107 protein-coding genes and 1 pseudogene (2 of these 108 only partly in view) are annotated in these 115,343 nt (G+C 65.8%); 39 read left to right on the forward strand and 69 right to left on the reverse strand.

Translation table 11 applies throughout. The annotated features are described in order from the left end of the window. Both EJO69_RS06090 and EJO69_RS06095 read left to right on the forward strand, forming a co-directional pair. A protein-coding gene (locus EJO69_RS06090; RefSeq protein WP_126040220.1) for a multifunctional oxoglutarate decarboxylase/oxoglutarate dehydrogenase thiamine pyrophosphate-binding subunit/dihydrolipoyllysine-residue succinyltransferase subunit crosses the window boundary here: on the forward strand, positions 1–1,788 show its end. Its footprint begins 1,932 nt before the window's first position; the window shows 1,788 of its 3,720 coding nt (coding positions 1,933–3,720); its start codon lies off the left edge, out of view; the stop codon is at positions 1,786–1,788. A 57-nt stretch (positions 1,789–1,845) separates the two neighbouring features. After that, positions 1,846–2,436 (forward strand): GDSL-type esterase/lipase family protein, encoded by a 591-nt coding sequence (locus EJO69_RS06095; protein ID WP_126040222.1) that lies wholly within the window; start codon positions 1,846–1,848, stop codon positions 2,434–2,436. 54 nt (positions 2,437–2,490) lie between these two features. On the opposite strand, the gene EJO69_RS06100 is transcribed toward EJO69_RS06095, so the two are convergent. From EJO69_RS06100 to EJO69_RS06120, 6 genes are all read right to left on the reverse strand, one after another. Next, the gene (locus EJO69_RS06100) at positions 2,491–3,045 is read right to left on the reverse strand and encodes a hypothetical protein (protein WP_126040223.1); all 555 of its coding nucleotides are present in this window, start codon (positions 3,043–3,045) and stop codon (positions 2,491–2,493) included. Positions 3,046–3,106: 61 nt separating this feature from the next. Continuing rightward, the gene (locus tag EJO69_RS12755; protein WP_371684930.1) at positions 3,107–3,181 is read right to left on the reverse strand and encodes a 50S ribosomal protein bL37; all 75 of its coding nucleotides are present in this window, start codon (positions 3,179–3,181) and stop codon (positions 3,107–3,109) included. A gap of 69 nt (positions 3,182–3,250) precedes the next feature. Further along, entirely contained in the window at positions 3,251–3,523 is a 273-nt protein-coding gene (gene rsrA, locus EJO69_RS06105; RefSeq protein WP_126040225.1) for a mycothiol system anti-sigma-R factor, read from the reverse strand. Beyond that, complete coding sequence (locus EJO69_RS06110) at positions 3,520–4,128, reverse strand: sigma-70 family RNA polymerase sigma factor (RefSeq protein WP_126040227.1); 609 nt, start codon at positions 4,126–4,128, stop codon at positions 3,520–3,522. The genes rsrA and EJO69_RS06110 overlap by 4 nt, the downstream gene beginning before the upstream one ends. A gap of 54 nt (positions 4,129–4,182) precedes the next feature. Continuing rightward, positions 4,183–5,298 (reverse strand): N-acetylglucosamine-6-phosphate deacetylase, encoded by a 1,116-nt coding sequence (locus EJO69_RS06115; protein WP_164519884.1) that lies wholly within the window; start codon positions 5,296–5,298, stop codon positions 4,183–4,185. A 1-nt stretch (position 5,299) separates the two neighbouring features. After that, complete coding sequence (locus EJO69_RS06120) at positions 5,300–6,055, reverse strand: glucosamine-6-phosphate deaminase (RefSeq protein WP_126040231.1); 756 nt, start codon at positions 6,053–6,055, stop codon at positions 5,300–5,302. A 359-nt stretch (positions 6,056–6,414) separates the two neighbouring features. Here EJO69_RS06120 and EJO69_RS12310 point away from each other — a divergent pair, with 359 nt between their 5' ends. Genes EJO69_RS12310 through hisN form a run of 4 tightly spaced genes read left to right on the forward strand, consistent with a single transcriptional unit; the run spans position 6,415 to position 10,114 of the window. Further along, on the forward strand, positions 6,415–6,963 hold the full coding sequence (locus EJO69_RS12310) for a DoxX family protein (protein WP_164519885.1): 549 nt from the start codon (positions 6,415–6,417) through the stop codon (positions 6,961–6,963). Next, positions 6,960–8,243 carry a 3-phosphoshikimate 1-carboxyvinyltransferase gene (gene aroA / locus EJO69_RS06130; protein WP_126040235.1) on the forward strand — a complete coding sequence of 428 codons (1,284 nt, stop codon included), beginning with the start codon at positions 6,960–6,962 and terminating at the stop codon, positions 8,241–8,243. The genes EJO69_RS12310 and aroA overlap by 4 nt, the downstream gene beginning before the upstream one ends. After that, positions 8,240–9,250, forward strand: coding sequence for a ribosome small subunit-dependent GTPase A (rsgA, locus tag EJO69_RS06135; protein ID WP_126040237.1), 1,011 nt, complete (start codon positions 8,240–8,242; stop codon positions 9,248–9,250). Before aroA ends, rsgA begins: the two co-directional genes overlap by 4 nt. A 42-nt stretch (positions 9,251–9,292) precedes the next feature. Then, positions 9,293–10,114 carry a histidinol-phosphatase gene (gene hisN / locus EJO69_RS06140; RefSeq protein WP_126040239.1) on the forward strand — a complete coding sequence of 274 codons (822 nt, stop codon included), beginning with the start codon at positions 9,293–9,295 and terminating at the stop codon, positions 10,112–10,114. 5 nt (positions 10,115–10,119) lie between these two features. Here hisN and EJO69_RS06145 read toward each other — a convergent pair whose 3' ends face one another. Further along, positions 10,120–10,563 (reverse strand): DUF6912 family protein, encoded by a 444-nt coding sequence (locus tag EJO69_RS06145; protein WP_126040241.1) that lies wholly within the window; start codon positions 10,561–10,563, stop codon positions 10,120–10,122. Positions 10,564–10,791: 228 nt separating this feature from the next. Between EJO69_RS06145 and EJO69_RS06150 the strand changes: the two genes are divergently transcribed. Next, positions 10,792–10,998 carry a helix-turn-helix domain-containing protein gene (locus EJO69_RS06150; protein WP_126040243.1) on the forward strand — a complete coding sequence of 69 codons (207 nt, stop codon included), beginning with the start codon at positions 10,792–10,794 and terminating at the stop codon, positions 10,996–10,998. Positions 10,999–11,153: 155 nt separating this feature from the next. Beyond that, complete coding sequence (locus EJO69_RS06155) at positions 11,154–11,564, forward strand: Rv3235 family protein (RefSeq protein ID WP_126040246.1); 411 nt, start codon at positions 11,154–11,156, stop codon at positions 11,562–11,564. On the opposite strand, the gene secA is transcribed toward EJO69_RS06155, so the two are convergent. The 18 genes from secA to EJO69_RS06245 form a co-directional block, all read right to left on the reverse strand. Next, on the reverse strand, positions 11,561–14,275 hold the full coding sequence (gene secA / locus EJO69_RS06160; protein WP_126040248.1) for a preprotein translocase subunit SecA: 2,715 nt from the start codon (positions 14,273–14,275) through the stop codon (positions 11,561–11,563). The two genes, EJO69_RS06155 and secA, sit on opposite strands and share 4 nt — an antisense overlap. Positions 14,276–14,381: 106 nt before the next feature. Next, positions 14,382–15,380, reverse strand: a complete 999-nt coding sequence (locus tag EJO69_RS06165) for a polyprenyl synthetase family protein (RefSeq protein WP_425454743.1) — start codon at positions 15,378–15,380, stop codon at positions 14,382–14,384. Beyond that, complete coding sequence (nuoN, locus tag EJO69_RS06170; protein ID WP_245993504.1) at positions 15,380–16,942, reverse strand: NADH-quinone oxidoreductase subunit NuoN; 1,563 nt, start codon at positions 16,940–16,942, stop codon at positions 15,380–15,382. Before nuoN ends, EJO69_RS06165 begins: the two co-directional genes overlap by 1 nt. Next, complete coding sequence (locus tag EJO69_RS06175) at positions 16,939–18,495, reverse strand: NADH-quinone oxidoreductase subunit M (protein ID WP_126040252.1); 1,557 nt, start codon at positions 18,493–18,495, stop codon at positions 16,939–16,941. Before EJO69_RS06175 ends, nuoN begins: the two co-directional genes overlap by 4 nt. Before the next feature lie 25 nt (positions 18,496–18,520). Next, the gene (gene nuoL, locus EJO69_RS06180) at positions 18,521–20,443 is read right to left on the reverse strand and encodes an NADH-quinone oxidoreductase subunit L (RefSeq protein ID WP_245993507.1); all 1,923 of its coding nucleotides are present in this window, start codon (positions 20,441–20,443) and stop codon (positions 18,521–18,523) included. Positions 20,444–20,455: 12 nt separating this feature from the next. Next, positions 20,456–20,755, reverse strand: a complete 300-nt coding sequence (nuoK, locus tag EJO69_RS06185; protein WP_126040256.1) for an NADH-quinone oxidoreductase subunit NuoK — start codon at positions 20,753–20,755, stop codon at positions 20,456–20,458. Continuing rightward, positions 20,752–21,789, reverse strand: a complete 1,038-nt coding sequence (locus EJO69_RS06190; RefSeq protein ID WP_211331368.1) for an NADH-quinone oxidoreductase subunit J — start codon at positions 21,787–21,789, stop codon at positions 20,752–20,754. Before EJO69_RS06190 ends, nuoK begins: the two co-directional genes overlap by 4 nt. Continuing rightward, positions 21,786–22,460, reverse strand: a complete 675-nt coding sequence (nuoI, locus tag EJO69_RS06195) for an NADH-quinone oxidoreductase subunit NuoI (protein WP_126040258.1) — start codon at positions 22,458–22,460, stop codon at positions 21,786–21,788. Before nuoI ends, EJO69_RS06190 begins: the two co-directional genes overlap by 4 nt. Then, positions 22,453–23,775, reverse strand: coding sequence for an NADH-quinone oxidoreductase subunit NuoH (gene nuoH / locus EJO69_RS06200; RefSeq protein ID WP_126040260.1), 1,323 nt, complete (start codon positions 23,773–23,775; stop codon positions 22,453–22,455). The genes nuoI and nuoH overlap by 8 nt, the downstream gene beginning before the upstream one ends. Beyond that, positions 23,775–26,345: an NADH-quinone oxidoreductase subunit G gene (locus EJO69_RS06205; RefSeq protein WP_126040262.1), complete on the reverse strand. Its 2,571-nt coding sequence runs from the start codon at positions 26,343–26,345 to the stop codon at positions 23,775–23,777. The genes nuoH and EJO69_RS06205 overlap by 1 nt, the downstream gene beginning before the upstream one ends. After that, complete coding sequence (nuoF, locus tag EJO69_RS06210; RefSeq protein WP_126040264.1) at positions 26,342–27,667, reverse strand: NADH-quinone oxidoreductase subunit NuoF; 1,326 nt, start codon at positions 27,665–27,667, stop codon at positions 26,342–26,344. The genes EJO69_RS06205 and nuoF overlap by 4 nt, the downstream gene beginning before the upstream one ends. 2 nt (positions 27,668–27,669) lie before the next feature. Beyond that, positions 27,670–28,344 carry an NADH-quinone oxidoreductase subunit NuoE gene (gene nuoE, locus EJO69_RS06215; RefSeq protein ID WP_126040266.1) on the reverse strand — a complete coding sequence of 225 codons (675 nt, stop codon included), beginning with the start codon at positions 28,342–28,344 and terminating at the stop codon, positions 27,670–27,672. Next, on the reverse strand, positions 28,344–29,699 hold the full coding sequence (locus EJO69_RS06220; protein WP_126040268.1) for an NADH-quinone oxidoreductase subunit D: 1,356 nt from the start codon (positions 29,697–29,699) through the stop codon (positions 28,344–28,346). Before EJO69_RS06220 ends, nuoE begins: the two co-directional genes overlap by 1 nt. Then, positions 29,699–30,400, reverse strand: coding sequence for an NADH-quinone oxidoreductase subunit C (locus EJO69_RS06225; protein WP_126040271.1), 702 nt, complete (start codon positions 30,398–30,400; stop codon positions 29,699–29,701). The genes EJO69_RS06220 and EJO69_RS06225 overlap by 1 nt, the downstream gene beginning before the upstream one ends. Then, positions 30,397–30,951 (reverse strand): NADH-quinone oxidoreductase subunit B, encoded by a 555-nt coding sequence (locus EJO69_RS06230; RefSeq protein ID WP_126040273.1) that lies wholly within the window; start codon positions 30,949–30,951, stop codon positions 30,397–30,399. Before EJO69_RS06230 ends, EJO69_RS06225 begins: the two co-directional genes overlap by 4 nt. An 11-nt stretch (positions 30,952–30,962) precedes the next feature. Continuing rightward, positions 30,963–31,322 carry an NADH-quinone oxidoreductase subunit A gene (locus EJO69_RS06235; RefSeq protein ID WP_126040275.1) on the reverse strand — a complete coding sequence of 120 codons (360 nt, stop codon included), beginning with the start codon at positions 31,320–31,322 and terminating at the stop codon, positions 30,963–30,965. A 109-nt stretch (positions 31,323–31,431) separates the two neighbouring features. Next, positions 31,432–32,706, reverse strand: a complete 1,275-nt coding sequence (locus tag EJO69_RS06240; protein ID WP_126040277.1) for a geranylgeranyl reductase family protein — start codon at positions 32,704–32,706, stop codon at positions 31,432–31,434. 100 nt (positions 32,707–32,806) lie between these two features. Further along, on the reverse strand, positions 32,807–33,520 hold the full coding sequence (locus tag EJO69_RS06245; RefSeq protein ID WP_126040279.1) for a demethylmenaquinone methyltransferase: 714 nt from the start codon (positions 33,518–33,520) through the stop codon (positions 32,807–32,809). Between the two features lie 47 nt (positions 33,521–33,567). On the opposite strand from EJO69_RS06245, the gene EJO69_RS06250 reads away from it, so the two are divergent. Then, complete coding sequence (locus EJO69_RS06250) at positions 33,568–34,806, forward strand: isochorismate synthase (RefSeq protein ID WP_126040281.1); 1,239 nt, start codon at positions 33,568–33,570, stop codon at positions 34,804–34,806. Between the two features lie 96 nt (positions 34,807–34,902). On the opposite strand, the gene EJO69_RS06255 is transcribed toward EJO69_RS06250, so the two are convergent. The 3 genes from EJO69_RS06255 to EJO69_RS06265 form a co-directional block, all read right to left on the reverse strand. Next, on the reverse strand, positions 34,903–36,090 hold the full coding sequence (locus EJO69_RS06255; protein WP_126040283.1) for a S1C family serine protease: 1,188 nt from the start codon (positions 36,088–36,090) through the stop codon (positions 34,903–34,905). Positions 36,091–36,661: 571 nt separating this feature from the next. After that, positions 36,662–38,251: a 2-succinyl-5-enolpyruvyl-6-hydroxy-3-cyclohexene-1-carboxylic-acid synthase gene (gene menD, locus EJO69_RS06260; RefSeq protein WP_164519886.1), complete on the reverse strand. Its 1,590-nt coding sequence runs from the start codon at positions 38,249–38,251 to the stop codon at positions 36,662–36,664. Beyond that, a complete protein-coding gene (locus EJO69_RS06265) occupies positions 38,248–39,237 on the reverse strand; it encodes an o-succinylbenzoate synthase (protein WP_126040286.1) in 990 nt (329 codons plus the stop codon). The genes menD and EJO69_RS06265 overlap by 4 nt, the downstream gene beginning before the upstream one ends. 33 nt (positions 39,238–39,270) lie before the next feature. Here EJO69_RS06265 and EJO69_RS06270 point away from each other — a divergent pair, with 33 nt between their 5' ends. From EJO69_RS06270 to EJO69_RS06280, 3 genes are read left to right on the forward strand one after another with little or no spacing between them, the layout of a single operon-like run. Continuing rightward, positions 39,271–40,251 carry a 1,4-dihydroxy-2-naphthoyl-CoA synthase gene (locus tag EJO69_RS06270; RefSeq protein WP_126040287.1) on the forward strand — a complete coding sequence of 327 codons (981 nt, stop codon included), beginning with the start codon at positions 39,271–39,273 and terminating at the stop codon, positions 40,249–40,251. Further along, complete coding sequence (locus tag EJO69_RS06275; protein ID WP_126040289.1) at positions 40,248–41,327, forward strand: AMP-binding protein; 1,080 nt, start codon at positions 40,248–40,250, stop codon at positions 41,325–41,327. The genes EJO69_RS06270 and EJO69_RS06275 overlap by 4 nt, the downstream gene beginning before the upstream one ends. Next, positions 41,327–42,196, forward strand: a complete 870-nt coding sequence (locus EJO69_RS06280; RefSeq protein WP_126040291.1) for a 1,4-dihydroxy-2-naphthoate polyprenyltransferase — start codon at positions 41,327–41,329, stop codon at positions 42,194–42,196. The genes EJO69_RS06275 and EJO69_RS06280 overlap by 1 nt, the downstream gene beginning before the upstream one ends. A 24-nt stretch (positions 42,197–42,220) precedes the next feature. Here EJO69_RS06280 and EJO69_RS06285 read toward each other — a convergent pair whose 3' ends face one another. Next, positions 42,221–42,484 carry a DUF4229 domain-containing protein gene (locus EJO69_RS06285; RefSeq protein WP_126040293.1) on the reverse strand — a complete coding sequence of 88 codons (264 nt, stop codon included), beginning with the start codon at positions 42,482–42,484 and terminating at the stop codon, positions 42,221–42,223. A 50-nt stretch (positions 42,485–42,534) separates the two neighbouring features. On the opposite strand from EJO69_RS06285, the gene EJO69_RS06290 reads away from it, so the two are divergent. Both EJO69_RS06290 and EJO69_RS06295 read left to right on the forward strand, forming a co-directional pair. Next, positions 42,535–42,888: a PLD nuclease N-terminal domain-containing protein gene (locus EJO69_RS06290; RefSeq protein WP_126040295.1), complete on the forward strand. Its 354-nt coding sequence runs from the start codon at positions 42,535–42,537 to the stop codon at positions 42,886–42,888. Positions 42,889–42,922: 34 nt separating this feature from the next. Further along, positions 42,923–43,963, forward strand: coding sequence for a hypothetical protein (locus EJO69_RS06295; protein WP_126040297.1), 1,041 nt, complete (start codon positions 42,923–42,925; stop codon positions 43,961–43,963). Here the strand turns inward: EJO69_RS06295 and EJO69_RS06300 are convergent. From EJO69_RS06300 to EJO69_RS06345, 10 genes are read right to left on the reverse strand one after another with little or no spacing between them, the layout of a single operon-like run. Continuing rightward, a complete protein-coding gene (locus EJO69_RS06300) occupies positions 43,927–44,811 on the reverse strand; it encodes a hypothetical protein (RefSeq protein WP_126040299.1) in 885 nt (294 codons plus the stop codon). The genes EJO69_RS06295 and EJO69_RS06300 overlap by 37 nt on opposite strands. Before the next feature lie 10 nt (positions 44,812–44,821). Further along, positions 44,822–45,706: a c-type cytochrome biogenesis protein CcsB gene (gene ccsB / locus EJO69_RS06305; RefSeq protein WP_126040301.1), complete on the reverse strand. Its 885-nt coding sequence runs from the start codon at positions 45,704–45,706 to the stop codon at positions 44,822–44,824. Continuing rightward, positions 45,703–47,229 carry a cytochrome c biogenesis protein ResB gene (gene resB / locus EJO69_RS06310; protein WP_245993835.1) on the reverse strand — a complete coding sequence of 509 codons (1,527 nt, stop codon included), beginning with the start codon at positions 47,227–47,229 and terminating at the stop codon, positions 45,703–45,705. Before resB ends, ccsB begins: the two co-directional genes overlap by 4 nt. Next, complete coding sequence (locus EJO69_RS06315) at positions 47,229–47,990, reverse strand: cytochrome c biogenesis CcdA family protein (RefSeq protein WP_245993511.1); 762 nt, start codon at positions 47,988–47,990, stop codon at positions 47,229–47,231. Before EJO69_RS06315 ends, resB begins: the two co-directional genes overlap by 1 nt. Further along, positions 47,987–48,520: a TlpA family protein disulfide reductase gene (locus EJO69_RS06320; protein WP_126040305.1), complete on the reverse strand. Its 534-nt coding sequence runs from the start codon at positions 48,518–48,520 to the stop codon at positions 47,987–47,989. The genes EJO69_RS06315 and EJO69_RS06320 overlap by 4 nt, the downstream gene beginning before the upstream one ends. Continuing rightward, positions 48,520–49,188 carry a histidine phosphatase family protein gene (locus EJO69_RS06325; RefSeq protein ID WP_126040307.1) on the reverse strand — a complete coding sequence of 223 codons (669 nt, stop codon included), beginning with the start codon at positions 49,186–49,188 and terminating at the stop codon, positions 48,520–48,522. The genes EJO69_RS06320 and EJO69_RS06325 overlap by 1 nt, the downstream gene beginning before the upstream one ends. Positions 49,189–49,226: 38 nt before the next feature. Then, positions 49,227–49,676 carry a MarR family winged helix-turn-helix transcriptional regulator gene (locus EJO69_RS06330; protein ID WP_126040309.1) on the reverse strand — a complete coding sequence of 150 codons (450 nt, stop codon included), beginning with the start codon at positions 49,674–49,676 and terminating at the stop codon, positions 49,227–49,229. A gap of 36 nt (positions 49,677–49,712) precedes the next feature. Next, positions 49,713–50,009, reverse strand: coding sequence for a glutaredoxin family protein (locus EJO69_RS06335; RefSeq protein WP_211331369.1), 297 nt, complete (start codon positions 50,007–50,009; stop codon positions 49,713–49,715). 12 nt (positions 50,010–50,021) lie between these two features. Continuing rightward, positions 50,022–50,120: a 30S ribosomal protein bS22 gene (locus EJO69_RS06340; RefSeq protein WP_005504750.1), complete on the reverse strand. Its 99-nt coding sequence runs from the start codon at positions 50,118–50,120 to the stop codon at positions 50,022–50,024. Positions 50,121–50,180: 60 nt separating this feature from the next. After that, positions 50,181–50,390, reverse strand: a complete 210-nt coding sequence (locus tag EJO69_RS06345; RefSeq protein WP_126040311.1) for a helix-turn-helix domain-containing protein — start codon at positions 50,388–50,390, stop codon at positions 50,181–50,183. A gap of 183 nt (positions 50,391–50,573) precedes the next feature. On the opposite strand from EJO69_RS06345, the gene EJO69_RS06350 reads away from it, so the two are divergent. Genes EJO69_RS06350 through radA form a run of 3 tightly spaced genes read left to right on the forward strand, consistent with a single transcriptional unit; the run spans position 50,574 to position 54,056 of the window. Continuing rightward, positions 50,574–51,950, forward strand: coding sequence for a TrkH family potassium uptake protein (locus EJO69_RS06350; protein ID WP_126040313.1), 1,377 nt, complete (start codon positions 50,574–50,576; stop codon positions 51,948–51,950). A 24-nt stretch (positions 51,951–51,974) separates the two neighbouring features. Further along, positions 51,975–52,643: a potassium channel family protein gene (locus EJO69_RS06355; protein WP_126040315.1), complete on the forward strand. Its 669-nt coding sequence runs from the start codon at positions 51,975–51,977 to the stop codon at positions 52,641–52,643. A gap of 60 nt (positions 52,644–52,703) precedes the next feature. After that, complete coding sequence (gene radA / locus EJO69_RS06360) at positions 52,704–54,056, forward strand: DNA repair protein RadA (RefSeq protein ID WP_126040317.1); 1,353 nt, start codon at positions 52,704–52,706, stop codon at positions 54,054–54,056. Between the two features lie 70 nt (positions 54,057–54,126). Here radA and EJO69_RS06365 read toward each other — a convergent pair whose 3' ends face one another. Continuing rightward, the gene (locus tag EJO69_RS06365; protein WP_126040318.1) at positions 54,127–55,098 is read right to left on the reverse strand and encodes a hypothetical protein; all 972 of its coding nucleotides are present in this window, start codon (positions 55,096–55,098) and stop codon (positions 54,127–54,129) included. Positions 55,099–55,166: 68 nt separating this feature from the next. On the opposite strand from EJO69_RS06365, the gene EJO69_RS06370 reads away from it, so the two are divergent. The 3 genes from EJO69_RS06370 (at position 55,167) to EJO69_RS06380 (ending at position 57,797) form a co-directional block, all read left to right on the forward strand. Further along, complete coding sequence (locus EJO69_RS06370; RefSeq protein ID WP_126040320.1) at positions 55,167–56,030, forward strand: HhH-GPD family protein; 864 nt, start codon at positions 55,167–55,169, stop codon at positions 56,028–56,030. 400 nt (positions 56,031–56,430) lie between these two features. Beyond that, positions 56,431–57,504 (forward strand): IS110 family RNA-guided transposase, encoded by a 1,074-nt coding sequence (locus EJO69_RS06375; RefSeq protein WP_126042269.1) that lies wholly within the window; start codon positions 56,431–56,433, stop codon positions 57,502–57,504. Continuing rightward, positions 57,501–57,797: a hypothetical protein gene (locus tag EJO69_RS06380; protein WP_126040322.1), complete on the forward strand. Its 297-nt coding sequence runs from the start codon at positions 57,501–57,503 to the stop codon at positions 57,795–57,797. The genes EJO69_RS06375 and EJO69_RS06380 overlap by 4 nt, the downstream gene beginning before the upstream one ends. Before the next feature lie 69 nt (positions 57,798–57,866). On the opposite strand, the gene EJO69_RS06385 is transcribed toward EJO69_RS06380, so the two are convergent. Then, complete coding sequence (locus EJO69_RS06385; RefSeq protein WP_126040324.1) at positions 57,867–58,382, reverse strand: amino-acid N-acetyltransferase; 516 nt, start codon at positions 58,380–58,382, stop codon at positions 57,867–57,869. After that, positions 58,379–59,386 carry a sugar-binding transcriptional regulator gene (locus EJO69_RS06390; protein WP_281272832.1) on the reverse strand — a complete coding sequence of 336 codons (1,008 nt, stop codon included), beginning with the start codon at positions 59,384–59,386 and terminating at the stop codon, positions 58,379–58,381. Before EJO69_RS06390 ends, EJO69_RS06385 begins: the two co-directional genes overlap by 4 nt. Positions 59,387–59,763: 377 nt before the next feature. Between EJO69_RS06390 and glpK (EJO69_RS06395) the strand changes: the two genes are divergently transcribed. Next, positions 59,764–61,290, forward strand: coding sequence for a glycerol kinase GlpK (gene glpK, locus EJO69_RS06395; RefSeq protein WP_211331370.1), 1,527 nt, complete (start codon positions 59,764–59,766; stop codon positions 61,288–61,290). Between the two features lie 257 nt (positions 61,291–61,547). Then, a pseudogene (locus EJO69_RS06400) lies at positions 61,548–62,734 on the forward strand (IS3 family transposase); the annotation flags it as partial. A 65-nt stretch (positions 62,735–62,799) separates the two neighbouring features. Here the strand turns inward: EJO69_RS06400 and EJO69_RS06405 are convergent. Continuing rightward, complete coding sequence (locus tag EJO69_RS06405) at positions 62,800–63,594, reverse strand: MerR family transcriptional regulator (protein WP_126040328.1); 795 nt, start codon at positions 63,592–63,594, stop codon at positions 62,800–62,802. A 206-nt stretch (positions 63,595–63,800) separates the two neighbouring features. Between EJO69_RS06405 and EJO69_RS06410 the strand changes: the two genes are divergently transcribed. After that, positions 63,801–64,610 (forward strand): HAD hydrolase family protein, encoded by an 810-nt coding sequence (locus EJO69_RS06410; RefSeq protein WP_126040330.1) that lies wholly within the window; start codon positions 63,801–63,803, stop codon positions 64,608–64,610. Between the two features lie 89 nt (positions 64,611–64,699). On the opposite strand, the gene EJO69_RS06415 is transcribed toward EJO69_RS06410, so the two are convergent. The 4 genes from EJO69_RS06415 to EJO69_RS06430 all read right to left on the reverse strand — a co-directional run bounded on the left by EJO69_RS06415 (position 64,700) and on the right by EJO69_RS06430 (position 69,268). Next, the gene (locus EJO69_RS06415; protein WP_126040332.1) at positions 64,700–66,370 is read right to left on the reverse strand and encodes a ribulokinase; all 1,671 of its coding nucleotides are present in this window, start codon (positions 66,368–66,370) and stop codon (positions 64,700–64,702) included. A 153-nt stretch (positions 66,371–66,523) separates the two neighbouring features. Beyond that, positions 66,524–67,168 carry a deoxyribose-phosphate aldolase gene (gene deoC, locus EJO69_RS06420; RefSeq protein ID WP_126040334.1) on the reverse strand — a complete coding sequence of 215 codons (645 nt, stop codon included), beginning with the start codon at positions 67,166–67,168 and terminating at the stop codon, positions 66,524–66,526. Between the two features lie 73 nt (positions 67,169–67,241). After that, positions 67,242–68,210, reverse strand: a complete 969-nt coding sequence (locus EJO69_RS06425; RefSeq protein WP_126040336.1) for a sugar-binding transcriptional regulator — start codon at positions 68,208–68,210, stop codon at positions 67,242–67,244. Next, the gene (locus EJO69_RS06430) at positions 68,210–69,268 is read right to left on the reverse strand and encodes a galactitol-1-phosphate 5-dehydrogenase (RefSeq protein ID WP_126040338.1); all 1,059 of its coding nucleotides are present in this window, start codon (positions 69,266–69,268) and stop codon (positions 68,210–68,212) included. Before EJO69_RS06430 ends, EJO69_RS06425 begins: the two co-directional genes overlap by 1 nt. A gap of 171 nt (positions 69,269–69,439) precedes the next feature. On the opposite strand from EJO69_RS06430, the gene EJO69_RS06435 reads away from it, so the two are divergent. Next, the gene (locus EJO69_RS06435) at positions 69,440–70,273 is read left to right on the forward strand and encodes an HAD family hydrolase (RefSeq protein WP_164519887.1); all 834 of its coding nucleotides are present in this window, start codon (positions 69,440–69,442) and stop codon (positions 70,271–70,273) included. 137 nt (positions 70,274–70,410) lie between these two features. Further along, positions 70,411–71,280 (forward strand): HAD family hydrolase, encoded by an 870-nt coding sequence (locus tag EJO69_RS06440; RefSeq protein WP_126040342.1) that lies wholly within the window; start codon positions 70,411–70,413, stop codon positions 71,278–71,280. Between the two features lie 55 nt (positions 71,281–71,335). Here EJO69_RS06440 and EJO69_RS06445 read toward each other — a convergent pair whose 3' ends face one another. The 3 genes from EJO69_RS06445 to EJO69_RS06455 all read right to left on the reverse strand — a co-directional run bounded on the left by EJO69_RS06445 (position 71,336) and on the right by EJO69_RS06455 (position 73,929). Next, positions 71,336–72,070, reverse strand: a complete 735-nt coding sequence (locus tag EJO69_RS06445; protein WP_126040344.1) for a GntR family transcriptional regulator — start codon at positions 72,068–72,070, stop codon at positions 71,336–71,338. A gap of 78 nt (positions 72,071–72,148) precedes the next feature. Continuing rightward, entirely contained in the window at positions 72,149–73,084 is a 936-nt protein-coding gene (locus EJO69_RS06450; RefSeq protein ID WP_126040346.1) for a transketolase family protein, read from the reverse strand. 8 nt (positions 73,085–73,092) lie between these two features. Further along, on the reverse strand, positions 73,093–73,929 hold the full coding sequence (locus EJO69_RS06455) for a transketolase (protein ID WP_126042395.1): 837 nt from the start codon (positions 73,927–73,929) through the stop codon (positions 73,093–73,095). A 258-nt stretch (positions 73,930–74,187) separates the two neighbouring features. On the opposite strand from EJO69_RS06455, the gene EJO69_RS06460 reads away from it, so the two are divergent. Further along, the gene (locus EJO69_RS06460; protein ID WP_126040348.1) at positions 74,188–75,456 is read left to right on the forward strand and encodes a RuBisCO large subunit C-terminal-like domain-containing protein; all 1,269 of its coding nucleotides are present in this window, start codon (positions 74,188–74,190) and stop codon (positions 75,454–75,456) included. An 81-nt stretch (positions 75,457–75,537) separates the two neighbouring features. On the opposite strand, the gene glpK (EJO69_RS06465) is transcribed toward EJO69_RS06460, so the two are convergent. Then, positions 75,538–77,028: a glycerol kinase GlpK gene (gene glpK, locus EJO69_RS06465; protein WP_126040350.1), complete on the reverse strand. Its 1,491-nt coding sequence runs from the start codon at positions 77,026–77,028 to the stop codon at positions 75,538–75,540. Between the two features lie 232 nt (positions 77,029–77,260). Here glpK (EJO69_RS06465) and EJO69_RS06470 point away from each other — a divergent pair, with 232 nt between their 5' ends. The 5 genes from EJO69_RS06470 to EJO69_RS06490 all read left to right on the forward strand — a co-directional run bounded on the left by EJO69_RS06470 (position 77,261) and on the right by EJO69_RS06490 (position 82,866). Next, positions 77,261–78,661, forward strand: a complete 1,401-nt coding sequence (locus EJO69_RS06470) for a sn-glycerol-1-phosphate dehydrogenase (protein ID WP_164519888.1) — start codon at positions 77,261–77,263, stop codon at positions 78,659–78,661. 34 nt (positions 78,662–78,695) lie between these two features. Then, entirely contained in the window at positions 78,696–80,405 is a 1,710-nt protein-coding gene (locus EJO69_RS06475; protein ID WP_126040354.1) for a dihydroxyacetone kinase family protein, read from the forward strand. Next, complete coding sequence (locus tag EJO69_RS06480) at positions 80,405–81,166, forward strand: triose-phosphate isomerase family protein (RefSeq protein ID WP_164519889.1); 762 nt, start codon at positions 80,405–80,407, stop codon at positions 81,164–81,166. Before EJO69_RS06475 ends, EJO69_RS06480 begins: the two co-directional genes overlap by 1 nt. A gap of 63 nt (positions 81,167–81,229) precedes the next feature. Next, positions 81,230–82,096: a class II fructose-bisphosphate aldolase gene (locus tag EJO69_RS06485; protein WP_126040358.1), complete on the forward strand. Its 867-nt coding sequence runs from the start codon at positions 81,230–81,232 to the stop codon at positions 82,094–82,096. After that, entirely contained in the window at positions 82,093–82,866 is a 774-nt protein-coding gene (locus EJO69_RS06490; protein ID WP_126040359.1) for an HAD-IA family hydrolase, read from the forward strand. Before EJO69_RS06485 ends, EJO69_RS06490 begins: the two co-directional genes overlap by 4 nt. 34 nt (positions 82,867–82,900) lie before the next feature. Here EJO69_RS06490 and EJO69_RS06495 read toward each other — a convergent pair whose 3' ends face one another. Next, on the reverse strand, positions 82,901–83,683 hold the full coding sequence (locus EJO69_RS06495) for a GntR family transcriptional regulator (protein WP_211331373.1): 783 nt from the start codon (positions 83,681–83,683) through the stop codon (positions 82,901–82,903). A gap of 190 nt (positions 83,684–83,873) precedes the next feature. On the opposite strand from EJO69_RS06495, the gene EJO69_RS06500 reads away from it, so the two are divergent. From EJO69_RS06500 to EJO69_RS06535, 8 genes are all read left to right on the forward strand, one after another. Then, positions 83,874–86,054 (forward strand): alpha-ketoacid dehydrogenase subunit alpha/beta, encoded by a 2,181-nt coding sequence (locus EJO69_RS06500; protein WP_126040361.1) that lies wholly within the window; start codon positions 83,874–83,876, stop codon positions 86,052–86,054. A gap of 15 nt (positions 86,055–86,069) precedes the next feature. Continuing rightward, positions 86,070–87,413, forward strand: coding sequence for a dihydrolipoamide acetyltransferase family protein (locus tag EJO69_RS06505; protein ID WP_126040363.1), 1,344 nt, complete (start codon positions 86,070–86,072; stop codon positions 87,411–87,413). 372 nt (positions 87,414–87,785) lie between these two features. Next, positions 87,786–88,928 carry an IS1249 family transposase gene (locus EJO69_RS06510; RefSeq protein WP_281272833.1) on the forward strand — a complete coding sequence of 381 codons (1,143 nt, stop codon included), beginning with the start codon at positions 87,786–87,788 and terminating at the stop codon, positions 88,926–88,928. Between the two features lie 110 nt (positions 88,929–89,038). Next, positions 89,039–90,592 carry an FGGY-family carbohydrate kinase gene (locus tag EJO69_RS06515; RefSeq protein WP_126040365.1) on the forward strand — a complete coding sequence of 518 codons (1,554 nt, stop codon included), beginning with the start codon at positions 89,039–89,041 and terminating at the stop codon, positions 90,590–90,592. After that, positions 90,589–91,647 carry a zinc-dependent alcohol dehydrogenase gene (locus EJO69_RS06520; RefSeq protein WP_164519890.1) on the forward strand — a complete coding sequence of 353 codons (1,059 nt, stop codon included), beginning with the start codon at positions 90,589–90,591 and terminating at the stop codon, positions 91,645–91,647. The genes EJO69_RS06515 and EJO69_RS06520 overlap by 4 nt, the downstream gene beginning before the upstream one ends. Before the next feature lie 284 nt (positions 91,648–91,931). Further along, positions 91,932–92,570, forward strand: a complete 639-nt coding sequence (gene dhaL, locus EJO69_RS06525) for a dihydroxyacetone kinase subunit DhaL (protein ID WP_126040369.1) — start codon at positions 91,932–91,934, stop codon at positions 92,568–92,570. Positions 92,571–92,629: 59 nt separating this feature from the next. After that, positions 92,630–93,625: a dihydroxyacetone kinase subunit DhaK gene (dhaK, locus tag EJO69_RS06530; protein ID WP_126040371.1), complete on the forward strand. Its 996-nt coding sequence runs from the start codon at positions 92,630–92,632 to the stop codon at positions 93,623–93,625. A gap of 203 nt (positions 93,626–93,828) precedes the next feature. Then, positions 93,829–95,142, forward strand: a complete 1,314-nt coding sequence (locus tag EJO69_RS06535; RefSeq protein ID WP_126040373.1) for a transaldolase family protein — start codon at positions 93,829–93,831, stop codon at positions 95,140–95,142. A 76-nt stretch (positions 95,143–95,218) separates the two neighbouring features. Here EJO69_RS06535 and EJO69_RS06540 read toward each other — a convergent pair whose 3' ends face one another. The 17 genes from EJO69_RS06540 to EJO69_RS06620 form a co-directional block, all read right to left on the reverse strand. Next, positions 95,219–96,007: a DeoR/GlpR family DNA-binding transcription regulator gene (locus tag EJO69_RS06540; protein WP_126040375.1), complete on the reverse strand. Its 789-nt coding sequence runs from the start codon at positions 96,005–96,007 to the stop codon at positions 95,219–95,221. A gap of 95 nt (positions 96,008–96,102) precedes the next feature. Next, the gene (locus tag EJO69_RS06545) at positions 96,103–97,137 is read right to left on the reverse strand and encodes a zinc-dependent alcohol dehydrogenase (RefSeq protein ID WP_245993514.1); all 1,035 of its coding nucleotides are present in this window, start codon (positions 97,135–97,137) and stop codon (positions 96,103–96,105) included. A gap of 8 nt (positions 97,138–97,145) precedes the next feature. After that, complete coding sequence (locus EJO69_RS06550) at positions 97,146–98,192, reverse strand: NAD(P)H-dependent glycerol-3-phosphate dehydrogenase (protein ID WP_126040377.1); 1,047 nt, start codon at positions 98,190–98,192, stop codon at positions 97,146–97,148. 22 nt (positions 98,193–98,214) lie between these two features. After that, the gene (locus EJO69_RS06555) at positions 98,215–99,780 is read right to left on the reverse strand and encodes a xylulokinase (RefSeq protein ID WP_126040379.1); all 1,566 of its coding nucleotides are present in this window, start codon (positions 99,778–99,780) and stop codon (positions 98,215–98,217) included. A gap of 216 nt (positions 99,781–99,996) precedes the next feature. Beyond that, on the reverse strand, positions 99,997–100,641 hold the full coding sequence (locus EJO69_RS06560; protein ID WP_126040381.1) for a class II aldolase/adducin family protein: 645 nt from the start codon (positions 100,639–100,641) through the stop codon (positions 99,997–99,999). Between the two features lie 8 nt (positions 100,642–100,649). Then, positions 100,650–101,675, reverse strand: a complete 1,026-nt coding sequence (locus EJO69_RS06565; RefSeq protein ID WP_126040383.1) for a 2-hydroxyacid dehydrogenase — start codon at positions 101,673–101,675, stop codon at positions 100,650–100,652. 9 nt (positions 101,676–101,684) lie between these two features. Beyond that, positions 101,685–103,193: an FGGY-family carbohydrate kinase gene (locus tag EJO69_RS06570; RefSeq protein ID WP_126040385.1), complete on the reverse strand. Its 1,509-nt coding sequence runs from the start codon at positions 103,191–103,193 to the stop codon at positions 101,685–101,687. Between the two features lie 81 nt (positions 103,194–103,274). After that, complete coding sequence (locus EJO69_RS06575) at positions 103,275–104,315, reverse strand: zinc-binding dehydrogenase (protein ID WP_126040387.1); 1,041 nt, start codon at positions 104,313–104,315, stop codon at positions 103,275–103,277. Between the two features lie 116 nt (positions 104,316–104,431). Then, entirely contained in the window at positions 104,432–105,910 is a 1,479-nt protein-coding gene (locus tag EJO69_RS06580; RefSeq protein ID WP_126040389.1) for an FGGY-family carbohydrate kinase, read from the reverse strand. A 341-nt stretch (positions 105,911–106,251) separates the two neighbouring features. After that, positions 106,252–107,313 (reverse strand): NAD(P)H-dependent glycerol-3-phosphate dehydrogenase, encoded by a 1,062-nt coding sequence (locus tag EJO69_RS06585; RefSeq protein WP_126040391.1) that lies wholly within the window; start codon positions 107,311–107,313, stop codon positions 106,252–106,254. Between the two features lie 4 nt (positions 107,314–107,317). Further along, positions 107,318–108,820 carry a xylulokinase gene (locus EJO69_RS06590; RefSeq protein ID WP_126040393.1) on the reverse strand — a complete coding sequence of 501 codons (1,503 nt, stop codon included), beginning with the start codon at positions 108,818–108,820 and terminating at the stop codon, positions 107,318–107,320. An 11-nt stretch (positions 108,821–108,831) separates the two neighbouring features. Next, positions 108,832–109,536: an L-ribulose-5-phosphate 4-epimerase gene (locus EJO69_RS06595; protein ID WP_126040395.1), complete on the reverse strand. Its 705-nt coding sequence runs from the start codon at positions 109,534–109,536 to the stop codon at positions 108,832–108,834. After that, positions 109,533–111,092, reverse strand: a complete 1,560-nt coding sequence (locus EJO69_RS06600; protein ID WP_245993517.1) for a ribulokinase — start codon at positions 111,090–111,092, stop codon at positions 109,533–109,535. Before EJO69_RS06600 ends, EJO69_RS06595 begins: the two co-directional genes overlap by 4 nt. Next, positions 111,089–112,450: an iron-containing alcohol dehydrogenase gene (locus tag EJO69_RS06605; protein ID WP_126040399.1), complete on the reverse strand. Its 1,362-nt coding sequence runs from the start codon at positions 112,448–112,450 to the stop codon at positions 111,089–111,091. The genes EJO69_RS06600 and EJO69_RS06605 overlap by 4 nt, the downstream gene beginning before the upstream one ends. Positions 112,451–112,524: 74 nt before the next feature. Continuing rightward, positions 112,525–113,286 carry a DeoR/GlpR family DNA-binding transcription regulator gene (locus EJO69_RS06610; protein ID WP_164519891.1) on the reverse strand — a complete coding sequence of 254 codons (762 nt, stop codon included), beginning with the start codon at positions 113,284–113,286 and terminating at the stop codon, positions 112,525–112,527. 38 nt (positions 113,287–113,324) lie between these two features. Further along, the gene (locus EJO69_RS06615) at positions 113,325–114,869 is read right to left on the reverse strand and encodes an FGGY-family carbohydrate kinase (RefSeq protein WP_126042401.1); all 1,545 of its coding nucleotides are present in this window, start codon (positions 114,867–114,869) and stop codon (positions 113,325–113,327) included. A 64-nt stretch (positions 114,870–114,933) separates the two neighbouring features. Further along, positions 114,934–115,343, reverse strand: partial view of an HAD-IIA family hydrolase gene (locus EJO69_RS06620; RefSeq protein WP_126040403.1) — the end only. Its footprint extends 439 nt past the window's final position; 410 of the gene's 849 nt are visible here — the last part of the coding sequence; its start codon lies off the right edge, out of view — the gene reads right to left on this strand; the stop codon is at positions 114,934–114,936.

Raw genomic sequence — 115,343 nt, forward strand, 5'->3', positions numbered from 1 at the left:
GAGGAGGGCTTCTCCGTCCTGCCCGTCCTCATCCATGGCGATGCGGCATTCGCCGGCCAGGGCGTCGTGACAGAGGCCCTCAACTACAGCCAGCTCCGCGGCTACCGCACGGGCGGCACGATCCACATCATCGTCAACAACCAGATCGGCTTCACGACCTCCCCCGCATCCGGCCGGTCCTCGTACTACCCGACGGACATCGCCAAAGGCCTCCAGCTGCCGATCTTCCACGTGAACGGCGATGATCCCGAGGCGGTCACGGAGGTGGCAAGGCTCGCCTTCGAGTACCGCGAGACCTTCCGCAAGGATGTCATCGTCGACATGGTCTGCTACCGCAAGCGCGGCCACAACGAGGGCGACGACCCGTCGATGACGCAGCCGGTCATGTACGGCCTCATCGAATCGAAGCGGACCCCCAGGCAGCTCTACACGGAGTCCCTGCTCGGCCGCGGAGCGCTGACGGACGAACAGGTCAAGGAGCTCGAGACGGAGTTCCACAACATCCTGTCGAACGCGTTCGATGAAGTGCGCGAAAAGGAGAAGGAGACCGGCTACGGCTTCCCACACGTCGACACGGTGGCCGGCCTCGAGCTTCCGCAGGCGCAGCAGGAGGACGCCGGCGTCATCGTCGGCTGGACATCGGCAACGACCCCCGAGGTCATCTCCCGCATCGGCGAGGCACACGTGCGCGCCCCCGAGGGCTTCACCGTTCATCCGAAGATCGGCCAGCTGTTCGAGCGTCGAAACAAGATGGCACGCGAGGGCGGGATCGACTGGGGCTTCGCCGAGCTCATCGCCTTCGGCTCGCTCCTCATCGAGGAGACGCCGGTCCGGATGTCCGGTCAGGACTCGAGGCGAGGCACCTTCGTCCAGCGGCACGCGACCGCACACGACGTCGTCACCGGCGCCGAGTGGACGCCGCTGCGCCACCTCACCGAGGATCAGGCGAAGCTGTGGATCTACGACTCCTCGCTGTCCGAGTACGCCGTCCTCGCGTTCGAATACGGCTACTCGGTTGAGCGTCCCGATGCACTCGTCCTCTGGGAGGCCCAGTTCGGGGACTTCGCCAATGGCGCTCAGACCGTCATCGACGAGTTCATCTCCTCGGCCGAGCAGAAGTGGAACCAGCGCTCCTCACTCGTCATGCTCCTGCCCCACGGCTACGAGGGTCAGGGCCCCGATCACTCCTCGGCCCGTATCGAGCGCTTCCTCCAGCTGTGCGCGGAGGACAACATGATCGTTGCCCAGCCGTCGACACCCGCGAACTACTTCCACCTGCTGCGCACCCAGGCCTACCGCCGCCCGCGCAAGCCCCTCATCGTCGCGACCCCGAAGCAGCTCCTGCGCCGCCGGGCCGCACAGTCACCGATCGAGGACTTCACAGGCGGAGAGTTCAAGACCGTCATCGGCGAGGTCGAGCAGAACCTCGACCCGGCCGGCATCACCCGCGTCGTCATGTGCTCCGGCCGCATCTACTACGACGCGGTCGAGGCCCGGGAGAAGCGCGGCGACACGGCCACGGCGATCATCCGGCTCGAACAGCTCTACCCGGAGCCGCTCGAGCAGGTGAAGGAGGCACTCGCCCCCTACGGCGACGCCGACCTCGTCTGGCTGCAGGATGAGCCGCAGAACCAGGGCGCCTGGCCGCACCTCGCGCTCAACATGTTCCCGCAGATCGGCCCGGTCACGGTCGTCTCCCGGCCCGCCGCGGCCTCGCCCGCGACCGGGCTCGCCACCCGCCACGCGGCAGAGAACAAGGACCTCATGGACAGGATCTTCGATCGCTGACAACACACTGCGGGCGTCCCACGGGGCGCCCGCAGTCCGCTGTGAGAGACTGGGGCGATGAGCAGGGAAGAATTTCGGATCATGGTGGTCGGCGACGAACTGGTCGCCGGCCGTGGTGATGCGCGGGCGATGGGATGGACGGGCCGCGTGCTCGCCCGCACCGAATCACCGCTCCCGGTCACCCCGATGGTCCTCCCGATCCCGGGCGAGGACTCGCACCGGCTCGCCGAACGCTGGGAATCCGAGGTCATGCCCCGCACGAGCCCGGAGGCGGACAACCGCCTCGTCATCGGGCTCGGCTCGCGAGACATCGACAGCGGCGTCTCACTCGTCCGCTCGCGCCTCAACCTCGCGAACATTCTCGACCAGGCGGCCCGCATCCAGATGCCGGCCTTCGTCGTCGGCCCGCCCCCGCGCGGGGACGTGCCCGCCGACCGACTGAGCGATCTGTCCAAGGCCTTCCAGGATGTCGCGCAGCGCCGCGGCGTGCCGTTCGTCGACACCTATCATCCGCTCGCGCACCACGACCAGTGGCAGACAGACATGGCGGATCCGCGCGCCTACACCCCGCAGCAGGCCGGCTATGGCCTGCTCGCCTGGCTCGTCCTCCACAACGGCTGGCACCACTGGTTGGGCCTCGCGTCATAAGAAGAAGGGGAGACAGTTACTGTCTCCCCTCATGCGTCTCGCCTCGGCCGGGCCCTAAGCCTGGCCTGCAAGGTTGAGCGACGACTGGTGTCCCGTCTCTGTCGCGATGAAGATGCGCGAGAGCGTCCGCCACACGTGTGACTGAGCGTCCGTCACGTTCTCAGAGAACAGCTCGACGAGCCGCTGCTCGAGCCCGCTGTCGAGGTGGAGGAACTCCTCCTTGCGGGCGTCCCTGCCCGCCGAGTGGTCGCCAGCCGCCCACGCCCGCGACTCCATACGGCACAGCTCGACCATCTTCTCAATGTCGGCCCGGTGAGGCTGATCGCCGATCAGGCCATCGTGATCGGCGAGAAAAGCCTCACGGTCGGCCTCGAACGTCCGGCGGCGCGAGCCGCGCGAGTAGACGTCAAGGCTCATGAGCGGACCGTGGGCGAGCGATTCCTGTCCGATCTCCTGGAAATGCTCTCTCATCGCCTCGCCGAACGATCCGTCCCGGACGCTGACAATGAACTCATCGGAGCCGTCCCAGAGGTCGAGCATGTGCGCCCAGGCCTTCGAGCGGCGCTGGGCGATGCGAGAAATTCGAGCCGCATATTCGGGAACAGACAAGTCGATCTCCTTGGCTTACACGTATGGCCGCACCCTGGGGCGCGGCCATACAGCAGGTTTTTCAGGCGTTGGGACGCTTGCCGTGATTGGCTGCGTTCTTCTTGCGCGACCTGCGCTTACGACCACGACGTGACATGGCTCCTCCTCAGGTAAACAACATCAGACATAGTAGCACGCCGCGCCCTTCGACTAGGGCGCGCGCCCATCACTGTCCTGTCAGATGCGTGACAACGCGGACGCGCAGCGATGCGGGCGCGGGCTCCTGGCATGATCTGCGAATGATCTGGCGCATGTGGCGCTCGGCCTCCGCGGCCTCCGTGCAATCCGGGCAGGAGTCGGCGTGGGCGCGGAGCCTGCCCATCTCGGCATCCTCCATCTCCCGGTCGAGTAGCTCGAACAGGTGATCGCGGACCTCTGCACAGGTGCAGGGCAGGATCTCTGCGCCGAGTTCACGCGCAACATCATCGATATTCGTCATACCTTCGCCTCCGTAGCGTAGCCTCGGTCAGCAGCGTAGTGGGCGAGCAGCTCTCGTAGTTGTGAGCGGCCCCGATGCAGCCGGGACATCACCGTGCCGAGCGGGATCTCGAGGATGGCGGCAATCTCCTTGTACGCGAATCCTTCGACGTCCGCCAGGTAGACCGCCATGCGCCGGTCCTCCGGCAGTGCTGCCATCGCCTCCCGGATCTCCTCGTCGGGGAGCGAGCTCATGGCCTCAGCCTCAGCGCTCCGCATTCCCTTCGATTCGTGGGTGGATGCCGCGTACTCCTGCCAATCCTCAAGCTCGCCGGCGTCGTATTTCTTCGGCTCACGCTGCTTCTTGCGGTAGGAGGAGATGAATGTGTTGTTGAGGATTCGGTACATCCACGCCTTGAGGTTCGTCCCATCCTTGAACTGGTGGAATGAACTGTAGGCCTTCGCGTACGTCTCCTGGACGAGGTCCTCCGCGTCTGCAGGGTTCCTCGTCAGTCTCATCGCGGCGCCGTAGAGCTGGTCGAGATACGGGAGTGCCTCCCGCTCGAAGCGCCCACGGCGCTCCTCGACCGATTCGTCCGCCGGAGCCCGGCTCAGATCCTCTGTCATTCTCCCCATACTACCCGTGTCGTGATAGTGGGGATAACGCGGGTTCCTCTCCGATCATTCCCCATCACGCCACGCGCGGAATCCGAAGGCGTCGACGAGGACCCCCGTGAGCGGCTGTCCGACCTGCGGGGATGGCGGAGGTTCGATGCCGATCACCATGCTCGGAGTGAGGCAGGCCGCTCGGGCGAGCACGGGTGCGGGCACTCCCCGGCCGAGAAGGAGGGAGACCTGGTCGGCCAGCGTCGTGGTCCCACCCGCGAGCGTGTCAGTCCCGGAGAGGAGCGCAGCACCGCGTTCGATCGTGACATCCACACCGCCGAGTGAGTACCGGCCATCGGGCATACCAGCCCCGGCCATCGCATCGCTGACAAGCGCCGCTCCCCCATCGAGGAGGACGAGCAGGTCGGCGACCAGGTCTGGATCGACGTGCACCCCGTCGCCGATGAGCTCGACGACCACCTCGCCGCGCGTCGCCGCCGCGATCAGCTCCCGGACGGGGCCCGGTTCGCGGTGATGGAGCGGAGGCATCGCATTGAACAGGTGCGTGGCGGTCTGGGCGGGCCTGGGCCCACTCCGTGTCGCCCCGACGGCGGCGAGGACAGCCCGAACCTGAGCGCCCGTAGCGTTCGTGTGCCCCCAGGAGGGGATGGCCCGATAATCCTTGAGCAGCGCCGCCGCGGCGACGGCACCGTCGAGCTCGGGCGCGATCGTCACCGTCCTGATCCATCCGGAGCCGACGTCGAGCCACTGTTTCAGCTCCGCGAGGTCGATCGGCCGGATCGCGTCAGGCCTCTGGGCGCCCGCACGGGCGGGGCTGAGGAAGGGCCCCTCGAGGTGAATCCCGGCGAGGGTGCCGCGAGCGCACGCCCTGACAAGGGCATCGATGGCGGGAGTCGGATCCGCGCAGGAGACGATCGACGCAAGCAGATGGACCGTCCCAGAGCGACGGTGGGTGGCGGCAGCCCGTTCAATGGCGTCGTCGTCGATATCGTCGGGGAAGGACGCCCCACCGCCGCCGTGGCAATGGATGTCGACGAACCCCGGGAAGAGGGCAGCCGACGGTTGACGCCCGATCGGAGGAAGAATGTCGGTAACGGCCCCATTGTCCAGGACGATGCCGGAGCCGATCTCCTCCCCCGCTGCGCTCAACACAGCCGCGTCGATCAGCATGTCAGCTGTGGAACTGCTTGAACCTGTCGATGAGCTCGAGGCCGGACGCGGCCGCTTCGTCGAGGTAGACAGTGACATCCTCGTGGAACTGGAGGATCGAGCCTGGCCAGCGCTGGGTGACCGCGCCCTCGACGATGCGGGCAACAGCCTCCGCCTTGCGCTCCCCGAAGGCGAGGAGCACGATCGACTTCGCTGTCATGATCGTGGCCAGGCCCTGCGTCACACAGTGCACGGGCACCTGAGAGATGTCGTCATCGAAGAAGCGGGCATTGTCCTGACGCGTCGTCCCGGTGAGGAGTCCGACGTGCGTACGGGAATTGAGCGAATCGAACGGCTCGTTGAAGCCGATATGGCCGTTGCTGCCGAGCCCGAGGATCTGAATGTCGACGCCCGGTGCGATCATCTGCTCATAGATCCGTGCCGCCTCCTCAGGATCCTCCGCCTTGCCGTCCGGCGTCTTGAGATCCTCGGCGGCGAGCCCGGTCCCGCCGTTGCCGACGAGTTCGGTGAGTAGAACGTTCCGGTACCTCTCGGGGTGATCCTTGTCGATGCCGACGTATTCATCGAGGGCCCACGCGGTGCTCCCTTCGAGGGTGAACTCGCCTCGCGCATATGCCTCGCGCAACTCCCGGTACAGGGGCAGAGGAGTTGAGCCCGTCGCCACGCCGAGGCGTCCGGGCGGGGTGAAGCCGTCGATGATCTGCTGAGCCGCGAGGCGTGACGCCTCGTCAGCGGTGTCGCGAATAATGACTCGCATGCTGCTCCTTGCCTATGAGCGCCGTGTGGTCGATGTGGGCCGGGCGAGGAGGCCCCCGCGCAGCCGTTATCATCCGGTTTATCAGAATGTGCGGGCGTTCGGGCCGAGATGTGGCATGGAGCGAAAGAATCAGGCACGCCCGCCGCCTGGGCTCAGATTCCGAATATTCTCCGGAGAGTCTCTGGGTGCCCGCTGGGGTTGTCGTCAAGGGAGGTGCCCCTGTTCTCTTCACTCATCTCAGCGGAATCGCCGAACACCGGGCTTTGACCGGCCCAGCGACGGCCCGAGTCTGCAGAGCCCTCCGCCAAGAACAGTCGCTCTCGGTTTCATTTCCCGCCACTCTGATATTGAATGTAGACATGAGTATCATCACAGGCCTCGCACGCCCCCTCCTTGCTGCCCCATTCATCGTCTCCGGCGTCGATGCCGTCCGGCATCCCGACAAGCATGTCGAGGCGGTCGACCGGATCAACCCCACTCTTGAGCAGGTCGGAGTCGGCGCCCTGTCGGAGGGCACCGTCGCCATCGCCACGCGCGCCATCGGTGGTGTCCGCATCGTCGCGGGCGTCTGCATGGCGCTCGGCAAGAAGCCGCGCCTGTCCGCCCTCGTGCTCGCCAAGAGCGAGCTCGCACTCGCCCTCGTCCGCAATCCCGTCTGGCTGAGCAGCGGGGACGAGCGGAAGAAGCACATGGCCGGGCTCGCCACGTCGGCCGGTCTCATCGGCGGCGCCCTCGTCGCGGCCGGGGACCGTCGCGGCAAGCCGTCCCTCGGCTGGCGCCTCGAGAACCACCGCTCGCACAAGGAGGACATGAGTGTCCTCGCCGACCGCTACGAGGCGGAGCTTGAGGCCCAGAAGGCTAAACTGTCGGAGAAGATAGCCAAAGCCAAGGAGAAGGCAAAGTCCTGACACATAGTTTTCCCGACCCCTGGCCGGCGCCGCATGCAAGCGCGCCGGTCTTCGGTCGTGTCGATGTTCCCGGTTCCAAGTCGCTGACCGCCCGCCACCTCGTCATCGCCGCGCTGGCCGATGAGCCGTCGCGGCTCGTGGGCGCCCTGCGCTCCCGTGATACCGACCTCATGATCACGGCGCTGCGGTCGATGGGTGTACGGATCGATGAGGACGGGGGCGACCTCGTCCTCACCCCCGGTCCCCTCACCTCCGCCCATATCGATGTCGGCCTCGCCGGCACCGTGTTCCGTTTCCTCGCCGCAATCGCCGCGTTGGCCGACGGACCCGTGAGCTTCGACGGCGATGAGGCGATGTACCGGCGCCCGATCGGACCCCTGCTCGACGCCCTCGAGCGCCTGGGCGTCAGCATCGAGGCGGGCGACGGCCCCGCGGGCCGCACGCTGCCGCTCACCGTCCAGGGCCCCGCCCGGGGCGGCACAGTCACCGTCGACGCCTCGGGCTCGTCCCAGTTCGTCTCGGCGTTCCTCCTGCTGGCGCCGCGCCTGCCGGAAGGATTGACGATCGTGCATGAGGGCGGACCTGTTCCGTCGCTCCCCCATGTGGCGATGACGGTCGAGACGCTGCGCGCCGCGGGCGCGCACATCGACGAGGACCTCGGCGAGCGGCCCACGTGGCGCGTCAGCCCCGGCCCGCTGCGGCCGGGCACGGTCACCGTCGAACCCGACCTGTCGAACGCGACACCCTTCCTCGCGGCCGCGGCTGCGACAGCCGGGACGGTGGAGATCCCCCGCTGGCCGTCGCAGACCTCCCAGGCGGGAGCCCACATCATCGCCATCCTCGAGCAGATGGGGTCGTCGACCAGCCTCGTCGACGGTGTCCTGTCCGTGACCGGCCCCGAGAAACTCACGGGGCTCGACATCAGCCTCCATGACGCAGGCGAGCTGACCCCCACCGTGGCGGCGCTCGCCGCCCTCGCGGACTCGCCCTCGCGACTGTCGGGTATCGCCCACCTTCGCGGGCACGAGACGGACCGACTGGCGGCGATCGCCGCAGAGATCACGAAGCTCGGCGGCACGTGCGTAGAGACGCGCGACGGCCTCGTCATTGAGCCCAGCCCGCTCCACGGCGGCGTCGTCGACTCGTACGAGGATCACCGGATGGCGACCTTCGGCGCCATCCTCGGCCTGATTGTCCCGGGTGTGTCTGTCCTCGATATCGGCTGCACGTCGAAGACGATGCCAGACTTCCCAACCATGTGGGAGGGTCTCGTGCGATGAGGGACACGGGCACCGATGATCCCCGTGTCCGGGTTCGTCCGAACAGGCGCGGCTCCCGGCCTCGCACGAAGATCCGTCCCGATCATGAGGATGCTCTGACGGCACGCGTCTACCGGGTCGACCGGGGCCGCTACCATCTCGTACTCGATGATGGCGACGTCGAGATTGTCGCGATCAAGGCGCGCGAACTCGGCCGCGGATCGATCGCGGTCGGCGATCGCGTGAGAGTCGTGGGCGACACGTCCGGCCGGAGGGACACCCTCGCCCGCATCGTCGAGGTCCTCGAGCGGTCCTCCACGCTGCGGCGCACCGCCGAGGAGGGAGAGGCTGCCGGCACGGAGCGCGTCATCGTCTCGAATGCAGATCAGCTCCTCATCATCACAGCCCTCGCACAGCCCGAGCCGCGCACGGGCATGATCGATCGCTGCCTGGTCGCCGCCTACGACGCGAAGATGGAGCCGATCCTCGTCCTCACGAAGTCCGACCTGGCGGACCCTGCCGAGCTGCTCAGCCTCTACTCGGATCTCAACCTCCGCGTCATCATCACCTCCATCGACGAGTCCACCGGCGATACGCGCGGCGTCGAGGATGTCGAGCGCGAGGTGGCAGGCCACATCTCCGTCCTCATCGGCCATTCCGGGGTCGGCAAGTCGACCCTCATCAACGCCCTCGTCCCGAGCGCCGACCGGGCCACCGGCGTGGTCAATGCCGTGACGGGGCGGGGCAGACACACGTCCTCCTCCGCCATAGCCTTCGATCTGCCCGGCGGGGGCATCATCATCGACACTCCGGGAGTCCGCTCGTTCGGTCTCGCCCACGTCGGCCCCGACATGCTCCTTGAGGCGTTCCCGGATCTCCTTGAGCTCGCGCAGGAGTGTCCGAGGGGATGTACGCATGCGGCGACCGAACCCGAATGCGGGCTCGATCTCGGCACCGGGTCGACGGTCGGCCGCGTGGAATCGTTCCGCCGCCTCCTCGAGGCGCGCCACAGCGCCGAACAGTTCTGAGCACGGCCCCGGTCGACGGGGGCCGTGGCATAAGCTGGGGGCATGCAGTCTCTCACGCGCCTCGGCGATGACTTGAACTTCGCCTCCTCGATCATCGACCAGGTCGACTCGATCACCCTCCCCCGCTTCCAGTCCCAGGATCTGACGATCCGGACGAAGCCGGACAACACCGAGGTCACGGATGCCGACGTGGCGGCCGAGCAGCGGATCCGCTCGATGCTCGGCCGGTCCCGCTCCCGGGACGCGATCCTCGGTGAAGAGGAGGGCGAAACCGGGTCATCGTCGCGCCGATGGATCATCGATCCGATTGACGGCACACGGAACTTCATGCGCGGTGTCCCCGTGTGGGCAACCCTGCTCGCGCTCGAGGAGGAGGGCGAGATCGTCATGGGCATCGTCTCCGCACCTGCCCTCCACCGGCGCTGGTGGGCAGGCAAGGGCCTCGGCGCATTCACGGGCCGCAGCTGGGCCAATGCCAAGCAGATCCACGTCTCCGATGTGAGGAACGTGTCCGATGCGTCCCTGTCGTACTCATCGATGGACGGGTGGGCGGCCCGCGGCCAGCTCCGCGGATTCCTCCGACTCGCTCAGGAATCGTGGCGCACGCGCGCCTACGGCGACTTCTGGTCGTACATGCTCGTCGCCGAGGGTGCCGTCGACATGGCCTGCGAGCCCGAGCTGGAGCTGTACGATATGGCGGCCCTCGTCCCGATCGTCACCGAGGCCGGCGGTACATTCACATCCGTCTCGGGTGAGCCCGGCCCCTGGGGTGGGAACGCCGTCGCCACGAACGGTCATCTCCACGACGAGGCGCTCAAGATCCTCAACTCGATATCAGACGGCGAGGGCACAGCCAGAGCCTGAAAGACTCAGAGGCGGGCCTGAAGCTCGCGGGCGAGGTGGGCTCTTTCTGTCGGGTCGTACCAGAGCAGATCCCAGTCCGCACACCGGTCGAAGGCTTCGGCGTCCCCGTGCCGAGCGGCCGTGACGTCATCGGCCGCCTCCTCTTCGTCGGCGAAGATCGCAGCGACATCGTTCCACAGAACAGCTCTGGACGGCCGCACGAGCGACGGGTACGCGTCGGTTCCGACATAGGTCGCCTCGACGTCAGCCGCGACGACGATCCGGAACGGTTCGTCTCCGATCACGGCGATGCTGTCATCGGCGGCCGCGAGCAGCGCGATCATGTCGAGCTCCTCGTCATCCTCCTCCGGGAAGGCCGCCCTCAGCTGGTCCGTCACGGCGTGGGCGAGAGGGACCTCGAGCTCATCTCTGCCGAGTCCCTGATATGACAGTGTGAAGAAAATCCGCACAGTCCTCCCCATCGCCCTCATCCGTCCCGTATGCCACCGGACACGGGGATACCGCGCCGAGGAGCCTTAAAGCCGCCTGTTAGTGGAATGACATACAATTTACTCCGATAGTACCAAGATGTACTGTTGAGTATCCGACTGTAGACTGGTAAATCGCCGATTGACCGGTGTCACAGACCATCACCACTCCGTCATCCGAACGGAGTCCCGAAGCGGAGATCGCATATTATGGCCACAAAATTTATGACGATTGCCGATGTCGCTGAAACCCTCAACGTTTCGACGGCTCAGGTGAGATCCCTTATCCACTCCGGTACGCTCCCAGCCATTCAGGTTGGCGGACGCGGGCAGTGGCGTATTGAGCAGACCGTCCTCGAGAAGTACATCGAGGACGGCTACGAGGCGACCAGACAGCGGGTGCGCGGTCAAGGGTAATACCAGTTGAACATGATGGGGTCACCGATGGTGGCCCCATCTTCTTATCCACTGTGCGGGTTATAACCGAAAGGGTCCCAGAAGGTGCGTGGTAATAGTTAGACCAGTTCGTGCACTGAGGCACGAATATTCATGATTCTTCAGGAGGCGCGGCTTTGGCGAAGACACTTCCGGCAGCCGACACTCGGGCAGATCTCCTTCAGGAGCCCGCGCGGCGGGCGAAGGCGGCCCCGGACCACGGCCCCTCGGACCCGACCCCGGTCGTCCGATCCATTGCAGCGGCAGCGGTCGAGGTTCTCAACGGGCACCGATCGGTGCGCCAGCTGCAGCGCTGGCTCGCTCCACACATCTACATGGCGCTCGCCCAGCGGGCCGGCATCGCCGCCCGCTGCGGGAAGCGGATCAGCCTCCCCGCCCGCGTTATCTCGTCGCGCACCTGCTTCCCCACCCCATTCGTGTGCGAGGCTGCGGTCGTCGTCTGGGACGTCAATCGACCTCGGGCATGCACCATCAGGATGGAGATACACCGAGGTCGATGGAGGGCCAACGCACTTGACGTGATCTAGCGCCTGCGCTTCTTGGCGGCGCGCCGCTGTGCGCGGTTGCCGCCCGCGTCATCGCCGACTGCCTTGAGCTCGCCGTCGCTCTCCTTATTGGTTCGCATGAGCGACTTGGGGCGCTGGATGGAGAGGACCTTGTCGGCCGCCTCCTGGCGACGCGCCATCGCAGCCGTATCGTCCTCGGCTTCGACTGCCGCGATCTGCTCCTGCTCGGCCTCCTGCTCGGACGGCATCTTGATGCCGAACAGGTAACGGACCGTCTCCTCCTTGATGGCGACGGACATGGCCTGGAACATGTCGTAGCCCTCCCGCTTGTACTCGACCAGCGGGTTCCTCTGGGCCATCGCCCTCAGGCCGATGCCCTCCTTGAGGTAGTCCATCTCGTAGAGGTGCTCACGCCACTTGCGGTCGAGCACGGAGAGGAGGACGCGGCGCTCGATCTCCCGCATCTGCTCCTCCCCCAGCTCCGCCTCACGCTCTTCGTACTGCGCGTGGATGTCCTCATCGAACTCGGAGACGAGGCGATCGACCGTGAGCCGGTTCTTCGCCCCGACGTCCTCCATGATCTCCTCGGGCGTGAAGGAGGGCCTGTAGACCGACTTCATGTCCGTCCACAGTGCGTGGAGGTCCCAATCCGTCGGATCGCCCTCCGTGTGCCCGGCGACGACGTCCGCCACAACCTGCGTCATATAGGACTGGATCGAGTCGGCGAGGTCCTCACCCTCAAGAATCTCGCGGCGCTCCTTGTAGACGGCCGAGCGCTGATCCGACATGACGTCGTCGTACTTGAGGACGTTCTTGCGGATATCGGCATTGCGGGCCTCGATCGCGGTCTGCGCGGACTCGATCGACTTGGCGAGGATCTTGAACTCCAGCGGCTCGTCCGCCGGGTAGGACTCGGGATTGAGCATCCGCGAGGCGAGGCCTGTCGAGAACAGCCGCATGAGGTCATCCTCGAGCGACAGGTAGAACCTGGACTCGCCCGGGTCTCCCTGACGGCCGGAGCGTCCACGCAGCTGGTTGTCGATGCGGCGGGATTCGTGCCGCTCCGAGCCGAGGACGTAGAGGCCCCCGAGCTCCTTGACTTCGTCGTGCTCGCGGGCGACCGCCTCCTTCGCGGCTTCGAGGACGCCGGGCCAGGCCTCCTCGTAGGCCTCCGGATTCTCGGCGGGGTCGAGGCCCTTCGCGTGCATCTGCTCCACCGCGATGAACTCGGCGTTGCCGCCGAGCATGATGTCGGTGCCTCGACCGGCCATGTTCGTCGCAACGGTGACGGCACCCTTCCGGCCGGCCATGGCGACAACGGAGGCCTCACGCTTGTGATGCTTCGCGTTGAGCACCTCGTGGGTGATCCGGCGCTTCGTCAGCATGGTGGACAGAAGCTCTGACTTCTCGACCGACGTCGTTCCCACGAGGACGGGCTGGCCCTTCGCGTGGCGCTCGGCGATGTCGTCGACGATCGCGTTGAACTTCGACATCTCCGTCGGGTAGACGAAGTCAGTCTGGTCGATGCGGATCATCGGCTTGTTCGTCGGGATCGGGACGACGCCAATGTCGTACGTCGAGGCGAACTCCTCCGCCTCGGTCTCCGCCGTGCCGGTCATACCGGAGATCTTGTCGTAGAGGCGGAAGTAGTTCTGGAGGGTGATCGTGGCGAGGGTCTGGTTCTCAGCCTTGATCTTCACGCCCTCCTTCGCCTCGATCGCCTGGTGCATGCCCTCGTTGTAGCGCCTGCCGGGCAGCACACGACCCGTGTGCTCATCAACGATGAGGACCTCGCCGTCGAGGACGATGTAATCCTTGTCCTTCTTGAACAGCTCCTTGGCCTTGATCGCGTTGTTGATGTAGCCGATGAGGGGGGTGTTGGCGGACTCGTAGAGGTTCTCGATGCCGAGCTGGTCCTCGATCTTATCGATGCCGGGCTCGAGGATACCGACGTTGCGCTTCTTCTCATCGACCTCATAATCCGCGTCCCTGCGGAGCTTGGCGATGATGCGGGCGAACTCCTCGTACCACTTGTTCGCGTCGCCCTCGGCGGGCCCGGAGATGATGAGGGGTGTGCGGGCCTCATCGATGAGGATCGAGTCGACCTCATCGATGACGGCGAAGTAATGATCGCGCTGGACCAGCTCGTCTACCTTCCACGCCATGTTGTCGCGCAGGTAGTCGAAGCCGAACTCGTTGTTCGTGCCGTAGGTGATGTCCGCGGCGTACTGCTCGCGGCGCTGGGCGGGCGTCATGCCCGAGGTGATGCAGCCCGTCGTCATGCCGAGGAAGCGGAAGACGCGCCCCATGAGCTCCGACTGGTAGCTCGCAAGGTAGTCGTTGACCGTGACGACGTGGACGCCCTTGCCGGTGAGCGCGTTGAGGTAGGCGGGGAGTGTCGCGACGAGCGTCTTGCCCTCACCCGTCTTCATCTCCGCGATGTTGCCCAGGTGGAGTGCTGCACCGCCCATGACCTGCACCGAGTAGTGGCGCTGACCGAGTGTGCGGCTCGCGGCCTCACGGACGACCGCGAACGCCTCGGGCAGGAGATCGTCGAGGGTCTCACCATCCTCGAGGCGCTCCTTGAACTCGTCGGTCATCTCCCTCAGCTCCTCATCGGTGAGGTCGAGGTAGGAGTCTTCGAGAGCGTCGACCTGCTTGGCGATGGTATGGAGCTTCTTCAGGATGCGGCCTTCGCCGGCGCGAAGAATCTTATTGAGGATCTTTGACACGTGCTCTCCTGGGGTCCGACAACTGTGAATTATTGTACGTGCTGGACGGCGATCCGCCCGAGTTCGCTGTGGAACCCGGGCGGATATTCACCGATGAGCTGAGCGTTCAGCTGATCCGATCGACCATGAGCCTGGCGAAGGCGACGAGACCATCCTTCACTTCGCCGTCCGGAATCGGATCGAGCACGTCGATCGCAGAATCCGACCACTCCCGTGCGAGAGCCCGAACATCGTCCATGACTTCATGCCCGCGGAGCAGAGCAACAGATTCGTCGACCGTGTCGTCGCCGAGATCGCCGGCGAGCAGGTCGAGGATCCGCTGCCCGTCCTCGTCGATGACGCCGGCGGCGGCCCGCTCCTTGAGGAGGAGAATCGGCATCGTCTCCACGCCCTCGCGCAGATCCGTGCCCGGCGTCTTCCCGGTGACATCGCCGTCCGACATGATGTCGATGACGTCATCGGCGAGCTGGAAGGCGACGCCGACCCGCTCACCGAACTCCGCCACCGCGTCGGCGTGCTCGGGGCTGCCGTTGGAGGACAGCACGCCATACCGAGCGGACGCTGCAATGAGCGAACCGGTCTTCTCAGCGAGGACATGGATGTAGTTGTCGCGCGGGCTCACGTCATCCGGCGCACCGAGGGTCTCCCGCAGCTGGCCGAAGCACAGCCGCTCGAAGGTGACCGCGTGGAGCTTGACCGCCTCGGGTCCGAGCTGTGCGACGAGGGAGGACGCCTTCGCGAACAGAACGTCGCCCGCGAGGATTGCGGCCGAGTTGCCGGCAAGCTGCTGTGCCGAGACGACTCCCCTCCGCATCGGCGCATCATCCATGACGTCGTCGTGGTAGAGCGTCGCCAGATGGGTCAGCTCGACCACCGTCGCGGAGATCTCCGTCTCCGCGTTGGCGGCGTCGGGACCGAGGAACGACGTGAGGCCGCACAGCGCGGGGCGCAGGCGTTTGCCGCCCGCCGCCGCGAGGTGCCTCGTCAGCTCGTCGATGTCCGGCTCGGGTGAGCGCACGGCCGCCTGGAGCCGGGCTTCCACATTCTCGAGAAGCTCGGTGAGGCGATCGTTGAGACCGCCGGCTGCGCTGGCGAGTTCCGTGATCACGGGAGGAGCACCGCCGCATTCCCGACGAGCTCGAGGACCGGTCCGGGCACGACGCCGAGGGCGATCGTCGCGACCGCCGCGAGGGCGATGGCGACGAGCGTCATGCCCTCGGAGGCGATGACCGTGGTCCTGTCGTCCGGCTCAGTGAAGAACATGAGGACGACGAGCCTGAAGTAGAAGTAGGCGGTGGCCGCCGAGGCGATGACCGCGATGAGGACGAGCGGCCAGGCGCCGCCCTCGATGCCGGCCGCGAAGGCCGTGAACTTCCCGACGAAGCCACCCGTGAGCGGGATGCCGGCGAAGGAGAGGAGGAAGACAAGCATCGCGACGGCGAGGCCCGGCTTGCGCTTGGCGAGACCCGCGTAGGACTCGAGCGACGTCGCCTCACCCGTGATGTTGCCCGCCGCATCCTTCTCACGGACGAGCGTCACCACGCCGAAGGCGCCGACGGTGGCGACGCCGTAGGCGAGCAGGTAGAACAGCGTCGCGCCGATTCCGGTCTCCTGGAAGGAGGTGACCGCGATGAGGACGAAGCCCGCATGCGCAATCGACGAGTAGGCCAGCATGCGCTTGATGTCCTTCTGGACGATGCCTAGGACCGTGCCGACGATCATCGTCGCGATGATGACGGTCCACAGGAGGACCTCGAGGTCCGCCTCCATGCCCGGCGCGATGACGTAGAGGAAGCGGATCATGGCGCCGAACGCGGCCACCTTCGTTCCCGCCGCCATGAAGCCCGTGATCGGCGTCGGTGCGCCCTGGTAGACGTCCGGCGTCCACGAGTGGAACGGGACGGCGCCGACCTTGAAGAGCAGGCCGATGAGGACGAGGGCGATGCCGGCGATGAGCATCCAGTCCATACCGACCGTCACCGTCGTCGCGGCCGCGACCTCGGAGTACCGGACCGAGCCGGAGAAGCCGTACAGGAGAGAGATTCCCATGAGGAAGAATGCCGACGAGAAGGCGCCGAGGAGGAAGTACTTGAGTGCCGCCTCCTGGGAGATCAGCCTCTTCCTGCGCGCCATGGCCGACAGGACGTACAGAGGCAGCGAGAGCACCTCGAGGGCGATGAAGAGGGTGAGCAGGTCACCTGCCGCGGGGAACACCATCATGCCGGTGACGGCGAAGAGGACCAGCGGGTAGACCTCGGTCTGATCGATGCCGGCGCGGGTCAGCTCCCGCTCCTCGGGAGAGCCCGGACGTGCCGCCGCGGAGGCCGCGAAGGCGCCCTCGCGGGTCTGTGTCCGGTCGGCGATGACGAACGCGGCCAGCAGGCCCGAGACGAGGACGATGCCCTGTGCCATGAGGGTGAAGGGATCCTCGATCAGCTGCCCGCCGACGACGGTCTGCGAACCGTTGGCCTGGACCTCCGTCCAGCGCCAGACGACCGCCACGAGCGCGGCCGCGAGGGCGGCGAAGGTGATCGTCACCTGGATCGGTCGGCGTGTGCCGCGGGGCGCGAACGCCTCGACGATCACTCCGAGGACCGCGGCCCCCATGACGATGATGGCCGGGGCGAGAGCGGCCCAGTCGATGACTGGGGTCACGAAGCTGTTCACTGGAGATTCCCTTCGGTGAGCGCGGACGCGGTCGACGAGTCATCGAAGTGCGCGACCGATTGTTCGGCGACGGGCTGGACCAGGTCGATGACCGGGCCGGGCAGGAAGCCGAGCGCGAGCATGCCGGCCGTGAGAACGCCGACGACCGTCTTCTCCGCCGCGCCGAGATCCTTGACCTGGATGTCGGGGCGCGGTCCGGTGAACACGCGCTGGTAGGGCAGGAGGATGTAGAGGGCTGCGAGGATAACGCCGAGGACGGCGAGGCCGCCGATGATCTTCGAGACGGAGAACGTCCCGACGAGGACCATGAACTCAGGCACGAAGCCCGACAGGCCCGGCAGCGACAGGGTCGCGAGACCCGCCACGAGGAAGCCGCCAGCGAGGACCGGGGTGACGCGCTGCCAGCCGCCGTAGTCCTCGATCCGCTGCGACCCGCCGCGCTTGGCCATGTACCCGACGATGAGGAAGAGGGCCGCCGTGCCGACACCGTGCGCGACCATGTAGAGGATCGCGCCCGTCATCGCCGTCTCGGAGCCGGAGAAGATGCCCATGACCATGAAGCCGAAGTGCGACACCGAGGTGAACGCGATGAGCCGCATGAGGTCACGGGAGTAGATGGCGACGAAGCCGCCCCACAGGATGGAGATGAGGGCGAGGATCATGATGACCATCGCGGCGTCGGATGCCGCACCCGGGAAGAGGGGCAGGCAGAGTGCGATCATGCCGTAGGTGCCGACCTTGTCGAGCACACCGACCAGCAGGGCGGACGTGCCCGCCGGCGCCTCCTCCGTCGCGTCCGCGAGCCACGTGTGGACCGGGAACATCGGAGCCTTCACCGCGAACGCGATGAAGAACGAGAGGAACATGAGCATCTGCGCCGTCTGCGAGCCGGTGACCGCACCTGCCAGGTTGGCGATGAGGAAGCCCTCCGGTCCGCCCGGGCCCGCCACGTAGACCGCGACGACGCCGACGAGCATGATGAGGCCACCCGCGAGCGAGTAGAGGAGGAACTTGAGCGCCGCAGCCTTCCTGTTCGGACCGCCGTACGAGCCGATGAGGAAGTAGACGGGGATGAGCATCGCCTCGAACAGCACGTAGAACAGGAACACGTCCTGCGCCGCGAAGATGGCGATCATGACCGCTTCAAGAGCGAGCACCCAGGCGATGTAGCCGGCGTCGCGCCGACCCGCCGCCTCCTCCGAGGGACGCAGGAAGCGGTCCGATTCGGCGGTGAGGATGACGAGCGGGACGAGCAGGACCGACAGTGCGATCATGACCGCGCCCATGCCTGTCACGCCCCAGGCGATCGAGACGCCGATCGTCGGCATCCATGAGTACGTCTCGGCGAGCTGGACGGTGCCGGCGCTGCCGGTATCGAACTCGGTGACGAAGGCGATGACCGCGCCGATGGCGACCAATATCGACACGGCCAGGCCGTAGGCCTTGGCATGCCGGTGGAGCGACTTGGTGAAGGCGAGCACGATGGCCGCCGCCAAGGGCACCAGGATCAGGGCAGTCAGCCAGGGGAAGGCGGCCGCTTGTGAGGTATTCATTTACTCTCTATTCCTCCGGTCCCGGTCAGATCCGCGCCAGCAGCGCAAGGGCGATGACGATGACGACGCCGAGGGCCATGAGCCCCGCGTACGACCTCGCATAGCCGTTCTGAATCTTTCCGACGCTGCGGCCGACGGAGCCGAAGCTCCGCGCAGCCGCCATGACGATGCCGTCGATGACGCCCCGGTCCGCTGCGCCCGTGCCGCGTGTCAGCCACTGGCCGGGGCGCATGAAGAGGGACTCATTGACGGTGTCCTGATACAGGTCGTTCCGAGCCGCGACGACGACAGCGTTCGCGGCAGGTGCCGTCGCGGGGACGTCCCGGCGCACGAACATGACGTACGCGACCGCGACTCCGATGGCGACGAGTGTGAGTGTGAGGGCGATGATGACCGGGATCGGGATGACCGGGTCATGGTGCTCGACTGCGCCCGTGACGGGCTCGAGGAAGGTGACGAACCTGTCGCCCGCATTGAGGAACCAGCCGAGGCCGACGGAGCCGACGGCGAGGATGATCATCGGGATCGTCATGAGCGCCGACGACTCGTGCGGGTGACGTGCGTCCGGGCCCTCGGTCGACCAGCGGGGCGTGCCGTGGAAGACCATGAAGAACAGGCGCGACATGTAGAACGCCGTGAGCCCGGCGACGAGGAGCGTCGCAGTGCCGAACACCCAGGGGCGCCAGCCCTCGCCGACGAATGCGGCCTCGATGATGTAGTCCTTCGAGTAGAAGCCGGACAGGAACGGGAAGCCGATGATCGCGAGGTAGCCGAGCCCGAAGGTCGCCCACGTGATCTTCATGTGCTTCCACAGTCCGCCGAACCGTCGCATGTCAACGTCGTCGTTCATGGCGTGCATGACCGAGCCGGCTCCGAGGAACAGGCCGGCCTTGAAGAAGCCGTGGGTGACGAGGTGGAAGATCGCGAACGCGGCACCAACCGGGCCGAGGCCCGCGGCCAGCATCATGTAGCCGATCTGCGACATGGTCGAGGCCGCGAGGACCTTCTTCATGTCGTCCTTGGCGGAGCCGACAATCGCACCGAAGATCAGCGTGATGACGCCGACGATGGCAACGAGCAGCTGGGCCATCTCGGCGCCCGCGTAGATGAAGTTCGAGCGGACCATGAGGTAGACGCCGGCGGTGACCATCGTCGCGGCGTGGATGAGGGCCGAGACCGGGGTCGGGCCCGCCATCGCATCTCCCAGCCAGGCCTGCAGCGGGAACTGCGCGGACTTGCCGGCGGCACCGATGAGGAGGAAGATGCCGATCGCGGTCAGGGTCGCCTCGCTGGCCGAACCCGCCTCGCCCGCGACACCGTCAAAGCTGACGGTGCCGAACGAGGCGAACATCGTCATCATCGCGAGCAGCATGCCCATGTCACCGACACGGTTCATGATGAACGCCTTCTTACCCGCCGTCGCATACTCCGGAACGTGGTTCCAGAAGCCGATGAGGAGGTAGGACGCGAGGCCCACGCCTTCCCAGCCGACGAACAGAACAAGGTAGGAGTTGCCGAGGACGAGCAGGAGCATCGCCGCGACGAAGAGATTGAGGTAGGCGAAGAATCGCGTCCTGTCCCGATCGTGCGACATGTAGGCGACGGAGTAGATGTGGATGAGCGTGCCGACGAAGGTGACGAGCAGGACGAAGGTGATCGACAGCGGGTCGACCCTCATGCCCAGTTCGACGTCGAGGTCGGTGCCCGGGATCCACTGGTAGAGCGTGACGTTCTGGACCCGCTCCGATGCGCCCCTGCCGAACAGCTCGAGCGCTGCCATGATGCCGACGAGGAGGGCGCCGGCCGAGGCCGCGACGCCGAGCCAGTGGCCCCAGGGCCGTGCCCTGCGCCCGAGCACGAGCAGGACACCCGCCGAGACCAGCGGGATGGCCACTGCGAGCCAGATGAGCGACACGTTGCCGGTCGCCTCGATTGCGTTGACGTTCACAATCTACCCCCGTCAGTTCTTCAGCAGGTTGGGTGCGTCGAGCGACGCGGACCTGCGGGTTCGGAAAATGGACACGATGATCGCGAGGCCGATGACGACCTCCGCCGCGGCGACGACCATGACGAAGAATGCCAGGGTCTGACCCGTGATGTCACCGTGCATGCGGGCGAAGGTCACGAGCGACAGGTTGGCCGAGTTGAGCATGAGCTCGACTCCCATGAGCGCGATGATCGAGTTGCGTCGCGTGAGCACGGCGGCCGCACCGATCGCAAACAGGATGAACGCCAGGATGACGTAGTTCATGAGGCTCATTGCCTGCCCTCTTCCTTCGCTGATTCCGGCTTGATCTCTTCGGCTTCCTGCTTCTCCCGAGCCGTTGGGACCTCGTCGGACTGCGCCTCCTCGGAGAATGCAGGGCCGGCAGCATCGAGCTCGGTCGACTGGGTGGGGGCTGCGGGGGCGGGTTCGCCCGGCATGCCCGGCAGGCCGACCTGACCGATCGCACCGAACGTCGTCGGACCGTCGACCGACGGGCGTGTCTCCGAGGCGCGGGCGATCCGCTCGACGGTCGCGGGCGAGATCTCGCCGACCGTGCGGGCCTGGCCGCGGATGCGGAGGATGCGGGAGACCGACTCCTCGACGGGCTTTCCGCCTGCCGTGAGCGCCGGGTTCGCGGACGAGTTCGATTCGGCGTAGACGCCGGCGTTCGGCAGCTGACCCGGGTGGATGCCCTGCTCCGCGAACGCCTTCATCTTGTCGTTCGCGACATCGAGCTGAGTCTTGCGGGGCCGCAGCCGCTCGCGGTGCGTGAGCGTCATCGCGCCCAGTGCGGCGGTGATGAGCAGAGCGCCCGTCAGCTGCATGGGAACAACGTGGCTCCCGAAGATGTTGACGGCGACCGCAACAGGGTTGGCGTCGGCGTTGACCTCCTCGAGGCCGACCGGCTGCGGCGTATCGGAACCGACGACGGCCGCTGTCAGCGCGATGACGATGCCGAGCGCACCGAGGCCCGCGATCCACCGCTGGCCGCGCAGCGACTCGACGATCGAGTCGGACGAGTCGACGCCGATGAGCATGAGGACGAAGAGGAACAGCATCATGATCGCGCCGGTGTACACGATGACCTGGACGACGCCGAGGAACGGCGCCTCGAGGGCTGTGTAGACGACGGCGAGGAGGACCATGACGAAGATGACCGACACGGTCGCGTACACGGCCTTCTTCGCGAACAGGAGGCCGAGGGCGAGGGCCACCATGATGGGGGCGATGACCCAGAAGAGGATCGTCTCGCCCGTCGATACGGCACCGCTGGCCGGATCGATCGCGGTGCTCAGGAACGGATTCACTTCGCTGCCTCCTCAACGGGGCGCGCTGTCTTCAGCGTCGGATCGTCCGGGCGCCTCTGCGCGACCCAGTCGATCTGAGCCTGGGTCGGACCCGTGATCTCATTGCGGTAATAGTCGTCATCGTCGGTCCCCTCCACCATGGGGTGGGGTGCCGCGAGCATGCCGTCCAGCATCGGCGCCAGCAGATCCTGTTTGTCGAAGATCAGCGACTCGCGGGTCTCCCCCACGAGGTCGTCGAACTCGTTCGTCATCGTCAGCGCCCGCGTCGGGCAGGCCTGGATGCAGAGTCCGCAGAGGATACAGCGCAGGTAGTTGATCTGGTAGACGACGCCGAACCGCTCACCCGGAGAGTACTGCGCGTCCGGGGTGTTGGTCCCCGCCTCGACGTAGATCGCGTCCGCCGGGCACGCCCACGCGCACAGCTCACAGCCGATGCAGCGCTCCAGGCCATCCGCGTAGCGGTTGAGCTGGTGACGGCCATGGAAGCGAGGCTGGGTCGGGGTCCGCTTGAACGGGTACTCCTCGGTGACAACCGGCCGGAACATCGACGAGATCGTCACGCCGAAGCCTGCGACCGGCGCGAAGAACTTCCCGATCGGGCCCTTCTTCGATGGACTGTACAGTGCCGGGTCGATCGGGCGGCGCTCCGGCTTCGAGTTCTGGTCACTCATCGGAACCTGCCTCCTTTGCTGTTGACGAGTAGGCGGGGGCACGCTTGGCGCGCGGTGACGGCGGAAGTGTCTGCCCCGGCATCGGGGGCACCGGGAATCCGCCCGCGAACGCGTCGAACTCCGGCTGCTCCTCCGGGGCCGACGATCCGTCGTCGCCCTTCTTGCCGTCGACGAACCACAGGACGGCGAAGATGACGAGGAAGATCGCCGCGAGGATGACGAGAATCGTCTGGGTGTCGATGTCGGTGAAGGAGCCGATTCCCTGAATGACGGCGACGGCGACGAGCCAGCCGAGCGCGACCGGGATGAGGACCTTCCAGCCGAGCTTCATGAAATGGTCGTAGCGCATGCGCAGCAGCGTGCCGCGGATCCAGACCATGAGGAACATGAAGAACCAGACCTTGGCGATGAACCAGAGCATGGGCCACCAGCCCTCGTTGAACATGCCATCGTTGATGGCGGACAGCGGCCACGGGGCGCGCCAGCCGCCGAGGAAGACGACCGTCGCCACTGCCGACACGTTGATCATGTTGATGTACTCGGACAGATAGAACCATGCGAACTTCATCGACGAGTACTCGGTCGTGTGGCCGGCGACCAGCTCACCCTCGGCCTCGGGGAGGTCGAAGGGCAGTCGGTTGACCTCGCCAACCATGGAGATGAAGTACGTGATGAAGGCGGGAAGCGCGATGAACACGTGCCACAGGCTGGTCTGGCTGTCGACGAGCGACGACGTCGACATCGTGCCGGCGATGAGGAAGACCGAGGCGAGCGAGATGCCCATGCCGAGTTCGTAGGAGATGACCTGGGCGGCGCTTCGGACCGAGCCGAGCAGCGGGTAGGTCGAGTTGGCGGCCCATCCGCCGAGGACGAGCCCGTACACGCCGAGCGCGGCGATCGCGAGGACATAGAGCATCGCGACCGAGGAGTCCGTGAGCTGGAGCGGCGTCTCGATGCCGAACATCGACACCTGCGGGCCGAACGGCATGACCGCGAAGATCGAGAACGCGCACGTGGCGGCGATGACCGGGGCGAGGAAGTAGATGACCCGGTCAGCACCCTTGAGCCAGAAGTCCTCCTTGATCATGAGCTTGATGGCGTCGGCGAATGCCTGCCCGAAGCCCATGAAGCCCGTGACGTTCGGGCCGAGACGCGTCTGCATCCGGCCGAGTCCGCGACGCTCGACCCAGAGGGCGAGGATGACGGAGAGGATGAGGAACAGGACGATGAAGACGGCCTTGATGAGCCAGATCCACCAGGTGTCCTGGGAGAAATCGGCCACCGGCTGTGCCATTTCCGTGGGAAGCGTGAACATTACTGGACCTCCGCCGTGAGAGACACGATGCCGCCCGGCTGGGCGCCCAGGTCCGCCACATGGCAGCCCGGGGATTTCTTCGGGAGCCACACGACCCGGTCAGGCATGTGCGACAGGACGACCGGCAGCGTGACCGAGCCGCGCGGGCCGGTCACCGTGACGCGGTCCCCCAGCCCGAGGGATTCAGCGGTGCCGGGCGAGACGCGCGCGACCGAGCGGTGGGCGGTTCCGGCGAGGTGGGACTCGAAGTCCTGAAGCCTGCCGTCATCGATCATGAGATTCCATGTCGCGAGCACCGCCTCGCCCTCCGCCGGAGCGGGGACGGGTTCGGCGGCGACACGGGGCCGCTCGATGCGGGCCCCATCCCACTCCGCGAACTCGCGGTACTCAGCGTGGACATCGGCCAGAGTGAGCAGACCGAGATCGGTGCCCATCTCCTCCGCGAGCTCGACGAGGACCTGACGGTCCGTCAGAGCGGTCGAGGTGAGCACCTGGCCGAAGGGCCGCTCGCGACCCTCCCAGTTGATGAAGGTGCCGCCCTTCTCGACCGGCGGTGCCACGGGGAAGACGACGTCCGCCTTGGCGGTGATCTCCGAGCGGCGCACCTCAAGCGAGATGACGAACGGTGCCGCATCGAGCGCCTCGGCCGCCCCGAGGGGCAGGTCGGCGAGTTCAACGCCACCGGTGATGAGGGCGAGCCTGCCGGCCCGCGCCGCCTCGAGCATTCCCTCGGTGCCGAGGCCCGCAGACTCCGGAACCGTCGCGTCCCATGCGACGCCGGCATCGACTCGTGCCTGGCTGTTGGCGACCGGGCGGCCGCCCGGAAGCATGAACGGGACCGCTCCGGCCTCGACCGCTGCGCGGTCACCCGCGCGGCGGGGCACCCACTGGACGCGGGCGCCGGTGCGCTCTGCGAGGTCGAGGACCGCGGACAGTGTGCCAGGTGTCTCGGCGGCGCGTTCGCCGACGAGGATGACACCGCCGCCGAGGCGGTCATGGAGTGCCGCGAGGTGCTCCTGCGTCGAGCCTGACGTGACGGCCGCGAGGACCGTGGGCTCGGTGCCCGGCGCCGCGGTGATGAGCGTCGCCGCCATCTTCAGCGTGCTGCGAGTCGCGTACGGGGCCAGCACCGACACGGAGGTCGAGCCGGCGAGGACACCCTTGCGCAGACGAAGGAAGATCGATCCGCACTCCTCCTCCGGCTCAAGGCCGACGAGAAGGACGTGAGCTGCGGCCTCGATCTCCGAGTAGGTGACGCCGAGTCCGGTGCCGACGACCGAGGAGGCGAGGAACGCGTCCTCCTCCTCGCTCGACGCCCGGGTGCGGAAGTCGATGCTGTTCGTGCCGAGGACCGTGCGGGCGAACTTCGAGTAGGCGTACGCATCCTCGAGCGGCAGTCGGCCGCCGGTGAGGATGCCCGTCTGCTCCGCGGCCTCGAGGCCGCGCGCCGCAACATCCATTGCATCGGCCCACGAGGTGGGGACGAGGCTGCCGTCCTCATCGCGGACCAGCGGCACGGTGAGGCGATCCTCGCCCTGCTGCCAGCGGAACGCGAAGCGGTCCTTATCGGTGATCCACTCCTCGTTGACCTCGGGGTCGTTTCCGGCGAGGCGGCGGACGACGGTGCCGCGGCGGAAGTCGACGCGGATCTCGGACCCGGAGGCGTCGTGCTCGGTCACCGAGGGGACGGACACGAGGTCGAAGGGCCGGGCCCGGAAGCGGTACGCCGCCGAGGTGAGGGCGCCGACCGGACAGATCTGAATCGTGTTGCCGGAGAAGTAGGAGGAGAAGGGCCTGCCCGACTCATCCATCTCGGCCGGATCGATCGGGCCCGGCTTCATGCCGACCATGAGAGCGGCGTCGCCCGTGGGCCCCACCGTCTCGAAGGTGCCGACCGGTTCTTCGACGCCGCTGCCGTCGGCGAAGCCGAGGATGCCGGCATCGAAGTTGCCGACCTGCGAGCCGTGGAGTCCATGCACCTCGTACGAGGGGCTGCCGCCCGAGCGGCCCTGGAGCTGAATGAACGGGTCACCGGCGATCTCTGACTGGAAGCGCGTGCAGCGTTGGCAGAGGATGCAGCGATCGCGGTCGAGCAGGATCTGCGATGACAGCTTGATCGGCTTCGGGAAGGTCCGCTTGATGTCCGTGAAGCGGGACTTGCCCCGGCCGTCCGACATCGCCTGGTTCTGGAGCGGGCATTCGCCGCCCTTGTCACAGACCGGGCAGTCGAGCGGGTGGTTGATGAGGAGGAACTCCATAATCCCCGACTGCGCCTTATCGGCGACCTCGGAGGACTTCTGGGTGTAGACCTCCATACCCGGGCTGACCGCCTCGGAGCAGGAGGCGACGGGCTTCGGACCCTTCGCGAGGGTGCCGTCCCGGCCCGGGCGTGCAACCTCGACGAGGCACTGGCGGCAGGCGCCGGCGGGCTTGAGGAGCGGATGGTCGCAGAACCTCGGGATCCGGATGCCGAGCTGCTCGGCTGCGCGGATGATGAGCGTGCCCTGCGGCACGGCAACGTCCTGGCCGTCGACCTTGATGGGGACGAGGTCGGTTTCAGTCGCTGTCATGAGACACCTACTTCGGTGAAGAGTGCGGACTTTTCGTACGGGAAGAGCTCCCAGGCGGGCGTGTGGACGCCCTGCTCGAACTCCTCGCGGAACAGAGCGATTCCCGACTGGATCGGAACGGCGGACGCGTCGCCGAGGGCGCAGAACGAGCGGCCCGCGATGTTGCCGGCGATCTCGTTGAGCATGTCGATATCGGTCGGCAGACCCTTACCCGCCTCGAGGCGGTGCATGACCTGGCGCATCCAGAACGTGCCCTCTCGGCACGGGGTGCACTTGCCGCACGACTCGTGCTGGTAGAAGTCGGTCCAGGCCCGGACGACGCGGACGACGGAGGTCGTCTCGTCGAAGACCTGCAGCGCGCGGGTCGCGAGCATGGAACCGGCGCCGACGACCTCCTCATATCCGAGCGGCACGTCGAGCGCCTCGGGGCCGAGGATCGCGGTCGAGGATCCGCCCGGGGTCCAGAACTTCAGCTCGTGGCCCTCGCGGACGCCACCCGCCATCTCCAGCAGCTCGCGCATGGTGATGCCGAACGGAGCCTCGTACTGGCCGGGGTTCTTGACATGGCCAGACAGGGAGAAGAAGCCGTGGCCCTTCGAGCGCTCCGTGCCCATGCCGGCGAACCAGTCCGCACCGTTCTTGATGATTCCGGGGACGGAGGCGATCGTCTCAACGTTGTTGACGACCGTCGGCCGCGCCAGGTAACCCTTGACGGCCGGGAACGGGGGCTTGAGGCGCGGCTGTCCGCGCAGTCCCTCGAGCGAGTCGAGGAGCGCGGTCTCCTCGCCGCAGATGTAGGCGCCCGCACCGGCGTGGACCGTGATGTCGATGTCGTAGTCGCCGTTCGGGCCGAGGCCCTTGCCGAGCAGACCAGCATCGTAGGCCTCGCGCACGGCCGCCATGAGCCGGCGGTAGACGTGGACGACCTCACCGCGCAGGTAGACGAAGCCGTGGTGGCCGCCGATCGCCTTGAGGCAGATCGCCATGCCCTCGATGAGGGCATGGGGGTTCGCCATGAGGACGGGGATGTCCTTGCACGTGCCCGGCTCAGACTCGTCGGCGTTGACGACGAGGTAGCGGGGTCCGCCGTCCGGCGCCGGAAGGAAGGACCACTTGAGTCCGGTCGGGAAGCCCGCTCCGCCTCGTCCTCGCAGTCCGGATTCCTTGACAAGGTTGGTGAGCTCGCCGTCGGCGAATCTCCAGGCCTTGTCGAGGGCCTCGTAGCCGCCGCTGTTCCTGTAGGTCTCGAGCTTCCAGGGCTGCGGAGCATCCCACGTGTTCGAGATGACCGGGGTCAGCGCGGTCGAATCAGATGGCGACATCTCTATTCCTCCCCAACAGTCTGCGGTGCGGTCCAGCCGCGCTCGCGGGCGTACCGGAGGCCGACCATCGAGGCGGGCCCGCCAGCGGGCCCCTCATCGACGTGGCCGTCCTCGAATCCCGCGAGCACGCGCGAGATCTCCTTGAATGTGTGGACCTTGTCGGCGCCGCGGGTGGGATGAACATCCTCGCCTGCCGTGATCCTGTCGACGAGCTCGATCGCCGAGGTCGGGGTCTGGTTGTCGAAGAACTCCCAGTTGACCATGATGACCGGTGCGTAGTCGCAGGCGGCGTTGCACTCGAGCTGCTCGAGCGTGATGCGGCCGTCCGCTGTGGTCTGGTCATGACCGATGCCGAGGTGGTCGGACAGGCGATCCCAGATGATCTCTCCGCCCATGACGCCGCAGAGGGCGTTCGTGCACACTCCGACGTTGTACTCCCCATTGGGGCGGCGGCGGTACTGGGAGTAGAACGTCGCGACGGCCGAGACCTCCGCGCGGGTCAGGTTGAGCACGTCGGCGCAGACGGCGATGCCCCGCGGCGAGACGTAGCCGTCCTCCGCCTGGATGAGATGGAGCATCGGCATGAGAGCAGAGCGGGCACCGGGGTACCTCGCAATGATCTGGGCCATGTCATCGCGGAGCCGCGCCTCGGCCTCCGCTGTGTACGAGTCGGACATCAGCGATCAACGCCTCCCATCACGGGGTCGATAGAAGCCAGGGCGATGATGACGTCCGAGAGCATGCCGCCCTCGCTCATCATGCCGAGCGTCTGCAGGTTGGAGAAGCCGGGGTCGCGGAAGTGCGCCCGGTACGGGCGGGTGCCGCCGGACGAGACCAGGTGGACGCCGAGCGTGCCCTTGGCATGCTCGACCAGCTGATAGACCTGGCCGGCCGGGACGGGGAAGCCCTCGGTCACGAGCTTGAAGTGGTGGATGAGCGACTCCATGGAGTCGTTCATGATCTCCTTGATGTGCTCGAACGACTGGCCCTGACCATCGTTGCCGATCGTCATCTTCGACGGCCACGCAATCTTCGGGTCGTCGATCATGACCGGCTCGCCCTCGGACTCCTCGAGATCCTCGAGGACCTGGTAGACGATGTGGAGCGACTCGTAGGCCTCCGCGAAGCGAATGGCCGCACGGTTGTACGCATCGGACTTGTCGAGCACGGGGACATTGAACTCGTAGTTCTCGTAGCCGCAGTAGGGCTGGGACTTGCGCAGGTCGAAGGGCAGGCCTCCGGCACGCAGGTTCGGGCCGGTCATCCCGAGGGCGATCATCGCGGGCACCGAGAGGGTGGCGATGTCGACGTGGCGGGCCTTGAAGATCGGATTCTGGACGACGACGTCCTGCATCTCCGAGATCGTCGCGCGGACGTTCGGCAGGAGTTCGCGGATGTAGTCGATCGTGCCGTCCGGCAGGTCGTCGGGCAGGCCGCCCGGGCGCACGTAACTGTGGTTCATGCGCAGGCCGGTGATCCGCTCGAAGATGCGGAGGATATCCTCACGGGCGCGGAACGCCAGCGTCATCATCGTCGTCGCGCCGAGCTCGTTGTTGGCTGAGCCGATGGCGACGAGGTGCGAGGCGATCCGGTTGAGCTCCATGAGAAGGACGCGGATCTGGCTCGCCCTGCGCGGAATCTGATCGGTGACGCCGAGCAGCTTCTCGATGGCGAGGGCGTAGCCGACCTCCTGGAAGAACGGTGCGACATAGTCCATGCGCGTGCAGAAGGCAACGCCCTGGACCCAGTTGCGGTACTCCATGTTCTTCTCGATGCCGGTGTGGAGGTAGCCGGTCGACGAGCGGAGCTCGCGCACATACTCACCGTCGAGCTCGAGCAGCAGGCGGAAGACGCCGTGCGTCGAGGGGTGGACGGGGCCCATGTTGACGAGGATCCGCTCCTCGCCGAGGCGCTCGGCCTCGGCACTCAGGTCGGACCAGTCGCCGCCGGAGGCGTGATGCTGAGGAGCGGCGTTCATCTCCTCATCGGTTGCGCCGGGGGTGGCGTAGAACCGGGATTCTGTCGTTGACATCAGTTGTAGCTCCTCCGGGTATCCGGCGGCGGGATGACCGCGCCCTTGTATTCGACGGGAATGCCGCCGAGCGGGTAGTCCTTGCGCTGGGGGTGACCCACCCAGTCATCGGGCATGGCGCTGCGGGTGAGGCCCGGGTGGTCATCGAAGACGATGCCCATGAGGTCCCACGCCTCCCGCTCGTGCCAGTCGTTGCCGGGGTAGACGCCCACGAGGGACGGCATGTGCGGATCCACGTCGGGGGCGACGACCTCGATGGAGATCTGGCGGTTATGGGTGATGGAGAAGAGCGCTGTGTGCGCGTGCAGCTCACGACCCTTGTCCGCCGGGTAGTGGACGGCGGACGTGCCGAGGCACAGCTCGAAGCGCAGGTCCTGATCGTCGCGCAGCATCTTCGCAACGGTGGGCGAGTGCTCGCGGACGATGAAGAGGATGAGTTCGCCGCGGTCGACGACGACCTTCTCGATGACCTCATCGGGGTTGAGACCCTCGGCCGTGAGGAGCTCGATGAGGATGTCGACGGCCTCATCGTACCAGGAGCCGTAGGGGCGCACCGCGGGCGGCGCGATCGTCACGGTCCGGCGGAACGTGTCGAAGCCGGACGTGTCGCCGGAGCCCTCGACACCCCACATCGCGTGATCGGCGTGGACGATGTCGAGCTTGGGGCGCGATCCCCGGGCGAGCTCGCTGTTGTCGGTCACGGGAGCAGTCCCTTCATCTCGTGCGTCGGTGTCGCCGCAAGCGCGGCCTGCTCGGCGCGGCGGGCGATGGCCTTCCTGTGGCCGAAGAACTTCTCGTCCCGGATGAGCTTGCGCAGCTCGAGGACGGAGTTGATGAGCATCTCGGGGCGCGGCGGGCAGCCGGGCAGATAGATGTCGACGGGCACGATGTGGTCGACGCCCTGGACGATCGCGTAGTTGTTGAACATGCCGCCCGAGGAGGCGCAGACACCCATAGAGATGACCCACTTGGGGTCGGCCATCTGGTCATAGATGTTGCGGACGACCGGGGCCATGCGCTGGCTGACGCGGCCGGAGACGATCATGAGGTCGGCGTGGCGGGGCGAGGCGCGGAACACCTCGAGGCCGAAGCGCGCCATGTCGAAGCGGGGCGTGCCCGCGGCCATCATCTCGATGGCGCAGCAGGCGAGGCCCATCGTGACGGGCCACTGGGAACTCGAGCGACCCCATCCGGCGACCGCCTCGAGGGTGGTGAGCATGATGCCGGGGGATGCATCGTCGTCATGTGCCATGGTCTATCTCCTCAGTCCCATTCCAGGCCGCCGCGGCGCCATTCGTAGACGAAGGGCACGGTGATCAGGAAAACAAATGTGAGTACGGCGATGAGCCCGAAAGCTCCCAGTCTCTCGAACGACACCGCCCAGGGGTACAGGAACACCACTTCGATGTCGAAGATGATGAAAGTCATCGCGGTCAGGTAGTACTTGATCGGGAAGCGACCGGCAGAGCCCGCGTTCGGTGTGGCCTCGACGCCGCACTCGTAATTCTCCAGCTTGACGCGGTTGTACCTCTTGGGGCCGAGGAAGCCGGTCCCGACGAGACCGAGCACGGCAACCACAGCCGCAATCGCGATCATGAGGAGCAGCGGTGTATAGGGGTTCATTTCGCCTCCATCGAGCAGAAAACCCGCAGGCACAGCGCGCCTGCAAAATTCACAGTTCCAGCGTAGTCGTATTTTTTGGCGCCCGAGGCGCGCCTCGGTGTCTGGGCGGTCACGCGGACGGCACCGCCTTCGTCAGCGCGGTGATGAGCCTGTCCATCCAGTCGCCATCCCTGCGGTCATAGCCGTCCGAGAGCAGCTTCATGACGAGACGCATGAGGGTGGGGCGGGGCAGTCCGTAGTGCACGCACAGGTGCATGATCTCGGGCTTCTCGATGAGAGAGGCGAAGATCCGGCCGAGCGTGTAGTACCCGCCGAGCTCCGAGCGCAGCTCCTCCTGGTACTGCCGCAGGACGCGGTCCTGCTGGCCGAGGGTGCGGCGGGCGAGCGCTTGGGCGATGAAGTCCGCGGCGAGGCGTCCCGACTGCATGGCGTAGGCGATGCCCTCGCCGTTGAACGGGGAGACCATGCCGCCCGCGTCGCCGACGAGCAGGAGCCCGTTGCCGTAGTGGGGGCCGCGGTTGAATGCCATGGGAAGCGCCGCTCCCCTGACCTGGCCGACCTGGTTCTCGGGCGTGAAGCCCCACTCCTCGGGGACGTTCGACATCCACGTGTCGAAGAGCCGGCGGTAGTCGATGCCGGTCGGCTTCGCCGTCGACGAGAGGGAGCCGAGGCCGACGTTGACGAGGCCCTCCCCGAGCGGGAACACCCAGCCGTAGCCCGGCATGAGGTTCGAGCGGCCCGGTTCGCCATCCCACAGCTCGAGGTGCGATTCCATGATGGGCTCGTCCGCGCGCGGTGACCTGAAGTAGGTGCGTGTGGCCACGCCCATCGGACGGTTGACGATCTTCTCCCTGCCGACCGAGGTCGCGAGCCGGGCTGAGACGCCGCCCGCGTCGACGACGACGGGTGCGAGGAACCGCAGGGGCGGGGCCTTGCGGTCGGCGCCCTTCGGGCGAGCTTCAACGCCGATGACGCGGCCGGAGCGCTCGTGGATGATCGGGCCCGTGACCGTCATCCCCTCGCGCAGGTCGGCTCCCGATTCGACGGCCCGCTTGGCGAGGTCGTGGTCGAACTGGCCGCGTGCGCGGGCCATGCCGTAGCTGGGCATCGAGTTGAGCTCGGGCCACGGGACTTCGATCCTATGACCGCCGCCGTGGGCGACGAGAGAATAGTTGCGGATCCAGCCGTCGGTGTTGATGCCCATTCGGATGATCTCGGCGACTGCGCGCGGAGTGAGTCCGTCGCCGCAGATCTTGTCGCGGGGGAAGGTGCCCTTCTCGAGGACGATCACCGTCAGTCCCGTCTGGGCGAGATAGTGAGCGGTGGCTGAGCCGCCTGGACCGGCGCCTACGACGATCACGTCTGCCATCTCGTCAAGCCTCATCTGATCCACTCTTGTCCTTTCACCATCCGCGTTATCCTATCAGCGTATTTTTCCCGGGAAACAATGACGGGTGTGTTTCTTTACAGAAGCCCGCCGTTGTCTAATTCGTTGTGTCCTGTGTGTCCGGCTTCGTGGCGCGGTGGACGGCGACAATACCGCCACTGAGATTCCGATATTCAACGCTGCGCCAGCCCGCCCGCTGGATCCTCGCCGCGAAGTCCTTCTGGTTCGGCCAGTCGAGGATCGACTCCATGAGATAGCTGTAGGCCTCGGCATCGGAGGAGACGACGGAGGAGATGGCCGGCATGACCGTGCCGAGATAGAAGTTGTACACCTCGCGGAACGGTCGCCACGTCGGAGTCGAGAACTCACAGACAACAAGAGTGCCGCCGGGGCGGACCACCCGCAGCATCTCCCGCAGCGCAAGATCGGGATCGTGGACGTTGCGCAGCCCGTAGGAGATCGTCGCCGCGTCGAACGTGTTGTCCGCGAACGGAAGGGCGGTCGCGTCGCCGGCGATGAACTCCATTTCCGGCATCCGCTCCTTGCCGACCTCGACCATGCCGATCGAGAAGTCGAGCGCCACGACGTCGGCGCCCGCCTCCGCGTAGGAGGCCGAGGACGTCCCCGTGCCGGCCGCGATGTCGAGGACCCTCATCCCCGGGGTGATGCGGAGGGCCTCACGGACCGCCGCCCGCCAGACATAGACCTGTCCGAGGCTGAGGACGGTGTTCGTGATGTCATACCGCTTGGCGACGTCGTCAAACATGCCCGCGACATCGCGCGGATCTTTCTTCAGGGTGGCTCGACTCATGTGTCCATTATGGACCCATAGCAGTAAGCTTCTTAACCGTGCCCGTCATGACTTCACTTCGCGCCGTCACCCGGCCCGCCGAGCGCCGCCCAAGCCCCGGCGATGTTCCGCAGCCACGCGGCAATATGATCTGGGTCGGCCACGGCGGGGGCATGGTCGGCTGGGGCCTGGCAGCGTCCCAGACCTTCTCCGGTCCCGACCGTTTCCGCCAGGCACAGGAGTGGTTCGACTCCCTCGCGGCCGCATCGACGATCGATGACACCGTGCAGAGCCCCGGCACCGGGCTCGCCGCCTTCGGCACCTTCTCCTTCTCCGATGAATCAGCCGACGCCTCGACGCTCACCATCCCCGCCCGGATCCGCGGCTGGAACGAGCACGGCGCCTGGGAGACCCTCATCTCCCCCGCCGAGGACACCGCCCAGTCGGACGAGATCGAGGAGCCGGAGCCGATCGCCGATTTCGGGCGGGTCGTCTGGGGCCCCGGCGAGGTTGACGAGGACCGCTTCATCGACGCCGTCGCCGAGACGGTCGAGATCCTCGCCGACGGTGATATCAAGAAGGTCGTCCTCGCCCGCGACATCGCCATCGTCTCCGAGAGGCCCATGGACGAGCGACTCCTCACGGCTCGGCTGGCCAGCGCCTTCCCATCCTGTTGGACGTTCTGCATCGACGGCCTGACCGGAGCGACTCCGGAGATGCTCGCGTCGGTGCGCGGCGGCCACCTCAAGACACGGGTGCTCGCAGGGTCGTGGCCGACGACGGGCGGCCACGAGGCCGCCGAATATGCGCTGCGCTCGTCCGCGAAGGACATCGCGGAGCACCGCTACGCCTCCGATTCCGTCCTCCACGCCATCGACCTCCAGGCGTCGGGCCCGGTCCGGGCCGACGGCCCTACAATTCTTCACCTGCCGAATGTCGTCCATCTGTCGACCGATTTCGAGGCGGATCTCGCACCGGGGTGGACGGGTCTCACCGCCGCAGGCGCTATGCACCCAACCGCGGCGGTCGGCGGCACACCGACGGATCTCGCCCTCGATGTCATCGCTCGGATCGAAGGGCTCGACCGGGGCCGCTACGCCGCGCCGGTCGGGTGGATGGATGCGGCGGGCAACAGCGATTGGGCGCTCGCGCTCCGATGCGCACAGATCGACCCGACGGACCCGCACCGTGCCCGCGCCCTCGCGGGTGGCGGCGTCATGGACCGATCCGTTCCCCAACAGGAGCTCGCCGAGACCGAGGCGAAGTTCTCCGCCGTGCTCCACGCCTTCAGCCGGCCCACCGCGTAATCGCCGCGGGACAGGGTTGGTCTCGTCAGAGCTCGTCGACTCCGGGTGCCGCGGCTGACGTGAGGTGACGGCACCCCAGCCGCGGCACCAGGCTTTCTAGCCGCGCCGTCCGAGGACGAGCTCGATCTCCGAGACGTCACCGTTGCGGGCAATCTCCAGGACGACGGTCTCGCCCGGCGCGTACTGCCGCACGAACCCGGTGAGCGCCGTGTTCGAGGCGAGCCGGTCGCCGTTGATCGAGAGGATCGCGTCCCCCGGCTGCAGGCCGAATTGGGATGCGGGCGAGTTGGGCGACACCTCGACGACGCGGGCGGCGACCTGGTTGCTGCCGTCCACCGAAACGACCTCCGACGTCGTTGTCACGCCGATGAAGGCGTGATCAACCGAGCCGTCGTCCATGAGGTCGACCGCGACTCTGTTCGCCAGGTCGATGGGGATGGCGAAGCCGAGGCCGATCGATCCGGCCGTACCCCCATCCGCATTCGACAGGGAGGCGATCGATGAGTTGATGCCGATGACCTCTCCGGCCGCGTTGAAGAGCGGGCCACCGGAGTTGCCGGGGTTGATCGCCGCGTCGATCTGGATCGCGTTCGTCACGACCGCATCCGCCGAGGAGTCCTCCCGCGTGACGACCGGACGGTCGAGGGCAGAGATGATGCCGGTGGTCACCGTCGAGGACAGTCCGAGTGGGTTGCCGATCGCCACGACCGGCTCACCGACGACGAGGTTGTCCGACGTCCCGAGGTTCGCCGGCGAGAGTCCGTCGGGCACGCTCCTCAGCTGGAGAACGGCGATATCGGTCGATGCATCGGAGCCGACGACGTCCGCCTCAATGATCGTGCCGTTCGAGAGGGTGACGAGAATCTGCCGCGCACCCGCGATGACATGGTGGTTCGTGATGATGCGACCCTCACCGTCGATGATGACGCCGGAGCCGGTCGATCCGGCCGTATCCGTCATCGACTCAATGGCGACGACCGACGGTCGCACCTCCTCCGCGACGGCCGCCCAGTTGACCGCTCCGTCGGAGGCGATGGTCCGGACCTCAGTCGACTGCCGCACGGTCGCCTGCTCACCCGTGGGCTCGATGAGCCCGTAGACGATACCGGCGCCGCCGGCGCCGCCGAGCAGTGCGGCGACGAGGGCGGCCAGCGCAACCGTACCCGCGCCGGCACCCCGACGCCCGCGCCGCGGTTCTGCGGGGTAGGCACCCGTTGCTGTGGGAGAGTAGCCGGGCCGGGCTCCCGGCCGATCGGAGTAGCGGTTCGCCTGCTGCGCCGACATCGCCGGCCCCGCTGTGGGCGGCACCGTACCGGGTGCAGCTCCCTGGCCTGCGGACGGTGTGTGCCCAGCGGACGCCGTGGCGCCGTGTGGTGACCACGCGCTGTGCCCTGCGGACGGGACCGGCCCACGGGACGTGGGAGCCGAGGCCTGTGGGGCCGGCCGAGAAGCCGCTCGCCTGGTCTCGTCGGTCGGCTGTCCAGGCACGCCGAATCGACTCGTCGGATCGTCCTGGCGACCGGTGGCGTCGTCCTGGCGACCGGCTGCATCGTCTTGGCGACCGGTGGCGCGTCCACCCCATTCGGGCGCATGATCGGACGTCGCCGTCTGGCCCTCTGACCTCGCCGGCGGCATAAAGCGGCCGTGGTGTTCACCCGGCGCGTGGGGCGACGATCCGGAGCGCTCGATCTGATCCCGCGGCGCGGCCAGGTCCTCCTGGTCGTCTCCGCTTCGCCCATCGGCGCTCCACCCGCCCGGTCCGTTGCTCGTCACTGGTGGTCCTTTCTTCGATGGGGTCAGTCAACTCCCCAGTTCTGCTAAATCACTTCAGGAAATCTGTGCGCCGCCTGGAGCCTCAGCCGGCCGCTCGCTCCGCGGCGTGGGACATGGCCCGCGCCACGCGGTCGCGACGATGGCGCACCTCGTCAACGGGCCTCTCGCAGGCGACGCGAATCACACGGCGCGCGGCCGGCTCGGCGAGGATGTCCATCAGCTCATCGAGGGAGTGGACATCAACCCCGGTCCACCCGAGGGCTCTCGCGGCCGCGATGATGTCGATGCTCTTCGCGGTGCGGAACACCCGGTCGAAGTACTGCTCGTGCTGCGGCGCACCGTGCTCGAGGGTCGCGAAGATCCCACCCCCGCCATCGTCGAGGACGATGACATCGATCGGTGGCTCCTCCTGACCGCGCGTGAGCACAAGACCGCCGAGGTCGTGGATGAAGGTGAGGTCGCCGACCGCGGCCTTCATGCCCGGGATGATCTGGGCCATGCCCCGGGCCGTCGAGACTGACCCGTCGATGCCGGCCAGTCCCCTGCTCGCATGGAACCGAGCCTGCGGATAACCGGCGAGCAGGTCGACGTCGCGGATGATGTTGGAGGCTCCGAGGAACCAGTCCCCGCCGGAGTCGGCGATGGCGGCGCTCGCCGTCAGTGCATCCAGATCATCGCCGAGCGCCTCGCGGCCAGCGGCGTGGGCCGCGGCCCCGGCCCGCTGCCATCGGGCGAGCCATTCCTCCTGCGGTTCGATCTTCGGGAAGGCCTCGAGGATGCGGGCCACCCGGCCCGGGTCGGTGGGCACCGGCTCGGTGCGGACCGAGAGGACTTCGATATCGGTCCGAGAGATGAGGCGGGTGATGGGGCGGGAGAGCGTCGGATGACCGACGATGATGACGCGCTCGATCTCGGAATCGACGTGCCCGAGAACGATTCGCCCCGCGGGGATCGCGCCGGGCAGCCCGCGCTGGACTGCGGCCGGTTCGGCGAGGATCGGTACGCCCGCGGAGCCGCTCCTGCCTAATAGCTCATCGATGGGCGCACCTGGACCGGCCACGATGATGGTCGGTCGATCGTCGAGTGCTTCTCGCTCCAGCTCCTCCATCGGCACCGTGAAGGACGGGATGGTCGGCGCGGCGGTGAACGACGGACCATCGGGGGTGAGCGGGTCTTCGAAGGAGAGGTTGATATGGATGGGGCCGCGACGGACCTCGTCGAGCACCGCGTCGAGCAGGTGGGGCCGGTCGGCGGCATCCTCCGCCGAGATGTCGATCTCGCCGACGAGGCCCGGGCCGAGCAGTCCCACCTGGTCCGTCGTCTGGTTCGCGCCACTCCCCCTCATGCGGACCGGACGATCGGCGGTCAGTGCGATGAGGGGAATGCCGGAATGGTAGGCCTCGATAACGGCCGGGTGGAGATTGGCGACGGCCGAGCCCGATGTCGTGACGACGGCCGCCGGCTCACCCGATGCTCGGCCGAGGCCGAGCGCGACGAAGCCGGCGACCCGCTCGTCCGTCTCGACGTGGAGGGTGATCGCGTCGAGCATCTCGAGCTCTCGCAGCGCGTATGCGAGCGGCGCTGATCGGGAGCCGGGGCAGAGGACGAAGCGGCGCACGCCGATGCCGAGGAGCGCGCGCAGGACGGCGGCGGCGCCCGCCTGGGAGCTCACAGCACACCCCCGGTCAGCTCGCCGATGTCCCGGGTCGCGGCGAGATGGTCCCACATGGCCGAAAGCCTCTCAGCCCAGCGCTCCTCCAACTCCGCATCCCCGGGTGGGACGGTGTCCGGCTCGACCCGGCGGACCGGCAGGCTGCCATCGGTGGGCACGAGGCTCTCGCTCGCCACGTCCCGGTCGAACAGCTGGACGGTCGCCAGGCCACAGGCATGGTCGAGGGTGGGCAGGCTGGCCGCGAGCGCGACGCCGGCGGCGATACCGACGGAGGATTCGAGCGCGGAGGAGACGACGACGGGCAGGCCGATGTCGGCTGCGAGCCGCAGGCAGGCACGGACGCCGCCGAGCGGCTGGACCTTGCAGATGATGAGGTCGGCCGCGTCCTGTTCGGCGACCCTGTAGGGGTCCTCCGCGCGGCGGATCGATTCGTCCGCGGCGATGGGCACATTGACGGCGGCGCGGACCGTCGCGAGGTCCTCGACCGAGGCGACGGGCTGCTCGACGTACTCAAGCCCGCGGGCGGCCTTGTCGAGCAGCGGGATGGCACGGATCGCGGTGTCGACATCCCACCCAGCATTGGCGTCCACCCTGATCCTGCCACCGAACGACTCGCGCACGGCCGCGATCCTGTCGAGGTCGTCGTCGAGGGTCTGGCCCTTCTCTGCGACCTTGACCTTGGCGGTCTCGCAGCCGCCCCGGCGGGCGATGATCTCGCGGGCACGATCCGGGCTCGTCGCGGGAACGGTCACATTGACGGGCACGGCACTCCGGACGGGGGTGGGATACCCAAGGTAGGCGGCCTCGAGGGCGGCGGCGAGCCAGGGCGCGGACTCGGGGATGTCATAGTCCCAGAATGGCGAGACCTCGGCCCACCCCGCCGGACCCTGGATGAGCACACCATCGCGATGGTCGAGCCCGCGGAAGCGGGTGGTCAGGCGGGTTCGGTAGACCCGCCAGGGCAGGGGGAGGCTTGCGGCACGCATGAGCTAAGACTAGCGAAGTGGCACAATAGCGCCATGACGCTTTCACTTCCCGTGTCCGTATCCGAGACCTTCGATCCGAGGCGGTGGCGCGACGTCGACGGCTTCCAGCTGACCGACATCACCTACCACCGCGGTGTACGGCGCGAGTTCGAGGGCGACACGATCGTGTCCGAGACCGACCTGCCGGTGGTCCGGATCGCCTTCGCCCGGCCCGAGGTGCGCAACGCCTTCCGCCCCGAGACGGTCGATGAGCTCTACCGCGTGCTCGACCATGCCCGGCTCACCCCGGACGTGGGCGCGATCATCCTCACCGGCAACGGGCCCTCGCCGAAGGATGGCGGGTGGGCGTTCTGCTCGGGCGGCGATCAGCGGATCCGCGGAAAAGACGGCTATCGCTACGACGGCGGGGAGACCCCCGATGAGCACGCGAGAACCCGTGACACGATCAATCCCGCCAAGGCGGGCCGCCTCCACATCCTCGAGGTCCAGCGCCTCATCCGCACCATGCCGAAGGTTGTCATCGCCGCCGTCTCGGGATGGGCGGCGGGCGGCGGCCACTCGCTCAATGTTGTCTGCGACCTGTCGATCGCATCGATCGAACACGGCCGCTTCAAGCAGACGGATGCGAACGTCGGCTCCTTCGACGGCGGCTACGGCTCAGCTCTGCTCGCCCGTCAGGCGGGTGACAAGCGTGCCCGCGAGATCTTCCTCCTCGCCCGCGAGTACTCGGCGCAGGACGCCGCGGCGTGGGGCGTCGTCAACGAGGCGGTCCCCCACGATCAGCTCGAGGAGAAGGCCTGGGAGTATGCACAGATCGTGACGTCGAAGTCGCCGCAGGCGATTCGGATGCTGAAGTTCGCCTTCAACCTGGCCGATGACGGGCTCGCGGGCCAGCAGGTCTTTGCGGGCGAGGCCACGAGACTCGCCTACATGACCGACGAGGCTGCCGAGGGTCGCGACTCCTTCCTTGAGAAGAGGGACCCCGACTGGTCGGCGTTCCCCTACTACGCATGATCCTCGAAGGGGGCACCGACCCCGACAGTATTCACGCACTCGCCCAGGCCGCGACCCGGTCGCTGGCCGACCACCGCGCGGGACTCCTGCCCGAGCCGATCATGCTCGTCGCCCCGGGGCAGACGGATGTTCAGCAGGTGGAATCCCGCCCCGGCACCGCGTTCCTCCTGCGCACCTCCGGATCGTCGACGGGCACGGGCAGCCTCGTCGAGATCGGCTGGCCCTCGATCATCGCCTCGGCCGAGGCCACGGCCGAGGCGCTCGGCGGTCACGGGCGCTGGCTCGCCTCCCTGCCCGTCCACCACATCGCCGGCCTGCAGACGGTTCTCCGCTCGGTCCTCGCGGGACTCGAGCCGCTTCCCTACACCGTGGGCAATCCCGTTCCAGATGGCAGGTGCTATCTCTCCCTCGTCCCGACCCAGCTGCGGCGCGTCCTCGCCGATCCCGCACTCTGTGAGGCCCTCACGAGTGTCGACCGGATCCTCGTGGGCGGGCAGGCGACCCCGGCCGCCCTCCTCGCCGAGAGCCGCGAGCGCGGCCTGCGCCTCGTGACGACGTATGGCATGACCGAGACATGCGGCGGCTGCGTCTATGACGGCCGGCCGATCGGGGAGACGACGATCGCCCTCGAGGAGGGACGGATCATCATCGAGGGCCCCGTCGTCGCACTCGGGTACGCGGGACAGGCCTCATTCGATGGTCGCTTCGTCACAAACGACGCCGGCGAGATCACGGACCGTTTGACGGTGCTCGGGCGGATCGATGACGCGATCACGACGGGCGGCCTCACGATCATGCCGACCCTTCTCGAGGACCTCGTCGCCGAACTCACCGGCACCCCCTCCGTCGGGGTCGGTGTGCCCGATGAGGAATGGGGGGAGCGTCTTGTCCTCGTCACCGAGGGCAGGGCCGATGCGAGGCGGATTCGAAAGCAGGCCAAGCTGCGCCTCGGGGCGGAGTACGCGCCGAAGGAGGTGATCTCCGCCGCCGAACTCGGACTCGAGGCTCTCCCGCTGCGGGATTCCGGTAAAGTCGATCGGCGGCTGGTTGCACAGATGATTCGGAAGGGACGGTAGTGGCAGCGTTCAAGGATTGGCTCGAGGGGGCCCGGTTGCGGACTCTGCCCGCGGCGGTCGCACCCGTCCTCATCGGCACCGGTGCCGCCTACGAGGTCGGCAGCGGCTCAATCCCGCGCGCCCTGCTCGCCGCCGGCGTGGCGCTCTCCTTCCAGGTTGGCGTCAACTTTGCGAACGACTACTCCGATGGGGTGCGGGGCACAGATGACGTCCGCACAGGTCCGCCCCGGCTCACCGGCGGCGGCCTCGTCGAGCCCCGCACCGTCAAGCTCATGGCCTTCGCCAGCCTGGCGCTCGGCGGCCTTCTCGGTCTCATCCTCATCGCCGTCTCGGGCGCCTGGGGCCTTCTCGCAGCCGGCGTCCTCGCCGTCATCGCCGCCTGGTACTACACGGGCGGATCGCGGCCCTACGGGTACATGGGCCTCGGCGAGGTGTTCGTCTTCCTCTTCTTCGGCCTCATGGCGACGCTCGGCACGACGTGGACGCAGGCGGGCCAGCTGCCCGCCTCGGCCTGGTTGGGCGCCACCGGCGTCGGCCTCATCGCCTGCGCGCTCCTCATGGTCAACAACATCCGCGACATCCCCACGGACTCGCTCGTCGGGAAGAATACGCTCGCGGTGCGGATGGGCGATCGTCGGGCCCGTCTCGCCTACGTCGCGATGCTCGTGATCCCGCTCCTCCTTGCGCTCCTCATCGCCGTGTGGTCGCCGTGGGCGCTTCTCACGCTCATCCTCGCGCCCGCCGTCGCCGCCCAGTCGACCAGAGTCCTGTCGGGCGCACAGGGCCGCGACCTCATCGTCGTCCTGCGGGACACCGGCCTCATCGAGCTCGGCTACGGCCTCCTACTCCTCATCGGGCTCGCCGTCTGATCGGACCAGCCGTCTGGGCGTCCGTCAGGCCTCGGGGTCGCCCTCGACGATCTCGTCCTCGACATCCTCGTCCGTCGAGCTCGTCGCCTTCGGCCGGCGAGTCGCAAGCCTCTCCACCTCTCCTGCCGCCTCCTGGCCCTGCCGGGGGAAGAAGATGAAGCCTGCGAGGGCGCCGCAGAGGATCGCGGCGAAGGCGAGGAGATAGGATCTCATCCCGAGCAGGGAGAAGAGTCCGGCGAAGGCGGCGATGAGCGCAAGCCGGATAAGGGTGTACTTGAGGATGCTCACGGCCCAAGCCTACCGTGACCGTGACCTGGTCAATCGCCTATGATGGAAGAGTGCCTAGACTGATCGCCGTGATACTTCTCGTCGCCATTGTGGTGTACGCATTCATCGTCGCGCTTCGGATGAATCCGAGGCGGACCCCGGCAGGCATCAACAAGTGGGTGTGGGTCATCTTCACGATCCTGCCGCCTGTCGTCGGCTCGATCATCTTCCTCGTCGCCAACTACGTGATGAACTCGAAGGACCGCCCCGCGGGCGGCCCGCAGCGTCGGCCTGCCGCGCCCGGACCTGTCGCACCCGATGACGACCCTGACTTCCTCCGGAGTCTGGAGGAGGAGCTGCGGAGGGCTCAGTACGACAGGAGGCTGAGAGAACACGAGGATGAGAACGGGCCCGAAACCAGCTGACAGTCTCGACGTCAAGGCAGTTGTGGGTTCTCCCGTGGCTGCCTTTTCTGCCGTCTACCTCGTCGCCGTCCTCGCCGCCTCCGCCACACGGGTCTTCACCTCGATTCAGCACGAGGCGGGCCACGACGTCCCGCTCCTACTCGGCTCGCTCGTGGCAGCCCTGGGCTCCTTCGGCGGCTTCATCATCGCCGAGGCCGACCTGCCGGTGGGCCAGATCAGCTTCACCCTCGCCGCCGTACCCTTCGTCCTCACCGGGCTCGCCGCCGTCATCCTCTTCCACGCCCACCGCAGATCGGAGTCGACGCGTCCCCACTGGGAATCCGCCGACCGTCTCCTCGCCGCCGCGAGCTCCGGCATGGTGCTCCTCATCTGCTGCCTGGCGGCCTGGTTCGTGGCGGACTCGACCACCAGTCCCGACGGTCCGGAGATGACGACGAACCTCTTCCTCCTCGCCGCCGGCGCACTCGCCGTCGGCACCATCTCGGCGGCGGCCGGCAGGGAGTCCGCCCACCGCGCGAACCCGGCGTGGCTCTTCACCTTCCGGCACGTGCTCGCAACGGGTCTCGTCCCGGCGATCGTCCTCTGCACGGCGGCCACGATCACCCGTGAGTACGGAGCCGCCTCCTGGATGTTCGTGGGCAATATTGCCGCGGCGATCTGGGCCGGCATCCACGGCGGTCTCGTGCACTGGCGCTTCGACCTGTCCCCGATCGGGGGGCCGAGCGAATCGGGGACGGACCTGCTCGTCGCCATGCGGGGCGGCGCCTGGCCCTTCATCTGCCTCGCGGTCGGAGCGATCGCCGTCATCATCGCCTCCATCGCATGGCGGCGGCACTGCGCCGAATCCGGCCGCTGGTGCCTGCCGGTTGCTTTCATGTGCGGCTCCGTCATCGTGCTCGCGGCGGGGGTCTGGGCGTCGGGTCACGTCCGGGTCGGCGCCGACGCCACGCACCTGTCGGCCTACGCGCTGTACTCCCCGATCAACGTCCCGATCATGGGCGCGATCGGCTGGGCGATCGACCGGCTCGCGCGGCTCGGCTACAGGTCGGAGGATGCTGTCCAGCCGCAGCGGTAGTCCGTCCACCTGGTGACGTCACCGCCGTCGAGAAGGAACACCATCCGGTCGAAGCCCTTCGTCCGCGTCATGTCGGGATCCGCCGGCAGGGGGAATGCCGCCTGCTCGACGTACCCTGTGATCTCGCTGCGGCCGGGAGCGGCGGTCAGCATGTCGAGCTCGGTCGGACGCTCCTCGAATGCCTTCTCGATCTCGGCGATCGACCGGCTGCACTGAATCGCACCGCCATGGTCGTCGATCCGAACAGGCACTCCCTCGGGCCAGCCGATCTCGATCGTGTCGCGCAGACCATCGACCCGGCCAGTCGTCATCGTAAACCCGCCCTCGATCGCCGATACGGCGTCGACGGGGCCGACGTTGAGATAGTAGGCGTCGCCGATGGACCCCTCTGAGAAGGTGAGGGCGAGGATACCGGTGCTGCGGCGTTCGTCGGTCGCCTCGCGATCCGCGCCGCCCGCGGCGTCATAGAGGACGATCTGATCGAGGACGATGAGCGCGTCCTGGAAACTGTCCCCGTTCGCATCGGAGTAGTAGACGTCGTCCTCGGCGAAGCTGAGTCGCACCGTCACCGGCACCTCGCCATCGGTCAGCTCGACGGTCGCCCGGCCGTCGTCGAATGCCAGTGGGAAGTCAGCATCGCTCTCGGGGAATGCTCCCTCGTCGAACGCGTCGAGAAGCTGGACGGAGAACTGCTCGTCCGCGAGCCTGATGTCGGCGATCTCAGCTGTTCCCGGACCGAAGCGGGTGATGGTCTCGGGCGGCTGCGGAAGGACGAGCCACCGGGATTTCAGATCGTCGGCTGACCCGCATCCTGTCAGCAGTGCGGCGGCCGCAAAAGCTGCCGCCACCCGGGTAGGGCTAGACCCCCGCATACGAGTGGAGCGAGTCCGCGAAGAAGTTGATGACGTAGTAGTTGATGAAGAGGGCGATGATGCCGATGACGTTGAGCCAGGCGGCCCTCTTACCCTCCCAGCCGCGAGTCGACCTGGCGTGGAGGTAGGCGCCGTAGAAGCCCCAGACGACGAGGGACATCGTCTCCTTCGGGTCCCAGTTCCAGGGCCGGCCCCACGCGTGCTCCGCCCAGATCGCGCCTGCGATGAGGGTGAACGTCCACAGGAGGAAACCGACGACGGTGATGCGGAAGGCGCCCTGCTCGAGTTCGGCCGCGCTCGGCAGTGCGCGCCAGCGGCTCGGGCGCTCCTCGACGACGGTCGACCCGTCGGAGGCGGTGAGGGCCTTGGACTCCTGACGGAGCTGGACGAGCTGGAGCGCCGACAGGAGCGCGCCAAAGGCGAACAGGCCCATGGCGATCGTCGCCGTCGACACGTGGATGACGAGCCAGTAATTGTCGAGGATCGGCGGGGTGCCCTGGACACGGACGTAGAGGACCGCGACGGCCATGCCGAGCGAGAGCAGGACGAGGCCGTTGACGAATGCTCCGAGGGACCGCAGGTCGCGGCCTCGGGCGAGCACGAGGTAGGCGCCGGCGGCCACGCACGTGAAGGTCAGCGTGAACTCGTACATGTTCGCCCAGGGGACGCGACTCGCCGCGACACCCCGCAGAACCGTCCCCGATAGGTGGAGGACGAAGGCGAGGACGGTGACGGTCATGCCGATGTTGCCGGCCCGGCGGGTGCCGCCGCGATCCGCGGATGTGAGGTCGATGGCGAATGCGATCATGCCGATCGTGTAGACCCCCATCGCCCCGTAGATCAGGACCAGACTGATGTTCTCAAGATTCATGAGTCCTCCTCGAGGGATAGCGTAGCGGACACGGTCTTCTCCAGCCCTTCATCGCCCTTGCGGCCGATCGCGGCGGCGTGGAGGACACCGCTGTTGTACCGGACCCACACGCGGCGGGAGGGCATGAGCAGCGAGGTCGCGAGCCCGCCGAGCCCGAGGACGGCGAATACCAGCATCCACCCCAGAGTCGGATCGTAGCGCATGTCGAGCGCCGCGAACCGGGCGAGCTCGACGAACTCGATCGTCCCGTGACCGCCGGGGATGTCGGCCTTCTCGCCGAGGGCAAGCGTCGTGAGCACACCGATGTCGGTCTCGCCGATAGGCTCTGTCACGAGCTCGAGGTTCTCGGTGTCGAGCAGGTAGACGTTCTGCGGCACACCATCATCGAGCCCGAGGTCGCCCACCCACGTCGTCGCCACGAGGACGGGGTTGAGGGCGTCTGGATTGACGGAGACGATGACTCCGTCCTGGGTCCGGGCTGTCGGGAACAGCGTGGCCTGGAAGCCGAGCTGCTCCCCCTCGGTCACGTCGGGGACCTTGATGACGCCGGTGGAGATGTAGGTCTGGGTGATGTCGGGCAGGACGACATAGTCGTCGAGGCCGACGTTGCCCGCCGAATCGGTGACGCGGATCCTGGGCGCGTAGCCGTTGCCGGACAGATAGACGTTCGTGCCCTCAATGTCGAGGGGTTCGTTGGGGCGGATGATCTCATCCGTCTCCTCCCCCGCCATCGTCACCGTCACGTCGGCCATGAAGGCGGACGGCGTACCGTCCTCATAGAACTCGGGCCTCATCTCGTTGAGCGTGACCCGGTACGGCGGCAGCGACTCCTCGTCGACAAGGAGCCCGCGCTCGAAGGTGTCGTACGTGAGGACCGAGTTCGCGAACGTCTCCCCCTCGACGATGATGGCCTGCCCGCGGAAGGAGAGCGCCTGCGACAGCCCGAAGACGATGAGGAGGCCGAGGAGGGACATGTGGAAGACCAGGTTGCCGGCCTCGCGCAGGTAGCCCCTCTGGGCGGAGATCCCGCCATCGCGGCGAACCGTCCGGTAGCCGCGGAGCCTCGACTCCGCCAGGGCCAGCGCCTCATCCTCCGACAGGTCGGTCGCGACCGACCTGTGGGTCTCGTAGCGGTCGAGTCGGCCGGGAACCCGCCCCGGACCGCTCCTGAGATCGCGGGCGAGGCTGAAGGAGCGCGGCACGATGCAGCCGACGAGGGAGATGAAGAGAAGGATGTAGATCGCCGCGAACCATGGGGCGGTGAGGATGTTGAAGAAGCCGAGCGCATCGAGGATCGTCCCCCACACACCGTTGTCCTCGATCCACTGCTCGGCAAGCACGGGGTCCTGTCGCTTCTGCGGAAGCAGCGAGGCGGGGATGAGGGCGATGACGAGGAGGAGGAGCATGATGATGGCGTTCCTCATCGAAGTCAGCTGGCGCCACCCCCACCGCAGCCAGCCCTTGAGGCCGATCCCGGCCGGCGAACCTGCCGGGGTATCGCGCTCCGTGCGGATCGTCTCCATCACACCACCAATTCTGTCTGCCCGGAAAGGTTCGCCGCCCAGCCGATGATGTCGGACCACCAGCCGGTCACCATGAGGATGCCGACGGCGATAAGGGCGACGCCGCCGAAGATCTGCACGCCCCGCGAGTGGCGGCGCAGCCACGCGAGGGCCCGCGTGGACCGGTTGACGGTCAGCGCGGCGGCGATGAAAGGCAGGCCGAGTCCGATGCAGTAGGCGATCGTGAGGATCGTGCCGCGCTGGACACTGCCCGTCGAGAAGGACATGGAGAGCACCGCCGCCAGCGTGGGGCCGATGCACGGCGTCCATCCGAGGCCGAAGACAGCCCCCAGCAGGAGCGCTCCGACGGGGCCACCCCGCTTCTGCAGCTGCAGTCGCGTCGTCCTCTGCATGAACGGCAGCCCGCCGAGGAAGGCCACGCCCATGACGATGATGACAACGCCCGCGACGACCATGATCGTGTCCTGGTACTGGGCGAAACGCGCCCCCGCGGCCGAGAAGACGACTCCGAGCAGCACGAAGACCGCGGAGAATCCGGCGACGAAGAGCGAGACGGCCCCGGCAAGGCGCCAGCTCCGACCCTCGGCCGCCGTCGAGGGCGCCAGGGAGGAGAAGTAGCCGAGGTAGCCGGGCAGGAGTGGAAGCACACAGGGCGACGCGAATGACACGAGGCCCGCGATCATCGCCGCGCCGAGCGCGAGCAGCATCGGACCTGCGGTGACGGCTCCGACGAAAGAGTCGGCCGCGGCCATCGGCATCATAGCGTGTCGTCGATCATGCCTCGCACGATCTGGGGGTCGATCTGGCCGATGTAGCGGGCGGCTGGTCTGCCCTCCGCGTCGAGGATGAGAGTGGTGGGGACCGCCTGGAGCGGGACCGCTCCCTCAAGGCCTGCGATGAAGGCGCCGTTGCGGCCCTCGATTGACTCGTACGGCGTCTCGAAGGACCTCTCGAAGGCTTCGGCCGCGGCCCGATTGTCGCGCGTGTTGACACCGATGACCGTGATCTCGTCGGCGTAGTCCTCTGCGATGGCGTTGAGATCGGCCGCCTCGGCCCGGCAGGGCGGGCAGGCCGCGTACCACGTGTTGATGACGATGACCTCGCCCCTCAGATCGGCGAGGTTGATCTCGTCTCCGTCGAAGGTCGTGCCCGTCGCCTCGACGGGCTCGGCCCGCTCCGATGCGGGCCACAGAACGTAGTTCGCGTCCCCGCCGGAATACTCGGTGCCCTGGATGGCGCTGTTGCAGGCCGCGAGCAGCGGCAGGAGGAGAAGCATGGCGAGCTTCCGCACTACGCCCCCTTCGCCTCAGCGGCCGCCGAGGTTCCGGGTACCATGTCGGCCGCGGTCCCGAGGAGCTCACCGGCGGGCTCCCAGTAGTCGAGAGCGAGAAGCTGGGAATCCGCGAACGTCAGAGACGTGACCGAGGCAAGAGCGCATTGGCGCCTGCGCGGATCGTGCGCGAGCGGCTTCCTCTCAACGAATCTCCGCATCGTCCAGATCGGGAGCTGATGGGAGAAGAGTGCGGCCTCGCCGCCGCGGGCCCGGTCGAGGGCCTCAACGATCACGCCGCTCATGCGTCGGACGATCTCGGTGTAAGGCTCGCCCCACGAGGGGCGCAGCGGATTGCTGTACCAGGAGTAGTACCGAGGGTGGGCGAGGACCGCCCTGTTCTTGTTGACCGCGATTCCCTCGAACTTGTTGTCCGCCTCAATGAGCCGATCGTCGATCTCCATCGGAAGGCCGGTCGCTGCCACTGTCGGTTCCGCCGTCTCCTGCGCTCGCTGGAGGGGGGATGCGGCGACGTAGCGGATGTCGCGCTCAGCGAAGGCTCTGCCGACCTCCTCGCCCATGGCTCGCCCGAGCGGGGTGAGTCGAAAGCCTGGCCTGCGACCGTAGAGAATTCCCGTCGGGTTGTCCACTTCGCCGTGGCGAACGAGGTGAATGGTCGTCAATTCCATAGGTCAACACTGCCACACCGAGCTGGGAAATCAGAACGTCAGTCCTCGTCGAGGAGCCGGTCCATGATCCGGCCGAGGGTGAGCAGGTCCTCGCGTCCGATCTTGTCGACGAGGTGCCTGCGCACGGAGTCGACATGGTCGGGGGCCAGCGACTTGAGGAGCTCGAAACCCCTCTCTGTCATCCGACAGTTGCGACCCCTGCCGTCACCTGAACAGGCCTCGCGCACGACGAGGCCCTCCTCCTCGAGGGAGGCGACGGTGCGGGTGAGGCGGCTGCGGGAGTGGACGAGATCGTCGGCAAGGTCCGACATCCGCATCGTCCAGCCCTCACTCTCAGAGAGGCGCACAAGGACCTCGTACTTGTTGAGGGGCAGCCGATGGACCTCGAAGAGGTCGTTGCCGATCTGGGCGTTGAGGCGCGCCGAACCGCGCAGATAGTTGCGCCAGGCAACCTGCTCATCGGCCGCAAGCCATTTGACATCAGACATGGTGAATACTCCTTGGTCAGGACCATTCTACCAAAACTAATTGATATGTAAACTACTTACGAGACGCTGCCACAGATTCGGTTGCGTCGCCCGCGCGAGGGCGGCCTTCGACGACGTCAGTCGCGCGACCGGCCGGCCATCCCGCAGGAGGACCGGAAGATCATCGGAGTACTGAGCAAAGGCCGCGTCCGTGTCGATGTCGATGGCGCGCCAGTCCAGGCCGCGCTCCTCTTCAAGCTCGGCGAGGGACTGTTCGGCCTGTTCACACAGGTGACAGCCGGGGCGGACGATCAGCGTGTACATAAGCTGTGGGCCCGGACGTGCCGGACCCACGAAGCTCCTGCGCTACTTCTTGTTGCGGCGCTGGTGACGAGTCTTGCGAAGCAGCTTGCGATGCTTCTTCTTGGACATACGCTTGCGGCGCTTCTTGATCACGGAACCCATAGGTTACCTCCAATATCAGGGCGACGGATGGTCACCCGGAGATCCTACCGCGTCCGCTGTCTATGCGTGACGCTCGTCGGCGTCGAAGGCGGTTTTTGAGAGCAATTCATCAACAGCTTCTGTCGGGACCCGGTACGAGTTGCCGACGCGAACGGCGGGCAGGTCACCGGCGTGGACCATGCGGTAGACCGTCATCCGCGACACGCGCGCCAGCTCCGCGACTTCAGCCACCGTCATGAACTGAGGGGCCGACGGGGGTACCTGCGACATACTTTTCCGTTCTCATGAGTGACCTCCCGCCATTTCTGAACGGGTGTCCGTAAGAGTTATGCTCTCGATCATCATAGAGTAAGTGGTGCCGATCTGCGCACTGATTTCTCCGATGCTCCTCGGTGGGAGCACCCGTCCCCCGCCCCTGGGGGTAGATTCAGATCATCCGATCAGGGAGGCGCGATGACGGCCGAGCGTGACAGACAGCACGGCGCGGGTTTCCGCAGCCGAGTGGACGCGATCGCTCGCGACCAGCCGGCCCGGCTTGCGCTCATCGTCTTCGCATCGATCATCGCCGCCGCCACCCTCCTCCTGTGGCTGCCGTTCGCGTACTCGGGCCCCGGCAGCGCCACGTTCATCGACGCCCTGTTCACGGCGACGTCGGCCGTGTGCGTCACTGGCCTATCGGTGGTAGACACCGCCCTCTCATGGACGACCTTCGGCCACCTCGTCATCATGATCTCAATGATGATCGGCGGACTCGGGGTCATGACGCTCGCCTCCATCCTCGGCCGTGCCGTCTCGCATCGCATCGGCCTCACCCAGCGGATGCTCGCCGCGACCGAGAGGAAGTCCCGCCTCGGCGAAGTCGGCTCCCTCATCACCGCCGTGCTCGTCGTCTCCCTCTCAGCCGAGATCATCCTGACCGCCATCCTCGTGCCCTCGTTCCTGTCGATGGGCGAGCCGATGCTCGAGGCGATCTGGCATTCGATGTTCATGTCCGTGTCCATCTTCAACAACGCCGGGTTCACCATAGTCGAGGGCGGCCTCGAGCCCCTGGTCGGCGACTGGCTGTTCTGCATCCCCATCATCGTCGGCACCATAGCTGGATCGATCGGCTTCCCCGTCATCAGCGACCTGCACCGCAACTGGCGCCGCCCCCGGTACCTCTCGCTCCATACGAAGCTGACCGTCTCGACGTACATGATCCTCTGGCTCGGCGGGGTGCTGGCCTTCTTCTTCTTTGAATGGGGCAACCCCGGAAGCATCGGCGGACTCGACGGCGACGAGAAGATCCTCGCCGGCCTCCTCCACGGCACCAGCGTGCGGTCGTCCGGCCTCGCCACGCTCGACATGTCCGAGCTCAGCAGCTCGACCCTCTTCATCTTCGACGCCCTCATGTTCATCGGCGGCGGCTCCGCATCGACAGCCGGTGGCATCAAGGTCGGCACCTTCGCCGTCCTTGTCCTCGCCATCATCTCCGAGGCCCGGGGCGACAGGGACACGGTCGCCTTCGGCCGGCGGATTCCCAACTCGTCGCTGCGCCTCGCCGTTTCGGCGGCCTTCCTCGGCTCGACCCTCGTCGGCGCGAGCACCCTCGCCCTCGTCTTCATCACCGACCTGCCGCTCGAGGCCGTCCTTTTCGAAGCCATATCAGCATTCGGTACGTGCGGGCTGTCCCTCGGCATCACCCCCGGCCTGCCGACCGCGGGCAAGCTCGTCCTCATCCTCCTCATGTTCACGGGCAGGCTCGGCACGATGACTCTCGCGGCCGCCCTCGCCATGCGAGAGAGACAGCGCCAGATCCGCTTCCCCGAAGAACGGCCGATCATCGGGTAGCTATGATGAACCTCGGAGGACACCATGTCACGTAAATCGCAGGACCGGCTCGGAGCCGTCCTCGTCATCGGCCTCGGCCGATTCGGATCAGCCGTCGCGTTCACGCTCGCCGAACAGGGCCGAGAGGTCCTCGCGGTCGAGAAGGACCCTCAGCTCGCCGCGCAGTGGTCGCACCGCTTCACCGTCATCGAAGCGGACTCGACGTCGAAGGAGGCACTCGAACAGCTCGGTGCCAAGGATTTCAACGTCGCCGTCGTCGGCATCGGATCCAGCCTCGAGGCCTCCGTCCTCACGACGGCGAACCTCGTCGAGATGGGGATTCCCGAGATCTGGGCCAAGGCGACCTCGCGCGACCACGGCCGGATCCTCGAGAAGATCGGTGCCCACCGCCGGGTGTTCCCCGAGTTCGATGCGGGCCGGCGCGTCGCCCACATGGTGGCCGGTCGCATGATCGACTACATCGAGATGGAGGACAGCTTCACGATCGTCAAGATGAGGCCACCCTTCGACCTGCGGGGCTTCACGATCGGCGAGGCCAAGGTCCGCGAGCGCTACGGCGTCAACATCATCGGCGTGAAGTCCCCGCATGAGCCGTTCGAGTACGCGACGGCGGAGACGAGGATCGGCGAGGACGACATCATCATCGTCTCCGGCAACGTCGAGCTGCTCGACGAGTTCGCCGCCCGCCGCTGACCCGTCCACGGACGGCGTTCCGGCGGGCGAATCGGCACCGGGCTTCGCTACGCTCGACCCATGGCAAAGAACCGTCCGACCTTCTCCTGCTCCGAATGCGGATGGGAGGCCTCCAAATGGGTGGGCCGCTGCGCTCAATGTGAGGCGTGGGGCACGATGGTCGAGTACAGGCCGACCCCGACGGCCAGCGCGAAGGCGCTCGCCCCGACATCGCCCGCCACGCCGATCACCGAGGTCGTCGCCTCCGCCTCTGAGCGCGCGACGACGGGCGTGGGCGAGCTGGACCGGGTGCTGGGCGGCGGCCTCGTCCCCGGCGCCGTCATCCTGCTGGCGGGCGAACCCGGCGTCGGCAAGTCGACGCTCCTGCTCGATGTGGCCGCCGAGATATCCCGCCTCAACACGGATCCGGTTCTCTACATCTCGGGCGAGGAATCGGCGTCTCAGGTGCGTCTGCGCGCCGAGCGCATCGGCGCCATGTCCCCCACTCTCCACCTGGCGGCCGAGGCGGACCTCGCCACGATCATCGGCCACGTCGACGCCAATCCACCTTCCCTTCTCGTCGTCGACTCGGTCCAGACGATCATGGACACCTCGGTGGACGGCGCGGCCGGAGGTGTCTCCCAGGTCCGAGCGGTGACCGCCGGGCTCGTCCACCTCGCGAAGTCCCGCAGCCTCCCCATCCTCCTTGTCGGCCACGTGACGAAGGATGGATCGATCGCGGGACCACGGGTGCTCGAGCATCTCGTCGATGTCGTGTGCCAATTCGACGGGGATCGCCACTCCCGCCTCCGCATGCTCCGGGCCGTCAAGAACCGCTACGGCCCAACCGAAGAGGTCGGCTGCTTCGAGCTGGTCGATGAGGGGATCAACGAGCTTCCCGACCCCTCGGGGCTGTTCCTCTCGGACCGCGCCCGCACGGTGCCCGGCACCTGCGTCACCATCACCCTCGAGGGCCGCAGGCCCATGCCGGTGGAGATCCAGTCGCTTGCCGTCGCCCCCGCGGGCCCCCCGCGGCGCACGACCTCCGGTGTCGACTCCTCCCGGATCGCCATGACCGTCGCGGTGCTGCAGTCGCGGCTGGGCGTCGATCTCGATCGGAAGGACATCTTCGTGTCCACCATCGGCGGCGCCCGTGCCTCGGAGCCGTCGACCGACCTCGCGGCGGCACTCTCCCTCGCCTCCGCCGTTGCGGACCTCCCGCTCGCGCCGGGTGTCCTCGCCCTCGGCGAGGTCGCCCTCACGGGCGAGGTGCGTCCCGTCGTCGGCCTGGAACAGCGCCTGGGCGAAGCAGTACGACTTGGCTTCACAAAGGCCCTCATCCCCGCCGGATCGACCGTGAAGATTCCAGACGGCATCACCGTCGCGCACGTTGTCGACGTCGCAGCGGCCGTCAAGGAGGTCCTCCCCCTCTGATCAGGGGTCAGCAGCCCCTTCTGTACGGGCCGACGGCGCTGATCGAGCTCAGACAGGCCTCGAGCGTCGACTATTCGGTCGGCTCGGCGGCAGGCTCGCTCGCGGGAACGGCGCCGTCCGCACCGGTGAGGACGAACGACTGCGTCAGTGCGGGAAAGCCGACTCCGTCAACGCTGCCCTGGACGACGTAGGTGCCCGGCCTCGGGGCGGGCAGGCCCGCGTCGCAGGAGGGGGTGGATCGGCCACCCGACCACTCGACGTTGATCTGGGATGACACGTCGGGGCCGAACACGTAGAGGCGCGATCCAGCGCCGGCGGGGCAGTGCGCCGATGACCAGATCTGGTCATTGCCGGAGCTGACCTCGAGGACGAGGTGCTCGCTGCCCGCATCGAGCGAACAGGATTGGTCCGACGTGTTGGTGACCGATAGTCCGAAGGTGACGGGGTACCCGGCGATGGTGCCCGTCTGGTTGAGGACGATGTCGAGCATGCTGGGCTCGCAGGGGATGATCTCGTACGACGTGTCCTGCTCTTGAGCGATTATCCGCTCCTCGCGCTCGGCGAGCTGACCGCGCAGGAAGATTGCAACTGCGATGGTCGCGGCGATGATGACAAGGGAGACGGCGACGAGGATGATGCCGCGCCGTCGGCGCGAGCCGGCGGCCCCGAACAGCGGGGGTGTCGACGATGCGACCTTGGCCTTTGTAGTGCGGGACGTGCTCGTTGAACCGGACTCGCGGCCCTTCGATGAGCGGGTGCCGCTCGCGGCCCGCCGATCGCGTGCCCCGTCTCTGCGCGCGGAGGCCGAGCGGCGGGGCGTTCCCGGTTCGGCGCCTGCGGCCCGGCCGTCCTTGGATCGCTGGGGCCGTTTCTGCGGCTCACTCGCGCCCGCGTCCGCGCGAGCGGGGCGGCGCGCCGGCGCATCGCCGCGAGGGAGCGTCCCGGGGATCGTCGGACGCGGCTGCTTCGTGGAGCGGGGGCGCTGCTCAGAAGCGGGCGGACGTCCCCGACGTCCGCCTCCCCGATCCTGCGAATCCTTCACACTCCATAACCTAGACTCCCAGGCCGCGATCTGCAGGATTGCCACGCCCCTGTGGCACACTGGGCACGATGTTCGACGAGTTGACGGCCTGGTTCGATGCGGAGGGGCGAGACCTTCCCTGGCGGGCGCCGGGCACCCCGCCCTGGCATATCCTCATCTGCGAGGTCATGAGCCAGCAGACTCCGGTGGCTCGAGTGCTGCCGGCCTGGCTCGAGTGGACTGAGCGCTGGCCGACGCCCCGGGACCTCGCTGGAGAGAGCACCGATGAGATTCTGCGTGCGTGGAAATCCCTCGGATACCCGCGGCGCGCGCTGCGCCTGCGGGAGTGCGCGCAGACCATTGTCGATGAGCATGGCGGCGTCGTTCCATCGACGGAGGCGCAGCTCCTCGCGCTGCCCGGCATCGGCCACTACACGGCCGCCGCAGTCGTCGCCTTCGGGTTCGGAGGCCGCTCCCTCGTGCTCGACACGAATATCCGCCGAGTCATTGCCAGGCTCCACGGCGAGGCCCTGCCTCCACCCACTCTGACGAAGGGCGAGCGAGAGCGGGCCGCGGCTCTGCTCCCCGAGGACCGGGAGGAGTCGGCCGCGTGGAACGCGGGCGTGATGGAGCTCGGCGCGCTCATCTGCACCGCGCGGTCACCGCGCTGCGGAGAGTGTCCAGTCTCCGACTGGTGCGAATGGCGGCAGCAGGGGTTTCCCGCCGACCGGCATGCCCATCGGCGCAGGACACAGGCATGGGAGGGGACGATCCGTCAGGCTCGCGGGACGATCATGAAGGTGCTGCGCGACTCCGACGGCCCGGTCGAGATCACCGCCCTCAGGCAGGCGGATCCTGCGCGCGCGGACGAAGCCCTCAAGGGACTGCTCGCGGACGGTCTCATCGCGCGAAGCGGTGATTCCGTGGCCCTGCCCGGTAGCCTGGACACATGACCCCCATGTCGAATCACCGCGTCGTCCTCTGGTCGACAGCCCTTGTGCTGCTCGGACTGTTCCTCTCCGTCATCGGGCTCATTCTCCACGAGTTCACTCCGATAGTAAGAATAGAAGTGCCTGATCTTCTCGAATGGTTTGACCCACACAGCGATCGACCCCTGAACAGTCGGTCAGGTGCCGTGAGTGTTCCCGAAAGGTTCTGACTCACACTCTGATCGACCAGCGTGTCTTTCCCCGGACCTGTCGACCATTCGAGAACACTCACGGCGAGGCTTTCGCCTCGCCGTGATCATGTGACTCAAGAAGGGCCTGAACACCTTTTCTCTTTACTGTCTTGTCCAGGTTACCGGTCGATACGAAAGCACCACAAACAATGCACATCGATTGGAGAAACCTCATGACCTCACAACCTTTCATCACTGTCGTTGGTGGCGTAGACACCCACAAAGACCTGCATGTTGCTGCGGTAGTTGATCAGCACGACCGGGTACTCGCAACCGAATTCTTTCCTACGACCAGGCATGGGTACAAGCTGCTCGTGCACTGGTTACGCTCCTTCGGACAGATCGCCAGGATCGGGGTGGAATGCACCGGCACCTATGGGGCGGGCCTGTTGCGCTACCTCCACGCACAAGATATCGAAGTACTCGAAGTCACCGGCCCCGACCAAGCCCTCCGAAGGCGCAAAGGCAAAGACGACACCCTCGATGCAGAGAATGCTGCTCACGCAGCCTATGCCCGGGTGCGTGCCGTGACCCCGAAAACCCGTGACGGGCTGGTTGAATCCCTACGGGTGTTGAAAGTGTCCCGTAAAACTGCGGTCGCTGCCAGACGAGTCGCGTTACAGATGATCCGCATGAACATCGTGTCAGCACCAGACGAACTCCGTGACCAGCTGCGCACCCTGACTCGCATGAAACTCATCCGCACCCTAGCCGCATGGCGACCAGATCTCACGAAGTATCGCGATGTCACTGGCGCGTACAAGATCGCTTTGAAATCCCTTGCACGTAGGTACCTGGAACTCACTGATGAGATCGCTGATCTTGATGTCATGATCAAAAACATTGTTGATCATCTCGCCCCAGACCTCATCAAAAAACCAGCGGTCGGCTATGAGTCTGCAGCTCAGCTGCTGATCACTGCGGGAGACAACCCCGACCGGCTGACTTCAGAAGCCGCGTTCGCAGCATTGTGTGGGGCGAGCCCGATCCCGGCATCATCAGGCAAAACACACCGTCACCGGCTCAACAGGGGTGGTGACCGGCAAGCCAACTCTGCCCTGCACATCATCGCGATCGGCAGACTCAGAACCGACCCGAGAACCCAGGACTATGTGGCGAAGAAACTCTCCGAAGGGCACTCCAAAATGGAAGCCCTCAGGTGCGTGAAACGATACCTCGCACGGGAAATGTTCTACGCGCTCAAAACCAGAACCCAGGTAATCAATCAGACGCAGATTGCTGCTTGACACTTAGAAGGGCGTCCGAGGATCAGAGCTGGGCACCGGCCATCACCGCCATCGCCACGCTCGGGCTGACGCTCGGCGGCATCATCATCCTTACCCGAGGAAAAGATGAGAACCTCCAGGACTTCGCACGGGGCATGTGGAAGACGGTCGCCTTCGCCACGGCCGGTGCCATCGCGGTGGCCGCCGTCGCCGCCGCAGTCCTTCTCGAGCCGATCCTTGCCCTCATCATCGGACTCGTCGCGATTCAGGGACCCGTCGGAGCGTGGTTCCTCTCCGAACAGCTCGCGAAATGATTCGCGCACGACGCGGCCGACAGGCGACGCAGAGTGACCGGCGCTGGCTGCACTGCCCGGCCAGTTTGGCTAGCCCTCGCTGAAGGGCGCCTCGAGCTCTTTGAGCATGCGAGTGTTGCCCAGGGTGTTCGGCTTGACCCTCGCGAGTTCGAGGAACTCCGCCATGCCGTCATCGTGGGAGCGCAGCATCTCCGTGTAGACGTTCTCCCCCACCGGGGTCCCTTGAATCTCCTTGAAGCCGAGGCGCGAGAAGAACGGCACCTCGAAGGTGAGACAGAAGAGCCTCTTGAGCTCGAGGGACAGGGCTCGGGCCTCGAGCGCCCGGTAGAGTTCGGCGCCGATGCCCATTCCCTGGCATTCGGGGTCGACGGCGAGCGTGCGGATCTCTCCGATGTCCTCCCACAGGACGTGCAGGGCACCGCACCCGACAACGCGATCGTCGTCGACGGCGACGACGAACTCCTGGACATCCTCGAAGTAATCGATGAGGTCCTTGGCGATAAGAACTCGACGCTCGGTGAACGGCTCGACGAGATTGGCGATGCCGCGCACGTGCAGGGGAAGGGCTGACCGGATCGTGATCATGCGTCGTGCCTGCTCCCGCGGGCGCTCCGCTCGGTGGCCTTGCGCTGACCAGTCGACAGATCGAGCAGCTTCCACGCCGCGGCCTCGTCGATGATGAGGTCGGTGATGGCACCGGACATGAGAGCGCCGTGCAGCGGCAGAACCTTGGAGGACCCCGCCACGACGCAGATCCTTCTCGGGATCTTCCTCAGCTCAGCCGGGGTCGGGCCGGTGGCCCGCCTGTTCATCTCGATATCCTCGTACGAGCCGTCCGGCCGCAGCATGACGGTGCAGATGTCGCCGACGACTCCCTCCGCCCGGAGCGTGGCGATGTCCTTCGGTGAGAGGTACCCGCCGACGTACACGTGGGAGGCGAGCGGGGAGTTGAACGAGCCGACGCCGAAGACCGCGATGTCGGTCGTGCGCTGGAGCTCGCGGACGGCGGCCAGCGAGCGCTCGCGCCACATGGCCTCGCGCGTCTCGGCGAAGTCGAAGAAGGCCGGGACCGGGAAATGCCGCACGGTCGATCCGAACGCCTTGCCGAAGGAATCGATGATCTGGCCGGCGTAGGGGATGCCGGTGGTCGAGGAGTTGGCGGCGCCGTTGAGCTGGACAACGATCGACCCGGGCGCGGGGCGCGGCGAGAGATGGTCTGTGACCGCGGAGATCGTCGTGCCCCAGGCGACGCCGATCGTGTTGCCCGGCTGGACGAGGTCGGAGATGATCGCGCCGGCAACCGTGGCGACCGAGTCGAGCCTGCGCACATCGGTCGACGTGGGCGACACGGGGACGACGTGTGCGGTGACCCCGAAGACGTCGGAGAGACGTGCGGCGAGTGAATCTGAGTTCTCGGTCGGCGGGTGGAGGCTGATGCGGACCAGCCCCTCATCGCGAGCGAGGGAGATCAGCCTCGACACGGTCGAACGCGAGACGCCGAGCCTCCGGGCGACGGTCTCCATGGTCTCGCCCTGCACGTAGTGCAGCACCGCCGCCTCGTATGCAATCCTCCGCCGGTCCTCGGACACCCTGACTCTCCTCGCTGCTGGCTGAGGCTATGCCGCATCGCACGCCCGCTTCAGCATACGACCCAACTCTCCTCTTTGTGGACTCTGGAGCCGTTTGGCTCACCTTCAGGGGAGTTGAGGTCGAAGGGTCTCACGACGTTGCGATGAGCATCTCCTGTCATGCACGTACGTTCACATTCTATGCGATCTCTTGCAATGCCGCGACCGACTTTCGCGTATGATGTGACCACACCCACCCGGGTGCGGGACGCAACGAAGCACCCGAGTGTGTTTGGTGCGAACGGACTAGCCCTACATAATCTGAATACGGCGGTGTGCCTGCACCGCCAGCGGATGACCGTTGGTCACGCCGCATGCATGAAAGGAACTCGTCAACGATGACCGAGAAGAAATACGTACTAGCCATTGACCAGGGAACCACCTCTTCCCGCGCTATCGTTTTCAACCATGCGGGTGAGATCGTGTCGGTCGGCCAGCTCGAGCACGAGCAGATCTTCCCCCGTCCGGGCTGGGTCGAGCACGACCCGATCGAGATCCGAGACAACATCCGTGAGGTGATTGGGCAGGCCCTCGGCAAGGCTGATATCAACCGCCACGAGATCGCTGCCGTCGGCATCACCAACCAGCGCGAGACCGCCGTCGTGTGGGACAAGAACACCGGCCTGCCGGTCTACAACGCGATCGTCTGGCAGGACACCCGCACCGACAAGATCGTCCGCGAGCTCGGCGGCGACGAGGGCGCCGAGAAGTACAAGGAGCTCGTCGGCCTCCCGCTGGCGACATACTTCTCCGGCCCGAAGATCAAGTGGATCCTCGACAACGTTGAGGGCGCACGCGAGAAGGCTGAGGCGGGCGACCTGCTCTTCGGCAACACCGACTCCTGGGTTCTCTGGAACCTGACCGGCGGCGTTGACGGCGGCGTTCACGTGACCGACGTGACGAATGCCTCCCGCACCATGCTCATGGACGTCCGCGAGCTCAAGTGGGACGAGGGCGTCTGCCAGGACATGACGATCCCGATGTCGATGCTCCCCGAGATCAAGTCCTCCTCCGAGGTCTACGGCTACGGCGCCAAGAACACCCTCATCATCGACACCCCGATCTCGGGCGTGCTCGGCGATCAGCAGGCAGCCACCTTCGGCCAGGCCTGCTTCGAGAAGGGCATGGCGAAGAACACCTACGGCACCGGTAACTTCATGCTCATCAACACCGGCCAGGAGGCTGTCAACTCGAAGAACGGCCTGCTCACCACCGTGTGCTACAAGATCGGCGATGCGCCGGCCGTGTACGCACTCGAGGGTTCGATCGCCGTCACCGGTTCGCTCGTCCAGTGGCTGCGCGACAACCTCAACATGATCTCCTCCGCACCGGAGATCGAGACCCTGGCTGAGACCGTGGAGGATAACGGCGGCGTCTACGTCGTTCCCGCCTTCTCCGGCCTTTTCGCCCCGTACTGGAAGGACGACGCTCGCGGCGCGATCGTCGGCCTGACCCGCTTCAACAACAAGGGCCACATCGCCCGCGCTGTTCTTGAGGCGACTGCCTTCCAGACCGCCGAGGTCCTCGAGGCCATGAACCTCGACTCGGGCGTCGATCTCGAGGAGCTCCGCGTCGACGGCGGCATGATCGCCAACGATGCGCTCATGCAGTTCCAGGCCGACATCCTCGGCGTGGACGTCGTGGCACCCAAGGTTGCTGAGACGACTGCTCTCGGCGCCGCCTACGCGGCCGGCATCGCCGTCGGCTTCTGGGAGGGCGAGCAGGACGTCATCGACAACTGGCAGGAGGGCAGGCGCTGGTCGCCGAACATGGATGAGAACGAGCGCGCTCGTCAGATGCGTCTCTGGAAGAAGGCTGTCACGCGCACCTTCGACTGGGTCGACGAAGACGTCACCAACGCCTGATCCATCTCCAGTCCACTGACTGACCTGTGGGGCCCAAGCTGATGTGAACTGCTCCCCAGAAGTTGGACTGAGAAATCAGTTCCAATGTTCTGGGGAGCAGTGTCATGGATCCACGTAGTTCGTTGAGTGAGTGCCAGCGCGAACAGCTGGTGGCACTTTTTGAGTCAGGGATGGGTAATCGCGCTGCGGCGACGAGCTTGGGCCTGACGAGGAATGCCGTTCGCCGTCTGGAGCAGCGATGGAAGCTCCATGGAAGACTATGCCTTGTGGAGAAACCAACGAATCAGGCGTACTCCTTCGAGGTGAAGAAGGAAGTCGTCGACCGCTTCCTTGCGGGCGAGACTGCCATGGATCTCGCGGCTGAGTTCAATCTCAACTCCAAGGTTATGGTGCATAACTGGGCGAGGATCTGGCGGCGCGAGGGTGATGATGGCCTGCGACCAAAACGTAAAGGCCGGCCCCCACGCACTGATTCGAAGCCGTTGACTGAAGAGGAACAGCTGCGCCGCCGAGTGCAGTTCCTCGAGGCGGAGAATGCGTACCTAAAAAAATTGCGGGACTTGAAGGATCACGGACACGCCTGAGGGTCCAGGCGATCTCCTCCCTCAAGTCCATCCACGATCTGACCGACCTGCTGACAGCGGCTGGGGTTGCTCGGTCGACCTACTACTATCACGCAGCCAAACTAGACCAGCCCGACAAGCATGCTGAGCTGAAGGCCGAGATCGCTGTCCTGTTCACGAAGAACAAGAAGCGCTACGGCTACCGGCGTATCCGTCTAGCCCTTTGCAGACAAGGTTGGCGTGTGAGTAAGAAGCTTGTGCTCGCGCTGATGCGCCAGCTCGGCTTGAAATCGAAAGTCCGGATCCGTCGCACGTACCACTCCTACCAGGGCCATGTCAGTCGTATCGCCCCCAATGTATTGGCCCGTGACTTCACCGCGCAGGCGCCCGGGCAGAAGCTGGTCAGCGATGTCACGGAGTTCCGTGTCGCCAACCGGAAGCTCTACCTTTCACCGATCTTGGATCTGTATGATCACACGGTCGTGGCCCACACCATGTCGACCTCCCCTTCGACTGCGCTCACGTCTGAGAGCCTGAAGCTCGCACTGGCGACGTGTCAGCCCGGGCCGGGAGTGATCGTGCATACCGATCAGGGTTTCCAATACCAGCACTCCAGCTGGCGCAAGCTGATCGAGGAGAACAAGGCAGTGCAGTCGATGTCTCGCAAGGGCAACTGCTACGACAACTCCGTCATGGAGAACTTCTTCGGACATCTCAAAGCTGAGATGTACCACGGTGAACACTTCAACTCCGTCGAAGAGCTCACCACCGAAATCGACACATACATCGACTGGTACAACACCGAACGAATCCAGGAACGACTGGGGGGCATGACCCCGATGCAATATCGAAGCCATGCCCCCCAGACGTCAACGGCCTAGTCTTAAACCAGTCCAACTTACGGGGACCAGTTCAATGTGAACTGGGCCCCACAGCTGTACAGACCTCACGACCACGTCGCGCTATCAGGGTCGACTCCGTGACCGCGAGCGTTCTCCTCGATCACCTGCCGAAGCCACTGGGCAAGGCCAGGCGCTCGATCATCGTAGTGGGCTCGAAAACGCGGATCGTCTGTATACATGCGGGCCAGGATCACCTGATTCGAGTGACCAGCCTCCATCCACTGATTGAGCCACCGCAGGTGTGCCTCCGCGAGTTCGTTCGCCCGATCCTCACCGGGCTCGATGCCCGCGCGACAGGCCTCGGCGAGCGCCTCGTCCAGGGCGTCGACGTCGACCTTGGCGGCTGTCCAGTCCGCCGCCGTCATCTCCGCGACTCGCTCTGCCGACTTCCGCCACTCCGCGGTTCCTCCCCACCGCTCCTCCGCCTCGTCCTCCCATCGCGGATCCCATCCGCTCCCGAGGATCGCGGCGCGCTCCTCAGCACTGATCTTCCTGCCCATCGTCGTCTCCTTCATCAACTTGTCGACTGCGGAGACCTTCTCCTGCAGATGAGAGATGCGTGCGAGCAGCTTCCGGCGCTGCCCCGCGAGATGCCGACCGGTGTCGGGATCAGCCAGAGCCTCGCCGATGTGGGACAGCGACATCCCTGTCTCCCGATAGAGCAGGACATGATGCAGCCGCTCCATGTCCTGCTCCGAGTAGAGCCGGTACCCGCCGCTCGACCGCCCGTTCGGCACGACCAGGCCAATCTCGTGCCAGTAATGCAGAGCCCGCACGCTGACACCGAGAAGCTCTGCCGCCGCTCCCACCGTCCACTCCCGCTGTTCTCTCACACTCATAGGATCAAGCCTGACGCCGCGTCAGAGTCAAGACAAGCAGGCTGCCGTGTTTCAACCAGTCCCCCGCCTCACGTGAAGGAGCACCGGCCGATCATTCTGCCCCCGGACGGGGCTGGCGAGTGGACTTGGTCCCTTCTTGCCGGGAACCCTGTTGAGGGAGATCGGGGAATGGGACGATGAGGTGAGTCTGATGAGAAGGAGCCGCCGTGGCGTGGGACGCCTACATCTTTGATCTTGATGGAACACTGACGCCTGCAGGGGCCGATGCCGAAGGCGACGCTCTTGAAGCGCTGGCCGCACTGTCGGCCACGAGCGCAGAGATCATCATTGCGACGGGCCGGACGCTCAATGCGGGCGTCGCCGTTCTGGAGGGCGCGGGCATACCCGGCTACGTCATCGCCTCGAACGGTGGCATCATCTCCCGCGAGCCGGGCGGCGAGATCCTCAAGCGCACGATCATGGCCGATGAGATGATCGCGGAACTCGTGCGGATCGGACGCAGGCCAGGCATCGACATTGCGCTGTTCCGCTCCCACGATCTCGTCATGGAACGACCGGGCAGGGCCGCCGACCACACGAGGAACGGCAACTCGCAGGTCGACATCAGTTTCGAGCCGATCGACGATGCTGACTGGAGCGATGTCCTCAAGGTCATGTACTGGGCTGATCCCGATGTCATGGCGGAGCACATTCCCCACATGACGGCGGCGCAGCCCGGGATCGTTCAGTCGATGGACACGGTGGCAGAGATGTCGACCCCCGGCGCCGCGAAGGAGGATGCTCTGGGGTGGCTCGCCGATCATCTCCGGCTTGATCTCAGGCGCTGCCTGGGGATCGGGGATTCTGGCAACGACCTTGGATGGCTCCCCCTCGTCGGCCATTCGGTCGCTCCGGATAACGCCACTCCTGCCGTCAAGCAGGCTGTACATGAAGTCATCGGCTCCCAGGAATCAGGGGCCGTCGTGACGTACATCGACGAGCTCGCGCGGGAGCGGCAGGCGAGAGCGGCCGGCTGAGTTCGACAGCTGCGCGATCATGTTGCATGAGCAGATACGTGGAGGGGGTCCTGCTGTGAAGCAGAACCCCCTCCATTGCCCTAGGGCTCCTAGCCGTTCTTCCTATCGTGGATTCGACGCTGGAACTCCTTGAGTCGCGCCATGACGTCGTTGGCACCGCGACCGAAGTAGTCGTGGAGCGTCACATACTCCTCGTAGAGCAGATCGTACTTCTGAGCGGCATCCTCATTGGGGACATAGGCGTGCTCGATCTTTGACCCCATGTTCTTAGCTGCTGCGTAGACGTCAGGATATGCACCTGCCGCGACCGCACCATAGATGGCGGCTCCTAGTGAGCCTGCCAGCTTCGACCCTGAGATGGACAGCGGAATGCGTGTGATATCCGCGTACATCTGCATGAGAACCTTATTCTTCAGCAGGCCACCCGCCGCGACGATCTCGTTGATCTCGACACCATGGTCCAGGAAGTTCTCGATGATGACGCGAAGACCGAAACCGGTCGCCTCAAGGTAAGCCCTGTAGATGTCTTCAGGTCTCGTATTGAGTGTCATCCCCAGAAGCGTGCCGGAGAGATTCGCGTTGTTGAGAATGGAGCGGTTTCCGTTGTGCCAGTCCAGTGCGAGCAGACCGTGCTCTCCAACTTCTTGGTCTGCTCCCTTCTCAGTAAGGAGCTCGTGGACGGAGATCCCTCGACGGTTCGCCTCGTTCTGATACTCGCCGGGAACGATATTGTCGACGATCCAGGCAAAGATATCCCCGACGCCCGTCTGGCCACCTTCGTAGCCCCAGAGCCCCGCAGAGATACCGCCATTGGTGATCCCGAAGACGCCTGGGATGTCCCTGGCGGTTTCGCCGTTGACGATGTAGACGTTCGACGTGCCCATGATCGCCGTCATCTGTCCCGGCTCCACCGCCTGCGCAGCGGGGGCGGTGACGTGTGCATCAATCTGACCGACGGCCACTGCGATGCCGGCCGGAAGACCGAGAGCGTCGGCCATCTCTTCCGTCAGATCGCCCGCGCGCTCGCCGAGCTGCATGACCGGTGCATCAAACTTGTCCGCGATGAAGCGACGAAACTTCGGGTTGAGTTCCGCGAAGTACTCCTCTGAGGGGTACTGATCGTTCTGCCGAAGAGCCTTGTAACCCGCTGGGGCGGCAGAGTGGACGAGCGTTCCGCTCAGCTGCCAGACGATCCAGTCGACTGCCTCGACGTAGTAGTCCATCGCCTCGTACACATCAGGCGCCTTCTCAAGCGTCTCCAGCGCCTTGGGAAGAACGATCTCCGACGAGAGCCGCCCACCATAACGACCCAGCCACATCTCACCGCGGGCCTCTGCTATGGCGATTGCGCGCTCTGCCTGTTCAGTTCCACCGTGATGCTTCCACATCTTCACGTAGGCGTGCGGGTTGTTCTTGAACTCGTCCGACTCACACAGTGGGATGCCGTCCTCGTCGGTCGGCAGACATGATGCCGACGTGAAGTCCGTGCCAATGCCGATGATGTCGTTCGCGTCGACCTTTGCCTCTGCAACGGCTTCCGGGACGACAGACTTGAGGACCTCTATATAGTCCGAGGGAACCTGGAGGGCGAAATCGGGCGGGAGCGGCTGGTCGTCTCCAGCAGTCAACGTCCTGTCCATCACGCCGTGGGGATATTCCATGACAGAGCTGCCAAGCTCCATGCCATCGGAGACGCGGACAACGGTTGCGCGCCCGGATAAGGTTCCGAAGTCAACGCCGACTACATACTTCTCGTTCATATGATCACCTTTGATCTTGGGTTAAGAAAAAAACTCGTGTGTGCAGGTGGACTGTCGTTAAAGGGGTCGCTCACCACCACCTTTCTCCCTCGCGCGACCGGGTACCGCGGTGCTCCATGGAGCACCCTCAGAAGGTGCCCCATGGAACCCGTGTCAGAGTGTGTCGAGCACCTTCTGCGTGCCGGAGAGGCCGAGGCGGCTCGCACCGGCCTCGATGAGCTCGGCGGCGAACCTGCCGTCGCGGATGCCGCCGGATGCCTTGACTCCGATGTCGGGGCCGACCGTCTCACGCATGAGCCTGATGGCCTCCACAGATGCTCCGCCGGCCTTGTGGTAGCCGGTCGATGTCTTGACGTAATCAGCCTTGGCTGCGACTGATGCCCTGCAGGCTGCGACGATCTCATCGTCGGTCAGCGCTGCAGACTCGATGATGACCTTGAGGAGAACGTTCGGCGCCGCGTCGCGCACCGCCTGAATCTCGTTCTGGATGTAGTCGAAGTCGCCCTCCTTCGCCTTGCCGACGTTGATGACCATGTCGATCTCGTCGACGCCGGCCTCAGCAAGCTCCTTCGCCTCCGCGGCCTTGACCGAGGCGCTGTGTGCGCCCGAGGGGAAGCCGCAGACGGCTGCGACCTTGACGGTTGTTTCCCTCGGGAGGGGGATCTGGGTCGGGGAGACGCAGACAGAGAACGTGCCGAGCCGCTCCGCTTCGTCGAGCAGAGCCAGCACGTCCTCCTTCGTTGCCTCGGGTGCGAGCAGAGTGTGATCGACGATGCCGACGACGTCCTGGGGGTTCATGGTTTCTCCATTTCCTGGCGGCACATGGACCGCCGTGTTTCTCAGTGTGAATAGCCTGTCACGGATGGTGCACTCATTCGTGCCCCTCGGGCACATCGTCGAGGATCTGCTGCGCGATGTTGGACTCCGTGACCAAGACCGTGCACAGCCCCGCATAGAGCACTGCCCTGGTCATCTCGCTCTTCTCCTCGCCGACCGCCACGGCGATCGACCGAGGCACGCGGGCAAGCGCCTCGAGTCCAAGGCCGATCGTGCGCTGGTCGAGCTCGAAGTCGACGACACGTCCGAACCGGTCGATGAAGTGGCCGAGGATGTCGCCGATTGCTCCGGCACCGCTGAGTTCGACCAGTTCATCGGCAGTGATGCAATCGGTCGTCACGAGGACCGACTGGGGCGAGAGAACCCCAATCGAGTAGACAGCCACGTCCGCCCTGCCTGCGAGATGCAGGGTGCCTGCGACCTGCCGGTCGGCCCGCAGGCGATGGGCGAGCTCCCGGTCCTGCACGATGGCCGAGGCCGGCAGGAGCGCGGTCCGAGGATCACGCGACTTGCCGGCAATCATGCGGATGATGCTCCCGGCATCGACCGTGTCGCGCAGGGAGCTGGCGCCACCATTGAGTTGGACGATCGTTGGACGGTTGAATGCACCCTCGGGAAGGCACTCTGCGATCGCAGCAAGAGTGTGGCCCCACGAGACCCCGATGATGTCGGGGCCCGGACGCATCTCGAGCAGATAGTCCGCAGCGGCCTGCCCAACGAGATCCATGGTGGCCGCATTGGTCGGCTGACTCTCGACAACGACAGCTTCCGGCAGATCGAAGCGGCTTGTCAGGCGCTGCTCAAGGTCACGCCTCCGCGAGTGCGGATGGTGGATCTTGATCTCGACAAGGCCCGATTGACGGGCCTCCTCGAGCAGACGCCCCACCTTCCAGCGGCTGACGCGGAGCTTATCCGCCACATCGGACTGCAGAAGCCCGTCGTTGTAATACAGCTCCGCCGCACGCACCATGGCGTGCTCATGCTCCGCGCTTCCGCTCCTCATCAGTTCGTCGGAAGGTCCGCTCCGTTGGGCAGGAACAGCACCTTTGAGGAGTGAATGGTCCGCTCCGACATCGCTCGGATCGTGTCTGCGACCTTCTCCAGCGGCTCCTCGTGCGTGATCATGAATTCCCACGTGAGATTGCCGTTGGCCATGTGCTCGAGAGTGGTCGTCCACTCCGAACCGGGGAACGGTGCGCTGAAGGAGTTCCAGGACCCGCGAATGTTGATCTCGAGCCGCATGAGCCGCGCCCAGTTCGCAGCGGAGATCTCAACCGGAGCGTTGGGGATGCCGATGAGGGTGACATCGCCATGACGGGCGGTGATTCCAACGGACTGATCAGCGACCGCCGGGACGCCTGTCGTCTCGACGACGACATCGAAACCGGTGCCGACGATGGCCTCGAGCTCCTCCGTCGATGACACGGCAGTGGTCGCTCCGGCTTCGAGTGCGAGCTTTGACTTCTCGTCGGACACGTCGACGGAGACGATCTCGGTCGCTCCCATGATTCGGGCCCACTGAATCGAGAAGAGCCCGATCGGACCGCCGCCGCCCATGACCGCCACCCGGGAGCCGGCGGTGAGCTTCGTGCGCCAGATGGCGTGGAGGGCGATCGCGGCAGGATCAACCATGGCGGCCGCGCGAGCATCGAGCCCGGCGGGGACCTTGAGCAGAAGGTTGGCGGGGCCGGCTACATATTCCGCGTAGGCACCGTTGCGGCGGGAGCCGTAGTAGTCGTAGTCCTCGCACAGCGAGTAGTGCCCCTGGACGCAGGGCTCGCACGCGAAGCAGGGCAGCATCGGCGGAACGGAGACGAGGTCACCGACCTCGAAGCCCTCGACACCCTCGCCGATCTCATCGATGTAGGCGGAGAATTCGTGACCCGTCACGAGAGGAAGCTTGTGCGGGCCCTTTTTGTACATCCTGTCCAGATCAGAGCCGCACACGCCGCATGCGGCGACCTTCATGACCACCTCGCCGGGACCCGCCGTGGGCTTCTCGATCTCCTCCAGGCGGACATCGCCGACTCCGTGCATAACGACGGCCTTCATCATGGACATTTCTCTCTCCTTCGCGTCGACTCAGATCGACTCAGCAATTTCTCTCAACATACGACAGTCTCCACAGCGAAACAACGTAAATTGCATAGTCCTACATATGAGCAGAATGGGGCAACAAATGTAGGCGAATCCTGGCTTTGTGACGCCTCCCGTTCCGGATATAGTCGGATGATGGCTGAAAGATTGAACGGTTCCCTCCCTGAGAACATCGGCGACATCGAGGTCGCCGTCTTCGACATCGATGGCACATTGTCAGATGACAAGTCCCGCGTCTCCGACCGGACGGTGGCGGCGCTGCGCGACCTCAGCGACGCTGGCGTCCACGTCGTGCTCGCATCCGGCCGCATCGCCCCCGCCATGCGGAAGCTCTTCGTCCGAATGGAGAGGGACGGCTTCATCATCGGGTGCAATGGCGCGATCACAGTCCACACCGATCATGACGATGTCATCGGGTCGCACCCCGTCGACGACGACATGTACGGGTCGGTCATCGAATTCGGTCGAGACGAGAACCTCGAAACCGTCATCTTCGGCGTCCACGACCTCTTCACGGAAGATGACGGCAACGCGAGGGTGCTCCTCCAAGGCCCCAACGAGGGGCTCGTCCCGATCCTGACCGATCTCGAGACGCTGGAGCGCGAGAACCGGCTCAAGGTCATGTACTACGTGGACCCGGATCGCACGGACGGGGTGGTCGACCGGCTGCGGGATCGATTCCCCAGCACCGTCCAGACCCTGCCGGAGTTCTACGAGCTCACCCATGCGGAGGTCGACAAGTGGACCGGCCTCCAGCCCATCCTCGAGGAACTGGGGGCCAGCCCGAGCACGACGCTCGGGGTCGGCGACTCCGAGAACGACCTCTCCTGGCTGCCCAACGTCGGCATCTCCGTCGCCATGGGCAATGCCTATCCCTCCGTCAAGGACGCGTGCGATTACGAGATCGGAAACAACGACGACGATGCTGTGGCCGATCTCGCCTCGCGGTGGGCCGCACACCTCGGCTGAGCACACACAGCAACTGGCGGGCAGGGGCCGGCAACGGGCCGCCCCTCGGTCCGCTCGAGCCCCCCCTTTGACGTCCATCCCACGGGCCGAGAGGGATCTCACCGGATCCCGCCGCACCGTTTCGGTATGGTCGAGATATGCCTATCTCGATGGACGATTCTCTGCCCGATAACATCGGCGAATTCCGCGCGGCGGTCTTCGACGTCGACGGAACGCTCGCCCGGGACGATTCCCAGATCTCGGACCGCACGATCGAGGCGCTGGCCCGCCTGGCCGACACGGGCGTCGACATCATCATCGCGACGGGGCGCACGGCCCCTGCTGCCGTCTCGATCCTGCACAGGGTGGGCGTGTCCGGCTACGCGATCGCCTGCAATGGCGCCATCACCGTTCACACCGATCAGGACGAGCCCGTCTCGACCATGCCCATCCGCGACGAGGTGTTCGATGCCGCGGTCGAGTACTGCCGTTCGGCCGATGTCCAGGTCGCCATCTTCACCCCGACCGCTCTCCACTGCGATCGCCAGGCCGAGGCCTGGCACTTCCTCCACGAATCCAATGAGGGCATGATCCCTCACGTCGCCGACCCGACGAGCGTTCCCCAGCGCGATCGCCTCAAGTTCATGATCTACGTGAGTCGCGAGCAGGACCCGATCGTCGGCCCCGAGCTTCGTCGCCGCTTCCCCGCGGTCATGAAGACACTTCCCGAGTACTACGAGATCAACGAGCCGGGCGTCGACAAGTGGGTCGGCGTCGAGGCCGCGCTCAACGACCTCGGAATTGCCCCCGAGGAGGCGCTCGGCATGGGCGACTCCGAGAATGATCTGTCATGGCTGCCGAGGATCGGGATGCCGATCGCCATGGGCAACGCCTTCGATTCCGTCAAGGCTGAGTGCCGTTACCAGATCGGTGGCAATGAGGAGGACCGGGCGGCCGCCTTCATCGAACGCTGGGCGGACCACCGGGAGATGGCCGGTCTCGCTGAGCCGGTCGACAACATCGCCTGACAGCGCCCCTGATGACGTATGGCCCCGGCTCTCACCGGGGCCATACCTCTGACTGTCAGGATTCGAAGCTGAACTGGAGCTTCATACGATCGCCCCGCATGAGGAGCTTCGTGCACTCGAATACTCGCCCACGGGAGTCGGTGAGGACGTCCCGCAGAAGCAGGAGCGGATCCCCGGGCTCACAGTGGAGGAGTTCCGCCTCCTCCTCACCAGCCATAAGGACTTCGAGAGTCTCGTCCGTCCGGCTTGCGGTGAGCGAATACTCGGCGCTCAGCACCTCACAGAGCTGGCGTTCGACCACGTCGTGGACGTCGATGTCGGGGGCGAGTGTGGGGTTGATCCACGACTGGTGGAGCGTGACCGGCTCGCCCTCAAGGAGGCGTCGGCGTGTGATCTGGTGTGCGAGTCCGAGCTGACCCAAGCCGAACAGGCCGCGAACGCGCTCGGACGGCGACTCCAGGCCCGAGCTGATGAGCTCGGTTTCGGTTCGGAATCCGCGGGCCTCGAGCTGCTCGCGAATCCCCTGATAGGCCGGGGATTGGGCGACGATCTTGCGCTCGGACACGAACGTTCCCTTGCCGGGAACCCGGTGCAGAAGCCCTTCGTCGGCGAGGAGATTGAGCACCCCGCGGACCGTCATACGGGAGACGCCAAATTCCTTCTGCAGGTCAGACTCCGAGGGGATGCGCTGTCCCGCTTTCCACTCGCCAGTCTCGAGCATGCGCCGAAGCACATCCTCGATCTGGGCATAGAGCGGTACCGCTGAGTCTCGGTCCAGTACGTCTTTCATCTTGTCCTCATCCACGCCAGGTGTGGGGCTGGTCTTCTCGGGTTCTGCTTTGTGGGCAGCGTATGGTATCCCTCCAGATTAGCGCGTTTGCGCAAATCTCATGATGCTATCGGCGATCCCTCGCGCGTCAAGACCATTACGTTGCAGAAGATCGTCGTAGGTGCTCGACGGCTGATTCTTCTGGTCAACCGCGATCTTGTGCAGCCGCCCTATTCCAGCGGCGCTGACCACATCTGCGACGCGACTGCCGAGCCCGCCGAACTCGTAGTGCTCCTCGACCGTGACGACCATCCCCGTCTTTTGCACCGACTCGAGGATGATCTCTGCGTCGATCGGGGTGACGGTCGGCATCGAGATCAGTTCCACGCCGAGCCCGCCCGCACGCAGCTCAGCAACGGCCTCCCGCACGGCAACGGACGTATAGCCGGTCGTGATGACCGTGACGTCGTCACCCCGGGTCTCGTAGTGACCCTTGCCGATCGTGAACTCGCGCTCCTCGCCGTCGGGAATGGGGCCGGCGCCGATCCTCATGTAGACCGGTCCATCATGCTCGAGCATCGCCCTGCACGCCGCCCGCATCTCCCCCGCGTCGCCCGGAGCGAGGATCGTAACGCCCGGTATCGAACCGATGAGAGCGTAGTCCTCGAGCGAGTGGTGGGTCGACCCAAGCTCCGAATAGGTGAAGCCGCCGTTGCGTCCGACGATCTTCACGTTCTGAGCCATATAGCCGACGTCGTTCCGGAAGAACTCGAAGTTGCGGGAGGTGACGAAGGGCGCGATCGCGCAGAGAACGGGAATCGCCCCCGTCGTGGCGAGACCGGCTGCGATGCCTGTCGCCGCCTGCTCGGCGATGCCGACCTCGAAGTAGCGGTCTGGGTTGGCCGCCGCGAACTCTCCGAAGCCCGAGCTCTTGCCCGAGTCCGTCGAGAGGACGACAACGTCGGGCATCGTCTCCGCCAGGGCGGAAATGGTAGCCCCGAACGTCTTTCTGGGGTCTACTGTCTGCTGCTCCATTGCCTCTCCTATCGCTCGGTCAGCTGGTCGGACAGCACCGCGATCGCCGCGTCGAGCTCGTCGCGGCTCGGCTTCCAATAATGGGAGCCGACGGTGCCCTCGATTGCCGGGATACCGGCGCCCTTGATCGTGCGCATGATGATCGCGGTCGGCACGCCGCCGCTCGGAACATTGACGAGCGCGTCGTAGAGAGCGGCGTGATCCTGACCATCCACCTCGACAGTGCGCCATCCGAAGGCGTCAAACTTCGCGGCGATGTTCTCCATGTCCATGACCTCGGCGGTCGTCCCGCTGATCTGCATGCCGTTGACGTCGACGAGGGCCGTCAGCGTGTCGATCCCGTAGTGCGCGGCAATGGCGGCGGCCTCCCAGTTGGAGCCCTCCGCAAGCTCGCCGTCGCCGAGGAGGACGTAGACCTTGGCGGAGCTTGCCCGGCGCCTCAGCCCCAAGGCCATCCCGCTTCCCAATGCGAGCCCGTGGCCGAGCGCACCCGTATTGCCCTCGATGCCCGGCAGCTTGTGCATGTCGGGGTGGCCGCCGAGTGCCGTGTTCTCTCTGCCGTAGGTATCGAGCAGATCCTTCTCGAAGAACCCGCATTCGGCCAGGACCGCGTACTGCGCGAGAGCCTTGTGCCCTGCAGACAGGAGGAAACGATCTCGATCAGGATCGTCGAGCCTCTCCGGGTCCACATTGAGGATCGCATCGTAAAGGACCGCGACGGCGTCAATGCAGCTCATAGCGCCGCCCACGTGGCCGGCCGGGGTGGCCTCCAGCATTCTCAGGACGTTGAGGCGAGCTCGCACGGCGAGCTCCCGTGAGCCGATCCGGGTCGACTCCTCGATCATCTCCACAGACTTTCTCCGTTTCCCCGCTCGACGGTGAGCGGCCTCGTCCCATTCAAGCAGGCTTGTCTATTCCAGTCAATACAAGACCGTACAAGTAAGGAGAGTAGGGGTGCAATCGGCCGCGGGCTCCCGCCCAACCCCCGATCGGCGCATGTGCGACTGGGGTCTCATCGTTCACCCTCGTGCGCTACGCTGACACCAATGATCTATACATGAACATACGAGTTGCCCGATGCGCGGCTCAAGAGAGGACGATTGATGGACAACGATGTCTGGTTCCAGCGCGAGGATCCCATCGAGCTGATCCACGCCACCTACGTGATGCAGGCACCCGAGGGAGGCACGGCCGCCGCTGCCGCGAAGAAGCTGGCCGTCGGCCAGACGACCGGAACCTGGGTCGACGTCCCCGGGGTGACCGAGCGGATGAGGAGGGAGCACGAAGGCCGCGTCATCCGCGTCGTCGAGATCCCCGCCGTCGACGTCGCCCAGCCGGACGGCACCCGGCCCGACTACGCCCTCATGACGATCGGCGTTCCCGCAGCGAACGTGGGCGGCGACATCCCCACCCTGCTGACGACGGTCCTCGGCAACGACGCCTCGACATCGGTTCTCGCCAAGCTCGTTGAGCTTCAGCTGCCGACATCCTTCCACGAGACCGCCGGCGGCCCGAAGTTCGGCCTGAGCGGCATGAGGGAGATGACCGGCGTGGCGGAGCGGCCGCTCCTGCTCAGCATGATCAAGCCCTGCATCGGCATGACGATCGAGGCCTCGGCGGAGGTTTTCCGCGAGACGGCGCTCGGCGGGGCCGACATCATCAAGGACGACGAGGTCCTCACACACACCACCAATTCGACACCGGTCGAGCGGGTGCGTGCATTCCGGGTCGAGGCGGACCGTGTCTTCGAGGAGACCGGCCGGCGGGTGCCCTACGCCGTCAACATCACGGGTCGTCCCGACCGAATGCTGGCCGACGCGACGGCATGCGTTGAGGAGGGCGCGACCGCCCTCATGATCAACTACGCCGCCACCGGTTACGGTGCTGTCCAGATGATCCGCGATGCCGTCGATGTTCCGATCCTTGGCCACTTCGCCGGCTCCGGCCCCTTCATCGAGAGCCCCGCGTCGGGCATGGTCGGCGCCATCGCAACCGGCCAGCTCCCGCGCGTCGCCGGAGCGGATATGGCAATGATCCTCACCCCGTGGGGCGGATACCCGCTCTCGGAGCACACGTACCGCCAGACGGTGAGCGCGCTCCGCGCGCCGGTCCCCGGCCTGAGGCAGACGCTCCCCCTCATCGGCGGCGGCGTGCACCCCGGGATGGTCGAGCGCTACGTCGGGGACCTCGGCTTCGATATCGCACTCTCCCCCGGCGGGGGCGTCCACGGCCACCCGGATGGTTCGCGCGCCGGCGCCGTAGCCATGCGACAGGCCATCGACGCAGTCGTCGCGGGCCGCCCGGTCGCCGATGCAGCCGCCGAGCACGAGGAGCTGAGGCGGGCTCTCGAGGCCTTCGGCACGGGCGAGTGATCTGATGACGAGGAATGGGCCGGTCTGCCGACCGGCCCATTCTCATTCACTTCCCAGTGTCGTCAGGCTGAGGTGCCTGCCTCAGCCGTGGCGCGCCCAATCCTTCGAGCAGGCGAGCGCACGCTTCCAACCGTCATACATCTCTTCGCGCTGCTCCTCAGAGATCTGCGGCTCGAACACCCGATCGACCTGCCACAGGCTCTCGACCTCGTCGAAGCCGTCGAGAAGGCCGGTCGCCATGCCCGCGATCCATGCGGCGCCGAGGGCGGTTGCCTCGGTGTCGCGCGGCCGCAGAACAGGAATGCCGAGGACATCGGCCTGGAGCTGGCAGAGCATGTTGTTGGTGACGGCGCCGCCATCGACGCGGAGCTCCGGAATCTTGATGTCCTTATCCGCCTTCGTCGCGTCGACAAGATCGCGGGTCTGGAAGGCCATCGACTCGACCGCCGCGCGGATGATGTGGAGGCGCGTGGTCGCGTTCGACATGCCGACGATGTTGGCCCGGGCGTAGGGATCCCAGTGAGGGGCCGCAAGGCCGGTGAATGCCGGGACGAGGTAGACACCCTGTGTCGAGGCGACCTGGCCGCCGTACCACTCGGAGTCGGTGGCGTGGTGGATGATTTTGAGATCGTCGCGGAGCCACTGCATGGTCTTGCCCATCGAGAAGACGACGCCCTCGATGTCGTAGGCCGTCTCCCCGCGCACCTTCCACGCCGTCGACGCGGTGACGCCATCGACGAGCTTGGGCGTGTGACCTGCGTTCTGCACGAGCACGCCGGCCGTTCCGTAGGTCATCTTCGTCTGGCCCTGCGTGAAGCAGGCCTGCCCGAAGAGGCTCGCCTGCTGATCGCCGATGACCGAGCCGATCGGGATGTTACTGCCGAAGGTGGCCGACAGGTCGCCGAAGTCGCCGTCGGACGGCTGGATCTCGGCAAGGATCTTCCGCGGGATGCCATAGGCGGCGAGCAGCTCGTCATCCCAGTCGCCCGTGTGGATGTTGAACATCTGCGTGCGAGCGGCGTTCGAGACATCCGTGACGTGGCGCTTGCGGCCCGTGAAGTTCCAGATCAGCCACGAGTCGATCGTGCCGGCCATGAGCTCGCCGCGCTCGGCGCGCTCGCGCGCACCCGAGATGTGGTCGAGGATCCAGGCGATCTTCGACGCGGTGTAGTACGCGTCCGAGATCAGGCCCGTCTTCTCGCGGATGATGGGATCCAGGCCCTGCTCGCGCCACTTCTCGATGACGGAGTTGGACTGGCGCGAGGCCCACACGATCGCATTGTAGATGGGTTCGCCGGTCTCGCGGTCCCACACGAGGCCGGTTTCGCGCTGGTTGGTGAGCGACACGGTGTGGAGATCCGACGGGTGCACTCCGTTGTTGCGCAGGACCGCCCTCATGGTCTCGAGCTGGGCGGCGATGATCTCTTCTGGATCGTGCTCGATCCACCCTGACTGCGGGTAGTGCTGCGTGATCTCCTTCTGGGCGATGTCGACAATGCCGAACCGGTCGTTCAGGAGGAGCGTGCGGACGCTCGTCGTGCCACTGTCAATCGCCAGAATATGCTTCGACATATATTTTCCCTCGTCTTTGAGTTCTGATATTCACGCCCATCCCTAGTTGGATAGAATGAGCGCCTGTGCCGTGGGACACAAGGACCATATTGCACAATCTTGATTGTACTTGTATAGTCCTGTCATGTCCCGACCAAATGTCTAGTCCGGACGATACACCATGGTTGCGCCTCTGTGCGCGGCAATGTTCCACGGGAGAACGAACTCCCAGGAGATCAGGAGAAACGCGACGATGACAGCCGATACCGCGAACGAGATCGCCCAGGGGACAGAGCTCCTCAACACGGTTCTCGAGCGCACACCGACGACTCGAGTCGTCAGCTTTGGGTACGACACTGCCCTGAACATCGGCCAGCTCATCCGCGATCACCACGGCAATCGTCAGGTTGTCTGCATCGCCGACGAGACGACATGGGCCGCAGCGGGAGACCGCGTCGACCACAGCCTCTCGTCACTCGATCAGGCGAACCGCATCGTCCTGCCGGCACGGCCCAGGCCGTACGCCAACATCGAGCTCGTCCACCGCGTCCGCGACGCACTGGCCGAGACACCCGGTGCCCTGCCGATCGCAATCGGCTCGGGCACGATCAACGACGCCGTCAAGCTGGCGGCCGCCGAGCTGGAGACCCCCTACTGGGTCGTCGGCTCTGCACCGTCGATGGACGGCTACACAGCTGCAGGCGCCTCCATCTCAAAGGACGGCTTCAAGCAGAACATGGCCTGTCCCGCGCCGTACGGCGTGATCATGGATCTCGACATCCTCAAGACCGCCCCGCAGATCATGTGGGCGTCGGGCTTCGGGGACATGATCGGAAAGATCTCTGCCCTCGCGGATTGGCGGATCGCCGACACTGTCGGCGTTGAGTCCGTCGATCCCTGGGTGTGGGAGCTCGCCGAGAGGTCAGCACTCGACGCGCTGTCCGATCCTGCCGGGGTCGGAGCGCGCAGCGAATCTGCGCTGCCCTCGCTCACGGTCGGACTCCTCATGTCCGGGCTGTCGATCCAGGCCTACAACTCGTCGCGCCCCGGCTCCGGTGCTGAGCATATGTTCAGTCACATGTGGGAAATGGACCATGTCGGGCTCGACTTCGACCCACCGCTCTCCCACGGCGCCAAGGTCGGAATCGGTTCTGTGCTCGTCGCGGCACTCTACGACGAGCTCCTCGAGCTCGATCTCGCCGCGACCGATATCACCGCGCGCCTCTCCCAGTGGCCCTCGGTCAACGAGGCCCTGACGCTCGTGAACGCACTGCACAGCACCGACGCGATGCGAAGCGTCGCCGACTCTCAGCTTCCCAAGAAGCACCCAGACCTTCATGAGCTCGAGCGGCGCCTCCGGGCAGCCGTGGCTGCATGGCCGATGCTCCGCACGGAGCTTCGCCGGCTCATGAAGCCTGCGGATGAGATTCGCGATAGCCTCGTCAAGGCAGGGGCTCATCATCATCCGCAGCAGGTCGGTCTCGATCGAGACCGGATCAGAGTCGATTATCTGCGTCTGCGCTCGACCCGGGATCGCTACACCAGCGTCGATCTCGCGGAGGAGACGGGCATCCTGCCCGGCATCGTCGACACGATGTTCGGACCCGGCGGGATCTGGCAGGAATGGCCAGCCGAATCCCGCTCAATCAACTGATTCCACCCACCTCGATGAAGAGAATTGGAAACCAATGACACGACTTCTGAACAATCCAGACAACTTCCCCGTTGAGTCCGCCGAGGGCTTCCTCCTCGCGAACAAGAGGCACGTCCGCGGCCTGTACGGCGGCGCCGTGCGCGCGACGAAGACGCCGGAGGGCAAGGTTGCCCTCGTCATCGGCGGCGGCACCGGCCACTACCCCGCCTTCGCCGGCTGGGTGGGTCACGGCATGGCCGACGGTGTCGTCATGGGCAACATCTTCTCCTCCCCCTCGGCAGCCCAGGCTGTGTCCGTCGCGAAGGCCGCTGAGCGCGGCGGCGGCGTCCTCATCGCCTTCGGCAACTACGCGGGCGACGTCCTCCACTTCGGAGATGCCGCGGCCCAGCTGAGCGCCCAGGGCATCCCGGCTCGCGCCGTCGTCACCACCGACGACATCGCCTCCGCCGGCCCGGAGGAGAAGGAGAAGCGCCGCGGTATCGCGGGCTGGGTTCCCGTCTTCAAGGCAACCGGCGCAGCCGCCGAGCGCGGCATGAACCTCGACGAGGTCGAGAGGGTCTTCCACAAGGCCAATGACCGCACACGCACCCTCGGCGTCGCATTCTCCGGTTGCACGCTCCCCGGCGACTCGGAGCCGCTGTTCACCGTTCCCGAGGGCAAGATGGCGATCGGCCTGGGCGTCCACGGCGAGCCCGGCATCGCTGAGGTCGACTTCGGCACGGCCGATGAGGTCGCGAAGGTGCTCGTCGAGCGCCTCCTCGAGGAGCGTCCCGAGGGCGCGGACAACCGCGTCATCGCACTCCTCAACGGCCTGGGCACCGCGAAGTACGAAGAGATGTTCGTGACCTTCCGTGCGATCCACAGGCTTCTCGAAGAGGCGGGCCTCGAGATCGTCGACGGCGAAGTCGGCGAGTTCGCCACCTCGCTCGATATGTCGGGCGTCTCGCTCACCCTTCACTGGCCGGACGACGAGCTGGTTGAGCTCTGGAACGATCCGGTCGACACCCCGACGATCCGCCGCGGCACCGTCGACGCGGGCGATCTGCGCGACGATATCCACACGCTCTCGCAGGATCCGACCCGCATCGCCGTCACCGAGGAGGGGTCCGAGGAATCGCGCGCTCTCGCCGCGAAGATGGCTGACACGCTCGACAAGGTGGCGGCAATGCTGCGCGAGAAGATGTCCGAGCTCGGAAAGCTCGACTCGTACGCCGGCGACGGCGACCACGGAACGGGCATGCAGCGCGGCTCGGAGAACGCAGCATCGGCTGCTCGGAAGCTCCTCAATGAGGGCGCCGGTGCGGGCACGCTTCTGGCGGGCGCCGGCGAGGCCTGGTCCGCGACTGCGGGCGGCACCTCCGGAGCTCTCTGGGGAGTCATCCTCGGCGCAGCCGGCCAGGGCGTCGGCGACGCCGACGTGCCTTCGGCCGAGAAGGTCGCGGAGATCGTCGACGAGGTGACCACGACGCTCCAGCAGGTCGGTGCCGCGGAGGAGGGCGACAAGACGATGCTCGATGCGCTTCTTCCGTTCACCCGCGCTCTCAAGGACTACGTCGGACAGGGCAACCTCGCCGAGAGCTGGAACAAGGCGGCCACTGTCGCCGCCGGCGCAGCGCAGCAGACGGCTGATCTGTCACCGAGGATCGGGCGCGCACGCCCACTGGCGGAGAAGTCGGTCGGCCACGCCGATCCCGGCGCAGTCTCGCTCGCATACGTCCTCGCGACGATCGGAGAGGATCTCTAGTGTCCCTTCCGAGGAATCTTGCGGGCTTCAGCTCGAAGGCCTACCAGTCCGTTGCAGACGCGAGGCGTTGGGCGGAGGTCGTTGGAGAGGCGCTCTCCGACGGTCGGGGCGAGGGGCACTACATCTGTGTCCCACACCCGGTCCTCCCGCTCATGACCTCGTGGCTCGCGGGCACCGGTATGGATGTCGGAGTTCAGGACCTCTCCCGGTTCGGGCCAGGCCCGCACACCGGTGATGTCACGGCCGAGGTCCTGGCCGAGCTCGGCTGCCGGTACGTCATGCTCGGTCACCCCGAGCGCAGGCGTGATTATGGGGAGACCTGGGAGACGGTCGCCGAGAAGGCGGCCCGTGCCTCCGAGAACGGGATCGTTCCCATCATCATCGCCGGCGAACCGAATCGAGATGACGATGTGCGGGCGGTCTGCTCCGAGCAGCTCGACTACATCCTCGGAGCGGTGGCCCCGGAGGCCGATCTCATGATCGCCTACGAGCCCGCCTGGGCAATCGGTGCTGCCGATGCGGCTCCGCCGGAGCACATCGTCGCCTCGGTCGCCACAGTCCGCGACCTGCTGTCGAACCGCCCGGGCGAGTCCCGGATCGTCTACGGCGGCAGCGCGAAGTCGGGCACCTACACCGACATCGTCGCCGCCGGCACGGAGGATCCGATGGGCGTGCCCGACGGCGTGTTCCTCGGCAGAGCAGGTCTGGACCCGCACGCATTCCTCGCCAGTGTCGACGAAGTCGAACGCGCACGACACTGAACATCTGTGGGCTGCGGTTCGTCCGCAGCCCACAGTCAACTCATCCAGTCGAAGGAGAAAACCATGCCCTACGTCAACACACTCGAGCTCGTCAGAGAGGCGGAGAAGCACGGCTACGCGGTGCCGGCGATCAACATCGTCGACCCGCTGACCATCGGCGCCATCGTACGAGCCGCCGATGAAGTCGGCTCCCCCGTCATCCTCCAGACCTCGGTGAAGACGGTCAAGAGCGCCGGAGCCGATGTTCTGTACGCGGCGGTCCGCCAGGCCGCCGACAAGGCGAGTGTCGGAGTATCGCTCCACCTCGACCACTGCCCCGACCGTGAGGTCATCACCCTCTGCGTCGAGAAGGGCTGGAGCTCGGTCCTGTTCGATGCGTCCAACCGTGATCTCGAGACCGCGCGCCGGGAGACCGCCGAGGTCGTCGAGGAGTGCCACGCCGCCGGTGTGACCGTCGAGTCTGAGATCGAGAACATCCTCGGTGTCGAAGACGGCGTCGGATCCGACGAGGCGACGCACGCCTACACGGTCGACCAGCTCATCGAGGTCGCAACTGAGACCGGCACGGACATGCTCGCACCCGCCCTGGGCACCGCCCACGGCCAGTACAAGGCGGAGCCTGTCCTCGTCCCAGCACGCGTCAAGGAGATCAAGGACAAGCTCGATATCCCCGTCGTCCTGCACGGCGGCACGGGTCTGACCGACGCGCAGTTCCATGAGTTCATCGATCAGGGCGTTTCCAAGATCAACATCTCGACCGCACTCAAGCACGCCTACATGAAGTCCGCGCTCGCCTACCTGCGCGAATGCGAGGCGGCCGACAAGTGGGAGCCCGTCAAGCTCTTCGCCGAGGTTGAGAAGGCCTCGGAGGCAGTGCTTCGTGAGTTCGCCGAGATCTTCCGCTCGGCGGGCAAGGACGGCAACCGATGAAGGCACTGATCTTCGACTGCGACGGCGTCCTGGCCGACACCGAGCTGGACGGACACCTCGTCGCATTCAACGAGACATTCGAGCACTTCGGGCTGCCGTTCCGATGGAGCGCGGAGAAGTACGATGAGCTGCTCGCCGTCGGCGGCGGCAAGGAGCGCTTCATCGCCTTCATCAAGGAGAACCCCGAGTACGAGGAGGCCCTGCCCGAGCCGCTCGAGGACTTCGTCCTCAAGATCCACGCTGAGAAGTCGAAGCGCTACATCGACCGCGTCGAGGCCGGACTGCTGCCCGGCCGCCCCGGCATCGCCCGGATCATCAACGAAGCACTGGACGCGGGATGGACGGTCGCCGTGGCCTCCACCTCGGCCGTTGCGAGCGTCGAGGCCGTGCTCCGCACCGTCATCGGCGAGGAGGCCCGCGCGCGCCTTGCCGGGGTCTGGGCGGGCGACATGGTGCCGAAGAAGAAGCCTGCTCCCGACATCTATCTCGAGGCGATGAAGGGCATCGGTGCATCGCACGACAACGTCGTTGTCGTCGAGGACTCGAACACGGGCGCCAAGGCGGCCGCGGCGGCACAGGTGCGCTACCTCGTGACCCTGTCCACCTTCACCGTGAACGAAGAGTTCCCCCGCGCGACGACCGTCATCAGCAATCTTGGAGAGCCCGGCCAGCCGGCGACGATCCGAGAGGGTGCGGACGTTCTTCGGGACGGCATGATCACCGTCGAGTCCCTCGACGAGATCCTCAGCCTTCCGATCCCGTCAGAGTGAGCGGCCGACAGGATCCGCCGCGGCTCCCGCAGGCCTACAGCTTGTAGGAGTAGGACAGGCGGATCCGGTCGCCGCGCAGCAGGATGCGAGTGTATTCGAAGGGAATCCCCTCCGGTGTGCTCACCTGCTGACGCAGGAGGAGCAGCGGCTCGCCGGGATTGATGCTGAGCTTCTCACCCTCCCAGCGGGAGGCCCTCGTCGATTCGAGAGTCTCCTCAACGTGACCCATGACAAGTCCGTACTCGCGGTCGAGGATGACACAGAGCTGTTCGCTCGCCGAGTCCTCCTTGAGCAGCGAGGGCGCGAGCCCCAGCGGCACGCTGGAGATGTGAAGGGAGACGGGCTCATCCTCCACTCTGCGCAGACGCGTGATGGTGACGACCTCGTCGCCCGCGTCGATACCGAGATGGCTGGCGACATGCTTGTCGGCCTTCCCGACGCTTGCGTCGACGAGCTCCGTCGACGTCTTGTAGCCGGCATCCTCCAGCTGCTGGCGCATACCCGTGTACGCGGGGGACTTGGCAGAGATCTTGCCGGGTGCCACGTAGGTGCCCTTGCCTTGAACACGGAAGAGAAGTCCCTCGTTGACGAGCGACGTCAGGACCTGTCGAACCGTCATGCGGCTCAGCCCGTATTCTCGGTTCAGCTCATGTTCGGACGGGATCTTCGTGTTCGGGGACCACTCACCCGCCTCGATGCGGCTGCGGAGAATCTCTCCCAGCTGCTGGTAGAGCGGTATTGCGGACGTTCTGTCCAGTGTCTTCGGGGCAGCACTCTCAGCAGGCGACGCCACCGCCATGGGGATTTTCGGTGTCATCGAGAGTCTCCTTCTTGACTGATGTTGTCTAGCCTCGTGTACACTTGTAAACAATTGTATAGTCTGCATGGTGCGTCTGTAAGTGATTATCAGCGCATACGTGCAGAGATCCACCCGCCCTGTCTACGCCGACGAGGCCTGCTGGAACCAGCTTAATACGTGCATAGCCACACCCACGAAGGAAGTACCCATGCCGAAATCGACCAAGCTCACGACCCTGGTCCCCTGGGTTGAGATTGAGAGCACCCAGGCGGATTGGGACAAGGTGTCCGAGCAGGACCTTGTCAACATGCTCAGCCAGACCCACCTCATCCGCGCCTTCGAGGAGTCCGTCCTCGACATGGCGGGTCAGAAGCTCATCAATGGTCCCGCTCACTCGAGCATCGGGCAGGAGGGCGGCGCCGTCGCCTCAGCCCTCCCGCTGCGCATCGACGATCAGATCAACGGATCGCACCGCGGCCATCACCAGTTCCTCGCCAAGGCATTCAACGCCGTGGCAGAGGGCGGCATCGACCTTCGCAACGAGCTGTCGGATGATCTGAACGACGTCCTGTACCGCACCCTGGCGGAGATCGCCGGCCTCAAGGACGGCTACTGCAAGGGCCGCGGAGGCTCGATGCACCTTCAGTGGAAGGAGATCGGCGCCATGGGGACGAACGCCATCGTCGGCGGTGCCGTTCCCTTCGCGACCGGCTTCGCCTTCTCATCGAAGAAGCTCGGCACCGACGCCGTCTCGGTCACCTACTTCGGCGACGGTGCGACGAACATCGGCTCGACGCTCGAGGCGATGAACCTGGCGGCTGCCTGGGATCTGCCCACCTGTTTCTTCATTGAGAACAACATGTACGCGGTCTCGACCACCGCCGAAGAGGCCACCGGCGAGAGCCGCCTCTCGGGCCGCGGCCCCGGCTTCGGCATCGCCTCCTGGCGCGTCGACGGCATGGATCCCGTCGCCGTCCACATCGCCATGACGGAGGCAGTCGAGTACATGCGTGCGGGCAAGGGCCCGACCGTCATCGAGGCGCTCACCTACCGCTACTTCCACCAGAACGGCCCCATCCCCGGCTCGGCATTCGGCTACCGCTCGAAGGACGAGGAGAAGGAGTGGCAGGACCGCGATCCGATCAACAAGATCGAGACGCACATGATCCGCCGCGGCCTCGCGACCGAGGACAGCCTCAAGGAATACCGCAAGCGCGCGAAGGCCATCATGGCCGACACCGTCGCCAAGGTCCTCGAGGATGACCCGGACGGCAAGCCCGGCTCCAAGAGGATCCGCCCCGAGCTCTGGCCCGACCCGGCGTTCCTCGACGTCGGCCTGCGCGGCGACACCGATGCGGTCAAGCCGGAGGATTCCCGCGAGATCACCGAGGTGCCCGAGTCCGAGCTCGTTGAGACGAAGTTCCTCGACGCCGTCGCCTCGGTCATGCACCGTCGGATGGAGCAGGACGACCGGATCTACATCATGGGCGAGGACGTCCACAAGCTGAACGGCGGCTCCCGCGGCGCCACCAAGGGACTGCCCGAGGCATTCCCGGGCCGTGTTCTCGGCACGCCGATCTCCGAGGCCGGCTTCACCGGCCTGGGCGGCGGCGTCGCCCTCGACGGTCGTCTCTACCCTGTTGTCGAGCTCATGTACGCCGACTTCATCTGGGTCGCGGCCGATCAGATCTTCAACCAGATCGGCAAGGCGCGCCATATGTTCGGCGGTCAGCATCCGATGTCGATGCTCATGCGCATCAAGATCGGCACCCGCACGGGCTATGGCTCGCAGCACTCGATGGATCCGGCCGGTATTCTCGCGACGAACCCGGGCTGGCGCATCATCGCCCCCTCGACGCCGTATGACTACATCGGCCTGCTCAATGCGGCGATGAAGCTCGGTGATCCGGTCGCCGTGCTCGAGCACGATGCCGATCTCTACCGCAGCGTCGGACTCGCACCGGCGGACCGCGACTTCACCCTCCCCGTCGGCAAGGCCGCTCTGCGCAGGACGGGCGACGATGTCACCGTCATCAGCTACCTGTCGATGGTCGCTCAGTCGATCGAGGCAGTCGAGAAGACCGGAGTCGATGCGGATGTCATCGACCTGCGCTGGCTCGATCGCGCCAGCATCGACTGGGAAACGATCGAAGAGTCCGTGAAGAAGACCAACCGCATCCTCATCGTCGAGCAGGCGAACGAAGGCACGTCGTACGGCGGATGGCTGGCGGACGAGATCCAGCGCCGCTTCTTCGACTGGCTCGACGCGCCGATCATGCGCGTCCACGGCTCCGAGTCCTCGCCCAGCATCTCCAAGGTGCTCGAGGCCGCAGCCCTCGCCGATGTCGATGATGTAGCGGACGCACTTGTCGCTCTGCGCGACAGCTGAAAGGGAACCTGATCCATGGCAAAGTATTTCATCATGCCCGGCCTGTCGGCCGACGCCGAAGAGGCCCTGCTCGAGGATTGGCTGATCAAGGAGGGCGACGAGCTCTCTGAGGGCCAGCCGATCGCGACGGTCGAGACTGATAAGGCTGTTGTCGACATCGACATCACCGACGACGGTGTCGTTCACCGCCTTCTCGTCGATACGGGCACGAACGTGCCCGTCGGTGATCCGATCCTCGTGCTGCGCGATGCCGATGAGGACCCGGCCGAGGCTGACCGCCTCGTCGCCCTCGCGACCGGAGGCTCCGCACCCGCTGAGGCCGAGGCTGCCGCCCCGGCTCCCGAGGCCACGCACGAGGCCTCTCCCCCGGCAGAGCCCGCAGCCCCTGCGAAGGCGGCCCCCGCACCGGGCGCGCCGGACTCTGTCGAGCAGGGCGACGCCGCGAGCGCACCCGCCCCGACGGGCAGGATCTTCGTGACACCGATTGTTCGCCGCCTCGCCAGAGAGCATGGCGTCGACCTGTCGACGATCACGGGCACAGGCGTGAACGGCCGCATCATCCGACGCGACTTCGACAAGGCGCTCGCCGAGCGCGATGCTGCCGCATCGGTCCCCCAGAACGCCCCGGCACCTGCCCCCGTGGAGCCGGCGGCGTCCTCGATCGACCCGGCGGCCTACCCGGGTGCCGAGTTCATCGAGCACCCGAAGCTGAGGAAGGTCATCGCCCGTAGGCTCCAGCAGTCGAAGCGCGAAGCACCGCACTTCTACCTGCGACGCTCGGTCCAGGTCGACGATCTCCTCGCGCTGCGCAAGCAGCTCAACGAGAGCTCCTCGGTCCGGATCTCGGTCAACGACCTCGTCGTCAAGGCCGCCGCCAAGGCACTCGCTGAGTTCCCCGAGGTCAACTCCGTGTGGGACGATGCGGGATCGTACCGCCTCGCCACGGTCGATGTCGCGGTCGCGGTCGCCTCGGATCGCGGCCTCATCACCCCGGTCGTCCGCAACGCCGATCAGCTCGCCCTGTCGGCTCTCTCCGCCAGCATCAAGGACCTTGCGTCCCGCGGCAACGAGAACCGTCTCAAGCAGGATGAGCTCGTCGGGGGTGCGCTGACGGTCTCGAATCTCGGCATGTTCGGTATCGAGAGTTTTGAGGCGATCATCAACCCGCCGCAGTCCGCGATCCTCGCGGTCGGCGCGGCAGTGAAGAAGCCGATCGTCGTCGACGACGCCATCAGCGTCGGGACGATGATGGAGCTGTCGATCTCCGCCGACCATCGCAGTGTCGACGGAGCCCTCGCAGCACAGTTCCTCAGCAGGATCGTCGAGCTCCTGGAGGCTCCGTTCGGCCTGCTGATCTGACAAGCTGGTCCCACCCCGTCACTCGGGGTGGGACCTCTGTCCTTGGGAGGTAAGCACACATCACTAACGAAGGCAATCAATCCGACACGACCTAAAACAAACCTTGGCTTATAGGACATTTCGTGTTGGTTTGACCCTGATCTTTTGTTGCTGTGCCGCCATTAGGCCGGTGTTGAAGTTCGTGCGGCTGAACTTGATGGGTGGACATTTCGTGTTGGCTTGACCCCGACCTTTGGTTGCTTTGACGCGGAAAAGTGGGGGTTGAAGTTGGTTTCACGGGGCCGGCTTATAGGACATTTCGTGTTGGTTTGATCCCGACTTTTCGGCGCGTTCTCACCGAAAAGGCCGGGTCCAAGTTGCCTGATAGGGAGGGTGAACACTCCTTATTGCCGCCCGTGCGAGCAGGCGATGACACGCTATGGAAAGACCAGTACGGGACGTCAGCGCTACCGCTGTGCCGGGTGCAGGACGAGTCGCGTAGCGGCGATCGACACCTCCGCGAAAGACTTCGCCCTGTTCTTGTCCTTTCTGTTTTCCCGCCAGCGCCAGCGAGACCTGCCCGGGGCGGGACGGACCTTCCGTCGGCGCACCGCACGGTTCTGGCAGCTGTGGCCCACCCCCGAGGTGGTCGACGAGGTCCACCGGGTAATCTACGTCGATGGGATCCACCTCGGACGCAGCGCCGTGATCCTGATCGCCTCCACCGACACCCATGTCGTGGGCTGGTACCTCGCACGCAGTGAACACAGCCAGGCCTGGGGTGCGCTGCTGGCCCGGATCGCACCGCCACAGGTAGTGGTCACCGATGGTGGATCAGGCTTTGCCAAAGCCCGCCGGGCGCACTGGCCCACCACGAAGGTCCAGCGCTGTACGTTCCATGCTTTCAGCCAGGTGCGTCGCCAGACCACGACCCGGCCCCGCACTCAGGCCGGAGTGGAACTCTACGGCCTGGCTAAAGCGCTGCTCCACGTCCGCGATAACACCGGGGCCGCGGCATGGCTGGCCGCTTACACCCAATGGCGCGCCACATGGGAGGCCTTCCTGGCTGAGCGCACTCGACTCGCCACGGGGCAGGTCGTACTCACTCACCAGCGTCTGGTCACGGCCCGCTCAGCCCTCGATACGCTGATCCGGACCAAGACCTTGTTCACCTACGTCGATCCCGCCAACTTCCCGGTCGACGCCTACCTGCACATGCCACTGCCAGCGACGAATAACCGGATCGAGGGTGGGATCAACACTCAACTGCGGGCCCTGCTACGCGATCACCGCGGGATGAGCCTGGACAGGCGGATCAAAGCGATCATGTGGTGGTGCTACATGCACACTGAATACCCTGCCAGTCCCGCACGCATCCTCAGGACCATGCCCACCGACACCCAGATCCAGGCCTACTACCGAGCTGCGGCCAGCCGCGGCGAACACGCCCGGGACATCGGCCTGCCGGGCATCGGCACCGCAGCCGTCTGGAACGAGCTGCACCACTCGACCAGCTACATCACAACCTGGGACTGACACCCCTCCGATCAAACAAAACCAACACATTTTGTCCTATAAGCCCCCACCTTCATCAGCGCGCGACTGTTCGACGACGAACACGCGCGCACTTGTTCAAGGAGGAACATATGGAATACGTCATGGGTATCGACGCAGGAACGTCTGTCGTCAAAGCAACCATCTTCAGCCTCGAGGGCCGCGAGGTCGCACGGGCTGCCCGAATAGTCCCGATCCACAACCCTGAGTCCTACATGGCCGAAGAGGACCTGCAGGATGTCTGGATGGCGGCTGTCGACGCCATCAGCGAATCACTGACGGGCTCCGCCATCACCCCCGATCGGATCCGCGCCGTTGCGGTCACCGGCCAGGGCGATGGCTCCTGGCTTGTCGACACGTCGGGCAACCCGGTCGGCCCCGCGATCCTGTGGACGGACGGCCGCGCCGGCGACATCGTCGACCGGTGGGGCCAGGACGGCACTCTCTCGAAAACCTTCAAGATCACGGGTGGCGGACCCTACGCGGGCACGACCTCCGCGATTCTCCGGTGGCGGATCGAGAACCAGCCGGAACTCCTCGAGCGCGATGACATCCGCAACGTCTACTGCAAGGATTGGGTGAGCTTCAAACTGTCCGGCGAGCTCAACTCGGACCCCTCGGACTACTCGCTGATGGGCATCGACACCGTCGCACGCGACTACTCCGATGAGGTGCTCGAGGACTTCGGCATCACAGCCGCAAAGAAGTGGCTGCCCGAGCTGAAGAAGAACACCGACCAAGTCGGTGTTGTCACCGACCAAGCATCGCATCAGACCGGCCTCAGGCCCGGAACTCCGGTGTTCAAGGGTGGCGTCGACATCTCGTGCTCGTCGCTCGGCTGTGGCGTGGCAGCACCGGGGACGGCCATGGCCGTCATCGGCACCGCCGGCATCGTCACCGTTGCCACCGACAAGCCCGAAGATGCCTTCGTGCCCGCGGACGTCGGCTGGCTCATCCCCCATACCGACACGACGTGGATCCGCTCTCTCGGCCTGAGCTCGGCAACCCCGAACCTCGAGTGGTTCCTGCGTGAGTTCGGCGAGCAGTTCCGGTCTGAGGCCAAGGCGGTCGAGGGTCGCAGCCTCTACGACTACCTCGACCAGGAGCTCAAGAAGATGCCTCCCGGCTCGGGCGGCGTCCTCTACCACGGCTACAACGCCCCCGGCGGCGAGCGTGCCCCGTTCATCAAGCCGAGCGCGCGAGCATCCTTCAACGGTCTCACGGGCAGCCACACCAGGTGGAACATGCTCAAGTCCGTCTACGAAGGCGTTGCCCTCGGCATCCGCGACTGCCTCGACCCGATCCCGGTCCAGGTCGACACGATCAACATGGCAGGCGGCGGCGCCAACTCGCCGGTGTGGAGCCAGATCTTCGCGGACGTCCTCGGACGCACGGTCTCGATCCCCGCAGGCACGGAGTTCGGAGCCAAGGGCGCGGCGATCTGCGCCGCCACCGGCGTCGGCCTGTTCGACTCGCTCGAGGAGGGCGTGGCCGCCACGGTCGAGCCGCTCCGCATCTACGAGCCGGACCCGGCGAAGACCGCCCTCTACGACGATCTGTACGACATCTACGTGCGTCAGCGGGTCGCCACGATGGACATCTGGGACGATCTCCAGGCATTCACTCGGAAGGCCAGCCGGGCGTGAGAGCAATCGTCAAGACCGGTGATGGGCAGGTCGGCCTCCGTGAGGTTGCCGACCTGCCCGGGCCCGGGCCTGGCACCATCACAGTCAATGTCGCCGCAACCGGGATCTGCGGCACGGATCGGAACGAGATTCGGGGCACCGACGGCATGATTCCCAGGATCCTCGGACACGAGGTCTCGGGTGTTGTCGCCGCCATCGGCGATCCCGTTCCAGGCGTTCCGATCGGCGTCGAAGTCGGGGACCGAGTCGTCATGGAGACCGACGCGTACCTCTGCCGGGCCTGCCACTGGTGCCGCACGGAGCAGTTCAACCGCTGTCCGCACCGCACCGGCATCGGCCGCACGGCGGAGGGTGGGCTCGCCGAGAAGATCAACATTCGTGCCGATGCCGTTCACCGGTTGCCGGACAGCGTCCCGCTGCTGGAAGGTGCTCTGCTCGAGCCTCTCGCGGTCGCCGTCCACTCGGTCCTCGAGGGCCCGTTCAGGGTAGGCCCTGGTTCGACTGTCGTCGTGACCGGGCCGGGCACGATGGGTCAGCTCACTGCGCAGGTCTGTACTGCGGTCGGAGCACGCGTCATCATGGTCGGTCTCGACCGGCATGAGGCGCGGTTGAGGACCGCCAAGGACAACGGCGCATACGCCGCGGTCAGCTCCGAGTCGACCGATGTGCGGGCCCTCATCGACTCGCTGACGGACGGGATGGGGGCGGACCACGTGTTCGAGTGCAGCGGCTCTGTCGCCCAGGTGAACAGCGGCCTCAGCTATCTCGGTAAGGGTGGGAAGCTCGGGCTTGTCGCCTTCTACAAGGAGCCGCTGACCATCGACGCGATGCAGGTTGTCCACAATGAGCTCGAGATCGTCGGCTGCCGCGGCAAGCGGGCCTCGAGCTTCCGGACGGCGCTCGCGCTCCTCGATGAGGGACGCCTGTCCCTCTCCCCCCTCATCGGCTCTGTTCGCTCGCTGGACGAGTGGGACGAGGCCATCGAGGAGGTGGGACGGGGACTCAAGGTCATTATGCTGCCCGGAGGGGCGGCACTCGACTCCCCGCTTCCCTAGAGAAACGGCCGGCTGCCTTCGTGTGGCCGGCCGTTCTCCTTGGTGACCGGCCGCCGGTGACGTGCTCGCTTGTGCTGCGATGCACCCGTCGGCGCACCGGCCGGAACTCTCCGTTTGTGGCGGCGTCATTCATGCAGGCGCGGGCTCCGATGTATCCCATGAGCCCCATAGATCCCTCCCATTCACCCTCGCCATTGAGTAGAGTGGTATGGAACACACAGGCGTGTCACGTCCAATGATGGACGGTCACGCTTTTCTGCAATGACGCAGCAAAGGAACGGCTTATGACTACTACCGACCAGGATTACGTCGAATATGTGATCCGCACTGCGGCAGAGACCGCCATCGCGAACGAGGACTACTTCTGTCAGCTCGACTCCGTCGTCGGCGACGGCGACTTCGGGTATTCACTTGCACGCGGCTTTGAACGCCTGCTCGAGCAGTGGGACGAGATCGATCGGTCGAACCCGGCAGCCTTCATCCAGAAGACTGCCATGATCCTCACGAGCCGCATCGGCGGCTCGTCGGGACCCATTTGGGGTACGGCCTTCATGCGGGCATCCGCGGTTGCCCGCAAACACCCCGAGTTCACCGCTCAGACTGTCGTTGAGATGATCCGCTCGGCGATCGAGGGCATCCAGGCGCGGGGCGGGGCCGAGCTCGGCGACAAGACGCTGCTCGACGCGCTTGCACCGATGGCGGATGCGATCGAGGAGCGCGCGCAGTCCGGGGCCTCGGGCCGGGAGATCGCGGAGCATGCGGCGGCTGTCTGCTCCGAAGCCGCCGATGCCACCAAGGAGCTCATGGCGCGACGCGGCCGCGCGTCCTACACATCTGAACGCTCGATCGGCTCGGTCGATGCGGGCGCGAAGGGCGTTTCCGTCATCGTCGACGAGATCGCCAAGAACTGGCCGAATCCCTGAACACCAACCGCCCGCCGGGCAGGGTGCGCGGCGGGACTGCTCAGCGCAGAGGAGAACCAATGAAGAAGTTCATGAACGACCCGAAGAATTTCGTGCCGGAGATGCTGGACGGCATCGCCCGCGCCAACCCCGACACCCTCAAGTACGTCCCCGACTACAACCTCATCATGAGGGCGGATGCGCCGTCGAACGATCGCGTGACGATCCTTCAGGGATCCGGATCGGGTCACGAACCTGCCCACGTCATGACCGTCGGCAAGGGCATGCTGACCGGCGCATGCCCGGGCGACGTGTTTGCGGCCCCGCCGATGGACTACGTCTACGAGTCCGCGAAGCTGCTCAACAGCGACAAGGGCGTCCTCCTCCTCGTCAACAACTACACGGGCGACCGCATGGCGTGGGAGATGGCGAAGGAGGCGCTCGAGGCCGAGGACATCAAGGTCGACATCGCCTACGTCAACGATGATGTCGCCGTCCAGGACTCGACGTACACCGTGGGCCGCCGCGGCGTGGCAGGCAACTTCTTCGTCATGAAGGCTGCAGGCGCACTCGCAGAGAAGGGCGCCTCCCTCGAGGAGGTCAAGGCGATCGCCGAGAAGGTCAACAGTGTCATCCGGACGATGGGCATCGCGCTGTCCGGCACGACCCCGCCCGCCAAGGGTGAACCGATCTTCACACTCGCCGATGATGAGATGGAGGTCGGCGTCGGCATCCACGGTGAGCCGGGACGCCGCCGCGACAAGATGAAGTCCGCGGACGAGATCGTCGACGAGCTCCTCGAGGCCGTCGTCTCCGACCTTCCGTTCGAGTCCGGCGACGAGGTTGCGCTCATGATCAACGGTCTGGGCGGAACGCCGATCTCGGAGCAGTACCTCCTGTACGGCATCGCCCACAGGAAGCTCGCGGAGAAGGGCATCAAGGTCTGGCGCTCCTACGTCGGTGAGTACTGCACCTCGCTGGAGATGGCCGGCGTCTCGCTCACCCTCTGCCGGGTCGACGATGAGCTGAAGGAGCTCCTCGTCGAACCCGCCGAGATTGCGATCCGCACCTTCTGATCAATCCCGACAGGCAGTGGTGTGCCCGGCGGTTCTCCGCCGGGCACACCACTATCTCACCCATAGCGCGATCATCCGTCTGGACTGGTCCCACACCTGCACATTCTCTCTCCCCCAGCGCTCGCATTCTCCCTGGGACTTTAGATGTATATACATGTCTATCTGGCGCGCGTAGAATGGGAAGAAGTAGTAAAGGAGCTGCTATGAGCACACATACCGGTGTCGTCCTGACTGTCAGAGATCTCGGACTGGCCAACCAGACCGATCAGGTCGACGATATCCACAGAGTTCTCGACACAACGATCGACTACGACACGTTCGACCTGCTGTCCCGCCGGGTGAAGAACCTTGGCGTGGGCGATGAGCTGCAGAAGGTCGTGTCGTACTTCAAGACACCGGCTGGCGAAACGCCCGCCGGCTTCCGCAGGGCCTTGAGGCTGTCCGGAGAGACCCTCATCGTCGACCTCGAACGCGATATCTCACGCGATAAGAATGGCGTGAAGCGGCCGACGAAGGTGCTGTACTCGGCCGACTCGGCGAACCCGTACGAGGTCGAGCCGATCGCTCCCTTCATCGCGAACCTCACCTGCAACCCCGGCATCATCTATGACCTGTTCCTCAACAACCCCAAGGCGAATGTGGGGAACAAGTTCAAGGATCGCGACGAGGTCATGACCGCGCTCGGCGACGTCCTCGGCCCCGGCTGCGACATCTCCGTCGAACTCAACAACCCGTTCAACCCCGACTTCGACGCCATCCTCGAGGAGGCCGAGCGCTTCCGCGAGATCCTCTCCCCGTGGCGCGTCGTCATCAAGGTGCCCCATACGGGGCCCGTCAACGCCGACAACTACCGACAGCTCCTGAGCGGCAGCGGTCAGCTCGATGTCGCCTACGATAAGGGCTCGACCGCCGACATGCTGCGCGGCCACCGACTCGCCCTCAAGCTGCACGAGCACGGCTTCCGCGTGAACTTCACGCTCATGTTCGAGCCGTACCAGGCACAGATGGCACTGCAGGCCCGGCCCGCCTTCATCAACTCCTTCATTCGGCACAGGAAGATGCAGAGCGAGCGGATCACGAAGCTGCTTGCCGCGTACGAAGGCTCCGGGGAGGCGCATGTCGTCGATGAGCTGCGCAGCTACCTCATCGCGAACGACTACTTCCCGGCCGGTTCCGAGGACATCGGCGAGAAGGAGGTCCTCGCCAAGGCGAACGACGTCCAGCGCCACCGCGGCGGCAGGAAGGGCGAGCCGGCCGATGGGCTGGACAATGTCCGCCACAACCTGCGCGCGCTGCGCCAGGCCAATCTGCCGGATACGCGCCTCATCATCTGCTCGATGGAGGGGCCGGACAACTACCCGGAGATCGACCGCCTCCTCGTGGAGCCCGAGTTCGCCGACATGGCCGACAGGATCGTTGTCACGACGGAGCCGCAGTACCTGGCTCGCTTCACGTCGACGAACCAGGTCGTCTCCTACCAGCGCCGCTTCATGAAGGCAGCCGAGGGCGCCTCCTGAGTGGTGGCAGAAGATAGAGGAAGGCGCCCCGCTCCGGGGCGCCTTCCTCTATCTGTGTCTCAGTGGCATCCGCCCGTCAGCGGGACGCCGAGACCGGCGGTCCGACCTTGACTGTCGCCCCCCGATCGAGCATGGACTGGACAATCTCGTCGCTTGTGCCCGAGTCGACGACGACATCGTCGAAGTCCGCGGTGTCGGCAACACGGTGGAGAGCAGTGCGCTCGAACTTCGAGTGCGTGACGGCCAGGTGCGACTGGCTCGCGGCGGCGATCATGAGCGACTTGTATTCAGCCACCGCATCATACGGATGGTAGACGACCCCGTCATTGACGGCGGCGGCCGAGATGATGGCGTGATCGGCTCGCACCCTCTTGAGCATCTCAATGCCGGCCGGCCCATAGTTCGCATCGAGGTGGCGATCGTAGCGCCCGCCGAGCGTGATGAGCTCCCAATCGGGCACCGATCCGGCCAGGGCGATGATCGACCAATTGTTCGTGATGATCGTGAGTCCGCCGATGTGGGTGTAGGCCTTGAGCACCGAGTACACGGTCGACGAGTCATCGAACAGGAGGGACGTTCCGCGGGTGATAAGGCTCGCGAACTGCGTGGCGAGGGAGGCCTTCTCATCCTCCTCCTGCGTGAGCCGATACTTCATCGACGTCTCGGACAGCGAGGTGGCAACGGCGCTGACCTCGCCCCGGGATCGGACGATGACGCGGTCCTCCTCGAGCTCCGACAGATCCCGATAGATCGTCATCGGCGAGGCGTCGACGAGCTTGAGGATGTCCTCCACTCGAGCCGTTCCCGCGTTCAGCACAAATTCGGCGAGCAGCTGCTGCCGCTCATTCTTGCTGAGCTGAGCCACGTCGAACCTCCCACTTCTTCACGAACAGTCACGCTTGTTCTTCTACGATAGCGAAATGAGGCGTGCCGGGAGCGCAGACTCCCGGCACGCCGTGTTTATGGTCGGAGGATGTACTTGGATCCTCGTCCTGCCGCCATGTCCTCAAGCGACTCGACGAGAGCCTCAAGTGGACGAACCTCGGTGCAGAGCGACATGCCATCGAACTTCCCCGTGGAGAGCAGCTCGACCGCGATCTTCACGTACCGGGGCTGGTGATGGTAGACGCCCTTGAGCGTGTACTCCTTGTAGTGCATATCGGAGGAGTTGACCGAGAACGGGGCGTTCTTCGGCGTTCCACCGAACAGGACCGCGGTGCCACCGGGGCGCAGGCAGAGGACCGTCTGCTCCCACACCTGCGGCAGCCCGACGGCCTCGATGGCGACGTCTGCGCCGCGGCCGCCGGGTGTCAGCCGATTGATCTTCTCGGCGCACTCCTGCGGGGATTCGAGGCCGCTGAGGTCGACGATCCGCGCACCCGCCTCCTCGGCCTGCGCCAGCCGGCCGGGCGACCGGTCGGCGGCGATGACGCTCGCTCCGCGCAGCTGCGCGAGCTTGATGAACATCTGGCCGATCGGACCGGCGCCGTTGACGACGACGGTGTCACCGAGGGCGATTCCCGACTCTGCCATTCCGTGCACGACCGTCGACAGCGGTTCGAGAGGAGCGGCGGCTTCGAAGGAGAGGCTGTCGGGGATTGTGTAGGTGTTCCGCTCGACGATCGCCTTCGGGACGATGATCTGCTCGGCGAACGCCCCATTGAGGTACTCGAGATTCTCGCACAGCGACTCGCGGCCGATCTGGCACGCCCAGCAGGATCCGCAGGGCGCGGTGTTGGCGGCGACGACCCGGTCGCCGACGGCGAAGCGGGTCACACCCTCCCCCACCTCGGTGACGACCCCGGCGAACTCGTGCCCGAAGCGGGCCGGCAGCGTCGGGAACAGGGTCGGGTGGCCGCGGCGGTAGGACTTGAGGTCAGTCCCGCAGGTCGCGGCAGCCTTCACCTCCACTGCGATCTCGCCCGGTCCCGGAGTGCCGGGCTCGACCTCCTCCAGGCGCAGATCACCTGGACCATAGAACATGTACGCGCGCATATCTCTCCTTACGGCATGGGCGGCAGAACCGCCCTGGCCACGATGTTGGCGAATTCCGGATCATCGTCGTAGACGATGGTGCGTGCCGCATAGAGGAGCGGCATCTGATCCTTGACGTCGGGGGCGCTCTGCTCGACGAGGTCGATGGCGAGCGGAATCGCGTTGACGCCCTCGACGGTCTGCTCGAGCTCCTCCATCGTCTTCATGGCGGCCTTCGCGCCCTCACCGCGGCCGATGCGGACCCCGTAGACCTTGTTGCGGCCGGACAGACCCGTCACCTCGAGGTCTCCGACGCCCGGCAGCCCGAAGGCGGTCGCGGCATCGGCGCCCAGCTTCTGGGAGAGGATCGACATCTCACGCACAGCCTGGGCGAAGGTCGCCGCCTTGAGGTTGTGGTGCGGATGTCCCGTCTTCTCCTCGAGACCGTCGGCGATGCCGAGCATGATGGCATACACGTTCTTCATCGGTGCGCAGACCTCGACGCCGACCTCGTCGTTCGAGGGCTCGATGCAGTAATGGTCCGAACGGGCCTCCCGTGCGTACTTCACGGCAACGTCGTAGTCCCGGCAGCCGAAGATCGTTGCCGTCGGCTCATTGGCGGCGCACTCGTTGGCCTTGACGGGGCCGGCGATGGCGACGATCGGGGGGATCGTCACGCCGGCCTCGTCGGCGATGCGGCGGATTCCGTCGGGCAGAAGCTGAATTCTGCCGTCGGGCATGGGCAGGAAGCCCTTTGTCGTGAGCCACAGCGCGTCGGCCTTCGAGATGCCGTCGAGCGCCATCTCCACAACCTTGGGAACGCCGACCGAGGCGACTGAGAGGGCGACGACGTCGACCCCCTCCAACGCCTCGGCGAGATCGCCGGAGCGGAAGGTGGTGACCCTGTCCGAGATGACGGTGTCGATGCGGGGGTGGGGCGTACCCGCTTCGATGGCGTCGATCAGGTGATCATCGAGCCAGGTCCCCCAGAGGTTCACGTCCCAGCCTGCGCGGGTGAGCGCGTTGGCGAGGCCTGAGCCCATGGCTCCGGCGCCGAGGATTGCGATTGATGGCATGGCAGTATCTTTCTCTTCTTACTTACTCTTCTTCATTCGAGACTTCAGCGTCGGGGTGCTTCCGCGCGAACTCGTGGAGAAGATCGTTGGTGTCCTTGAGGTTGTCGTAGAGACGGCCCTGAATCTCGCCGAGCTCCTGGTAGATCTCGTGGTTCTCCTGGTTGGGCTCTGTCTCGTCGGTGAACTGCGCCATGTGGTTGGCCGCGGTCGCGATCTCCGTGTCGCCGAAGACGCCGGTCGATGCCATTGCCACAACGCCTGCGCCGAGCGCCGAGATCTCGTCCTCCTTGCAGGCCGTGATCGGCAGCCCGATGGCGTCGGTCATGATCTGACGCCAGAGCTTCGAGCGGACACCTCCGCCCATCGCGCGCACGGTCGTCAGCTTCGTGCCGGTCGACTCCTCCATCGCCGTGAGCGAGCGCGCCATCTCCATCGAGATCGCCTCGAGCAGCGAGCGGTACATCGAACCGGGGCCGTGGGTGCCGCGCCAGCCGACGACGGCTCCGCGGGCGATCGGCTCCCAGTACGGGGACTGGACTGCGTTCCAGTACGGCAGGGTGACAAGGCCACCCGAGCCGGGGGTGCGTGCGGCCGCGAGCGCCTCGAGCTCGGGGTCGGGTCCGCCCTGGAGGGCCTTGTTGCCGAAGACGCGGCGGAACCACGTCGTGAGGAACGCGCCGGAGGACTGGAGCACCTCGAGGACGTACGTGTTGGGGATGCCGCCGGCGAGCATGCGGTAGACCTGGTCGAACTGGTAGGTCGTCGAGGTGACGCCCGCGTTCACGGCGGTGCCCATGTTGAGGTAGGCGACGTCCTCCGAGACTGCAGCGGCGCCGACGCCGGCCGCCTGGCCGTCGCCGAGACCGGCAATGACCGGGATCTCGCGGGAGATGTTCCAGCCCTCGCGGACCTCCTTCTTCACGTAGCCGAGAACTTCACCCGGCTGGAAGAGCTCAGCCATCTGGCTCCGGTTGACGCCCGCGATCTCCATGAGGGAGTCGTCGTAGTCGAGCTTCTCGATGTCGAACAGGCCGAGGGAGTCGGCTGCGGCGACGGAGTCAACCCACTGACCGGTCAGGCAGAAGGCGAGGTAGGCATGGACGTTGACGACCCTGTCAGCCTTCGCCCACAGGTCACCCTCATGCTCCTTGACCCACGCCATCTTGTAGATCGCGGGGGTGACGTCGGCGGGCTTGCCGGAGAGCTGGTGGATCTCGGGCGTGCCGTACCGCTTGATCTGGTCGGCCGCACGGATGTCGAGCCAGAGGATGCCGTTGCGGAGCGGGGTGCCATCCTCGGTGAAGGGTGCGAAGGTTTCGCGCTGGTGGGTGAGGCCGATGGCGGCAATGCGACCCCGGTCCTGCATGGGCAGGCTGTTGATCGCCTGGGCGATCGCGGCATTGGTGGTCTCCCACCAGTGGGCGGGGTTGTGCTCTCCGAAGCCCTGCTGAGGGGTGCGGAGCGGGATCTCGCGCTTGCCGAGGGCAAGAACATTGCCTTCGACGTCGACGATGATTGCCTTCGATGATGTTGTCGATGAATCGACTGCGATGACAAGGGGGCCTTCGTTGGCGGCGGGGATGTTCATCTGTATCTCCTGAATTCGACATTGAATTCGGTTGGTCTACCAACCTTGCACCCAGTATTAACAAGATCTTCTGATAAATCCACCAATTCTTTATGTTGGAACAACGTTCTCTTCTGATAAAACAAACGTGCAGAGGGGATTCAGCCGAAAAGCCTGGTGCTTTCAGGGAAAAGGGGAGGCGGGCTTTCGCCCGCCTCCCCAATCTCTGCAACCGGTTTACTTCTCGGGCTGCTTTCCGTAGTCCTTCATCCCACCAACGGCGCTGTCGATCTGCTCGTCGCTCAGGAGCGCGATCGGGGCACCCGTCGCCATCGCCTTGAGCTGGATCTCGCAGATGTACTCAAGAATGGGCAGCAGGTTGACGGCCTTCTTGAGGTTCGGGCCGGTCGTGATGGCGCCGTGGTTCTTCATGAGCGCACCCGTGCGCCCATCAAGGGCCTTCGCCACGTTCTCAGCGAGCGCGTCCGTGCCGAACTCGGCGTACGGGGCGACACGGATGGCGCCGCCCAGCATGGCTGAGTAGTAGTGCGACGTCGGAATCTCGTCGACGACGAGGCCGAGCGCCGTCGACGACACCGCATGGTTGTGGGTGACGGCGAGCGCGTCGGTGCTCTCGTAGACGGCGATGTGGAGCGGGAGCTCCGAGGACGGCTTGAGGCGGCCCTCCACGTGGTTGCCCGCCATGTCATACACGACGACATCCTCGGCGGTCATCGTCTCGTAATCGACGCCCGAGGGCGAGATGACGACATGGTCGCCGATGCGGACCGAGACGTTGCCGGCCGTACCCACGACGAGGTTCTCCCTCACCATGAATAGGCACGTGTCGACGACGTCCTGGCGTTCCTTCTCGTACAGCATTGCTTTCCTTACCTCTTCGAAACTTCTGGATTGGCCAAGAACTTCGGCAGCTCTCCCCGGCTGACGGCGGCGATATCAGCAGTGCCGATCCGCGCCGCAACCCGAGAGGCCTCCTGCGAGGCACCGGCCAGGTGCGGGGTGAATGTGATCCGCGGAGTCCGCAGCAGACGGTGGTCCGCCGGGAGCGGCTCCTCCGGCAGGCAGTCGAATGCCGCGGCGCGCAGGTGGCCCGCGTCGATGGAGTCGCACACCGCGTCGTAGTCGACGAGCGAGCCGCGGGCGCAGTTGACGAAGATCGCGCCCTTCTTCATCTTCCCCAGCGTCTCGGCATTGATCATGTGCCTGTTCTCGTCCGTGACCCGCGCGTGGATCGTGACGAAGTCAGACTCGGCGAGCAGGGTGTCGAAGTCGACGAACTCGACGTCGCCATCGACCCCGATCTCCTTGAACGGGTCATAGACGAGGACGCGCGCGCCGAAGGCGGCCATGATCGTCGCAACGCGGGAGCCGATCGCCCCGTAGCCGATGATGCCGACCGTGGATGAGCCGATCTCCTGGCCTGCCTTCTCAAACAGGTAGTAGTCGGTGGCCCACTCTCCATTGACGACCTCCTGGTGGCGCTGGGCGATCTGCCGGGCGGCCGCCAGAAGCATCGCGACCGAGTGCTCCGCGGTTGCTCGGGCGTTGCGGCCCGGGGCGTACGACACCATGACGCCGTGCCTGGTCGCCGCGTCGATGTTGACGTTGACTGGACCGCCGCGGCAGATCGTGATGAGCTTGAGGTCGGGGCTCGCGGCGATGACCTTCTCGGTGAACGGGAAGGTGTGGGAGATGACGGCGTCGCAGCCCTTGAGGGCCTCGATCAGCTCGTCCTCGTCGCCGAGTGCCTCGATGACATCGCCGACATCCCCGAAGGGTGGGTTCGGCCATGTTGAGGCGATGCGGGCGATCTCCGCGTCGGGGAGCTCGTTCACGAGCGCCTCGGTGAGCACCTCATCCGTCAGGAAACCATCTGATGCAATAAGAACCTTCATGAACCTTCCTCAGTTCGTCAGCTTGCGAACGGACCGCATGGCCGGCCACACCGGACGCAGCGCAGCCCGGGTCTCGAGGAACAGCTCGTAGGCGGCCTCGTAGATCTCGCTGTTATCGGCATTGGGCTCGAAAGTCTCGGTCGTCGCACCGAGAGCATCCGACGCGGCCTGAATCGTGTCGAAGCGGCCCGCGGAGACGAGGGCGAGCACGGCTGCGCCGCGAGCGCCCGCCTCGGGTGCGTCCTGGCGAACGACGGTCAGACCGGTCGCGTCGGCGAGGATCTCGCACAGCAGGTCAGAACGGAAGCCACCGCCGGAGACGAGCAGATCGTCGGTCACCTCGAGCGTGCGGATGCACTCAACGAGGGAGAAGGCGACACCCTCGTAGACGGAGCGAAGGATGTCCTCGCGCTCAGTCGTGAGCGACATGCCCTGCCAGGAGGCGGAGGCGTTCGGATCGAGGAAGGGCGCGCGCTCGCCGCCGGGCGAGGCGTACGGCAGGTAGACGACGCCGTGCGAGCCGGGGCCCGCGTCACGGGCGACCTTCTCGATCTCGCTCCAGTCGGCTGCCTCGAGCGCCAGCATCCGCTTGATCCAGTCGAGGTTCGGGGTGCCCGTCATCGGCGCCATGAACTCGAGCACCTGGGTGCCGTTGCCGGTTGCGAGCACCATCGACAGGTCCGACTTGCGGTCCTTGACCGACGGCATGAGGGAGCCGACGAAGCCGGTCGTGCCGAGGATGAGCCAGGTCGCGCCGTCCTCGACTGCGCCGAGGCCTGCGCCCGTGACGGCGACGTCGATCATGCCGACGCCGACGGGGGTTCCCTCGGGGATGCCGGTGAGGGCGGCCGCCTCAGCGGAGAGCGGGCTGGCCTCGCCGCCGGGGCGGCGGATCTCGGGAAGGAGGCGGAGCGCGTCGGTCTGGCCGAGGGCCTCGGCGAGCTCCTCCGAGTAGCCCGTCACGTCGTTGACGTCGAGGAAGGTGCGGGAGGCTTCCGTGTAGTCGGTGGCCTTGACGCCGGTGAGCTTGAAGCGAAGCCAATCCTTGCAGTACAGCTGGGTGGCGGCCTTCGCCATCGTCTCCGGCTCGTTCGCCTGCAGCTCCTCGAGGAGCACGGGGAACAGACCCGAGAAGAGCGACGTGCCGGTCACGTCGAGGACCTTCGCACCCTTGCCGGCCCTGTTCCATTCGGCGACGCGGTCGCCCGCACGGCCGTCCATCCAGTTCGCGGCGGGACGGATCGGGTCGCCGTTCTCATCGATGAGCCATACGCCATCGCCCTGGCCGGTGAGGCCGATGCCGACGATCTCATGCCCGTCGAGCTGGCCGGCGACCGACTTGAGGCAGGAGGCCACGGCCTCCCAGATCAGGTTCATGTCCTGCTCGGCCTCGCCGCTGCTGCCGTAGTCGACCGGCACCGACTCGTGGTGGGTTGCGTAGATCTCGCCGTCGAGCGTGAACGCGACAGCCTTGACGGCGGTGGTTCCGCCGTCGACTCCGATGATGACTTCCTTCATGTGATGACTCCTCATTGAGTGTGGTGGCTTGGGGTGTGGCCTGGGGCCGAGTCCCAAGCCGAATCCTCGGGCACGTGTGGATCAGTCGGGGATGATGGCGACCTTGATACCCTCGCCCGACTGTGCGAATTCGATGCCTGCGACGACATCGTCAAGGCTGTAGGTATGGGTGTGGAGCGACTTGACGTCGATGAGGCCCGCGCCGATGAGCTGGAGAGCCTTCTCGTGGCTCGCACGACCGGCGTTCGACGCACCCGTCACGATGAGCTCGCCGTAGTGAACGAGGTTCGGATCGATCTCGGCCAGCGCGTCCTTCGAGAATCCGGCGAACGCGTTGACGCGGCCTCCCTTACGGGCAGCCTGGAGCGCCTGGTTGACGAGTTCCCCGCGGCCGATGCAGATGATGACAACGTCGGCGCCGCGACCCTCGGTCAGACCCTGGACGAACTCGGTCAGATCCTGTTCGAGCGGATTGACCGTGTGCGTTGCCCCCATGGACTCCGCAACGGCCCTCCGGCTCTCGGACGGGTCGGAGACGATGACCTTCTCCGCACCGAGCAGCCTGTTGACCTGGGCGTGAAGGAGCCCAATCGGGCCGGCCCCCTGGATGAGGACGGTGTCGCCCACCTCCGTGCGGTAGTTCTCGGCGCCGTTGAGCACGCAGCCGAGCGGCTCGGCCAGCGCAACCTCGGCAGGCGTCAGGTGGGGTGCCGCACGGTAGACGCCGCCCCGCTCCATCGCCTCACGCGGGATGAGGACGTACTCGGCGAGCCCGCCGTTGATCCGGTAGCCGAAGATCTTCGAATCGGTGCACAGGTGCTCTGAGCCGCGCACGCAGTAGAAGCAGGCGAGGCACGGCACGGTCGGCAGGACACCGACGAGGTCACCGACCTCGAAGCCCTCGACGCCGGCGCCCACCTCGGAGACATAGCCTGCGATCTCGTGTCCGAGAACGACGCCGACATCGATGCCCTTCGACTTCTCGCCGCGGAGGATGCGGCCATCCGTCCCGCAGACGGTGTTGGCGCCGACCTTGAGGACGATCTCGCCCTCGCCGGCGACGGGCTTGTCGATATCCCTCAGCTCGAGCTTTCCGGGTCCTGCGAATACTGCTGCTTTCATGAGATCTCCTTCGATGTGGCGGGCGGCGGCCGAATCGGCACGGCGGAGCGGTCCGCTGTGCCGGTGCGCGAAACGGGTGCGGAAGAACGGCCGCCGCTCTTCCGCACCCACCTGTGTCAGCGCGCCTGAATGTCGGCGAGCCTGTGGCTGATGTCAGCCGTCGCCGGGTACAGGTCGAGGTAGAGCCTGTACATCTCAGAGTAGATCTCGTGGTTGTCGAGGTTCGGTTCGACCTCGCGCTCGGCCGAGTTCCACGTCGTGCCGACGTCGACGAGGCCTGCGGTCATCGCCGCCATGAGCGCGTCGCCGTACGAGGCGCCGATCGTCACCTTCGGGATGTACTGCTTGATGCCGATGATGTCCGACATGATCTGGGGCCAGAGGCCACCGGTCGTGCCGCCGCCGACGGCCCAGTACTCCGATGCCTCGCCGCCCGACTCCTTGATCGAATCGAGCAGGTGGCGGGAGCCGTATCCGGTCGCCTCGAGCGTGGAGCGGTAGATGTCTCCATGGGAGTGCGTGAGGTTGAGGCCTGCCAGGACGCCGCGGGCGTTCGGATCCGCGATCGGCGAGCGCTCACCGGAGAAGTAGGGAAGCATGAGAAGGCCATTGCAGCCGGGCGTGGACTCGGCGGCGAGCTGCGAGAGCTCGTCGTAGTCCTTGCCGGTCAGGTCGGCCACCCACGTCGTGAGCGAGCCGGTCGTCGACATGCCGCCGGAGACGTTGGACGTGCCGGCCAGCAGGCCGGCGTTCGACCACAGCGAGGGTGCGACGAGGGCCTTGTCGGAGATCTGGACGGCGACCATGGTCGAGCCATACATGAGCATGACCTGGCCGGGCTGAGAAACGCCGACGGAGAGGGCCTCGACGAAGGCGTCGATCGAGCCGACCGACACCGGGGTGCCGGGGCGCAGGCCGGTGATCCGGGCCGCGTTGTCGGTGATGTGACCGGCGACCTCGTTCGACCACTTGAGCGTCGGCATGGGCAGATCGCCGCAGATGTCCTCGACCCACTCCTCAACCCAGTCGTTCGTGAACGGCGAGTAGAGCGGCTCGCACATGGAGGCCGACAGGTGGTCGAGCACGTACTCCCCGGTCAGGTGGAAGACGCAGTAGGTGTGTGCCATGAGGAAGCGGCGGGTGCGCTCCCAGACCTCGGGCTCGTTCCTCTTGACCCATTCGATCTTCGGGCCCACCGACTGCGAGGTCATGTGGTTGCCGCAGACCTCGAGGACCTTGTCGGAGCCGTAGCGCTCGGTCAGCTCATCGATCTCGGCGGCGGAGCGGGTGTCGACACCGTAGAGAATGGCGGGGCGGAGCGCCTGTCCGCGCTCATCGGCCGCCTGGAAGACGGGGCCGATGCCGGAGATGCACAGGCCGGCGACGTCGCCCTTCGCGAGTGTGGTGAGTCGGCGACAGATCGCGACGACGTCCGCCCACCACGTGTCATCGGCATCGTGTTCGGCCCAGCCCGGCCGCGGGAATGAGGTTTCGTGGCGGACGACTTCGCTGTGGATGACATTGCCCTGCGAATCCGCAAGAACACCCTTCGTCGAACCCGTGCCGATGTCGATACCGATAACAAGATCTGCCATGTCTCAATCTCCTTTGATGAGCGGGGCAAGCGACATTGCTGGCCCTGGTGCGCGTGCAGGTCCCAACCTCAGCGCCCTTCAATCTTCGCCAAACCGCACGGAGGATGTCAATTCAATTTCACGGAATGGACGACAATTTACATCAAAAAAGTATGTTAAAACACGTCGATCTTCTTGCTTATCACGTTAAAACTGCGATTTTTCCAGGAAATCCGACGAAGGCTGGGACATTCTCGATGACTCTGGTCAGACGCCGAATCCGCCCGCGTCCAGCGGCCCGCTTCGCGATCGTCGCCGAACACAGAAGCAGCCCCCAACCAGGGGGCTGCTTCAGAGGGTGATCAGGTGAGGTCGTGGAAGAACTTATCCCACGGGATCTCAAGCGGCGCATCCTCCTCGACGACCGAGTAGAGGAACCGGCAGAGCGGGTACTCCTCGGGTTTGATGACGCCGCGCTCGGTGAGCGGGCCGAGCGCCTTGCCGATGACCTTGATGGCGGCGACGCCCTCAAGCGTCACGCCCTTCATGTGCTGGTCGCGCACCTCCGAGAAGGGGATGCCCTGGCCAACGAGGGTGCCGGCCTTGACGTTGCGGCCGCCCATCGAGGTGACGAACATGTCGCCGACACCGCCGAGGCCATCCGCCGACTCCGGCCTGCCACCCATGAGGGTGACGAAGGAGCGCAGCTCCTTCTGCCCCTGCGCGAACAGGGCGGCGCCGTAGTTGTACATGACGTACCGGTTGTCGGCCTTGCCCTGGCTCTTCAGCAGGCCCTCGGCGAAACCTGCGGCGAATGCGTAGATGTTCTTCGTCGCGGCTCCGGTCTCGTGGCCGACGAAGTCGGTCGAGGTCCACACGTGGTAGTAGTCGGTGCGGAAGAGGTCGGCGATCCACTCGAGATCGTCCTTGTCGTGTCCGCAGAAGACGACGGCCGTGTCATGGTGGACCGCGAGCTCACCGGCGATCGATGGGCCGGTGATGGCGTTCCACGAGATGGACTCGGCCAGCTCCGGCGTCATGTACGAGCGGATGGTGTCGGGAAGCAGCTGCAGCGTCCCATCCTCGGCCGCCCGCATCCCCTTCGTGATGCAGAGGAACTTCTGTCCGGGCTTCATGAGGGTGGCGAGCTGCTCGCCGATCCACTCGACACCGAACGAGTTGACGCCCGACATGACGAGGTCCGCCCCCTCGAACGCCTTCTCGGCGTCTTCCAACTGGAAGGCGGTGACACCGTCGTTGACCTTGAGGTCGAGATCGGGGTGGACGCCGGTGTTCTGAATCGAATCGACGATCTCCCTATCGAGGAACGTTCCCACCAGGCGGACGTCGTGACCGTTCTCCGATGCGGGGAACGACAGCGCGGTCGCCATGATTCCGGCGCCGAGCATCACAATTGTTGCCATGTTTCTACTTCCTTGCGTTGATTCGAGTGAAGATGTCCGCGAGCTTTGGGTAGATCTCCTGCTGGATCTCTGCCCATTCGCCATACACGTGGTAGGCATCCATGTCCGGCTCCGTCCTGTCGACGAAGCTCGACATGCCCTCCGAGGCGGACTGCACGTCGGGGTAGGCGCCAATCGCCGCCATCGCCATCATGGCGGCGCCCTGGGCGCTGACCTCCTCCGCTCCGGAGACGACGAGCGGCAGGCCCGTCGCATCGGCGAAGATCTTGCGGTACAGCGGGTTGTGAGAACCGCCGCCCGTGGCACGAAGCTCCGTCAGCCTCCGACCGGTTGACTTCTGGACGCGCTCGAGGTTGCCCCGCAGCTCCATCGCCATGCCCTCGATGATCGAGCGGTACATGTGGGCGCGTGTGTGGGCCGTGCCGAAGCCGACCATGATGCCCTTCGCGAAGGGGTCCCAGTGCGGGGACTGGACCGCGTTCCAATACGGCACGGTCAGCAGCCCCTCGGTGCCCGGCTCGAGCTCAGCCGCGGCCCTGTCGAGCTCCTCGTCAAGACCTCCGGCCTTCGACGGGTCGCCGAGCTCCGAGCGGAACCAGTTGGCGAGCACCGAGCCCGAGTTCTGGACGATCTCGAGCACGAAGGAGCCGGGGATGCCGCCGAGCAGCGTCCGGTAGGCGGGCGAGTAGGCGAACTCGAAGGCGTGGACACCCGCGACGATCGACGTGCCGATGTTGACGTAGGCGACGTCCTCGGCGATCGCGGAGGTGCCGAGTCCTGCCGCCTGACCGTCGCCGACACCGGCGACGAGGACAACATCGTCTGCCAGACCCCACGAGTGAAGCAGCTCCGGCTTGATGGTGTCGATGACCGAGGCCGGCTGTGCCAGCTCCGCCATCTGCTCCCGAGTGACGCCGGCGATGTCGAGCAGCTCATCGCTGTAGTCAACGTTCGCGATGTCGAGGAGATTGAGCGTGTCGGCCGAGCCGACCGCCGAGACCCACCTGCCCACGAGGCGGTGGGCGAGGTACGCGTGGACGTCGACGAGGCGATGGGCCTCTGCAAGGACCTCCGGCTCGTGCTTCTTCAGCCACGCGATCTTGTAGAGCGCCGGAGTCGTGTCAGCCGGCTTGCCCGACAGCTCGTGGATGTGGTCGGATCCGTATTCGCGGATCTGCTCGCCCGCGCGAGCATCGAGCCAGAGGATGGCGGGGCGGAGTGCCTCGCCATCCTCATCGACGAGTGCGAACGATTCGCGCTGATGAGTGATGCAGAGAGCCCGGATCCGCTTCCGATCGCTCTCCTCCAGCGCCGCGCAGGCCTGGCGGATGGCGGACTCGGTCGAGGACCACCATTGGACAGGATCATGCTCGTACATGTCCATGGCTGGCGTGAGCATGTCGATGTCGGCCTTGCCGCTGGACAGGACTCTGCCCTGCGTGTCGACGACGACTGCCTTGGAGGCGGATGTGGAGGAATCTATTGCGATGACAAGCGGATCGGACATTCTCTGCTCCTTCAGCTCTTCTGTCCGTACACGTTCTGGTAGCGATCGTAGAGAGAGTCGATGTGCCTCTGCTCGATCGGGACGGGATCCCCGAGGGACTGCGCGGCGGCGACCGTGCGAGCGACCTCTTCGACCATGACGGCGGCCTTGACCGCCGCGACAGCGTCCCGGCCGATCGTGAAGGGACCGTGGTTCGCCATGAGGACCGCGGGTGAGCGGGAGTCCTTGAGCGTCTCGACGATACCGCGACCGATCGAGTCATCCCCGATGATCGCGAACGGACCGACGGGGATCTCCCCGCCGAACTCGTCGCCCATCATCGTGAGCACACACGGGATCGGCCGGTGGACCGCTGCGAAGGCGGTGGCGTAGGTCGAGTGCGTGTGGACCACGCCGCCGACCTCCGGCATGTGCCGGTAGACGTAGGCGTGTGCGGCCGTGTCGGACGAGGGCGAGAGATGGTCGGGCGTGCCGTCTTCAATCTTCTCGCCGTCCATCGTGCACACGACCATGACGTCGGCGCTCAGCTCGTCGTAGCGCACCCCGGAGGGCTTGATAACGAAGAGGTCAGCACCGGGAACGCGCTCAGACACGTTCCCGGCCGTCCACACCACGAGGCCGTTGGCGGGGAGCTCCGCGTGGAGCTCCGCCACCTTCAGCCGCGTCGCCGCAACCGCCTCCTGGACATCCTTTGGCAGTTCAGACAGCTTGATCATTTCGAGCTCTCGAACGCCTTCGCCTTGATGTCCTTGAGCCTGTACATGGGCGAGTTCTCGTTGCGGCCGAACTGGTCGTGCAGCTCGAGGTAGATCTCGTACAGGGCGTCGTACTTGGCGGCGCGGTCCTCGTCAGGCGTGTAGGCCTGCTTGCGGACGTTGGACATGGCGTCGGCAGCCTTGAAGACATCCTCGTAGATGCCCGCTGCGACGGCGGCGAACACGGCCGAGCCGAGGGCGCCGGTCTGCTCCGCCTCGGAGACCGAGATGGGGCGGCGGGTGATGTCGGACATGAGCTGCATGTAGAACGCGTTCTTCAGCAGGCCGCCGGCGGCGACGATCTCCTCGACCTCGACACCGTGCTTCTCGAAGTTCTCGATGATGACACGGGCGCCGAAGGCTGTTGCCTCGAGCAGTGCGCGGTACTGATCCTCGGGCGTGGTCGTCAGCGTCTGGCCGATCATGAGGCCGGACAGGCGAGCGTCGGCGAGGATCGAGCGGTTGCCGTTGTGCCAGTCAAGTGCGACGAGGCCATGCTCGCCGACCTCCTGGTCAGCGGCCTTCGCGACGAGGAAGTCGTGCAGCGAGATGCCCCTGCGGGCAGCCTTCTGCGCGTACTCGGCGGGGACGCAGTTATCGGTGAACCATCCGAAGATGTCGCCGACCGCGGTCTGGCCGCCCTCGAAGCCCCAGTAGCCGTCGACGGCGCCGCCATCGACGATGCCGAACGTACCGGGGACCTCCTTGAAGTCCTCGCCGTTGATGACGTAGCAGGAGGAGGTGCCGAGGATTGCGGTGAGCTGGCCGGGGCGAACAGCGTTCGCACCCGCAACGACGACGTGGGCGTCGATGTTGCCCGCTGCGACGGCGGTGCCGGCCTTGAGGCCCGTCAGCTCCGCCATCTCATCGGTCAGCCCGCCGACCTTCGCGCCGAGCGGAAGGATCGGACCCGCCATCTTCTCTTCGAAGACGTCGCCGAAGCCGGGGGCGACTGACTCCAGGTAGTCCTTCGACGGGTACTCGCCGTCCTGGTACATGCGCTTGTAGCCCGAGTCGCCGGCCGAGTAGGCGCGGACGCCCGTCAGCTTCCAGGTGACCCAGTCGAGCAGGTTGACGATGTACTCAGTCTCCTCGTAGACCTCGGGGGCCTTCTCGAAGACCTCGAGAGCCTTGGGCAGGAGCAGCTCGGAGGACAGCACGCCGCCGTAGCGGGGCAGCCACTCCTCATTGCGGTCCTGAGCGGCCTTGACGAGGCGGTCGGCCTGGTCCTGGGCGCCGTGATGCTTCCACAGCTTGATGTAGGCGTGCGGGTTGTTCTTGAACTCGTCGCGCTCGCACAGGGCATTGCCGTCCGCATCGGTGAAGAAGACGGTCGCCGACGTGGCGTCGATGCCGATGCCGACGATGTCGGCAGGATCGACACCCGCGTCCTTGATGGCCCCGGGCACCGCGGTGCCGAGGACCTCGATGTAGTCGCCCGGAACCTGGAGCGCGAACTCCGGCGGCAGCTTCTGGCCGTCACCGGCGTCGAGCGTCCTTGCTGGGTGGTGGATCACGCGTGCGGGTGCTGGCCCCAGAAACCGTCCGGAGCGAAGAGCTTCTCAACAACCTCGTCGAGGATGCCGAGGTCGGTGAGGATGTCGAGGACCGTGTAGCGCGGCCTGATCATCTGCGCCTTGAAGTGCGTCTTGCGGAAGCGCTCCATGTCGACCTTGATGAGCTCGGGGTGATGCGGGGCGCCCGCAGCCTTGAGCATGTCCATCGCCTCCTGGGCGGTGACCAGCTGCTCGGTGCAGCGCTCCTTGATGGTCGGCCACTTCTCCTTGAGGAGCTCGATGCGCTCAGCAAGGGCGTCGCCCGACATGAGCTTCCCGACCGAGTGCTTGACCGACTCGTCCTGGATGTTCTCGTTGAGGGTCGCACGGACATCCGCCTCGACCTCTTCGGGGGTCTTGGCCCGCTGGAGCGCCTTCTCGACGTCGAAGTCCTCGACGTCCATGCTGAGGAAGACCTCCCAGATCGCACACGATGCGACGGTGCCGACGCCGACCTTGAAGCCGTGGCTGAGCGGCGGCTCCCAGTCGAGGCCGTGCCCCTCCATCTCCCACGTGTGGGAGAACTGGTGTCCCGCGCCCGAGGCGGGGCGCGACGACTTGTGCGCCTGCATGGCGAGGCCGGACATGATCTGGCCCTCGCCGAGCTTGGCGATGGCGTCCTCTTCGGCGTTCGCCACGGCGACCGGGTCGGAGAGCGAGTCGCGCAGCGGGCCCTGGACGAGGCTCCACACGTACTCGTCGATCGGCTCGATGCCGAGCTCGTCGGCAAGGATCCAGTCGGCGCCCGCGGGGATCTTCTCAATGAGATCGCCGTAGCCGGTCGCGGTCAGCCGCGCCGGTGCCTGGACCATGGTGTCGACATCGGCGACGAGGCCGAGCGGTGCCGGGCAGGACCGGGTGATCTTGAAGCCGTCCTTGGCGATCGATGCGCCGAAGGCGGCGAAGCCGTCGACCGAGGCGGCCGTGCAGACGTTGACGTAGTGACGGTCGAGCTCGCCCGAGGCGAGCTTGGCGATGTCATTGAGCGTTCCTGCGCCGAGCGAGACACAGATCGTGTTCTCGTAGGGGCGGAGCACCTCGCGGAGCACCTCGACGTTCTCGTAGCCGGCGTACAGAGTCGGCGTGCCCGGGAAGATGTAGGGCTCGTCCGCGAACTCGACCCCAGCCTCCTTGAGAGATGCGACGACTTCGTCTCCGACGGCGGCGAACGTGTTCTCGTCCGCGACGACGAGGACCTTCTGACCCGGGAAGAGCTCGGCGAACATGGGTCCCGTCGCCTTATTCACGTCCTTCCCGAATGCGATGGCCTTCGTCTCATCAGCGGTCTTGAGCGCCTTGTCGATAAGTGATTCTGACATGTGATTCTCCTCTCCTTGCTACACACGGTAGCCAACAGCGCCCGCGGGCGCCGATGTTTCTGCAGTTCTAATGCTTAAGCGACGAGGACGCGGGTCTCCGCCCTGAGCCCTTCGACGATCTCCGCGGGCACTGCGTCATCGACGATGACACAGTCGAACTCGCTGATATCGACCATCTTGTGAAGTGACGTCCGGGTGAACTTGGATGCGGTCGTCACCAGCAGGGAATACTCGGCCTGTGAAAGAGCGAGGGCTTTGAAGGATGCGACTTCCGCGTACGGATGGTAGACCGCAAGATTCTGAACAGAGGCGGCCCCGAGGACGACCGCGGCCGGGCGGAGGTTCTCGAGCTCAGCCGTCGTCGTCGGTCCGAAGAACGCATCGAGCGGCGGGTTGTAGATTCCGCCGAGGAAGATGAGCTTGCCGAGCGAGCGCTTCGACAGGGCCCGTGCCACCGCGAGAGAGTTCGTGATGTACGTCCTCTGGGTCGCATCGTCGAGATACTCGACGATCGCGAGGGCGGTCGTCGAATCGTCGAAGAAGATCGACGAGTACTCAGACAGCTCGGCGGCCGCCGCACGCGCCACGACGTCCTTCGCCTCCGACTCCTGAAGCAGGCGGAAGGAGACCGGGGTCTCCGAGAGGGACGAGGCGAGCGCGGACACCTCGCCGCGCGATCGCCGGACGAGTCTCTTCGACTCGAGCGTCGCCAGATCCCGGTAGAGCGTCATGGGCGACACGTCGAAGAGCTCGATGAGCTCGTCGGTGCGGATGGCCCCGCGGGAGTAGATGAGCTGCGCCAGATCGTCTTGGCGCTGCTGCTTCGAGAGACCCACCGACGCCCTCCGTCCCGCTGCGGACACCACAGCCTCTGCTACTTGGACCGCATGCTGTCGACGTAGTCGACAGTTGCGTGTACGTGCTCCTGGACGAGCGGATACTGGGCGATGTACTGGTCCGCGAAGAACCGGTACTCCTCATGCCTGGCGAGGTCCGGCTCGATGTGCTCGCGCTCGTGGACCATGTTGTCCGCCGCCTCCTCGACCGAGCCGTACAGGCCCGCGCCGGCTGCGGCGAGGATGCAGGAGCCGAGCGTGACCGCGTCGCCGACCTCGGTCAGCGTGATCGGGATGCCCGTGACGTCCGCGTGCATCTGCGTCCAGCCCCGCGACTTCGTTGCGCCGCCGCAGGCGACGAACTGCGTGACCTCGAAGCCGGCCTCGGCGAGCTTGCGCATGTTCGCCTCGACGCCGTAGCAGACGGCCTCCTGGATGGCGCGGTACATGTGCTCGCGAGTGTGGGAGAGCGAGAGGCCGGTGATGACACCGCGGGCCTTCGAATCCGAGTAAGGCGTTCGGTTGCCCTGGAAGTACTCGTTGATGATGAGTCCGTCGCAGCCGATCGGAATGTTGGCCGACCGCTGGTTCATGATGTCGTAGACATTGAGGCCGGTCGACATCGCCGCGGACTCGATGTCCGGGCAGAAGCTGTCCTTGAACCACTTGAGGACGGAGCCGGAGGATACGAGCGAGGTCTCGACCGTGTACTGGCCGGGGACGACGCCGTCGGTGTAGCCGCCGAAGAAGCCGGGGCCGGAGATGGGATCGGAGGCCTGGCCGGACATGACGTGCGACGAGCCGGTCACGAGCGACATCTTGCCCGGGCGGAGTACGCCGAGGCCGATCTGACCGTGCCACGCGTCGCCGCCGCCCTGCGCCACCGGGGTCCCGGGGATGAGATCGAGCTGCTCCGCGGCCCTCTTCGTGAGACCACCGACGGGTGTGCCGAGGTCGTTGATCGTGCTGGGCAGCTTGTCGAAGGCATCACCTGCGCCTGCCGCCTCGTAGAGCTCGACGGGCCATCCGCCCGTGTCGCGGTCGTAGTACGCGCGATGGGCGGCCGTGTTGATGTTGAGGGTCCACTCACCGGTCAGCTGGTACGTGAGCCAGTCCGGTGCGTCGACGATGCGGTGGGCCCGCCGGTAGGTCTCCGGCTCATTCTCACGCAGCCATGCCGCTTTGAAGGGGAACCATTCAGCCGTCGGGGGCAGCGTGCCGCCGCCCGTGTAGCGGTGCGCTCCGAGATCCGTTCCGGCCGCGCGAGCGGCCTGCTCGGTTGCGCGGACGTCCATCCACATGATGGCGGGTCGAAGGGACTCGCCATTCTCGTCGAGGGCGAGGACGGTCATCGTCGTCGCATCGTAGGAGATGCCCGCGATCTGGTGGGGCTGGATACCAGCGCGCTCCATGACCCGGTGGGCAGAGGCGACCAGCGCACCCCACCAGTCGGTGGGAGACTGCTCTGCCCAGCCGGGTGCAGGATGTGTGGTCTTGTACGCGGTGGCGGCGAAGGCCACCGGGGCTCCGACGAGGTCGAAGATGCCGACGCGGCAGGACTCCGTACCGAAGTCGATGCCCATGACATAGGGACCGCCGGTCAGCGCGTTCCTATTCTCGAAAGTTGACAACTCAGTCTCCGCCGAATCAGGAATCAGAGTCCGACCAGCCCCAGTCGGAGCGGATGCTCTCGGGGATGAGGTGGTCGACGCGGTTGAGGACAAAGGTCGGCTGCTGGCTCTCCGGAAGCGCCTGCGCCTCCTCGAGAGTGGAGTCGCCTGTGAGGACGAGGGTGGAGGCCATGCCGGTGTTGATGGCCATGCCGATGTCGGTGCCGAGCCTGTCGCCCACCATCATGCAGTTCGCAGGGTCGACGTCGAGATCGCCCAGCGCGGCTTCGAGCATCGCGCCTTCGGGCTTGCCCATGTTCGCCTGGAGTTTCGTGCCGGTCGTCGCCTCAATCGCTGCGACAATGCCTGCGGCATCCGGCTCCCCGCGGCCGCCCGGGAAGGGGCAGAACTTATCGGGGTTGGTCGTGATGAGGAATGCCCGCTTGT

Origin of the sequence: Flaviflexus salsibiostraticola (genome assembly GCF_003952265.1) — a bacterium.
GTDB classification, from domain to species: domain Bacteria; phylum Actinomycetota; class Actinomycetes; order Actinomycetales; family Actinomycetaceae; genus Flaviflexus; species Flaviflexus salsibiostraticola.

Coding starts and splice junctions, on each gene's coding strand:
- EJO69_RS12310 (WP_164519885.1), top strand. CDS start 6,415: ATGAGTATCATCACAGGCCTCGCACGCCCCCTCCTTGCTGCCCCATTC.
- EJO69_RS06545 (WP_245993514.1), bottom strand. CDS start 97,137: ATGCGCGCGTACATGTTCTATGGTCCAGGTGATCTGCGCCTGGAGGAG.
- glpK (WP_211331370.1), top strand. CDS start 59,764: ATGACCGAGAAGAAATACGTACTAGCCATTGACCAGGGAACCACCTCT.
- EJO69_RS06375 (WP_126042269.1), top strand. CDS start 56,431: ATGACCTCACAACCTTTCATCACTGTCGTTGGTGGCGTAGACACCCAC.
- EJO69_RS06240 (WP_126040277.1), bottom strand. CDS start 32,706: ATGAGGCTTGACGAGATGGCAGACGTGATCGTCGTAGGCGCCGGTCCA.
- EJO69_RS06460 (WP_126040348.1), top strand. CDS start 74,188: ATGGACAACGATGTCTGGTTCCAGCGCGAGGATCCCATCGAGCTGATC.
- nuoE (WP_126040266.1), bottom strand. CDS start 28,344: ATGTCCGACTCGTACACAGCGGAGGCCGAGGCGCGGCTCCGCGATGAC.
- EJO69_RS06590 (WP_126040393.1), bottom strand. CDS start 108,820: ATGTCCGATCCGCTTGTCATCGCAATAGATTCCTCCACATCCGCCTCC.
- EJO69_RS06595 (WP_126040395.1), bottom strand. CDS start 109,536: ATGATCAAGCTGTCTGAACTGCCAAAGGATGTCCAGGAGGCGGTTGCG.
- EJO69_RS06580 (WP_126040389.1), bottom strand. CDS start 105,910: ATGGCAGATCTTGTTATCGGTATCGACATCGGCACGGGTTCGACGAAG.
- EJO69_RS06425 (WP_126040336.1), bottom strand. CDS start 68,210: ATGAGGAGCGGAAGCGCGGAGCATGAGCACGCCATGGTGCGTGCGGCG.
- nuoF (WP_126040264.1), bottom strand. CDS start 27,667: ATGTCGCCATCTGATTCGACCGCGCTGACCCCGGTCATCTCGAACACG.
- EJO69_RS06220 (WP_126040268.1), bottom strand. CDS start 29,699: ATGTCAACGACAGAATCCCGGTTCTACGCCACCCCCGGCGCAACCGAT.
- EJO69_RS06430 (WP_126040338.1), bottom strand. CDS start 69,268: ATGTCCATGATGAAGGCCGTCGTTATGCACGGAGTCGGCGATGTCCGC.
- EJO69_RS06350 (WP_126040313.1), top strand. CDS start 50,574: ATGACGGCCGAGCGTGACAGACAGCACGGCGCGGGTTTCCGCAGCCGA.
- EJO69_RS06330 (WP_126040309.1), bottom strand. CDS start 49,676: ATGTCTGATGTCAAATGGCTTGCGGCCGATGAGCAGGTTGCCTGGCGC.
- nuoK (WP_126040256.1), bottom strand. CDS start 20,755: ATGAGCCTCATGAACTACGTCATCCTGGCGTTCATCCTGTTTGCGATC.
- EJO69_RS06235 (WP_126040275.1), bottom strand. CDS start 31,322: ATGAACCCCTATACACCGCTGCTCCTCATGATCGCGATTGCGGCTGTG.
- EJO69_RS06270 (WP_126040287.1), top strand. CDS start 39,271: ATGACGCTTTCACTTCCCGTGTCCGTATCCGAGACCTTCGATCCGAGG.
- EJO69_RS06245 (WP_126040279.1), bottom strand. CDS start 33,520: ATGAGTCGAGCCACCCTGAAGAAAGATCCGCGCGATGTCGCGGGCATG.
- EJO69_RS06455 (WP_126042395.1), bottom strand. CDS start 73,929: ATGATCGAGGAGTCGACCCGGATCGGCTCACGGGAGCTCGCCGTGCGA.
- EJO69_RS06435 (WP_164519887.1), top strand. CDS start 69,440: ATGGCTGAAAGATTGAACGGTTCCCTCCCTGAGAACATCGGCGACATC.
- EJO69_RS06560 (WP_126040381.1), bottom strand. CDS start 100,641: ATGCTGTACGAGAAGGAACGCCAGGACGTCGTCGACACGTGCCTATTC.
- EJO69_RS06205 (WP_126040262.1), bottom strand. CDS start 26,345: ATGACAGCGACTGAAACCGACCTCGTCCCCATCAAGGTCGACGGCCAG.
- EJO69_RS06490 (WP_126040359.1), top strand. CDS start 82,093: ATGAAGGCACTGATCTTCGACTGCGACGGCGTCCTGGCCGACACCGAG.
- EJO69_RS06515 (WP_126040365.1), top strand. CDS start 89,039: ATGGAATACGTCATGGGTATCGACGCAGGAACGTCTGTCGTCAAAGCA.
- EJO69_RS06555 (WP_126040379.1), bottom strand. CDS start 99,780: ATGAACATCCCCGCCGCCAACGAAGGCCCCCTTGTCATCGCAGTCGAT.
- EJO69_RS06385 (WP_126040324.1), bottom strand. CDS start 58,382: ATGATCACGATCCGGTCAGCCCTTCCCCTGCACGTGCGCGGCATCGCC.
- EJO69_RS06550 (WP_126040377.1), bottom strand. CDS start 98,192: ATGCCATCAATCGCAATCCTCGGCGCCGGAGCCATGGGCTCAGGCCTC.
- rsrA (WP_126040225.1), bottom strand. CDS start 3,523: ATGACGAATATCGATGATGTTGCGCGTGAACTCGGCGCAGAGATCCTG.
- EJO69_RS06495 (WP_211331373.1), bottom strand. CDS start 83,683: ATGACACCGAAAATCCCCATGGCGGTGGCGTCGCCTGCTGAGAGTGCT.
- EJO69_RS06275 (WP_126040289.1), top strand. CDS start 40,248: ATGATCCTCGAAGGGGGCACCGACCCCGACAGTATTCACGCACTCGCC.
- EJO69_RS06415 (WP_126040332.1), bottom strand. CDS start 66,370: ATGAACGAGAAGTATGTAGTCGGCGTTGACTTCGGAACCTTATCCGGG.
- nuoH (WP_126040260.1), bottom strand. CDS start 23,775: ATGTTCACGCTTCCCACGGAAATGGCACAGCCGGTGGCCGATTTCTCC.
- EJO69_RS06535 (WP_126040373.1), top strand. CDS start 93,829: ATGAGCACACATACCGGTGTCGTCCTGACTGTCAGAGATCTCGGACTG.
- EJO69_RS06150 (WP_126040243.1), top strand. CDS start 10,792: ATGGCCACAAAATTTATGACGATTGCCGATGTCGCTGAAACCCTCAAC.
- ccsB (WP_126040301.1), bottom strand. CDS start 45,706: ATGAATCTTGAGAACATCAGTCTGGTCCTGATCTACGGGGCGATGGGG.
- EJO69_RS06485 (WP_126040358.1), top strand. CDS start 81,230: ATGCCCTACGTCAACACACTCGAGCTCGTCAGAGAGGCGGAGAAGCAC.
- EJO69_RS06585 (WP_126040391.1), bottom strand. CDS start 107,313: ATGGCAACAATTGTGATGCTCGGCGCCGGAATCATGGCGACCGCGCTG.
- EJO69_RS06370 (WP_126040320.1), top strand. CDS start 55,167: ATGTTCGACGAGTTGACGGCCTGGTTCGATGCGGAGGGGCGAGACCTT.
- EJO69_RS06265 (WP_126040286.1), bottom strand. CDS start 39,237: ATGCGTGCCGCAAGCCTCCCCCTGCCCTGGCGGGTCTACCGAACCCGC.
- EJO69_RS06470 (WP_164519888.1), top strand. CDS start 77,261: ATGACAGCCGATACCGCGAACGAGATCGCCCAGGGGACAGAGCTCCTC.
- EJO69_RS06110 (WP_126040227.1), bottom strand. CDS start 4,128: ATGACAGAGGATCTGAGCCGGGCTCCGGCGGACGAATCGGTCGAGGAG.
- nuoI (WP_126040258.1), bottom strand. CDS start 22,460: ATGAGTGACCAGAACTCGAAGCCGGAGCGCCGCCCGATCGACCCGGCA.
- EJO69_RS06250 (WP_126040281.1), top strand. CDS start 33,568: ATGACTTCACTTCGCGCCGTCACCCGGCCCGCCGAGCGCCGCCCAAGC.
- EJO69_RS06440 (WP_126040342.1), top strand. CDS start 70,411: ATGCCTATCTCGATGGACGATTCTCTGCCCGATAACATCGGCGAATTC.
- EJO69_RS06475 (WP_126040354.1), top strand. CDS start 78,696: ATGACACGACTTCTGAACAATCCAGACAACTTCCCCGTTGAGTCCGCC.
- EJO69_RS06445 (WP_126040344.1), bottom strand. CDS start 72,070: ATGAAAGACGTACTGGACCGAGACTCAGCGGTACCGCTCTATGCCCAG.
- EJO69_RS06255 (WP_126040283.1), bottom strand. CDS start 36,090: ATGTCGGCGCAGCAGGCGAACCGCTACTCCGATCGGCCGGGAGCCCGG.
- EJO69_RS06095 (WP_126040222.1), top strand. CDS start 1,846: ATGAGCAGGGAAGAATTTCGGATCATGGTGGTCGGCGACGAACTGGTC.
- EJO69_RS06355 (WP_126040315.1), top strand. CDS start 51,975: ATGTCACGTAAATCGCAGGACCGGCTCGGAGCCGTCCTCGTCATCGGC.
- EJO69_RS06315 (WP_245993511.1), bottom strand. CDS start 47,990: ATGATGCCGATGGCCGCGGCCGACTCTTTCGTCGGAGCCGTCACCGCA.
- EJO69_RS06575 (WP_126040387.1), bottom strand. CDS start 104,315: ATGAAAGCAGCAGTATTCGCAGGACCCGGAAAGCTCGAGCTGAGGGAT.
- deoC (WP_126040334.1), bottom strand. CDS start 67,168: ATGAACCCCCAGGACGTCGTCGGCATCGTCGATCACACTCTGCTCGCA.
- EJO69_RS06405 (WP_126040328.1), bottom strand. CDS start 63,594: ATGAGTGTGAGAGAACAGCGGGAGTGGACGGTGGGAGCGGCGGCAGAG.
- EJO69_RS06120 (WP_126040231.1), bottom strand. CDS start 6,055: ATGCGAGTCATTATTCGCGACACCGCTGACGAGGCGTCACGCCTCGCG.
- EJO69_RS06345 (WP_126040311.1), bottom strand. CDS start 50,390: ATGTCGCAGGTACCCCCGTCGGCCCCTCAGTTCATGACGGTGGCTGAA.
- EJO69_RS06570 (WP_126040385.1), bottom strand. CDS start 103,193: ATGAAGGAAGTCATCATCGGAGTCGACGGCGGAACCACCGCCGTCAAG.
- dhaK (WP_126040371.1), top strand. CDS start 92,630: ATGAAGAAGTTCATGAACGACCCGAAGAATTTCGTGCCGGAGATGCTG.
- EJO69_RS06115 (WP_164519884.1), bottom strand. CDS start 5,298: ATGCTGATCGACGCGGCTGTGTTGAGCGCAGCGGGGGAGGAGATCGGC.
- resB (WP_245993835.1), bottom strand. CDS start 47,229: ATGGAGACGATCCGCACGGAGCGCGATACCCCGGCAGGTTCGCCGGCC.
- EJO69_RS06230 (WP_126040273.1), bottom strand. CDS start 30,951: ATGGCACATGACGACGATGCATCCCCCGGCATCATGCTCACCACCCTC.
- EJO69_RS06325 (WP_126040307.1), bottom strand. CDS start 49,188: ATGGAATTGACGACCATTCACCTCGTTCGCCACGGCGAAGTGGACAAC.
- EJO69_RS06340 (WP_005504750.1), bottom strand. CDS start 50,120: ATGGGTTCCGTGATCAAGAAGCGCCGCAAGCGTATGTCCAAGAAGAAG.
- dhaL (WP_126040369.1), top strand. CDS start 91,932: ATGACTACTACCGACCAGGATTACGTCGAATATGTGATCCGCACTGCG.
- EJO69_RS06605 (WP_126040399.1), bottom strand. CDS start 112,450: ATGTCAGAATCACTTATCGACAAGGCGCTCAAGACCGCTGATGAGACG.
- EJO69_RS06175 (WP_126040252.1), bottom strand. CDS start 18,495: ATGAATACCTCACAAGCGGCCGCCTTCCCCTGGCTGACTGCCCTGATC.
- EJO69_RS06565 (WP_126040383.1), bottom strand. CDS start 101,675: ATGAAGGTTCTTATTGCATCAGATGGTTTCCTGACGGATGAGGTGCTC.
- radA (WP_126040317.1), top strand. CDS start 52,704: ATGGCAAAGAACCGTCCGACCTTCTCCTGCTCCGAATGCGGATGGGAG.
- glpK (WP_126040350.1), bottom strand. CDS start 77,028: ATGTCGAAGCATATTCTGGCGATTGACAGTGGCACGACGAGCGTCCGC.
- hisN (WP_126040239.1), top strand. CDS start 9,293: ATGCAGTCTCTCACGCGCCTCGGCGATGACTTGAACTTCGCCTCCTCG.
- EJO69_RS06615 (WP_126042401.1), bottom strand. CDS start 114,869: ATGGGCATCGACTTCGGTACGGAGTCCTGCCGCGTCGGCATCTTCGAC.
- EJO69_RS06500 (WP_126040361.1), top strand. CDS start 83,874: ATGCCGAAATCGACCAAGCTCACGACCCTGGTCCCCTGGGTTGAGATT.
- EJO69_RS06505 (WP_126040363.1), top strand. CDS start 86,070: ATGGCAAAGTATTTCATCATGCCCGGCCTGTCGGCCGACGCCGAAGAG.
- EJO69_RS06450 (WP_126040346.1), bottom strand. CDS start 73,084: ATGGAGCAGCAGACAGTAGACCCCAGAAAGACGTTCGGGGCTACCATT.
- rsgA (WP_126040237.1), top strand. CDS start 8,240: ATGAGGGACACGGGCACCGATGATCCCCGTGTCCGGGTTCGTCCGAAC.